At 70.3% G+C, this 113078-nt stretch carries 108 protein-coding genes and 2 pseudogenes (2 of these 110 only partly in view); 53 read left to right on the forward strand and 57 right to left on the reverse strand.

The annotated features are described in order from the left end of the window. The 3 genes from DEJ19_RS01420 to DEJ19_RS01430 form a co-directional block, all read left to right on the forward strand. Nucleotides 1-332 carry the end of a hypothetical protein gene (locus DEJ19_RS01420; RefSeq protein ID WP_146239740.1) on the forward strand. 394 nt of this gene lie to the left of the window's left edge, so 332 of the gene's 726 nt are visible here — the last part of the coding sequence; the start codon falls outside the window, past its left edge; its stop codon occupies nucleotides 330-332. 102 nt (nucleotides 333-434) lie between these two features. After that, nucleotides 435-1286: a DUF6602 domain-containing protein gene (locus tag DEJ19_RS01425; RefSeq protein WP_146250660.1), complete on the forward strand. Its 852-nt coding sequence runs from the start codon at nucleotides 435-437 to the stop codon at nucleotides 1284-1286. 262 nt (nucleotides 1287-1548) lie between these two features. Continuing rightward, a complete protein-coding gene (locus DEJ19_RS01430) occupies nucleotides 1549-2055 on the forward strand; it encodes a hypothetical protein (protein ID WP_146239742.1) in 507 nt (168 codons plus the stop codon). A gap of 172 nt (nucleotides 2056-2227) precedes the next feature. Here the strand turns inward: DEJ19_RS01430 and DEJ19_RS21985 are convergent, their stop codons facing one another. From DEJ19_RS21985 to DEJ19_RS01445, 4 genes and pseudogenes are all read right to left on the reverse strand, one after another. Continuing rightward, nucleotides 2228-2407: an Lsr2 family DNA-binding protein gene (locus tag DEJ19_RS21985; RefSeq protein WP_502869783.1), complete on the reverse strand. Its 180-nt coding sequence runs from the start codon at nucleotides 2405-2407 to the stop codon at nucleotides 2228-2230. Nucleotides 2408-2416: 9 nt separating this feature from the next. Further along, nucleotides 2417-2587, reverse strand: a pseudogene (locus tag DEJ19_RS21990) (Lsr2 dimerization domain-containing protein); the annotation flags it as partial. A gap of 207 nt (nucleotides 2588-2794) precedes the next feature. Beyond that, on the reverse strand, nucleotides 2795-3370 hold the full coding sequence (locus DEJ19_RS01440) for a PDDEXK family nuclease (protein ID WP_111233221.1): 576 nt from the start codon (nucleotides 3368-3370) through the stop codon (nucleotides 2795-2797). Further along, on the reverse strand, nucleotides 3367-4026 hold the full coding sequence (locus DEJ19_RS01445; protein ID WP_146250659.1) for a hypothetical protein: 660 nt from the start codon (nucleotides 4024-4026) through the stop codon (nucleotides 3367-3369). Before DEJ19_RS01445 ends, DEJ19_RS01440 begins: the two co-directional genes overlap by 4 nt. Nucleotides 4027-4270: 244 nt before the next feature. On the opposite strand from DEJ19_RS01445, the gene DEJ19_RS01450 reads away from it, so the two are divergent. From DEJ19_RS01450 to DEJ19_RS01480, 7 genes are all read left to right on the forward strand, one after another. Further along, nucleotides 4271-4609: an Lrp/AsnC ligand binding domain-containing protein gene (locus DEJ19_RS01450; protein WP_111233219.1), complete on the forward strand. Its 339-nt coding sequence runs from the start codon at nucleotides 4271-4273 to the stop codon at nucleotides 4607-4609. 170 nt (nucleotides 4610-4779) lie between these two features. Beyond that, the gene (locus DEJ19_RS01455; protein ID WP_146250657.1) at nucleotides 4780-5187 is read left to right on the forward strand and encodes a hypothetical protein; all 408 of its coding nucleotides are present in this window, start codon (nucleotides 4780-4782) and stop codon (nucleotides 5185-5187) included. Between the two features lie 80 nt (nucleotides 5188-5267). After that, nucleotides 5268-5672, forward strand: a complete 405-nt coding sequence (locus DEJ19_RS01460; RefSeq protein WP_258377395.1) for a hypothetical protein — start codon at nucleotides 5268-5270, stop codon at nucleotides 5670-5672. Continuing rightward, a complete protein-coding gene (locus DEJ19_RS01465; RefSeq protein WP_111233217.1) occupies nucleotides 5669-6400 on the forward strand; it encodes an RES domain-containing protein in 732 nt (243 codons plus the stop codon). Before DEJ19_RS01460 ends, DEJ19_RS01465 begins: the two co-directional genes overlap by 4 nt. A gap of 26 nt (nucleotides 6401-6426) precedes the next feature. Further along, the gene (locus DEJ19_RS01470; protein WP_146250656.1) at nucleotides 6427-6789 is read left to right on the forward strand and encodes a hypothetical protein; all 363 of its coding nucleotides are present in this window, start codon (nucleotides 6427-6429) and stop codon (nucleotides 6787-6789) included. A 967-nt stretch (nucleotides 6790-7756) separates the two neighbouring features. Continuing rightward, nucleotides 7757-8233, forward strand: coding sequence for a hypothetical protein (locus tag DEJ19_RS01475; RefSeq protein WP_111233215.1), 477 nt, complete (start codon nucleotides 7757-7759; stop codon nucleotides 8231-8233). A 247-nt stretch (nucleotides 8234-8480) separates the two neighbouring features. Further along, nucleotides 8481-9005 (forward strand): DUF6998 domain-containing protein, encoded by a 525-nt coding sequence (locus DEJ19_RS01480; protein WP_146250655.1) that lies wholly within the window; start codon nucleotides 8481-8483, stop codon nucleotides 9003-9005. An 89-nt stretch (nucleotides 9006-9094) separates the two neighbouring features. Here DEJ19_RS01480 and DEJ19_RS01485 read toward each other — a convergent pair whose 3' ends face one another. Next, nucleotides 9095-9661, reverse strand: coding sequence for a hypothetical protein (locus DEJ19_RS01485; RefSeq protein ID WP_146250654.1), 567 nt, complete (start codon nucleotides 9659-9661; stop codon nucleotides 9095-9097). A 2780-nt stretch (nucleotides 9662-12441) separates the two neighbouring features. Between DEJ19_RS01485 and DEJ19_RS01490 the strand changes: the two genes are divergently transcribed. Then, a complete protein-coding gene (locus DEJ19_RS01490; protein WP_111233212.1) occupies nucleotides 12442-12669 on the forward strand; it encodes a helix-turn-helix transcriptional regulator in 228 nt (75 codons plus the stop codon). Between the two features lie 3 nt (nucleotides 12670-12672). Then, a complete protein-coding gene (locus tag DEJ19_RS01495; protein ID WP_111233211.1) occupies nucleotides 12673-13809 on the forward strand; it encodes a tyrosine-type recombinase/integrase in 1137 nt (378 codons plus the stop codon). 33 nt (nucleotides 13810-13842) lie between these two features. Here the strand turns inward: DEJ19_RS01495 and DEJ19_RS01500 are convergent, their stop codons facing one another. Both DEJ19_RS01500 and DEJ19_RS01505 read right to left on the reverse strand, forming a co-directional pair. Continuing rightward, nucleotides 13843-15810, reverse strand: a complete 1968-nt coding sequence (locus tag DEJ19_RS01500; RefSeq protein ID WP_146250653.1) for a hypothetical protein — start codon at nucleotides 15808-15810, stop codon at nucleotides 13843-13845. A gap of 811 nt (nucleotides 15811-16621) precedes the next feature. Further along, complete coding sequence (locus tag DEJ19_RS01505) at nucleotides 16622-17653, reverse strand: AraC family transcriptional regulator (RefSeq protein ID WP_111233209.1); 1032 nt, start codon at nucleotides 17651-17653, stop codon at nucleotides 16622-16624. A 188-nt stretch (nucleotides 17654-17841) separates the two neighbouring features. Here DEJ19_RS01505 and DEJ19_RS01510 point away from each other — a divergent pair, with 188 nt between their 5' ends. After that, entirely contained in the window at nucleotides 17842-18897 is a 1056-nt protein-coding gene (locus DEJ19_RS01510) for a GAF domain-containing protein (RefSeq protein ID WP_111233208.1), read from the forward strand. Nucleotides 18898-19430: 533 nt separating this feature from the next. Then, nucleotides 19431-21128: an acid phosphatase gene (locus tag DEJ19_RS01515; RefSeq protein WP_111233207.1), complete on the forward strand. Its 1698-nt coding sequence runs from the start codon at nucleotides 19431-19433 to the stop codon at nucleotides 21126-21128. Between the two features lie 51 nt (nucleotides 21129-21179). On the opposite strand, the gene DEJ19_RS01520 is transcribed toward DEJ19_RS01515, so the two are convergent. Then, a complete protein-coding gene (locus DEJ19_RS01520; RefSeq protein ID WP_111233206.1) occupies nucleotides 21180-21677 on the reverse strand; it encodes a MarR family winged helix-turn-helix transcriptional regulator in 498 nt (165 codons plus the stop codon). Nucleotides 21678-21773: 96 nt separating this feature from the next. Between DEJ19_RS01520 and DEJ19_RS01525 the strand changes: the two genes are divergently transcribed. Continuing rightward, nucleotides 21774-22715 carry an EamA family transporter gene (locus DEJ19_RS01525; RefSeq protein ID WP_111233205.1) on the forward strand — a complete coding sequence of 314 codons (942 nt, stop codon included), beginning with the start codon at nucleotides 21774-21776 and terminating at the stop codon, nucleotides 22713-22715. Here the strand turns inward: DEJ19_RS01525 and DEJ19_RS01530 are convergent. Continuing rightward, nucleotides 22675-23046: a hypothetical protein gene (locus DEJ19_RS01530; protein ID WP_146250652.1), complete on the reverse strand. Its 372-nt coding sequence runs from the start codon at nucleotides 23044-23046 to the stop codon at nucleotides 22675-22677. The genes DEJ19_RS01525 and DEJ19_RS01530 overlap by 41 nt on opposite strands. Nucleotides 23047-23350: 304 nt before the next feature. Beyond that, nucleotides 23351-24277, reverse strand: coding sequence for a helix-turn-helix domain-containing protein (locus tag DEJ19_RS01535; RefSeq protein ID WP_258377394.1), 927 nt, complete (start codon nucleotides 24275-24277; stop codon nucleotides 23351-23353). A gap of 214 nt (nucleotides 24278-24491) precedes the next feature. Between DEJ19_RS01535 and DEJ19_RS01540 the strand changes: the two genes are divergently transcribed. Then, complete coding sequence (locus DEJ19_RS01540) at nucleotides 24492-25877, forward strand: MFS transporter (RefSeq protein ID WP_111233232.1); 1386 nt, start codon at nucleotides 24492-24494, stop codon at nucleotides 25875-25877. Nucleotides 25878-25958: 81 nt separating this feature from the next. Here the strand turns inward: DEJ19_RS01540 and DEJ19_RS01545 are convergent, their stop codons facing one another. From DEJ19_RS01545 to ppk2, 13 genes are all read right to left on the reverse strand, one after another. Beyond that, the gene (locus DEJ19_RS01545; RefSeq protein WP_111233203.1) at nucleotides 25959-26672 is read right to left on the reverse strand and encodes an NADPH-dependent F420 reductase; all 714 of its coding nucleotides are present in this window, start codon (nucleotides 26670-26672) and stop codon (nucleotides 25959-25961) included. 26 nt (nucleotides 26673-26698) lie between these two features. Next, on the reverse strand, nucleotides 26699-27292 hold the full coding sequence (locus DEJ19_RS01550) for a TetR/AcrR family transcriptional regulator (RefSeq protein WP_111233202.1): 594 nt from the start codon (nucleotides 27290-27292) through the stop codon (nucleotides 26699-26701). A gap of 104 nt (nucleotides 27293-27396) precedes the next feature. Next, nucleotides 27397-27738 (reverse strand): hypothetical protein, encoded by a 342-nt coding sequence (locus DEJ19_RS01555; protein ID WP_110895178.1) that lies wholly within the window; start codon nucleotides 27736-27738, stop codon nucleotides 27397-27399. A 49-nt stretch (nucleotides 27739-27787) separates the two neighbouring features. Further along, complete coding sequence (locus tag DEJ19_RS01560) at nucleotides 27788-28318, reverse strand: DUF6611 family protein (RefSeq protein WP_111233201.1); 531 nt, start codon at nucleotides 28316-28318, stop codon at nucleotides 27788-27790. Continuing rightward, complete coding sequence (locus DEJ19_RS01565) at nucleotides 28315-28896, reverse strand: hypothetical protein (protein ID WP_146250651.1); 582 nt, start codon at nucleotides 28894-28896, stop codon at nucleotides 28315-28317. Before DEJ19_RS01565 ends, DEJ19_RS01560 begins: the two co-directional genes overlap by 4 nt. Before the next feature lie 85 nt (nucleotides 28897-28981). Next, complete coding sequence (locus tag DEJ19_RS01570) at nucleotides 28982-29575, reverse strand: biotin transporter BioY (RefSeq protein ID WP_071245214.1); 594 nt, start codon at nucleotides 29573-29575, stop codon at nucleotides 28982-28984. Nucleotides 29576-29605: 30 nt separating this feature from the next. Continuing rightward, nucleotides 29606-30298, reverse strand: coding sequence for a TetR/AcrR family transcriptional regulator (locus DEJ19_RS01575; RefSeq protein ID WP_111233199.1), 693 nt, complete (start codon nucleotides 30296-30298; stop codon nucleotides 29606-29608). Between the two features lie 26 nt (nucleotides 30299-30324). Further along, a complete protein-coding gene (gene atzF, locus DEJ19_RS01580; protein ID WP_258377393.1) occupies nucleotides 30325-32076 on the reverse strand; it encodes an allophanate hydrolase in 1752 nt (583 codons plus the stop codon). Continuing rightward, nucleotides 32073-35774 (reverse strand): urea carboxylase, encoded by a 3702-nt coding sequence (gene uca / locus DEJ19_RS01585; protein ID WP_502869784.1) that lies wholly within the window; start codon nucleotides 35772-35774, stop codon nucleotides 32073-32075. Before uca ends, atzF begins: the two co-directional genes overlap by 4 nt. Next, the gene (locus tag DEJ19_RS01590; RefSeq protein WP_111032602.1) at nucleotides 35771-36475 is read right to left on the reverse strand and encodes an urea amidolyase associated protein UAAP2; all 705 of its coding nucleotides are present in this window, start codon (nucleotides 36473-36475) and stop codon (nucleotides 35771-35773) included. The genes uca and DEJ19_RS01590 overlap by 4 nt, the downstream gene beginning before the upstream one ends. Next, nucleotides 36475-37314 carry an urea amidolyase associated protein UAAP1 gene (locus tag DEJ19_RS01595; RefSeq protein WP_111032603.1) on the reverse strand — a complete coding sequence of 280 codons (840 nt, stop codon included), beginning with the start codon at nucleotides 37312-37314 and terminating at the stop codon, nucleotides 36475-36477. Before DEJ19_RS01595 ends, DEJ19_RS01590 begins: the two co-directional genes overlap by 1 nt. 15 nt (nucleotides 37315-37329) lie before the next feature. After that, nucleotides 37330-38958, reverse strand: a complete 1629-nt coding sequence (locus DEJ19_RS01600) for an APC family permease (protein WP_111233198.1) — start codon at nucleotides 38956-38958, stop codon at nucleotides 37330-37332. Nucleotides 38959-39116: 158 nt separating this feature from the next. Beyond that, nucleotides 39117-40025, reverse strand: a complete 909-nt coding sequence (gene ppk2 / locus DEJ19_RS01605; protein WP_027467245.1) for a polyphosphate kinase 2 — start codon at nucleotides 40023-40025, stop codon at nucleotides 39117-39119. Between the two features lie 177 nt (nucleotides 40026-40202). Here ppk2 and DEJ19_RS01610 point away from each other — a divergent pair, with 177 nt between their 5' ends. Further along, nucleotides 40203-40562 carry a UBP-type zinc finger domain-containing protein gene (locus DEJ19_RS01610; RefSeq protein ID WP_071404761.1) on the forward strand — a complete coding sequence of 120 codons (360 nt, stop codon included), beginning with the start codon at nucleotides 40203-40205 and terminating at the stop codon, nucleotides 40560-40562. A gap of 18 nt (nucleotides 40563-40580) precedes the next feature. Here DEJ19_RS01610 and msrA read toward each other — a convergent pair whose 3' ends face one another. Next, complete coding sequence (gene msrA, locus DEJ19_RS01615; protein ID WP_110863542.1) at nucleotides 40581-41102, reverse strand: peptide-methionine (S)-S-oxide reductase MsrA; 522 nt, start codon at nucleotides 41100-41102, stop codon at nucleotides 40581-40583. Nucleotides 41103-41284: 182 nt separating this feature from the next. On the opposite strand from msrA, the gene DEJ19_RS01620 reads away from it, so the two are divergent. Continuing rightward, nucleotides 41285-41659, forward strand: coding sequence for a hypothetical protein (locus DEJ19_RS01620; RefSeq protein ID WP_111233197.1), 375 nt, complete (start codon nucleotides 41285-41287; stop codon nucleotides 41657-41659). 184 nt (nucleotides 41660-41843) lie between these two features. Here DEJ19_RS01620 and DEJ19_RS01625 read toward each other — a convergent pair whose 3' ends face one another. The 3 genes from DEJ19_RS01625 to DEJ19_RS01635 form a co-directional block, all read right to left on the reverse strand. Next, entirely contained in the window at nucleotides 41844-42023 is a 180-nt protein-coding gene (locus DEJ19_RS01625) for a hypothetical protein (protein WP_111233196.1), read from the reverse strand. A 387-nt stretch (nucleotides 42024-42410) separates the two neighbouring features. After that, on the reverse strand, nucleotides 42411-43232 hold the full coding sequence (locus DEJ19_RS01630) for an aldo/keto reductase (protein ID WP_110863533.1): 822 nt from the start codon (nucleotides 43230-43232) through the stop codon (nucleotides 42411-42413). Nucleotides 43233-43267: 35 nt separating this feature from the next. Then, entirely contained in the window at nucleotides 43268-43654 is a 387-nt protein-coding gene (locus DEJ19_RS01635; protein ID WP_146250650.1) for a hypothetical protein, read from the reverse strand. Nucleotides 43655-43788: 134 nt separating this feature from the next. On the opposite strand from DEJ19_RS01635, the gene DEJ19_RS01640 reads away from it, so the two are divergent. Beyond that, a complete protein-coding gene (locus DEJ19_RS01640; protein WP_111233194.1) occupies nucleotides 43789-44520 on the forward strand; it encodes an OBAP family protein in 732 nt (243 codons plus the stop codon). Nucleotides 44521-44581: 61 nt separating this feature from the next. Here the strand turns inward: DEJ19_RS01640 and DEJ19_RS01645 are convergent, their stop codons facing one another. Continuing rightward, a complete protein-coding gene (locus tag DEJ19_RS01645) occupies nucleotides 44582-45043 on the reverse strand; it encodes a DUF4383 domain-containing protein (RefSeq protein WP_110863530.1) in 462 nt (153 codons plus the stop codon). Nucleotides 45044-45216: 173 nt separating this feature from the next. On the opposite strand from DEJ19_RS01645, the gene DEJ19_RS01650 reads away from it, so the two are divergent. After that, nucleotides 45217-45573, forward strand: a complete 357-nt coding sequence (locus tag DEJ19_RS01650; RefSeq protein ID WP_110863529.1) for a VOC family protein — start codon at nucleotides 45217-45219, stop codon at nucleotides 45571-45573. An 84-nt stretch (nucleotides 45574-45657) separates the two neighbouring features. Here the strand turns inward: DEJ19_RS01650 and DEJ19_RS01655 are convergent, their stop codons facing one another. Then, complete coding sequence (locus DEJ19_RS01655) at nucleotides 45658-46677, reverse strand: LacI family DNA-binding transcriptional regulator (protein ID WP_111233193.1); 1020 nt, start codon at nucleotides 46675-46677, stop codon at nucleotides 45658-45660. Nucleotides 46678-46893: 216 nt separating this feature from the next. Between DEJ19_RS01655 and DEJ19_RS01660 the strand changes: the two genes are divergently transcribed. The 4 genes from DEJ19_RS01660 (at nucleotide 46894) to DEJ19_RS01675 (ending at nucleotide 52188) form a co-directional block, all read left to right on the forward strand. After that, nucleotides 46894-48927 carry a beta-galactosidase gene (locus tag DEJ19_RS01660; RefSeq protein ID WP_111233192.1) on the forward strand — a complete coding sequence of 678 codons (2034 nt, stop codon included), beginning with the start codon at nucleotides 46894-46896 and terminating at the stop codon, nucleotides 48925-48927. Then, on the forward strand, nucleotides 48924-49838 hold the full coding sequence (locus DEJ19_RS01665; protein WP_027467229.1) for a carbohydrate ABC transporter permease: 915 nt from the start codon (nucleotides 48924-48926) through the stop codon (nucleotides 49836-49838). Before DEJ19_RS01660 ends, DEJ19_RS01665 begins: the two co-directional genes overlap by 4 nt. After that, a complete protein-coding gene (locus DEJ19_RS01670; protein ID WP_228516621.1) occupies nucleotides 49835-50785 on the forward strand; it encodes a carbohydrate ABC transporter permease in 951 nt (316 codons plus the stop codon). The genes DEJ19_RS01665 and DEJ19_RS01670 overlap by 4 nt, the downstream gene beginning before the upstream one ends. Before the next feature lie 62 nt (nucleotides 50786-50847). Then, nucleotides 50848-52188, forward strand: coding sequence for an ABC transporter substrate-binding protein (locus DEJ19_RS01675; protein ID WP_111233191.1), 1341 nt, complete (start codon nucleotides 50848-50850; stop codon nucleotides 52186-52188). 142 nt (nucleotides 52189-52330) lie between these two features. On the opposite strand, the gene DEJ19_RS01680 is transcribed toward DEJ19_RS01675, so the two are convergent. Genes DEJ19_RS01680 through aztB form a run of 4 tightly spaced genes read right to left on the reverse strand, consistent with a single transcriptional unit; the run spans nucleotide 52331 to nucleotide 56524 of the window. Continuing rightward, the gene (locus DEJ19_RS01680; protein ID WP_111233190.1) at nucleotides 52331-53509 is read right to left on the reverse strand and encodes a hypothetical protein; all 1179 of its coding nucleotides are present in this window, start codon (nucleotides 53507-53509) and stop codon (nucleotides 52331-52333) included. A 26-nt stretch (nucleotides 53510-53535) separates the two neighbouring features. After that, nucleotides 53536-54438, reverse strand: a complete 903-nt coding sequence (locus DEJ19_RS01685; RefSeq protein ID WP_258375678.1) for a metal ABC transporter substrate-binding protein — start codon at nucleotides 54436-54438, stop codon at nucleotides 53536-53538. Then, nucleotides 54435-55634 (reverse strand): YncE family protein, encoded by a 1200-nt coding sequence (locus DEJ19_RS01690; protein ID WP_111233189.1) that lies wholly within the window; start codon nucleotides 55632-55634, stop codon nucleotides 54435-54437. The genes DEJ19_RS01685 and DEJ19_RS01690 overlap by 4 nt, the downstream gene beginning before the upstream one ends. Then, entirely contained in the window at nucleotides 55631-56524 is an 894-nt protein-coding gene (gene aztB / locus DEJ19_RS01695) for a zinc ABC transporter permease AztB (protein ID WP_111233188.1), read from the reverse strand. The genes DEJ19_RS01690 and aztB overlap by 4 nt, the downstream gene beginning before the upstream one ends. Before the next feature lie 50 nt (nucleotides 56525-56574). Here aztB and aztA point away from each other — a divergent pair, with 50 nt between their 5' ends. Then, nucleotides 56575-57219, forward strand: coding sequence for a zinc ABC transporter ATP-binding protein AztA (aztA, locus tag DEJ19_RS01700; protein WP_258377392.1), 645 nt, complete (start codon nucleotides 56575-56577; stop codon nucleotides 57217-57219). Nucleotides 57220-57555: 336 nt separating this feature from the next. On the opposite strand, the gene DEJ19_RS01705 is transcribed toward aztA, so the two are convergent. Genes DEJ19_RS01705 through DEJ19_RS01720 form a run of 4 tightly spaced genes read right to left on the reverse strand, consistent with a single transcriptional unit; the run spans nucleotide 57556 to nucleotide 62309 of the window. Continuing rightward, complete coding sequence (locus tag DEJ19_RS01705) at nucleotides 57556-58788, reverse strand: MFS transporter (protein ID WP_111233187.1); 1233 nt, start codon at nucleotides 58786-58788, stop codon at nucleotides 57556-57558. A 53-nt stretch (nucleotides 58789-58841) separates the two neighbouring features. Continuing rightward, entirely contained in the window at nucleotides 58842-59579 is a 738-nt protein-coding gene (locus tag DEJ19_RS01710) for a copper homeostasis protein CutC (RefSeq protein ID WP_111233186.1), read from the reverse strand. Beyond that, the gene (locus tag DEJ19_RS01715) at nucleotides 59576-61132 is read right to left on the reverse strand and encodes a M81 family metallopeptidase (RefSeq protein ID WP_111233185.1); all 1557 of its coding nucleotides are present in this window, start codon (nucleotides 61130-61132) and stop codon (nucleotides 59576-59578) included. The genes DEJ19_RS01710 and DEJ19_RS01715 overlap by 4 nt, the downstream gene beginning before the upstream one ends. Next, nucleotides 61125-62309 (reverse strand): ROK family protein, encoded by a 1185-nt coding sequence (locus tag DEJ19_RS01720; RefSeq protein WP_083404204.1) that lies wholly within the window; start codon nucleotides 62307-62309, stop codon nucleotides 61125-61127. Before DEJ19_RS01720 ends, DEJ19_RS01715 begins: the two co-directional genes overlap by 8 nt. A gap of 227 nt (nucleotides 62310-62536) precedes the next feature. On the opposite strand from DEJ19_RS01720, the gene DEJ19_RS01725 reads away from it, so the two are divergent. The 5 genes from DEJ19_RS01725 (at nucleotide 62537) to DEJ19_RS01745 (ending at nucleotide 68878) form a co-directional block, all read left to right on the forward strand. Beyond that, on the forward strand, nucleotides 62537-64330 hold the full coding sequence (locus DEJ19_RS01725; RefSeq protein WP_111233184.1) for a peptide ABC transporter substrate-binding protein: 1794 nt from the start codon (nucleotides 62537-62539) through the stop codon (nucleotides 64328-64330). A gap of 93 nt (nucleotides 64331-64423) precedes the next feature. Further along, nucleotides 64424-65383: an ABC transporter permease gene (locus tag DEJ19_RS01730; RefSeq protein ID WP_027467218.1), complete on the forward strand. Its 960-nt coding sequence runs from the start codon at nucleotides 64424-64426 to the stop codon at nucleotides 65381-65383. Then, a complete protein-coding gene (locus tag DEJ19_RS01735) occupies nucleotides 65380-66273 on the forward strand; it encodes an ABC transporter permease (RefSeq protein WP_027467217.1) in 894 nt (297 codons plus the stop codon). The genes DEJ19_RS01730 and DEJ19_RS01735 overlap by 4 nt, the downstream gene beginning before the upstream one ends. Further along, entirely contained in the window at nucleotides 66273-67958 is a 1686-nt protein-coding gene (locus tag DEJ19_RS01740; RefSeq protein ID WP_111233183.1) for a dipeptide ABC transporter ATP-binding protein, read from the forward strand. The genes DEJ19_RS01735 and DEJ19_RS01740 overlap by 1 nt, the downstream gene beginning before the upstream one ends. Continuing rightward, nucleotides 67955-68878 carry an ROK family protein gene (locus DEJ19_RS01745; protein WP_111094388.1) on the forward strand — a complete coding sequence of 308 codons (924 nt, stop codon included), beginning with the start codon at nucleotides 67955-67957 and terminating at the stop codon, nucleotides 68876-68878. The genes DEJ19_RS01740 and DEJ19_RS01745 overlap by 4 nt, the downstream gene beginning before the upstream one ends. Before the next feature lie 15 nt (nucleotides 68879-68893). Here DEJ19_RS01745 and DEJ19_RS01750 read toward each other — a convergent pair whose 3' ends face one another. Beyond that, the gene (locus tag DEJ19_RS01750; protein ID WP_111233182.1) at nucleotides 68894-69610 is read right to left on the reverse strand and encodes a type 1 periplasmic-binding domain-containing protein; all 717 of its coding nucleotides are present in this window, start codon (nucleotides 69608-69610) and stop codon (nucleotides 68894-68896) included. A gap of 122 nt (nucleotides 69611-69732) precedes the next feature. Here DEJ19_RS01750 and DEJ19_RS01755 point away from each other — a divergent pair, with 122 nt between their 5' ends. The 4 genes from DEJ19_RS01755 to DEJ19_RS01770 all read left to right on the forward strand — a co-directional run bounded on the left by DEJ19_RS01755 (nucleotide 69733) and on the right by DEJ19_RS01770 (nucleotide 77888). Further along, nucleotides 69733-71019 carry a HupE/UreJ family protein gene (locus DEJ19_RS01755; protein WP_111233181.1) on the forward strand — a complete coding sequence of 429 codons (1287 nt, stop codon included), beginning with the start codon at nucleotides 69733-69735 and terminating at the stop codon, nucleotides 71017-71019. 138 nt (nucleotides 71020-71157) lie between these two features. Beyond that, nucleotides 71158-73293: an Ig-like domain repeat protein gene (locus tag DEJ19_RS01760; RefSeq protein WP_111233180.1), complete on the forward strand. Its 2136-nt coding sequence runs from the start codon at nucleotides 71158-71160 to the stop codon at nucleotides 73291-73293. A 377-nt stretch (nucleotides 73294-73670) separates the two neighbouring features. Further along, nucleotides 73671-74885 carry an ice-binding family protein gene (locus DEJ19_RS01765; protein ID WP_258377391.1) on the forward strand — a complete coding sequence of 405 codons (1215 nt, stop codon included), beginning with the start codon at nucleotides 73671-73673 and terminating at the stop codon, nucleotides 74883-74885. 201 nt (nucleotides 74886-75086) lie between these two features. Further along, nucleotides 75087-77888, forward strand: coding sequence for an alpha/beta hydrolase (locus DEJ19_RS01770; protein ID WP_111233178.1), 2802 nt, complete (start codon nucleotides 75087-75089; stop codon nucleotides 77886-77888). A 33-nt stretch (nucleotides 77889-77921) separates the two neighbouring features. Here DEJ19_RS01770 and DEJ19_RS01775 read toward each other — a convergent pair whose 3' ends face one another. Next, on the reverse strand, nucleotides 77922-78659 hold the full coding sequence (locus DEJ19_RS01775) for a GAF and ANTAR domain-containing protein (protein ID WP_111233177.1): 738 nt from the start codon (nucleotides 78657-78659) through the stop codon (nucleotides 77922-77924). 163 nt (nucleotides 78660-78822) lie between these two features. Between DEJ19_RS01775 and DEJ19_RS01780 the strand changes: the two genes are divergently transcribed. Together DEJ19_RS01780 and DEJ19_RS01785 are read left to right on the forward strand one after the other, a co-directional pair. Further along, entirely contained in the window at nucleotides 78823-79974 is a 1152-nt protein-coding gene (locus DEJ19_RS01780) for a fatty acid desaturase family protein (RefSeq protein ID WP_111233176.1), read from the forward strand. A gap of 10 nt (nucleotides 79975-79984) precedes the next feature. Then, complete coding sequence (locus tag DEJ19_RS01785; RefSeq protein WP_111233175.1) at nucleotides 79985-80989, forward strand: diacylglycerol/lipid kinase family protein; 1005 nt, start codon at nucleotides 79985-79987, stop codon at nucleotides 80987-80989. Here the strand turns inward: DEJ19_RS01785 and DEJ19_RS01790 are convergent. After that, nucleotides 80986-81699 (reverse strand): GAF and ANTAR domain-containing protein, encoded by a 714-nt coding sequence (locus DEJ19_RS01790; protein WP_111233174.1) that lies wholly within the window; start codon nucleotides 81697-81699, stop codon nucleotides 80986-80988. The two genes, DEJ19_RS01785 and DEJ19_RS01790, sit on opposite strands and share 4 nt — an antisense overlap. 188 nt (nucleotides 81700-81887) lie before the next feature. On the opposite strand from DEJ19_RS01790, the gene DEJ19_RS01795 reads away from it, so the two are divergent. The 6 genes from DEJ19_RS01795 (at nucleotide 81888) to DEJ19_RS01820 (ending at nucleotide 85550) form a co-directional block, all read left to right on the forward strand. Then, complete coding sequence (locus tag DEJ19_RS01795; protein ID WP_110863507.1) at nucleotides 81888-82619, forward strand: S1 family peptidase; 732 nt, start codon at nucleotides 81888-81890, stop codon at nucleotides 82617-82619. Between the two features lie 145 nt (nucleotides 82620-82764). Further along, the gene (locus tag DEJ19_RS01800) at nucleotides 82765-83652 is read left to right on the forward strand and encodes an SDR family oxidoreductase (RefSeq protein ID WP_110858568.1); all 888 of its coding nucleotides are present in this window, start codon (nucleotides 82765-82767) and stop codon (nucleotides 83650-83652) included. Between the two features lie 66 nt (nucleotides 83653-83718). After that, on the forward strand, nucleotides 83719-84009 hold the full coding sequence (locus DEJ19_RS01805; protein ID WP_181438132.1) for a Dabb family protein: 291 nt from the start codon (nucleotides 83719-83721) through the stop codon (nucleotides 84007-84009). Nucleotides 84010-84216: 207 nt separating this feature from the next. Next, entirely contained in the window at nucleotides 84217-84411 is a 195-nt protein-coding gene (locus DEJ19_RS01810) for a hypothetical protein (RefSeq protein ID WP_071404793.1), read from the forward strand. Next, a complete protein-coding gene (locus DEJ19_RS01815; protein WP_111233172.1) occupies nucleotides 84408-85088 on the forward strand; it encodes a hypothetical protein in 681 nt (226 codons plus the stop codon). Before DEJ19_RS01810 ends, DEJ19_RS01815 begins: the two co-directional genes overlap by 4 nt. A 42-nt stretch (nucleotides 85089-85130) precedes the next feature. After that, nucleotides 85131-85550 (forward strand): Rid family hydrolase, encoded by a 420-nt coding sequence (locus DEJ19_RS01820; RefSeq protein WP_111233171.1) that lies wholly within the window; start codon nucleotides 85131-85133, stop codon nucleotides 85548-85550. Between the two features lie 44 nt (nucleotides 85551-85594). On the opposite strand, the gene DEJ19_RS01825 is transcribed toward DEJ19_RS01820, so the two are convergent. The 3 genes from DEJ19_RS01825 to DEJ19_RS01835 all read right to left on the reverse strand — a co-directional run bounded on the left by DEJ19_RS01825 (nucleotide 85595) and on the right by DEJ19_RS01835 (nucleotide 88008). Then, complete coding sequence (locus DEJ19_RS01825) at nucleotides 85595-86095, reverse strand: hypothetical protein (RefSeq protein ID WP_258377390.1); 501 nt, start codon at nucleotides 86093-86095, stop codon at nucleotides 85595-85597. A 20-nt stretch (nucleotides 86096-86115) separates the two neighbouring features. Then, nucleotides 86116-86913 (reverse strand): L-threonylcarbamoyladenylate synthase, encoded by a 798-nt coding sequence (locus DEJ19_RS01830; RefSeq protein WP_111233170.1) that lies wholly within the window; start codon nucleotides 86911-86913, stop codon nucleotides 86116-86118. A gap of 252 nt (nucleotides 86914-87165) precedes the next feature. Then, nucleotides 87166-88008, reverse strand: coding sequence for a helix-turn-helix transcriptional regulator (locus DEJ19_RS01835; protein ID WP_111233169.1), 843 nt, complete (start codon nucleotides 88006-88008; stop codon nucleotides 87166-87168). Between the two features lie 102 nt (nucleotides 88009-88110). Here DEJ19_RS01835 and DEJ19_RS01840 point away from each other — a divergent pair, with 102 nt between their 5' ends. Continuing rightward, entirely contained in the window at nucleotides 88111-88794 is a 684-nt protein-coding gene (locus DEJ19_RS01840; protein WP_111233168.1) for an SDR family NAD(P)-dependent oxidoreductase, read from the forward strand. 66 nt (nucleotides 88795-88860) lie between these two features. Here the strand turns inward: DEJ19_RS01840 and poxB are convergent, their stop codons facing one another. Next, the gene (poxB, locus tag DEJ19_RS01845; protein WP_111039725.1) at nucleotides 88861-90585 is read right to left on the reverse strand and encodes a ubiquinone-dependent pyruvate dehydrogenase; all 1725 of its coding nucleotides are present in this window, start codon (nucleotides 90583-90585) and stop codon (nucleotides 88861-88863) included. A gap of 98 nt (nucleotides 90586-90683) precedes the next feature. Between poxB and DEJ19_RS01850 the strand changes: the two genes are divergently transcribed. After that, complete coding sequence (locus DEJ19_RS01850) at nucleotides 90684-91391, forward strand: phosphatase PAP2 family protein (RefSeq protein WP_071404807.1); 708 nt, start codon at nucleotides 90684-90686, stop codon at nucleotides 91389-91391. A 112-nt stretch (nucleotides 91392-91503) separates the two neighbouring features. On the opposite strand, the gene DEJ19_RS01855 is transcribed toward DEJ19_RS01850, so the two are convergent. Beyond that, on the reverse strand, nucleotides 91504-92757 hold the full coding sequence (locus DEJ19_RS01855; protein WP_111092064.1) for a multidrug effflux MFS transporter: 1254 nt from the start codon (nucleotides 92755-92757) through the stop codon (nucleotides 91504-91506). 46 nt (nucleotides 92758-92803) lie between these two features. Here DEJ19_RS01855 and DEJ19_RS01860 point away from each other — a divergent pair, with 46 nt between their 5' ends. Continuing rightward, complete coding sequence (locus DEJ19_RS01860) at nucleotides 92804-93244, forward strand: MarR family winged helix-turn-helix transcriptional regulator (protein WP_258377434.1); 441 nt, start codon at nucleotides 92804-92806, stop codon at nucleotides 93242-93244. Here the strand turns inward: DEJ19_RS01860 and soxR are convergent. Genes soxR through DEJ19_RS01875 form a run of 3 tightly spaced genes read right to left on the reverse strand, consistent with a single transcriptional unit; the run spans nucleotide 93241 to nucleotide 95265 of the window. After that, nucleotides 93241-93753, reverse strand: a complete 513-nt coding sequence (soxR, locus tag DEJ19_RS01865) for a redox-sensitive transcriptional activator SoxR (protein ID WP_111101205.1) — start codon at nucleotides 93751-93753, stop codon at nucleotides 93241-93243. The genes DEJ19_RS01860 and soxR overlap by 4 nt on opposite strands. Nucleotides 93754-93763: 10 nt before the next feature. After that, nucleotides 93764-94807 (reverse strand): YdcF family protein, encoded by a 1044-nt coding sequence (locus DEJ19_RS01870; protein WP_258370887.1) that lies wholly within the window; start codon nucleotides 94805-94807, stop codon nucleotides 93764-93766. Nucleotides 94808-94809: 2 nt separating this feature from the next. Continuing rightward, a complete protein-coding gene (locus tag DEJ19_RS01875) occupies nucleotides 94810-95265 on the reverse strand; it encodes an iron chaperone (RefSeq protein ID WP_220035327.1) in 456 nt (151 codons plus the stop codon). 90 nt (nucleotides 95266-95355) lie between these two features. On the opposite strand from DEJ19_RS01875, the gene mgrA reads away from it, so the two are divergent. Together mgrA and DEJ19_RS01885 are read left to right on the forward strand one after the other, a co-directional pair. Then, nucleotides 95356-96399: an L-glyceraldehyde 3-phosphate reductase gene (gene mgrA, locus DEJ19_RS01880; RefSeq protein WP_071245810.1), complete on the forward strand. Its 1044-nt coding sequence runs from the start codon at nucleotides 95356-95358 to the stop codon at nucleotides 96397-96399. A gap of 783 nt (nucleotides 96400-97182) precedes the next feature. Further along, nucleotides 97183-98424, forward strand: a complete 1242-nt coding sequence (locus tag DEJ19_RS01885; RefSeq protein WP_111233591.1) for an MFS transporter — start codon at nucleotides 97183-97185, stop codon at nucleotides 98422-98424. 70 nt (nucleotides 98425-98494) lie between these two features. Here DEJ19_RS01885 and DEJ19_RS01890 read toward each other — a convergent pair whose 3' ends face one another. From DEJ19_RS01890 to DEJ19_RS01925, 8 genes are all read right to left on the reverse strand, one after another. Further along, complete coding sequence (locus DEJ19_RS01890) at nucleotides 98495-99721, reverse strand: ATP-binding protein (protein ID WP_111233592.1); 1227 nt, start codon at nucleotides 99719-99721, stop codon at nucleotides 98495-98497. 68 nt (nucleotides 99722-99789) lie between these two features. Then, the gene (gene mnhG, locus DEJ19_RS01895; RefSeq protein ID WP_071245814.1) at nucleotides 99790-100146 is read right to left on the reverse strand and encodes a monovalent cation/H(+) antiporter subunit G; all 357 of its coding nucleotides are present in this window, start codon (nucleotides 100144-100146) and stop codon (nucleotides 99790-99792) included. Continuing rightward, entirely contained in the window at nucleotides 100143-100481 is a 339-nt protein-coding gene (locus DEJ19_RS01900) for an MrpF/PhaF family protein (RefSeq protein WP_051597118.1), read from the reverse strand. Before DEJ19_RS01900 ends, mnhG begins: the two co-directional genes overlap by 4 nt. Next, nucleotides 100478-101059, reverse strand: a complete 582-nt coding sequence (locus tag DEJ19_RS01905) for a Na+/H+ antiporter subunit E (protein WP_111233593.1) — start codon at nucleotides 101057-101059, stop codon at nucleotides 100478-100480. Before DEJ19_RS01905 ends, DEJ19_RS01900 begins: the two co-directional genes overlap by 4 nt. Next, on the reverse strand, nucleotides 101056-102747 hold the full coding sequence (locus tag DEJ19_RS01910) for a Na+/H+ antiporter subunit D (RefSeq protein WP_111233594.1): 1692 nt from the start codon (nucleotides 102745-102747) through the stop codon (nucleotides 101056-101058). Before DEJ19_RS01910 ends, DEJ19_RS01905 begins: the two co-directional genes overlap by 4 nt. Then, nucleotides 102744-103154 carry a Na(+)/H(+) antiporter subunit C gene (locus DEJ19_RS01915; protein ID WP_017887553.1) on the reverse strand — a complete coding sequence of 137 codons (411 nt, stop codon included), beginning with the start codon at nucleotides 103152-103154 and terminating at the stop codon, nucleotides 102744-102746. The genes DEJ19_RS01910 and DEJ19_RS01915 overlap by 4 nt, the downstream gene beginning before the upstream one ends. Beyond that, the gene (locus DEJ19_RS01920; protein WP_111233595.1) at nucleotides 103151-106063 is read right to left on the reverse strand and encodes a Na+/H+ antiporter subunit A; all 2913 of its coding nucleotides are present in this window, start codon (nucleotides 106061-106063) and stop codon (nucleotides 103151-103153) included. Before DEJ19_RS01920 ends, DEJ19_RS01915 begins: the two co-directional genes overlap by 4 nt. Nucleotides 106064-106164: 101 nt before the next feature. Next, a complete protein-coding gene (locus tag DEJ19_RS01925) occupies nucleotides 106165-106917 on the reverse strand; it encodes an SDR family NAD(P)-dependent oxidoreductase (RefSeq protein WP_111233596.1) in 753 nt (250 codons plus the stop codon). A 45-nt stretch (nucleotides 106918-106962) separates the two neighbouring features. On the opposite strand from DEJ19_RS01925, the gene DEJ19_RS01930 reads away from it, so the two are divergent. The 6 genes and pseudogenes from DEJ19_RS01930 to DEJ19_RS01955 all read left to right on the forward strand — a co-directional run bounded on the left by DEJ19_RS01930 (nucleotide 106963) and on the right by DEJ19_RS01955 (nucleotide 112101). Next, nucleotides 106963-107685: an SDR family oxidoreductase gene (locus DEJ19_RS01930; protein ID WP_181441567.1), complete on the forward strand. Its 723-nt coding sequence runs from the start codon at nucleotides 106963-106965 to the stop codon at nucleotides 107683-107685. Further along, the gene (locus DEJ19_RS01935; RefSeq protein ID WP_111233598.1) at nucleotides 107682-108341 is read left to right on the forward strand and encodes a FadR/GntR family transcriptional regulator; all 660 of its coding nucleotides are present in this window, start codon (nucleotides 107682-107684) and stop codon (nucleotides 108339-108341) included. The genes DEJ19_RS01930 and DEJ19_RS01935 overlap by 4 nt, the downstream gene beginning before the upstream one ends. Nucleotides 108342-108407: 66 nt before the next feature. After that, complete coding sequence (locus DEJ19_RS01940) at nucleotides 108408-109028, forward strand: DedA family protein (RefSeq protein ID WP_071404822.1); 621 nt, start codon at nucleotides 108408-108410, stop codon at nucleotides 109026-109028. A gap of 37 nt (nucleotides 109029-109065) precedes the next feature. Further along, nucleotides 109066-109935, forward strand: a pseudogene (locus DEJ19_RS01945) (SMP-30/gluconolactonase/LRE family protein). Nucleotides 109936-109942: 7 nt separating this feature from the next. Next, nucleotides 109943-111094, forward strand: coding sequence for a 23S rRNA (uracil(747)-C(5))-methyltransferase RlmC (rlmC, locus tag DEJ19_RS01950; RefSeq protein WP_111233599.1), 1152 nt, complete (start codon nucleotides 109943-109945; stop codon nucleotides 111092-111094). A gap of 302 nt (nucleotides 111095-111396) precedes the next feature. After that, nucleotides 111397-112101, forward strand: coding sequence for a LysM peptidoglycan-binding domain-containing protein (locus DEJ19_RS01955; protein WP_071404824.1), 705 nt, complete (start codon nucleotides 111397-111399; stop codon nucleotides 112099-112101). Nucleotides 112102-112175: 74 nt separating this feature from the next. Here the strand turns inward: DEJ19_RS01955 and DEJ19_RS01960 are convergent, their stop codons facing one another. Further along, a protein-coding gene (locus DEJ19_RS01960) for an LCP family protein (protein WP_111233600.1) crosses the window boundary here: on the reverse strand, nucleotides 112176-113078 show its 3' portion. The gene runs 138 nt beyond the window's last position; only the last 903 of its 1041 coding nucleotides appear in the window; its start codon lies off the right edge, out of view; it ends in the stop codon at nucleotides 112176-112178.

Consider the following 113078-nt stretch of genomic DNA (forward strand, 5'->3'; position numbering starts at 1 on the left):
ACGGGCTGACGCCGAATCCTTCGGATGCCTGGGATCATGCAATCAAGGCTATGGAAACCGCCCTTGTACCTCTGGTGGCTCCGAGAAACAAACGTGCAACGCTTGGAACCGTCATCACGGAACTGCAGAAAGAGCCGGAGGGCGTACGTTTCGATCTCGGTGCAACACCAGATTTGGCCAAGGTGCTTCGTTTTGCGTGGCCTAATCCAGACCGCCATGGCGGAAATGAGCACCGAACGCCGGCAGAGCGGGAAGCGGCCGCCGTTGTGCACCTAGCAATCACAGTGGTGGAGTGGCAGCGCCGAGGAGTCATCACCTCCAGCGGCGTGTGATGCGCTAGGTAGGTCGAGGCGGAGCCGGAAAATCACGCCTGACCGGCAACCATCCCAATTTAAGCTTTGATACCCCCACCAAAATAGGGCTGAGGTGCAGGCATGCATAAGGTAGGAGCGTCTGAAGATCCTGTTCGGAACAAGATGCACGCGATATTTGCCGCCGAGGAGCAAAAACTCCTTGCGCAGCTCAATCAATTTCGAGCGGGATTTTCCCACAATTTAAGCAAAGGGGAATCGGCCGAACACGCGGTGCGTAGCTTTTTGGTTAAGCACATGCCCCGCCGATTCGGGGTGGGCGCGGGGCAAGTCTTTGACCGCTGGGGTGCCGAGACGAATCAGCTTGACATCATACTGACTAATGATGACCAGCCCTTGAATCACGGTTCGCACGATGCGGGATATTATCTCGCCGAGGGTACATCGGGTATGGCAGAGGTAAAAACTACTTTAACCAAACAAACCCTTCAGGACATTGTGAAGAAGGGTCAAAGCGTGCGTAGTTTGACCCCCGATCCGCCCCAAAAAAACGAGCTGATGTCAATCACGCAGTCAGATGGTGTTCGATTTATTGACTCATTCCCTTTCTTCGCGGTGGCCTTCGAGACCTCCCTCGCGCAAGATCGGGTGCTTGCCTTGCTCAATGAAGTCGCTCCTGTCGATATTAGCGCCGTCCGCCGCGATACGCTAGCTCCGCTGGATGCTTTGTTTGTATTAGGTCATGGTGCGTACGTCAATCTTGCAGATGGACGGGGCTCCCTCTCCTTTCTTTGGCCGGATGGTTCAGTTGGGGCTGGCTGGGTGAGAATCGGGGACGATGCACTTTATGCGCTATTTCTATGGCTCGACGCTGTTGTGCAACGTAGATATCGATGGCACGGCATCGCAACCTCCTATCTCATCCGAATGGTTCAATCTGCCGATCTTGCATTCGGCGATGAACCCACGGCGTAGCCGAGGCTGAGGGAAAGCATCGCGCTCGTTTGGGATATCGCTTACGTGCGGCGCGTGAGAACGGCGCGCTGACATAAGAGCCCTGTATCAGCGCCAGCGGGAGTGGTAGGCAAAATCAGGGGTGGTCGTTCGCGCTGGACTCAGGTGATCTCGAAGTATCACGCAAGACGGCGTCATCGCCCAGCCTGGCGTCAAACGGTTGTTATCGCGTTGTGTGGATCGCCTGCAAGCGAAAACTGATTGGCCCGCGTATGCTCTAATCATGAATTGGGGCAATCCAGAAGACCTAGCTAAGTTTGTCAATGCGGTCACCCCTAGTGTGGTAGGCGGCGCGTTTTCGATCGCTGGTGTGCTTGTGCTTTTCTGGCTTCAGCAGCGCGCCCAGCGCAAAGCAGACCGCGTATCTCGCCGGATTGATGCCGTGGAGCATTTAATGGAGACGCTGGAGAATGCTCGCCAAGCTTTCCGTGGAGGCGTTTCGATTGACGCGGATCACATGGGTAAAATGCTAGCAAATTCCTGGCGCTTTGCCTGGCTGCTTGAGGCGAAGGAGCGTCCGGTCGCGGATTGGGCATGGGCTGTACTCACAGAAACAATCGCGAGAACAGTCAGCATGGAGGTCGGCAGGCGCGATCAAGAACTTGCGACTGTTACGGCTGCTGTCATGACCGGATTGAATGATTGGCGCACCGGGGCCCGCAAAATGTCTTGGTTTGCAGACGAGACGAAGAGAATCTCCGATGGTTTGAGTGCAACCGGTCCTGCCTAATGGTCGCGGCGGGATAACTTCGGGAGATCCGTGGACGGCGGTCGGTGTCCACTCCGCGTGGGTGCTCGTGGAGGAGCTGGTGAGCCGTCGAGCGCTTGGTTCTTCGCTGACATAAGACCGCCATATCGGCGCAGACAAGAACAGCGCCCACCCCGCGGGGTGGCCGGCTGTTCTACTGGGGGAGTGGCGTCAGTGCGGCGTCGTACGCGTCGCGGACGGCCTGGCTGATGCGGCCGCGGGAGGAGACCTCGTGGCCGTTCGCGTTCGCCCACTCGCGGACTTTCGCGAGCTCGTCCGAGTTCCCGCGCTTGGGCGCGCTGCCGCCGGTGGTCCGGCCGGACCGGCCGCTCACCTTGCGAGCGGCGGCAACGTAGTCGGAGAACGCTTCGCGCAGCGCGTCTGCGTTGTCGTCGGTGAGGTCGATTTCGTAGTTGCTGCCGTCGAAGCCGAACGTGACCGTGCGGCCTTTGCCGTCTTCGATGATGTCGCCGGTGAGGTCGTCGACGAGGTGCGTGGTGACTTTCTGCGCGATGGTGGGGCCGCCTTTCGCTCGTGGGCCACATCAGCCCTGGCATAGCTCGCCGCATAGATTGCCTTGCTGGTTCTTCTTCCCGCGGCCAGTCGGGCAGACTGACCGTGGCTGCCGCGCCAGTGGCTAGCATCCGTCCAGATCGCTCGAGCCGGTGCGGTCTGATTAAGGATCGGGGTGCCGACGCCTTCACGCTGGACGGCGTTGCGGTCACCTGCCATGACCGTGCAAGCAGACACGTCGCATCTCGAAGCCCTCGATCCCCTCCGCGTAAAGAAACGCGTACTCGTAGGCGCGGACTGGGCCGCCTTGCCGCTCGAGCCATTCCAGCTGACAGTGGGCGTGCTCATCGGTCTTGAACGCGACCGTCGCCACGACCAAGCCCCGCTCGGCACGTCCGGGAAGGCGCTTACCGAACCGGCGCTCGAACTCCTCCGAGAGCGAGCCGCCGCTCGAATACGCCGCATAGAGTTCGGAGAGTTCGCGGAGGGTCGCTGATTCTCCCCACGACGCGTAGCCGAAGGTCTGCTTGGTGATCTCTCGGGTTGCTGGTCCGAGCTTGAGCTCGATCACCCAGAGCTGGCCTTCGGAGTCGATCGCAACGAGGTCTACGTCCCCGTGGCCGTAGGTCTTGACGTCCCGGCCGAGAATGATAACGTCGCCAAGGGCCTCAGGATGGGCCTCGATGAAGAGGCGCAGGTCTTCCTCCGAGAGAGCCTTGTCGCGCCTGTAGCGGTGAAGCTCGCCGTCGTCGTCCATGAACCAGAGGGCAGGTCGCTCGGTCATCGGTACTGTCCTCCCTCGACGATCTCGAGAAGATCTTGAACGTCGCCGCCGTCCTCGAGCCACGCCGCGGGTGTCTTCATGCCCTCATCGAACAAGTCCTCCTGTCTTGTCGAGAAGAACCGCCCGATCGCGAGCGGGTCCCAACGTGCGGATAGCGCCGGCAGCAGTTCGTCGAGGTGCGGCAAGAGGTGGCCGACTGGGCGCGTCGTGAACTGCCAGGCCGGAACCCGACGCTCGCCTCCGATGTCGACGATGAGAAGCTCGCCTCGTTCCGCCGCTTCGACGATGTCCTCGGATGTCCGATGCAGGAATGCGCACGCCGCGTCGAGTGACACCGTTTCCCAGGCGCTCGCGAGCCAGCCGCCGATCTCCGCGAGCTGCAAAGCACCCTGAGCTAGCTCATCGTCGACCGAGGCGACTGCCTCAGCGGTCATCACGCCAGCTTCGATGAGTGCCCTGCCGTGCTGAGCTTGAACGGTTCGCGGCGGAATGGGCGGCATGCTCATGATCAGTGTCGTGAGGCCGCGAACGAGATGGTCGCCCTCGGCGCCGAGAGTCCGAAGCGCAAGTAGTAGCTCGCCTTCCGCCGCGGTCGTGGCAAGGGTGCTCCCGTGCCGTAGGGTGGGGGAATCATGAGGGTCATCTGGGGTGTTCATACCTGGGAGGCTAGATAAAGGCGACTGCCTGCCTGTGACCGCGGAATCCGAGGGTGGTCGATTCTGCTCGTTCCCGAGTGGAATTAGATTTCCGCAAAATTCTCCTCTCGGGCGTGTCGCCTCGCGTTCCCCGCCAACGGCCTGCACCTCGCACCGGGGGAGGATCGACACCTCCCGCGGCACCTGGGACTGCGCGCGGAAGGCGAAGGACGCCGGGATCCCCACGCTCGTCGTCTGGGGCGCGGTGCTCTTCCCGTTCGGAAACCTGGCATCGAGCTGCTACCGCCCGACCCTGCTCGTCCAGGTCGCTCCGAACCGCATCCAGGATGTCGGCGACGCGCTGTCCCGGCATCCCCAGACGAGCTGGGTCGCGGCGATCACTGGGTTCGCGAACATCGCGGCCGCGGTGACGTTCCGTGGCTCCCAGGAGCTGTTCCGCTACGTCACCGACGAGGCCGGTGCCCTGCCAGGGATCCTGCACGTCGAGATCCTGCCCATCCTGACCCGGCTGAAGCAGGCAGACACACGGGTCGTCGACGGGCGTCTCGCACTCCCGTCAACGGCACGGGTACGGGCTGCGTGACGGGACCCGTCACCCGCCGGAGGTGCTCACCCCGTCGAGTAACACGAGGTGCTCACTCGAGAGCCCGCGTCGCGCAGGTGAAGTTTTCCACCACAGTTTTCAGGGCGCCGACCAGGTTCGGGCAGTCGGGGCCACTCCTCCCGCCCTACGAGCGCCCCCTGGCGCGGTGGGTGCCGACCATCTGCCGCCGCGACCGCGAGTGGAAGCAGTCGGACGGCCGCCTGTACGGCGAAACGTCGGCCCAGGAGCAAGAGCAGGCCGACCGCCGCTACTGGGCCGTCGGCGCCGAGGTCCGCGCGCAGAAGCACCCGCTCGTCGTCGCCGTTCAGGGCACGGTCGAGCGCGTGTACCAGGTGCCAGGGTGGATCCGGGAGCAGGGCGAGACCAAGTACACAGCGCTCGGCAGTGGTGTCTGGCTTCGGGACGAAGATGGCCCGGCGCCTTGCCCTTCGTGGATCCCGAACTGGTGGCCTTCAGAGTTCACGCCCGGACAGCACCTGGATGCACCAGCCCGGCAGGAGGCGTACGCACCAGCGAAGGTCACCCCCGATGGAAGCGTCATCCGCGCCACCCGCTGAGCGATGACCTCGCCGATTTCGGGTGCGATTATGCCTGCTAGTGTGCTCGTGTTTTTGAGTGCTTGTGTCTACGATGAGGTATGTCCACGATGAGAACCGCCACGTCCGCGCAGCGGCCAGGCCTGCGCGCCTATGAAGAGTCGGTCGGGTTGCCGTTCCCGGAGATCGTCACCCGCCTGCGCGAGACGCTCGGCGTGAAGCTCGTCGCATACCTCGGCAACGTCGGTTCGACCCGCCCCGTGGCCGGCTGGGCTTCGGGCACGAGCTCGCCCGGCCAGCTCGACGAACTGCGGCTGCGCACGGCGTACCAGATCGCCGGCGTGCTCCGTGAGCGGTACTCTGCCGCGACCACGCAGTCCTGGTTCCAGGGCATGAACCCGGCCCTCGACTACACGGCGCCCGCGCGGCTCCTCCGCGAACAGGAGCCTGCCGACGTTGGTGGTCAGCTGCTCTCGGCTGCGGCGTCCTTCGCCTTCGTCGGATGAGCCCGACCGGCATCCGTCTCACCACCGACCCCGGCGTCGTCTGGCGGATCGGGCACGCCCCTGACCCATGGGCCTGGACACCGTGGGAGTATGCCGGTGACAACGGCCTCTTCGATGGCCGCTGGGACGACCAGCTCGGGAAGTTCCGGACGATCTACACGGCCGAGACCCTCGTCGGCTGCTTCCTCGAGGTCCTCGCCCGCCTTCGTCCCGACGTGCAGCTCCTCCGGGAGCTCGACGCGATCGTCGACGACGACGACAGCGCACCCCTCTACCCGACCGCCGAAGCCGGCGCCGTCGGGTGCGAGTGGCTTGAGGACCGCGTCTGGGCCCGTGGAACGCAGACCGGCTCGTACTGCTTCATCACGCACTCGGACTCGGTCGCCTACCTTGCCGCGAGCGGTGTGTTCGCCGCTTTCGGCATCGCGGCTGCCGACATCGGCACCGACCTGCTCAAAGACCCGAACCGACGTGACATGACCCGAACGATCGCGCGCGGCATCTACGAGTTGCGCGACGACGGAGCAGCCTTGTGTGACGGCGTCGAGTTCCGCTCTCGTCATGGCGACGAACTGGGCATGTGGGCGATCTTCGAGCGCTTCGCAGACGGCGACAACGACCGCCCGACACACATCGCACCGGACACACAGGGCACCATCACCCCGGACAACGAAGCCCTTCAGCAAGCGTTCGCGACACTTGGGCTGCACTGGCACGACGCGGGCTGAAGCGCCATCACCCCTACGATCGAGGCATGCCCATGCCACCCGAGCAACGAGCTGTGCAGCGCACCCTCATCGGCCTCTTCCGCGCCGGCAGCTACGTCTGGCTCGATGAGCAGCGCGGACTGTGCATGTGGCGCAGCCGCGACGCCGGCGGGTGGATGCAGGACGCAGGCGAGCTCGGCACGCACCTCGAGGCGCTCGAGATCCCATACACGGTCGCGGTCGAGACGCAGATCGTCCGAAAGCGCCAGGTGGCCGGCTTCACCATCCAGGTAGCCCGAACGGACCTTCCCGCTGTCACCAAGTGGATCCCGTCGTTCCAGAAGTCGATCGGCGTGGCAGAGGCGGCGTGGGCGGCCTCCGACCCCGAAGTCGCTCCGGCGGCCGACTAACTGAGCCGTCGAGGGCCCGCTGCGCCTCGCCGCAGGACGGACACCAGTCGACCTCGTGGTTCGTTGCCCACCCGTCGTGCGACGCGCACCCGCGGGCGCCACGGTAACTCGTCGCGTTCGGGCCGATCAGTGCGATCCTCTCCCACAGCCGCGCCCGTCGAACGTGATGACGAAGGCGGGATGGATCACGCCCCCATCGGCCTGCACGTCGCGGGCAGGTCGTCGTGTCCACCCGCACCGCCTTGGCGAAGTCGGCGACGATCGCCTGCGCCTTCACGATGGACGGCACGCTCGCGGGATCCTGTGCAAGCGCAGCTGCCTTCTGGTAGACCGCCTGGTTCGGGCTCTCGACCGCGGCCAAAGCCTGCATCGACGCGAGCACCTTCGGCTCGACGTCGGACTTCCCGGCGCTGGTCCTCTGGAACGTCCCCTGCGGCATGCAGAGCTCGCCGCTGACTATGGGGCCCGGAATCGCAACGTCGTCTGCCGCCACAGCGGCCTTCGCGGCCGCGGCCTCCTGTGCGTTGATTCTCTGGGCATGCGGGTAGGGACGAAGTCGCGCTCGGCTGCCCGACGCCGTTGATGCTCGCGACGAGGCCGGCCCGCGCCGTACAGGAACACGGCAAACAGCGCCACCGATGCCGCGAGACTGAGCGCAATGACGACGCGCTCACCCGCTCCGGACACTTCACGACCGTGCCGCCCGTCGGCTCCGCGGTCCATCTCCGAGAGGAGCACGACCTCCTCGGCCACCGGCCGTGTTCACGCGCTCACCGAGCAGCACGCCGCGAAGGACGAGCTCTAGGTCGAGTAGCCGCACGTCGGCGTCGTCCTGTACAAGCTCCGCGACCTCGCGGGTATGTATTCGCTCGGCAGCCAGAGCACGATCGCCTGACACGCTCCCTGCGTGTGGCGACCGTCGCCGCGAACAGCTCCCGCTCCTTTGACCTGCCACTATGAGGACACTATGAAGAACCTGATTGCCCCAGTCGCCCTCGCCGCAGTGCTCGCGCTCACCGGCTGCAGCGCCTCCAACACCTCGACGGCCGCGGACGACTCCTCGAAGCCGACGAGCGCGAAGACCGAAGCTGCGCCGACGCAGGCCGCCGCCAAGGCGCCGGACCTCACCGGTGACTGGAAGCAGAACAACGCCTCCAGCGACGACGGCTGGACCAGCGCGACGATCACCGCTGACACGATCACCATCAACTTCGTCACCGACAACGGCGACACGACCTCGCTGTTCTGGGTCGGCACGTTCACGCCGCCGACGGATGGCGCGACGCCCTACACATGGACGTCGACGCGCGACAAGGAGGCGACCGACTCCGCGCTCCTGGCGTCGACCGACGACACAAAGGACTTCACGTTCGACAAGGACGAGATCAGCTTCCCGGTGTCGATGGCCGGAACGACGACGACCGTGCGCCTCTCGAAGAACTGACGTCGACCTGGACACCGAGAAGAACCCCCGCAGCTTCGGCTGCGGGGGTTCTTCGTTTCTGCGACCCCGCTGTCGCGATCAGGGACAGGGTGGTCGCATGATGCCGACGTCGAAGAAGGAACGGATCGTGACGCTCATCGGAGGAGGCATCACTGCCGCCGTCGGCGTCGGGCTGGTGATCGCGGCGCTCGTCGTCACGTTGTGACGAGCCTGTCCTCGAGACCCGAACCGCTCGTAGGCTGCGGCCATGACTGCACCAGCACCCGTGCCGCGGCCGCCGTTCGATCCTGCAACGCTGTCGGTGCGCGAGCTGCTCGCGAGCTACGTCGCGATCCTCGACGAGCTCATGCGCCGCTCGCTCGTCCGGACGCGCAACTCGCCGCTCGGCGACCTCGCGGAGAGCCTCGCCGTGCGCGCCTACGGCGGATCGCTCGCGCCGAACTCCGAGAAGAGCTACGACCTCGTCGCCGCTGACGACCGCCGCATCCAGGTCAAGGCGCGCACGGTGCGCGCTGACGACAAGCGCACGCAGAACTTCTCGGCCGTGCGCTCGTGGGACTTCGACGCGGCGCTGTTCCTGCTCTTCGACGCCGCGACGTACGACCTGGTGTGGGCACGCGAGCTCGACCGCGACCAGACGCAGTCGCTCGGCCGGCGAGTCGAGCACACGAACTCGTCCGCGGTGCTCGTCCGTGACGTCGCGCACGCGGGTGCCGACGCGACCGAGCTCGTGCGCGCTGCGTACGACCGCATCGACGAGTCCGCCGCGTAGCGCCCGCACCCCTCTCGACGACAGAACCCCCGCAGCTTCGGCTGCGGGGGTTCTGTTTTTCGAGCTCGCGCTGCGCCGGCTCACGCCGACTACGCCACGCGCTTCGTCAGCACGTAGAGCGCGTCGTCCTCATCGTCGACGTACTCCTGGAACGAGAACGCGCGCACGTTGTGGTTGAACGCCGTCACCTCCTCGAGGTGATCGGCCGCGTCCTCGTCGAAGGCCGCCGCGACCACCACCGCGACCGGGTCGGTCGCGAGCTCACCGGGGAGGCGCTGCTCGAAGGCGTCCTCAAACGCCTCGTCGAGCGTGGTGCCCTCGTGGTACGCGTCGAAGGTGCGCCGGAGACCAGCGACCGAGAACGACCGAGCCCACGCGGACAGGTCCACGAGACTGCCGACGCTGCGAGCGTCCGCGACGCCGTCGGCGACGCTGATCACGTGCACGGCCGCGGTGCTGTCCACCGCGACGACGTCCGCGACGTCGCCACGCTCCGTCAGCACACTCGTGCCGACGATGAGCAGCGGGTCACCGAGTAGCGCCGGCTCGGCTTCAAGGACCGCGGCGACCGAGTCGTCGCGCGAGCGCGGCAGACGCACCGAACGCTCGTCGGTGCTGCCGTCCTGGTTCTCCTCGTCGTGCTGATGATCGCTCATGCCGCCCATTGTCGCCCGTACCGGCGACATCAAGGGCCGCGTGATCCGCTCGTATCCGAGCGGGAACGGCGCATCGATCACCTGACCGGCTGGCGCCCACGAGTCGGCCACTCGGCGGCCAAGCAACGGCCACCGAGGACCGCCGCGAACGAGCGAAGACGGGCCGTGACCGGCGGCGGGGCGGAGCCTGACCAAGCCCTGACCAGAGAATGGTCACAAGGCGGTCGCACGGCCCGAAGCGGGCCGAATCACTGTCGCCAGGGCTCCAGGACCACGAATCCGACCGGCGTCTGGTCAGCGGGCGGCCACCAATCGGTCACTGTGGGACGGCGCGTGACCGCGACGTGACCGGCAACTGACCAGCAACGCCCGGCGTCTTCGACCCCGGAACGAGGCTCCGCCGAGGGCATGAGTGGTGGCGGGAGCGTGGCGCGATGGCTGCGATCGGGGGCCATGCTCAGCCCGCTCCAGGAGTGCCGCGCCCGGCGTCGGTCGGCGCTCGTTCGTGCCTCTCTCGGCCTCGGTCCTTGGGCGATGCACGCCTGGTGCGGGATCGCGGTGCAAGGGGAAGTCGGCTCCCCAGGATGCGAGGGGATCGCGAAGGTGGACGTCCGCGCCCCGCCCCCGCGAGTGGGACTTCGACGAGGGTGGAGACATCCCATGCTCGAGGATGAGGCAGCCCGGTTCGGCGGAGCCTGATGATGCCAGGGCCGTCCCCCGGGGCTACGCCCCGTCGGCATCGAACGCAGCGCCGCTCGGGCCTGGCGGCCCTCCCGGATCCTCTGGCGCTTCGCGACCGAGAAGGCGAACGCGGCTCGCAACGGATCTCGACTGCGCGATGACTGGGCACAGGTGTCTGGCAGTCCAGATCCAACCGTGTCAGGGGCCGTGACGGTGATTGACCTGGAACCGATCTCCTGCGAAGTGGACGGCGCCCACGGGGCGAATCCTGGGACGGGGTTCTTGCCACCTGGGGCTCGGCGCAACGAGCTCGGATGCGCTGCGCGCGCCGGCCCGTGAGCGAGGTCTCGAGACGGTGGCGTCACGAGGTCTGCGACGGGTGGCGAAGCGGGCACCGGGCACTCCACAGTCGTGCCCTCATCGAGCAAGAGAAGGGCGTGCCAGTGGCCCGCTTCGCGGGCGTCGCGGAAGGCGTGAGCCGGCGCTCCTTCGTCGGCCGTCTCGATGGCGCTGCGCGCCCAGCGACAGACCCGCAGAGGAGGTCTCCGCGATGCTCCGACCTGCGCTGCTGTGAGAGCAAGGGGGCGGCTCCGCGAGCCGCCACGTCGGGGTGAAGGGGGTCTGGTTCCGCAGGCTCCACCATCCCCGACGCTGCTGCGCAGCATGACCGGTACCGCGGCGTCAACTCACTCCGTGACGCGGTACCGGTCAATCCCCGACTCTCCGGGGCAAACGAGTGGCACTGGTACCGCTCCGCCCTTCGGGTCCTTCGGATTCCGGAGCGGTACCAGATGATGTGGGACCACTCGTTTCCCCCGATCACAACAGCAGTTGTGACCCCGATTCGTCGCTGAAGCTCCGAATGCGGGGAGAGAGAGAAAAGGGCATAAGGGGAGGTGACGCCGACCTGCGTTCCCGACTCGCTGCGCTCCTCGTGAACTTGTTCGTCGGTCGGCACAGCCGACACCTCTTCGGGACCCCCTGAGCCTCTCGCTGCGCTCGGTCTCCGGGTGCCCCTCACCCTCGTCGCTGGCGCTCCTCGGGCCCTTACTGCGTCGCTTGCGCTCCTTGCCCTCCAACGCCCCGTCGGGGGCGTTCTCGGGTGCCTTGCGCCGATGCCGATCCTCCGCGTTGCTCCCCCTCGGACACCGGCTGTGAGCCGCCCTTCCAGGCCGGCGTCAACAGCGCTCCCGGTGGTCGCTGGAGGGACATGCTTCGTCGAGGGGCGACTGGGTCAGTCCGGTCTGCACGTTCCAGAAATCATTACCAAAATCGTTTCCGAAATGATTCTGCGATGGCCGGGCGCCACCGCCGTGCGGGGTACCACCTCGACGGGCACGGCCAGGCGGCCAGGACCTCGGCGGGGTCCGCGGGCCCGAGCAATGTCCGCCGCGGAACGGACGAGAGTGGAAGATGCAGGTTGGCCGTCGCCGTCCATGTCCTAACTCGTGGCCACCGTGTACCTGGTCTGTACCTGCTGAAACGGGGGTGCAGTTACACCTCCAGGTACAGCTGATCCCTGCAACTAAGCGGTAAACGGGACGTCAGAGGCTCGTGTACCTGCTGTACCTGGTGGTTCGGGAAAAGGATTACCTAGGGCGAAAACGGGGCAGCCGTGGTGCCCTCTTCCGCCCTAAGAGAGGTTTACCGCCGAGACCAGGTACATGTAGGTACGTCGCGAGAAAGTGCCAGTCAGAGGCCATTTTGCGCGTACCTGGTAAGTGCTTCCTTGCCAGGTACGGTGCAGGTACACCAGGTACACGGAGGACGAAGTACTGAGGAGGCCATGGGTAGCCCTGCGGCAGCATCCCGGCGACGCGGTGCCGAACGGCACGCCATCGCGAGCGTCTACTGCCTGCTCAACTGCGTCCGGCGGACCAGCGCTCCGCTCGTGCTTGCTCAGCTCCCGACCGCAATCGGGCGCGGCCCGTCCGAATTGGATCCGTCGTCGTGCTCGGATGCTTGTAGAGTCCTCGTACGTCCGAATGACATGAAAGGGACGAGAGCCAACGATGGCTCGGCGAGCAGGTACGCCAAGCAACCGGTAACAGGTTCGGCTACACGGCCTCCTCGAAAGCATCGACTTTCGAGGAGAACCTATGTCCACTGCAGTCACCGTCGCCGCGCCCCGGCTGAACGACCTGCTCACGCCTGATGCTCTCGCCGCGCAGCTTCATACGACAACTCGCAACTTGCGCGAGTGGCGCTCGACAGGGCGCGGGCCCCGATTCGTGCGGGTAGGTCGGCTGCCGCTCTACCGGCTCGAGGCCGTTGAGGAGTGGCTGCGCGAGCAGGAGTTCGCGAGCACCACGGACGAGCTGCGCTAACCGATGGGGACGATCAAGTCATACGAGACGAAGACCAAGGGGCGGCTCTGGGAGGTCTGGTACACCAAGCCGGACGGAACACGTGGCCACGATCGCGGGTTCCGGGTCAAGAAGGAGGCCGAGGCCTACCTCTCGACGGTCGAAGTCTCGAAGCTCAAGGGTTCCTATATCGATCCCTCGGATACTCGAGCAACCATCGCCGAGCTCGGGACGACGTGGCTCGAACTCCACCGAGCGAAGCTGACGGAAAGCAGCTTCCACTCAGTTGAGAGCTCGTGGCGAGTGCACGTCGAACCCAGGTGGGGGCGCTACGCAGTCGGACGGATCTCCAAGCGGGAGGTGCAGGTCTGGCTCAACGAGCTCGGCGCCAAGCTCTCGCACACCTCGGTCGCACGAGCACGTGACCTGCTCGCCGGCATTTTGGACGACGCGATCGAAGAGAACCGCGTGCTGAAAAATCCGGCACGCGGCCTCACCGTCAAGAAGAAGCCCATCCCGGACGAGGTATTCCTGACTCATGCGCAGGTGGAGGTCCTGGCTAGCGAGGCCCGGTACAGCGATCTAGTGCGTTTCCTCGCTTACACGGGTCTTCGCTGGGGCGAAGCGACGGCCCTGCGCGTTCGCAATGTCGACGTCGATCGCCGTCGCGCCAACATCCGTGAAGCAGTAACCGAGGTCAACGGCCAGCACGTTCTTGGTGGCGTGAAGTCCCACGAACGGCGCTCTATCGCGTTTCCGGAATTTCTCGATGCCGCTGTCGCTGCGGCTTGTGATGGGAAGCATCCCGACGAGCGCCTCTGGTCGTCACCATCTGGAGGCTTTCTCCGCCCAGGCCACTCGCAACAGGGATGGTTCGCGCAAGCGGTGAAACGGGCCATGGCCGAGGATCCGAGCTTCCGTCGGGTGACGCCACACGACCTCCGCCATACGGCAGCCTCGCTGGCGATCAGCGCGGGCGCAAACGTGAAGGTCGTGCAGCGGATGCTAGGGCACAAGTCCGCGAAGGTGACGCTCGACACCTACGCGGCGTTGTTCCCGGATGACCTGGACAACCTGACTGCGGCGCTCAGTCGGCAGCGCGCGGACCAGCTGCTAAAGCAGGGTGGCGCGACGAGTCACACGGCTCCTGAATCCCGATGACACTGACCGCGGGACAAAATCGCCTGGCCAGTCTCACCCGTGGGCGATCATCTCTTCAATCCCGCGCACGATCGGGCCCCAGTACGTCCACTCGTCCTCGATCGTCTGTTGACCCGGGACCGACTTGCCGCTGAAGCGATGCTTGTCTGCTTCTGGTGTAAGAAATACGAGGTCGCCGTCCAGTCTGAGCGCGCCACGCTTCTCCATGAACTTCAATACATTGCGAAGCTGGGCGGACTTCAAGGGCTGTCTGCCCTGAAGTTTCATGAAATAGGTTGCTCTGCCGTCCGTATGACCGTGGGTTCGTGCAAGGTTTTGAAGCTTGTTCAAGAATCGAATCGCCTTCGATTGCGGGTCGATGTCGTCGTCTTGTTCAAGTGCTACTCGATAAGTGGTCCAGGGGTAGATCAAGTCGACTTCCTCCGGCACTGCGAGCTCGAACGTGCCCGGCATTGGCGCGACCGAAATGAAGCTGGGAAGATCTATCGACTTCCCCTCGATTTCGAAACGTGAATCAGAGAACTCCGGGGTTGAGCCGGACCCGGTCCTCGCGAAACGGGCGTCATCGCCGTCCAGGCGCAGGGCTGTCGCGCGCAAGTAGAGGTCAGGGCCAATCGCGCGTCCGCCCCTAAGGGGTGCAATGCGGATGCCTGATTCTGTCACGACGGTCAAGGACTCGAGGGGGCCGGCAAGGGTCAGATGAGTCGAGTTCTCTGGGATCAGATCAAAGTTAAGTGCTAGTGGTCCGCTCGATCGGACGACCTCCATGTGGCCCACGAAGCCCAGTTGGTCGTTGTCAGTCAAGCTAACGTTCGCAGGGCTCCCCGAATACTCCCCAGCGAGGATGGATGAGTGCAGCGCGGCAAACTGAGGCTCATCAATGTAAATTGACTTCTGCTCCGATGGCACTGTTGATACGAAGTCGAACAGCAGTCCAGAGTGGTCGCCGACCTCAAGAAGAAGAGTGGAAGGAGTCAGAATCTCGAAATTAGAGGCAGCAGCGTAAGCCTCGAATACCACGCTTGCCCAATGCTGTTCTGAGCGGAACGGATGATCATTCAGGAATGGGCGGAGTTGCTTCCGGTACTCAAGGTCCGCCGCTGGGTCAACTATCTGATGCAGTTTCGGTGCGCTTGTACCTGTGATGTCGTGCCAAAGCCACTCGATCTGCTCTTCCGGCGTGTAGAGAGACTGCGGCGGAAGTCCGAGATCCCTGGATAGGGGCTCAAGTTTGCCCTGCTCGCGAATGAGGAGGCTGTCGAGAATATCCCGAAGGACGTCAATGTGTCTCGGGCTGCTCGAGCGAGACCGGAAATCCTGCGCTAGCTTGTAATGGTTCTGCTCGTCGACAAGCACAGCGGCGACGGCGTCGAGCACTGGGGCGTATCCAACGAAAGTCTCGACGGTATCGTCGGTAACCGAACCAGCCAGCGCGCTGAGGAGCGCGTCTCGCGCTTCCGCGTAGTGGCGCCCGCCGATAGCTGCGGGCGCGCCGCGATGTGACACAAGACCATCAATGTAAGTTTTCTGTGATTCGACAGGAAAATGCGAGACTTCCATCCAGGCGACGGTTCGGCCCGCGTCCGTGAGCTTCAACCAGACTTCCTCCAGCGTCCTGTCTCTGCCGAACAGGACCAAGCGGAGTCCCTGCTCGCTCGCGTTGGCGAGGGACTGAAGGAACTCGTCCCACGACTGAGCGGAGACACGAGAACGCGCCTCGTCAAGCGAATCGATCAAGACTGCCGGTGCCTCGCTGCGACTCCTCACGGTGGCTAGCGCGTTCACGGTGCTCAGGTAAGAGTCAAACGCGTGGGGGAGAGCGGCGCGACTCACGGCTGCGTCTCTTTCCAGGCGCCAAAGAGGTGCTCCAGCTCGTCTTGCAAGCTCGGCTGCGGTGCGGCTCTTTCCGGCCGCTCCTCTCGCGGAAACGAGGATCACGTCGGCGGCGAGATCGTCGAGACCTTCTTTAAAGACGAGGACCGGCTCAACGAAGAAGTTCAAGTCCGCGGGGATCCCGAAGGACGCTGTACCAGTTCCGCTTAGTGCGGCGCCCGATAGCGACTCGGCCAGCGTAGCGAAAGAAGAATGCGACACAACCTCTACCTTTGCATCCGGACGGCCAAAATTGAAGGGCACTCGGCGCATGACCCGTGAACGGGGGTGCTCGCCATCTGATCCAGCCGCGCCGACGGGCCGACCTGGATCCGGAGAGGGACCGGAAGACTGTCCTGGCTGCGAAGTCGGTGTCGGCCGCGAGCCAGGCGAGGCCGGACCGACCCGGAGGCGGGCCCCTGCCGCAAGCACCGCCTCTCGTTCTGGCATTGTCCTCGTGTGCATCCGATAGGGCGAGTCGACTGGTCCAACAAGTCGGCGGCGCCTTCAACACGCAACGGACGTACCCGCTGCGGCCGCTCGGAAGTGGCAGAACTAGACAACTCCGTCAAGTCAGGAGGGCTCAGTCACTCACAGGACTCGGAGTGCCCTCATCGTCGAGGTCGGCTACAGCAGGGCGCGGTGCGCCGTGGTGCATTTTGGTGCGGCGCCACCTGGCTCGGACCGGCTCGACCTGTCCGGCGCCGGGGCCAACAACCGCTAGCTCACGCCGATCCGCCATCCAGTCCAGTGCCCCTCCAGGCACGGCGATGGGTTCAAATCCCACCGGTACCGCCACAGAAAACCCCCGTGCATGCGGGGGTTTTCTTCGTTCGGGGGGAGTGGCCTCGGCGCAGATGCGGTGCACTCTCCTGAGCGCACGACTCCGCCCCGTTGCTGCCTGGCTGCCGAACGAGGATCGGGCCCAGCCAGCGGAGCGTCAGCCCGTCGGTTCCTGCGTCTGCTCCAGATGCCCTTCCGGGCGTCTTGTACGCCGCAACGTGCCGGATGGCAGCTCGCCGAACCGTTCGGCGTAGGCGCTGGCGAAGCGACTGACGTGCAGGAAGCCCCAGCGAGCGGCGACCTCGGACACGGTGACGCTGTCCGAGCGGGCGGTGATGAGGTCCTCGCGGGCCCGCTCCAACCGGAGCCGCCGAAGGTAGGCCGTCGGCGTGGTGTCGAGTTCTCGTCGGAAGGCTTCCTGGAGGCTGCGGACGCTCGTCGAGACGGCAGACGCGAGCGTTCCCACCGTCCACGGCTGCGCCGGGTCGTGGCGGAGGAGTTCAACGGCGCGGGAGACCGACCGGGCGCCGGATCTTCCTTGCGGCGTGTCGAGCGCCGTGGAGTGGTTGTGCGGCTGCCCGAGCAGCAGGCTGTGCAGGAACACCTGCTCGAGGCTGAGGATCGCGAGTGGATGTGCGAGGACGCCTGGCGTCCGCCGAGAGCTCTCGTCGACGAGCCGGACGGCCTGCGAGACGGCGCGGCCTCCGTCGGTGGTGAGGTCGAACTCGGTCTGGAACTCGAGCGGTGTCGAGGTCGGTGCGTCCAGCAGGAGCTCCAGCTCGGTCTGCAGGTCGCCGTGCGGGATCATGATGGCGACCTGCGCGAACCAGTCGCTGCAGTCGAGTTCCACGGGTCTGCCCGGCATGAAGACCCCGGCGGTCTGCTCGGTCCCGCGGAACTGCGTGCCCCGGGCGGCACGCATCGTCATCTGCGACCGTACGGGGATGTCGAGGTGGTAGTCGACGGGCTCCGCGGTGCGCATCCGGACGGCCTCGCGGAAGCGCATGTAGCCGAACGTGATCCGACCGGCCGTGAGCGCGTTCAGGTGCATGCGCAGACCCGGGACGGGTTCGGACGGGGTGACCTGCACCGGGAGGAACACCTCACTGAGCACGGCCGCGGCCTCGTCGGCGGTGGTGCTGTCGGCGAGTCGATGCGAGGCGAACATCTCCGTTGCTGCCCCGGTCATGGCGCGACTCTACCTGCCGCGTCCACGTCCACCGGACACGATCCCGCGCGGATCGACGGTGACTCCGCGCGCAACGGATGGCGTGTGCTCTTCCGCCCTGTCTACGGTCGTGTCCAGCCGGCGCGCACCCGTCGGGCTCCCGGAAACCAGAGCAGTCCAGGAGCCCGCGTCGAACAAGGAGGTTGACGATGACCATGCTGGAAGCCCCACGACTGCCCGACCGTTCGTCCGCGCCGCGCATCGTCACCGCGTCGGCGAGCGGCGCGGACTCGGACCGGATCCTCGTGTTCGGCGATGCGGTCTTCGCGCCCGGAGCGTCGCTGCCCGACGCCGCGCGGACGATGGCGGAGAACGTGGCTGCACGGTCCGGACGTGGTGTGGACGTCACCGCGGTGCCGTGGTCGAGCTGGTCCGGCCAGACGCTGGTCTCGGCCGGGAGCGGTCTCCACGTCGCCAACTACGACGTGGTGGTGGTCTGCCTGTCCGGCAGCGTCGTCCACAGCCGCACGACGAGTACCGCGGTCGTCGGTGCCGCCGAGGAAGCGCTCGTCCTGGTCGATCAGCTCCGACCGCTGCTCGCGCCGACCACGGAGATCGTGCTCGCGTTGGCGCACGAGGAGGACCAGTCCGCGCTCGTCACCGCACTGCAGCAGGCGCGACGTGACCTGGTCGTGCTCGGTGTGGACACGGACGTGATCACGTGCACCCCGCCGCTGTTCGTCGAGGTCGTGCACCTGCTGATCGAGCAGCAACGTGCCCGAGCCGGCAGCCCGCAGTGGCTCCGTTCGACGCCGCAGCGTGTGCAGGACCGGTACGACGCGATCCGTCGCCTGGGTGTCGTCGACGCGCCGGCCGACGCCGCCCTCGACCGGATGGTGCAGCAGATGACGGAACTCTTCCGCACGAGGGGGGCTGCGATCACGTTCCTGCCGCTGGGACGGCAGTGGTCCGCTGCGAGCGTGTGGTTCCCACGCGGGACGGGAGCGCTGCAGGACTCCTTCTGCCGTTCGACCGTGCTGCACTCGGGACCGACGGTCATCGAGGACGCATGGGACCGGAGCCGTCCGCAGGTCGTACGGCGGGGACGGATCCGCTTCTACGCGGGGCATCCGTTGGAGGACCTGGACGGCACCCGCGTCGGTGCGGTCTGCGTGTTCGACCCCGCTCCACGCGATGCGGGCACCGTGGAACTCGACCTCCTGCGCGACTTCGCCGTCCTGGCGCGCGACACCCTGCGCCGTTGAGGACTTCACCAGTTCCGGGCCTGGTGGAGCGCCGTGCGCCGCACGGCGCGGGCTGATCTACGGGCGGGAGGGGCGGGATCGGGTACCCCCGCCCCTCTCGCCCGTGACGGGTCGACCGACGGACTGGAGGCGCGGTGCCAGCCCGCACCGCGCCTCCAGTCCGTCTCGTCAGCCGTCCCAGGCACGTGACCGGTCAGACGGGAGAGGCGAAGGCCCCGGTTTCGCGGCGTCGCTGTTGCAACCGGCGGCGTCCGTGGTGAGCAACAGCAGCGAGTACGGCGGCGGTTCACGCACCTGCCACTTCCGGTTCACGGGCCTGCGGCACGCTTTTGCTCTGTGTCACCGAGCCGTGTGACCACGCCCCGAGTGGAGAGAACGCCATGCGCCGGTTCCTGATCGCTGTTCCGAGACGTCGGGCCCGCACGGTGCTGGGGGTCCTGGCTGTGGCGTGCGCCGTGTCCTTGATCGCTCCGGCGGGAGCGTCCGCGGCGACATCGCGGACCGCGCCGCGTCCAGGGGCCTACGGGTACTTCGTGGACACCTACAAGACGAACACCCCTGCTGCCACGACGCTGGAGACGAACGCTGCGACCGGGGTGCTGTCGCAGTTCGGCACCCTGTGGCGCCCGGGATCGTCGTGGGACAACGGGGTCGCCACCAGCGCTGCAGCGCAGCGGATCCTGGACTCGAACATCGCGCAGGCAGCGCGGACCACGCAGACCCGCACGGATGCGCAGGGGCACGAGGCGTACCTGATCGACCGACGGAACCAGAGCTACTCGGCCATCGAGGGTTTCGGTGACCTGTCGGACGCGGTGCGGGCCGCGACGAACGCGGGCACGACGATCCCCGACGAGATCCCGGCGGATGCCACGACGAAGCAGTACGTCGACCAGGGCAACGCGAAGGGGTCGTGGGCGGACACCGATTCGGAACTCGGCGACGTCGTCCAGCTGGTGAACACGCTGCGTGGCGACTTCTCCTCTGCCAGCAACGCGAAGAAGTACTACCAGTACGCGCGGCCGTACCGGCAGAGCCAGGACGTGCAGGTCCTCCCGCAGCTCGTCCCCGAGAAGTCGCCGACGCCCGCCACCGACGGCGGGTTCCCCAGCGGACACACCAACGCCGGCTACCTGGCGTCCCTGGCGTTCGCGTACGCGTACCCGGAGAAGTACACCGAGCTCCTCGCCAACGGCTCGGAGATCGGCAACAGTCGGATCGTCGCGGGGATGCACTCACCGCTCGACGTCATGGGCGGGCGGGTCCTGGCGACTGCGCTGGCAGCGGCCATCCTGGACGACCCGGCCAACACGCAGCTCGAGCAGCAGGCGCACCAGCAGGCGGAGAAGGTGCTCACCGCCGCCAGCCCGAGCGCCGTCGATCGCTACGCGGACTACGCGTCGGACAAGAAGGACTACCGCGGGCGTCTGACGTACGGGTTCACGCGGACCGGCACGAAGACGATCCCCGCCACGGTGCCGAAGGGTGCCGAGGCGCTCCTGCGGACCCGCCTGCCGTACCTCAGCGACGACCAGATCCGAGAGGTGCTCCGGACGACCGCGCTGCCGTCGGGCTACCCCCTGCTGGACGACGCGGAAGGGTGGGGGCGACTCGACCTCTTCTCGGCAGCGTTCGGCTACGGAGCGTTCGACAGCGCGGTGACCGTCTCGATGGACGCCGCCGAGAAGGGCCTGGACGCCGCCGACACCTGGCGCAACGACATCGGCGGGAACGGGTCGCTGACCAAGCGGGGGACCGGCACCCTCACCCTCGCCGGCTCGAACCGCTACACCGGCGGCACCGTCGTCCGCGGTGGGACGCTGATCGCGGACTCCGCTGCTGCCCTGGGCAAGGGGTCGGTGACCACTGTCTCCGGCACGCTCGCCGAGACCAGCACGAGGGTGATCCGCATCGGCGGCAACCTGACGCAGCGCTCGCACGCCGCACTGTCGCTGAGTGTCTCCGGACCCCGTCCTGCCCTGCGCATCGAGGGCACGGCGTCGTTCGGCGGAACGCTGCGGGTGCACGTCGCCAAGGGCACGGCCGTGGCGAACGACCTGGTCCTGATCACGGCGGACCGGATCGCGAAGGGCTCGAGTTTCAGCCGGGTCCGCGTCGCCGGCCTGCCCGCCGGGTACGAGCCCGTGGTGGAGCGCCACGGCAACGAACTGCACCTCGTCAACGCCAACGCGACGAAGCACGGCCACGGCCGGGGCCACGGCGCCGCCTGAGGCGGAGCGCGTCAGGTCGGCCCCGAGTGCGGCCGGCACGACGGGCTGTGCTCAGGCCGCCCCGTCACCGAGGCCGAGCAGCAGCTTCCGGAGGAGCCCGGCCAGCTGCTGCTCCTCGTCGCTGCTCAGGGTCCCGAGGAGCTCCCGTTCGTTCTCGACGTGCCGGGCAAGCGCCGCGTCCACCACCGTCAAGCCGTGATCGGTCAACGTGACGAGCACACTGCGTCGGTTCGCGGGGTCGGTCTCCCGCGTGACGTAGCCCTTCGCGACGAGCCGGTTCAAGCGGTTCGTGACGGCGCCGGAGGTCACCATCGTGACGGCGAGCATCTGTCCGACGGCCAACCGATGTGGTGATCCCGCACGTCGGAGGGTCGCGAGGAGGTCGAACTCACCCGGCAGCAGGTCGTGCTCAGCGAGGACGGCACCGACCTTCCGGTCGAGGATCGCTTCGGCGCGCCCGATGCGCCCGATGACGGCCATCGCGCGGACGTCGAGGTCTGGTCGTTCCCGGCCCCACTGGGCCACGACTCGATCGACGGCATCCTCCATCGGACCACTCCTTCACGCTGAACTGTTTGACGCGAGCCTATCGGCGCCATAACGTCTCAACGTTGAGAAGTTCAGCATGAAGGAAACGAGGCTCCGATGACCGATCGCTCGCTGTCCACGTCGGCGGCGGCCGGCCTCACGCTCAGCGCGGCATTGGCGCCGATCGTGTGGGGGTCGACCTACGTGGTCACCACCGAGCTCCTGCCCGCCGATCACCCGATGACGGCGAGTGTCCTGCGTGCGCTCCCCGCAGGCCTGCTGCTGCTCGCGCTCCGGCCGGGAGTCCCACCGCGGGGCTGGCGCCTCCGGACGTTCGTGCTCGGCATGCTCAACATCGGGTGCTTCTTCCCGCTGCTCTTCGTCGCGGCCGACCGGTTGCCGGGTGGACTGGCGGCCATCGTCGGTGCGCTCCAGCCGCTCGTCGTCGTGGCCCTGACCCTGGCGCTGCGGTGGGGGCGGCCCGCGATCACCCACGTGGTGTGGGGAGTCGTGGCCCTGGTGGGCGTCGCACTCGTCTCCCTCAGCGGAGGTGCCGTGTTCGACGTGCTCGGGCTCGGGGCGGCGGCACTCGGCACGGTCTCCATGGCGTTGGGGCTCCTGCTCACTCGTCGGTGGGGCACCCCGGAGGGCACGCACCCCCTGACCTCGACCGCATGGCAACTCATCGTCGGGGGCGTGGTGATCGCCCCGCTCATCCCGATCGTCGACAGCGGGCCGTGGCAGCCGACCGCCGCCGGGTACGCGGGGTACGCCTGGCTCACGCTGGTCGGTGGGGCCCTGGCCTACAGCGTCTGGTTCCGAGGCGCACGGGCGCTGCCGTCAGCCCGGATCGCGTTGCTGGGCGTCCTCAGTCCGTTGACCGCTGCGGTGCTCGGGTGGGTCGTCCTCGGCCAGGCGCTGTCGCCGCTGCAGATCGTCGGCTTCGTCGTCGCGCTCCTCGGTTCTCTCGGCGGGCAGCTCGGACGAGCGGCGTCTCGGGGGCCTTCCTCCGAGCCGCTCAGCCGTAGATCGAGTCCGGGATCTCCGGGCAGGCGGTGACGAGCTCGTAGTACCGGGACTGCGGCAGATCGACCGACCGGTACGGCGACCACGCCCCGTCGCTGTCGACGAACTCCTGCTCGCTCGGGCCACGCTCCACCGAGATGCCGTGGTCCTGCAGACACTTCGTGAGCTCGCCCGTGGAGTAGCGGTAGAGCCATCCCAGCTGTGACTCGTTGAAGGCGGTCCGGTACTTCGCGGCCATGGGGTACTCGACACCGCACGTGTACTCGGCGACCGCGAACGGCTTGGACTGTTCCGCCGGCACCTGTCCGGAGACGAGGCTCGCGTCGGGCATCGCCTTCGCCTGCGGGAACCCCGCGGCGCTCATGCACCGTTCCTGCGTCGGGGCCCAGTCGGCGTGTGAGACGGTCCGGACGCGGTCGACCGCCGGCCGCTCGAGCCCCGGATGGTGGGACGCGACCAGCTGCCATGCCTGATCGGCACTCGCGTCGAGGATGGTCTCCGCTCGCACTGCGCTCAGCGCATCGGGCTCCGGTCCGGAGGCAGCCCCAGGCGTGGCACATGCGGACACCCCGGTGACCACTGCGATGCAGATCACGCCCGCCGCTGCAGTGAGGAGCTGATGGTTTCGTCGTCGCAAGGTTCCCCCCAAAGAGTTGCGATCGGTTCGCTCACGTTAGCGATTCGATGAACACACCGCGCGGTGTTGATCTTGCAGAAGAAGGTTCCGAAGGGTTCGTGACCCGTTCCTCCACTCCGCGTCCGAGCAGCTCGAGCGCACCGGCTGCAGCTGATCCGGCGTCCGGCGTGTACATCAGGACGCGGTGGCCGGAGTCGTCCGGCGGTGTGAGCACTTCGAAGTTGAGGTCGAAGTCGCCGACCTCCGGATGGCGGAACGACTTCAGGCCGGACACGCAGTTCTCCACGGGGTGCTTCGCCCACAGCGCGCCGAACTCCGGGCTCTTCACGGTCAATTCGCCGACGAGCGCGGTCAGCTGCGTGTCTTCGGGGCTCTTCCCGCCGAGGACCCGGAGGGACGACACCGCCCGGACAGCTTCTTCCTGCCACCGCGTGTACAGCTCGCGGGTGTGGGCATCGAGGAAGAGCATGCGCGTCATGTTCGGCCGCTCACCCATCCGCTCGGGGCTCTCGAAGTCGAGGTGCCCGGCGACCAGGCGGTGCCCGAGGGCGTTCCAGCCGAGTACTTCACTGCGTTTGCCGATGATGACCGCCGGCGTCGATGCCAGCGAGGTGACCAGCCGGACGGTGCCCGGCCGGGCGTGGTCCGGCTTCGCGGCAGATCGCCGTTTCGGCGTCGAGTGCTCGGGACGCGCGAGGTTGAAGAGGTGTGCACGCTCGTCGGCATTCAGGTTGAGTGCACGGGCGATCGAAGCGATCACCGCCTCTGACGCGTTCGTGCTCAGACCCTGCTCGAGCCTCGAGTAGTAGGTCGGGCTGACACCGGCGAGCATGGCGAGCTCTTCGCGGCGGAGTCCCGGAACCCGGCGCACACCGTAGCCCTGCAGCCCGACGTCTTCGGGCTGCAGGGCGGCGCGACGGACGCGAAGGAAGTTCCCCAGTTCGTTCGGACCGTTCATCTGCTCATTCTGCTGCCGGATAGACCGATCTGTCCTGTCACTGTCAGTGACAGGCACGGCGGGGTGTGGCTGGTGGACCGGGTGGTGGCGATGGTTGGAACACGTCAGAACCCTGGCGAACCTGATCCACCGGGCACGAAGAGAGGCCACCGTGACCACTGAACACGCAACGGACGTCACGTCGACCACGTCGACGACGGGCGACGGCAGGGCGATGACGACAAAGCAACGGGTCGCACTGACCGTGCTCCTCACCGCGAGCTTCACACTCGCCGTCGACTTCTCGATCCTCAACGTCGCACTGCCGACCATCGGGGCCGACGTGGGGTTCGCGATCGAGAACCTGCAGTGGATCGCGACGGCGTTCGCACTGTGCGCCGCCGGCTTCACCCTCCTGATGGGTCGAGTGGCCGACATCGCAGGTCGTCGCCGCATGTTCCTGATCGGGATGGTGCTGCTCGGTGCGGGCTCGTTGGCGGGCGGGCTCGCGACGACTCCGGAACTCCTGCTCGTCGCCCGAGTCGCACAGGGCTTCGCCACCGCGATCGTCGTTCCCGCTGCCCTCGCACTCCTGCTCAGCGCCTTCCCCGAAGGTGCCGCCCGGGACAAGGCGCTCGGGTTGAACGGCTCGCTGATGGCCGCCGGGTTCACCACCGGCGCGATCCTCGGCGGGCTGCTCACCGACCTGCTGTCCTGGCGGTGGGCCTTCCTGATCAACGTCCCGGTCGCGGTCGCGGTGCTCGTCGTGGCACCGATGGTGCTGCAGGACAGTCGAGCCGCCCAGCGGACGCGACTCGACGTCCCGGGCGCCATCACGGTCACGCTCGGCCTGCTCGCCCTGGTGTTCGGGCTGACCACCGCTGCTGAGACGTCCTGGATCGACCCGGTCGTCATCGTGTCGTTCGCTGCCGCAGTGGTGCTGCTCATCGCCTTCGCGTTCATCGAACGGCGTGCGTCGTTCCCCTTGGTGCCGCTCGGTGTCCTCCGGCGCTCCAGCGTGTCCTGGGGCAACATCGCCGGGATGCTCGCGTTCGTCACCGAGACCTCGTTGGTCTTCCTGCTGACGCTGTACCTGCAGAAGGTGCTCGGGTACACGCCACTGGCAGCGGGGCTGTCCTTCGCCGTGCTCGGCATCGGGACGGTCCTCGGTGGTCTCGTCGGTCCGCGGGTCATCGGCCGGTTCGGGAACAAGGCGGCCATCGTCGGGGGCTTCGTCGTCCAGGGGATCGCGACGCTCACGCTCGTGCTGATCTCCGACGACGCATCGTCGATCTGGCTGGTCCTCGCGGCCACGTTCGTCGGAGGGGTCGCGAACCTCGTCGTCATCGTCGGGTTCATGGTCACCGCGACGTCCGGGCTCCCGGAAGGCGAGCAGGGCATGGCGACGGGGCTCACGACCATGAGTCAGCAGGTCGGCATCACGATGGGCACACCGATCATGAGTGCCGTCTTCACGGCGGTGGCCCTCGCGAGCACCGCGCCGCAGGCCGAGGCCGTGCTGACCGGCGTCACGACCGCGATCTGGGTGAACGGCGGGATCTGCATCGCCGTCGCCGTCGCCGTCGCGCTCTTCCTCCGGGGGCGTGTCAAGACCGCCTGATCGGATCAGGCAGGCGGACGGCCTCGCGTACACCCCCTGTGCGCGAGGCCGCTGCACGCGGTCATGCGCAGGGGTGACGACTCAGAACTGCCGGTTCGCCACATCCGCCCGGTGCGACACCGCCAGGACGTCCCGCAGCCGCTCCGCCGGCAGCGGTGCTCCCTGATCCGCCAGGTAGTCCGCCGCGAACCCCTCGGCACTCGCCGCGTAGATCCCCGTGTACGCCCCGGACTCCGGCTCGAAGCGCCACGACTCGGCAAGGGTCCCGGCGTCCACGGTGTCGAACCCGAGCAGCTGCACGAGCTCGGCGACCACGGCCTTGGCCTGCTCGTCGTCGCCCGCGATCGGCAGTGCGGTGCGGGGCGTGGAGCCGGCGAGGTTCGGGATGTGGTGCGCGACGATGTTGTTGAAGGCCTTGACGATCCGCGTGCCGGGCAGGAGCGTCTGCTCGTACTCCGCCGTGGTCGTCGCGAGGGTGTCGAGCTGCTCGATCCGGCCGTCGCGACCGGGGTAGTAGTTGCCCGTCGACAGCACGATCCGCCCGGCGAAGGCGTCGAGGTCGGGTGCGAGTGCCGGGTAGGCGGTGAGCGGGATCGCGAGGACGGGCACGTCACCGAACTCGACGGCCTGTCGCACGGTGCCGGCCTGGGCCCGCGGGCCGAGCTCGGCGACGAGGTCCTGCAGCGACTCGGGGCCGCGCGAGTTCGCGATGAGGACGTCGAGGTCGGCGGCGACGGCCTGGCGTGCGATCGCGGTGCCGATGGCTCCGCTGCCGATGATGCCGATGCGGTTCATGTGGTGCCCTTTCAAGGAGGTGGACGTCAAGGGAGGACCGGGGCTTCCCAGCCGCGCCGCGACAGGGCGGAGAGCGCGGCGGACGACGAGTCGTCGGCCATCGCGGCGCCCCGGACCCAGCTGGTCGCCAGGGCGGCGAGGAACAGGTCCCGCGCGCGGACGTCGGCGCGCGCACGACCGGAACGCTGCGCGGCGCGGAGGAACTCGTCCGTCGTGGTGATGAACCCCTGGCACGTCAGGGCGAGCGGTGACGAGTCGGACGAGGCGGCGGCACGGAGCGGTTCGGGCAGTCCGTCGAACGTGCCCGCCCACTCGGTGACCGCGTCGAGCCAGCCGTGCAGGGCGTCGCCGGTGTCCACGGAGCCGTCGCGCAGCGCTTCGCGACGCGCCACCAGGTGCTCGTCGCGCGCGGCGAGGAGCTCGGCGAGCAGGGCCTCGCGCGTGGGGAAGTGCCGGTACAGGGTGCCGGCACCGACGCCGGCCCGCTTGGCGATCGCGTCGAGCGAGCCGGTCACGCCGTGCTCGGTGAACGCGCGCTCGGCGACCCGCAGGATGTGGTCCCGGTTCCGCAGCGCGTCGGCACGCGGGGCGCGCCCGGCGGGAGCGGTCTGCTCGGGCATGGCGGGCCTCCAGGCTGTGGCGTTGAATACCGGAGAGGCTCTCCGGAATCACCACAGTACAGGAGACCCTCTCCGTTTCGACGCTGCAGCGCGACGCCCAGCCGTCAGGACTCTTCGGCAGCCTCCGCCGCGTCCGCCAGGTCCGACCGCGTGTTCGCGTGGATCGGCTCGCTGTGCCCGAAGGTCTTCGCGGCGGCGCGCAGCCGCCCGACGAACTCCCGGTCGTCCAACTCGAGTTCGTCCTCTTCCGCGTCCTCGATGACGATCTCGCTCGAGGGCCCGATGAGGATCTTCGTGGTGGTCATCGTCCCGTCGTCGGCGACGGCGGGCACGTCGACGGTGTCCGCTCGGTCCCCGCCTGCGAGGGCCGCGGCGTACTCGATCACGGCGTCGGCGACGTCGTCACCGACCAGGATCGTGGTGGCGTCGTAGTGGATGTGCTTCATCGCGTGCTCCTTCCCGAACCCATACAAACGCGCGGCGCGGGAACGGGCTTCAGGTTGACCGCTGCACGCGGTGGTCCGGGTCCGGGGATTCCAGGGCGTTCCACACGTCCGCCCAGATCAGCTCGAAGTCGACGGGGCGGATGCGGTCGGCCCGGAGCGCCTGCTCCAGGATCGACAGCGCGTCCAGGGAGCCGGTGAGCAGACGCTCGTCGCCGTGGACCTCGCGGCGGCCGTCGCCCAGGAACGTCGTCACGGTGACGGACCGCACCCGTGGTCGCAGCGAGCGGGTGGCGCGGGCGAGGACCGCGAAGCCGCCGCCGTAGAGGAGCAGCGCGGTGGTCGTGCCGACGGCGGGGACCGAGACGGCGAGCACCAGGGCGGCGAGGGCGACGACCGCCCCGACGGCCGGCCAGACGTGCCAGGCACGCAGCAGCAGGCGCTCGCCGGTGGTCGTGCCGGGCGGGAACACGACGAGGGTCCGCGAGCTCCACAGCGTCCGCCCGACGGGGCGGATCGTGTACCGGCCCCACAGGTGGGTGCCGTCGAGCAGCCGGGTGCGGACCGGCAGCGCGACGGTCATCGACCCACCGGCGCGAGTTCGGTGCGCACCGGCGCGAGTTCCGCCCGGACCGGCTCGAGTTCCGCGCGGACCGGCTCGACGACGTCGCGGTGCCGGACGGTCGCCAGGCACGGGAAGCAGACCAGGTCGCCTTCGCGGACGTCAGCCGGCAACGGAGCCGGGAGGCGGTGGAACGGACCGTCGGCCTGACCGTCACAGCGGGTGACGACGTACATCGGGGAGAGGGGAGCGGTGCTCCGGCGTCCGATCAGGCGCACCTGGTCGAGCACGGCGCAGGTCGGCAGGACCGCGTCCAGTTCCAGCAGCACCACCCCGGTGCGCGGTCGCCGCACGCGGGTGACCGACGCCACGGCGACGCTGACGTCACGGGGTGCCCAGCCGCGCGGGCGGTACCGGGGCGGGGACTGTTCGGCGGTGTGCACCGTCGGGGTGCCGGTGAGGTCGGCGAGCCGGACCATCGAGATCGCCGAGACCAGCAGGTCGTCGGTGGTCGCTGTGGTGCGGGCCGGCCAGAGGAACGGGTCCATCGGATCGGGGAGCGACGCGCGGAGCGTCGGCATGATCGCAGTCAGTGTCACGACCACACGCTCTCGCGCGCTCGAGCAGCGCGGAAGGCCTCCTGACGGAACCCCTACGGCCGGGGGCGGAGTCCTGACGGTGCGCTCACCGGCGGGTGGCCGAGCGCAGGGCTGCGGTCCACCCGAGGGAGATCACGCCGGCGCCGATCAGGGTCTTCACCACGCCACCGAGGACGAACGGGTAGAGCCCGTACTGCAGGGTCTGCTGCAGGTCGAGGCCGAGTGCCACCGCGAGCCAGGCCATCCCGGCGACGAAGGTGACGACGGTGCCGAGGGCGAAGGACAGCAGCGCGTTCCGCAGCGGGCGGTCGCCGAAGCGTTCGGCGACCCAACCGACCAGGGCCGCGGCGGCGACGAAGCCGACGATGTACCCGCCAGAGGGGCCGACGAGCACGCCGACCCCGGCCGAACCGTCCGCGAAGACCGGCAGCCCGACGACGCCGAGCAGTGCGTAGACGAGCATCGACAGGGCACCGCGACGGGCACCGAGGGCACTGCCGACGAGCAGCACGGCCAGGGTCTGCCCGGTGATCGGGACGGGCCAGATCGGCACGGACACCTGCGCGGCACCGGCGGTCAGCAGCGCGCCGCCGAGGACCAGGGCGGTGCTGACGACGGCGGTGCGGGGGAGCAGGGCGTCGGCGAGCGGACGGTGTGCGGCGGGGGTGATCGTGGTCATGGTGACTCCTTGCAGAGGGGAGAGGGAGGGTCAGACCGCGACGGCGGCCAGCAGGGACTCGGCGTCGCGCCGGGCCTCGGCCACGGCGGCGGTGTCGAGGCCGCATGCGCGCAGGCAGGTCGCGACGAGGGCGTCGCGGTCGGCGTCCTGCACGGGGCCGGACCGGCGGAGCTGGATGACGGTCTCGGTGATCTGGATGAGCACCGCACCGAGGCGCGACGGCGAGACCCCGGCGGCGACGTCCGGGGTGGCAGCGCGCGAGCCGAGGCGCCCGTAGGCCTCCTGCAGTTCGACGCGCTCGGCCCGGAACCCGTCGTAGCGCTCGCCCTGCACCTCGGGCAGCAGGTACAGCGTGCCGATGTTGTGCGGCGTGCGGGCGAGGGTGTCCACGTCGGCGACGACCAGCGCGGCGAGGGCCCCGGCTGCCGAGGCCGACTCCGGCACGAGCTGCTCGAGGCCGCGGACCAGCTCGAGGCTCGGGCGCACCGAGGTCGTGAGCAGCTCGACGAGCATGTCGTCCTTGCCGGCGAAGTGGTAGTACAGCGAGGCCTGCCGGATCCCGACCCGTTCGGCGATCGCCCGGGTCGAGGTCGCGCTGATGCCGTTCTCGACGAACAGCGCGGCGGCGGCGTCGAGGATCTGGTCGCGCGGGCTCAGGGCGGAGTCGGCGTTCGGCACGACCCGCGGTCGGCCGGGGCGCACGGGCCGGTCGTCGGGGGACATGCCCCCATCCTGACAGCCGGTGTCCGTCACGACTGCTCCCGGTACGCGCGCCAGCCGCCGTGGTGGGTGATGTCCTCGGCCCCCTGGACCGCGAACGGCTCGACCAGGAACCCGGTGACGTCGGTACCGTCGTCAAGCGCCACGGTGCCGATCGTCATCGGTGCCGGCAGGGCCGCGACGAAGGTGCCGAAGCCGGCGGCTGGCAGGCGCCAGACCTCCCCGACGATGCCCGAGCCCGAGCCCGAGCCCGAGCCGGAGCCCGGCGCGGCGGCGCCGGGCGCGACCGGACCCACGCGGACCAACCCGGGCTTGGGCGGCACCGTGTCGAGGGCGTACAGCCGGTAGTCGGACGCGGTGCGGACCTCCCGGACGAACGATCCGCCGGACGCGACCAGCTGTCCGTTCAGCGGCTGACCGCGCAGGTGCGCCCCGACGACCAGCAGGTCGACGGTCGGGGCGGCGAACGCGGACGCCAGCGCCGCCAGGCGTCGGTCGCTGAACGCCGGACCGGTGAGCATGACGCCGAACGGCAGGCCGTCGACGAACCCGGCGGGCACGGCGAGCGAGGCCATGTCGAGCAGGTTCGCGAAGTTCGTGTACCGACCCATCCGGCTGTTCGCGCCGATCGGGTCGGCCGCGACCTGCTCGAGCGTCGGGTGCCACGTCGTCGTCGGGGTGAGCAGGGCGGTCGTGCCCTCGAGTGCTGCGCGACCCGCTGCCCCGAACGCGTCGAGTCGTTCCTGGTCGGCGAAGAGCTCCGCGGCGGTCGGCCGTGCGCCACCGAGGACGATCGCGGCGACCGACGGGTCGAGGTCGGCACCGACCTCGTCGCGGTGGGCCTCGATGTGGGCGCCGACTGCTGCATACCGCTCGGCGACGAAGGCGCCGTCGTAGAGCAGCGACGCGGCGTCGAGCAGGGGTGCGATGTCGACCTCGACCACCTGGTGTCCGAGCGCACGGAACCGGTCGACGGCCGCGGCGAACGCCTCGGCCCAGCCGGGTGCGAGCCCCTCGAGTTGCGACGGCAGCGGCACCGCGATGCGGGGGACGGCCGGCAGGTCGGCGAGGGCGAGGTCGGGCCGCGCGAGCGGGTCGACGCCGTCCGGACCGGCCATCAGCTCGGCCGCCGTGCGCGCCAGGTCGAGTGACCGGGCGAACACCGTGACGCAGTCCTGCGAGCGGCAGGCGGGGACGACCCCGGTGTTCGGCACGAGCCCCTTCGTCGGCTTGACCCCGACCAGGTTGCCGAGCGCGGCGGGCACCCGGCCGGACCCGGCGGTGTCGGTGCCGAGCGCGAAGTCGACGATGCCCAGGGCGACCGCCGTGGCGGAGCCGCTCGACGAGCCGCCGGAGATCCGCGTCGGGTCCCAGGCGTTCCGGACCGCACCGAACGGCGAGCGGGTGCCGACCAGGCCGGTGGCGAACTGGTCGAGGTTCGTCTTGCCGACGACGACGGCGCCGGCGGCGCGGAGCCGGGCGACGGCGGTGGCGTCGGCGGCGGGGTCGTGGGCGTAGGAGCGGGCGGCTGCGGTGGTGGGCAGGCCGGCGACGTCGATGTTGTCCTTCACGGCGAACAGCAGGCCGGCCAGGGGCAGGGACGGGTCGACGGCTTCGGCCTCCGCCAGCACGTCGGCACGGTCGCGCAGCGTGATCCAGACCTCGGGCCGGTCGACGGCGTCGATGCGGGCGAAGGCGTCACGGACGCGGGCCGCGGCGGACGTCGTGGCGGCCGCAGTGGCGGCGGTCGGGCCGGCGCTCGCCGCGCCGATCCCGCTCACGCTGCCGCTCCGATCGCCGCGAGGACCTGCCCCGGCGCGACCTGGTCGCCCGGCTTGATGTACACCTCGAGCACGTGGCCCGGCACCGGTGCGTGCACCATCGACTCCATCTTCATCGCCTCCACGGCCAGCAGCTTCTGTCCCTCGTCCACACGGTCACCCGGGCGGACGTCCACCTGCCACACGGTCGAGGTGAAGGGGGCGTACACGGCGGTCGACCCCTCCGGCACCGTCACGGCGTCGGCCACCACGGCGGCCGGTTCGTCACGGACGTCGAACTCGCCCGATGCCCGCCACCGCTCCTTCTCCTCGCCGAACGCCTGTGCCTGCTGCGCCCGGAAGTCCGCGATGGACCCGGCGTTGTCGGCCAGGAACCGGTTGTACGACGCGATCGAGAACTCGCCCTCGACGGTCTCGAACGAGCCACGTCCGGCGTCCGTCTCGGCGCGCAGCTCGAGCAGCTCGTCGGCACCGACCGGGTACCACTCGATCCGGTCGAAGAACCGCAGTGCCCACGGGTTCTCCTGGAACAGCCCGCCCCGGCGGAACCGGTTCCAGATCTGCACCGTGCGGCCGACGAACTGGTAGCCGCCGGGACCCTCCATGCCGTAGATGCACAGGTACGCGCCGCCGATGCCGACGGAGTTCTCGGCAGTCCAGGTGCGGGCCGGGTTGTACTTCGTCGTGACCAGGCGGTGCCGGGGGTCGAGCGGGGTCGCGACCGGGGCGCCGAGGTACACGTCGCCCAGGCCGAGCACCAGGTAGCTCGCGTCGAACACGGTACGGAAGACGTCGTCGACGCTCTCGAGCCCGTTGATGCGGCGGATGAACTCGATGTTCCACGGCGTCCACGGGGCGTCGTTCCGCACGCCGTTCATGTACCGCTCGATCGCCAGCCGGGTGGCCGGGTCGTCCCACGACAGCGGCAGCTTCACGGTGCGCGACGGCACGACGAGCTGGTCGGTCGGCGGGATCTCGTCCTCGAGCTCGCGGAGCAGCCCCGCCACGTCGCGCGCCTTGAGCACGGACGCGTCGGTGTGCACCTGCAGCGAGCGGATGCCCGGCGTGATGTCGAGGATCCCCTTCGGCGTGTGCTCCTGCAGCTTCGTCATGAGCGCGTGCACGCGCATCCGCAGCGCGATGTCGAGCGTCATGTCGCCGTACTCGACGAGCACGTTGTCGTCGCCGTCGCGTCGGTACGCGACGCTCGGCCGCACGTCGGTCGCGTCCAGGCGGGCGATCACGCCGTCGTCGCCGTCACCCCCGGTGCGCGGCACCGTCCTGGAGGCCCGGCGTGCGTCGAGCGAGGCGGCGTCGGCTTCGCGGACGGGGACGAACCGGACCGTGTCACCCGGTCGGAGCTGGCCCAGCTTCCACAGGTCGCCGCTGGCGACCACGGCGGGGCAGACGAAACCGCCGAGCGACGGCCCGTCCGGCCCCAGGATGATCGGGGTGTCCCCGGTGAAGTCGATCGCACCGACCGCGTACGGGGTGTCGTGGATGTTCGACGGGTGCAGGCCGGCCTCGCCGCCGTCGGTCCGCGCCCACTCCGGCCGCGGCCCGATGAGCCGGATGCCCGTGCGCGCCGAGTTGTGGTGCACGGCGTAGTCGGTGGCGTAGAAGACGTCGAGGTCGGCGCGGGTGAAGAAGTCCGGTGCGGCGTGCGGCCCCTCGGTGACGGCGATCTCCCACGCGTCGGTGAGCGCGGTGCGGCGGTCGGCCGGGGTCGGACCGCCCACCAGGCCCAGACGGGTGCCGGATGGGAACGCCGGGTGCGGGGCGTCCGAGTCCGGGGAGCCCGGGCGCAGGACGTCGCCGGCGAGCAGGGCTCGACCGGCGTGGCCGCCGAAGCCACCGAGCGTGAAGGTCGCGGTCGATCCGAGGTAGGTCGGCACGTCGAAGCCGCCGCGGACCGCCAGGTAGGTGCGGAGGCCCGGACCGGGCACCGTGCCGATCGCCAGGGTCTGGCCGGCGCCGACCTCGACCGGCTCCCACAGCGCCACGGGTTCGCCGTCGAGGGTGACCGGTGCCGGCGCACCCGTGAGCGCCACCACCGCGGCGGCCGAGAAGCGGAGCGTCGGGCCGGTGGCGGTGACCTCGAGCGCGGGGGCGCCGTCCGGGTTGCCCACGGCGCGGTTCGCCTCGGCGAAGGACGCCGCGTCGAACGGGCCGCTCGGCGGGACGCCCACCTGCCAGTACCCGACCCGGCCGGGCAGGTCCTGGATCATCGTCATCGTGCCAGGCGCGACGACGTCGATGCGCGGGTCCGGGTCCTCGGTCGCGTCGAGCGTCGAGGTGGAGTGCGTGGCGGTGCGGAGCTCGAGGTCGTCGGTCAGCGCGCGGAGGAGCCCGGCGTTCGTGACGATGCCGTCGATGCGGGTGGCCGCGAGCCCGTCGCGCAGCAGGTCGAGCGCGTCGTCGCGGGTCTCCCCGGTGGCGATCACCTTGGCGAGCATCGGGTCGTAGAACGCGGACACCTCGGAGCCGGTCTCGACCCAGCCGTCGACGCGGATGCCGGTGCGCTCGCCGGATGCCGTGGTCGCGCTCGGGAACACGGCCTGGGTGACGAGGCCGCTGGAGGGCAGCGAGCCCTTCGCCGGGTCCTCGGCGTAGACGCGGGCCTCGACGGCGTGGCCGTTCGGGGTCCAGGTGCGGTCGAACACGTCGGGCTCGATGCCGGCGGCACCGTCGCGGGCCAGGCGGAGCATGAGCTCGACGAGGTCGACGCCGAACACTTCCTCGGTGACCGGGTGCTCGACCTGCAGGCGGGTGTTCACCTCGAGGAACGACGCCTCCTCGCGCACCGGGTCGTAGACGAACTCGACGGTGCCGGCGCTGCGGTACCCGACGCTCTCGGCCAGGCGGCGGGCGGACGCGTGCAGCTCGGCGCGGACGTGCTCGGGGAGTGCCGGTGCCGGGGCCTCCTCGATGACCTTCTGGTTGCGGCGCTGCAGGGAGCAGTCGCGGTCGCCGATCACCGCGACACGGCCTTCGCCGTCGCCGAAGAGCTGGACCTCGACGTGCCGGGCCGGCCGCACGAGCCGCTCGAGGAAGATGCCGGCCGACCCGAAGTTCGCGGTCGCCAGGCGGACGACGCTCGTGTAGGCCTCGCGGACCTCGTCGAGGGTGGAGCACGCCTGCATGCCGATCCCGCCGCCACCCCCGGTGGCCTTGAGCATGACGGGCAGCCCGATGCGCTCGGCCTCGGCCACGGCGTCGTCGACGCTGGCGAGCAGTCCGGTGCCGGCGAGCATCGGGACCCCTGCTGCGGCGGCCAGCTCGCGGGCGGTGTGCTTCGCGCCGAACCGGACGGTCTGGTCGGCGGTCGGCCCGACGAACCGGATGCCGGCGTCTTCGCAGGCCCGGGCGAAGTCGGTGTTCTCGGACAGGAACCCGTAGCCGGGGTGCACGAGCCCGGCGCCGGTGTCCTTCGCAGCCTGCACCACCGCGTCGATGCGCAGGTACGAGTCGCGGGCGGGTGCGGGGCCGAGCCGGACGGCGGTGTCGGCCTCGCGCACGTGGGGTGCCGCGCGGTCGGCGTCCGAGTAGACGGCGACGGTGCGCATGCCGAGCGCCTTGGCGGACCGGATGATGCGACGGGCGATCTCACCGCGGTTCGCGACGAGGACGGTGTCGGTGCTGAGGGCGGGGGTCTGGTTCACGGTGGCGGTCCCGGTGGGGTCGGGCGCGGCGGTCACGGCTGGACCACGATCATGCGCAGCGGTGTGCAGGAGAAGTCGTTGCAGGGGTTGTTCATCTGCGGGCAGTTCGAGACGACGACGAGCACGTCCCGCTCGGCCCGGATCGCGACCCGCTTGCCGGGGGCGCTCATGCCGTCGACGATCCCGAGGGCTCCGTCGGCCTCGACCGGCACGTTCATGAACCAGTTGAGGTTCGACACGATGTCGCGGGCACCGAGTCCGTGGCGGCCTGCCTCGGCCAGGAAGTTCTCGCGGCAGCCGTGCTGGTACTGGGTGTGGTGCCCGTACCGCAGGGTGTTCGACTCCTTCGAGCACGCGCCGCCGATGGTGTCCTGCCGGTCGATCTCGTTCGCGACGACGGTCATCAGCGGGCGGCCCTCGTTCGACATCAGGACGGTGCCGGTCCTGACGTACGCGTTGCCCTGTGCGGCGAGGGTGTCCGGCACGCTGTACCGCTCGTCGGGGTCGTGGGCGTCGTAGAGCAGGCAGTCGGCGCTCTGGTTGCCGCCGACGTCGACGATGGTGAGCACCTCGCCTGCGCGGACCACGGCGGACCACGGCGCCAGCGGGGCGACCCGGTCGTCGCGGACCACGGTGCCCGGCACCAGGGACTCGCTCCAGTCGAGGGCGACGTCCGGGTCGTGGACGGCTCCGACCGGGACGGTGGAGGTGGGGGTGTGGGTCGTCGTGTCGGTCATCACAGGCCTCGGGCTTCCGCGTGGTCGATCGAGTTCAGGTAGGCGCGGGTGAGCTCCGGCGTCGCGGTGAACCGCTCGTCGGCCGCGGTCGTCGGGGCCCCGCGCCAGGCGTGCACCCGCAGTGGTCCGACGAGGTAGTCCGGGCGGGGGTCGATCGGGTGCGCGACGTTCGCGACCAGCACGAGCAGCGGCAGCTCGGCGACGAGCGTGACGTGGGTGCCCGCGCCCGCCGAACCGGTGAAGGTCATCGCCCCCTCGGCGTCGATCCGCACGCCCTGGAAGAACGAGATGCTCGGCGGCAGGTCCCGCTTCGTGAGCCCGTGCTTCGCGGCGGCCTTCGCGAACAGCGACCGACCGCTCGGGGTGCGCCCCTCGGGTGCCGCGTCGCCGTACTTCCGCTCGTTCCAGGCGTCGGTCGAGGTGCCGCAGAAGGCGTCGTGGTGCCCCGAGGTGTCCTCGAGCACGGTCGCGAGTGCCCGGCCGTCCCCGCTCAGCAGGGGCGAACCCTGGCCCAGGTACGCCTGCCACGGGATCTTCTGGGTGTCGGCGACGTTGAGCCGTTCCCACGGTTCGAGCGCGTTGAACACCAGGACGTTGGCGCAGGCCTGCCCCGTCGGGTCGTCGAACCGCAGCCGTGACCCGCGGGCCAGCACCTTGTGCGTGTACCCGCCCGGCGCCACCGTCTCGGCCCAGACGAGCTGCGCGGGGTCGACGCCCTCGGGGGCGAACGGTGACGACGACGCCGGCAGGTACGGCATGTACTCGGACTGCGAGCCGGCCTGGGCGCGTGCGTCGGACCGGGAGGCGAGCACGCTGTCGGTCTGGTGGAGGTCGCGCATGGGGTTCCTTCCGGATCAGGCTTCGACGGAGGCGGCGGTCGGGCTCGCCGCAGTCGCGGCTGCGGGGACGGGCACCGCCGCGGTGGTGGGCACCTCGGCCAGGGTGATCGGCCCGTGCGTGCGGTGCCGCCAGCTCGACCACGCCCAGCCGACGAGCAGCACGCCGCCGATGAACAGCAGGGCGCTGTACTGCAGCCACCACGAGGTGCCGGTCAGGTCGTAGATCTCCGGCCGGGGCCAGATGAGGTTGATCGCCATGCCGATCTGGAACGCCACGGCCAGCGCGTTGAGCGGGATGCCCCAGCGACCGAGGCTGAACAGCGGCTTGCCGTCCTCGTCCACCCCGGTCGGCAGCCCCGTGCGACGGAGCTTGATCCGCTGGACCAACAGCGGCCCGGTGACCCCGAGGTAGGCCAGGTAGAGCATCGCGATGCACAGGCTGGACAGGGCGGTGAAGATCGCGGACTGCCCGATGTTGACGGCGAGGGCCAGCCCGGCGCCGACCCCGACGACGATCGATGCCGCGATCGGGGTGCCGGTGCGGGGCGAGACCCGGGCGAGGGTGCGGTGGAAGGGCAGCGCCTTCTCGCGCGCCATCGAGTAGACCATCCGGGCGCCGGCGGTCTGCACGGCGAGGGTGCAGGCGAAGACCGCGACGGCGACGGTGCAGAGCAGGAGCCGACCGAGGACGTCGCCCAGGGTCGAGGTGATCACCCAGGCGAGACCCTGCGTGGCGAGCTTGCCGTCGGTCAGGCTCGGGGCCGCGACGAGGGCGCCGATGATGAGCAGTCCACCGCCGAGGCCCGAGACCGTGAGCGCCCGGACGATCGTCTTCGGGGTGGTCCGACGCGGGTTGTGGGTCTCCTCCGCGAGCTCACCGGCCGAGTCGAAGCCGACCATCACGTACGCGGCCATCAGCGAGGACGCCAGGAACGCCCACACGTACGGCTCGGTGCTCGTCGACCCGGCGGTTGTGAACACCACGGACGCGCTGCGGTGCGGCAGCAGGAACAGGGCGCCGATGAGCACGACCACGCCGATGATCTCGATGAGCACGCCGAAGCTCGTCACGCGGGCCATCAGCCGGACGCTCGTGATGTTCACGATCGTCGTCACGGCGAGCATCACCAGCCCGAGGACCACCGCGTTCGCGGCACCGGTCGGCGACGCGACGGACGGGTCCGCGCCCGGACCGCCGACGATCTGGAACCCGTCCCAGATCGCGGGGAGCACGGCCTGCACGGCGATGGCCGCCACCGCGACGGTGAGGATCTGGCCGATGATCATCGTCCAGCCGGTGAACCACCCGAAGCGGGCTCCGGCCAGGCGGCTCGACCACTGGAAGATCGCGCCGGAGATCGGCCAGCGGGCCGCGAGCTGCGCGAAGTTCAGCGCGACGAGCAGCTGGCCACCGAAGACGAGCGGCCACGCCCAGAAGAACGCAGCACCGCCCAGCCCGAAGCCGAGTCCGAACAGCTGGAAGACCGTGGTGAGGATCGAGACGAAGGAGAAGCCCGCCGCGAAGGAGGAGAACGAGCCGACTCCGCGGTGGAGTTCCTGCTCGTAGCCGAGGCGGGCGAGCCCCTGGGTGTCGACGTCGGACGTGGCGCGCGGTGCGTGGAGCGGTGCTTGCGGAGAACGCATGACTGCAGACCTTTCGCGGAGTACCTGTCGGGTGACAGGTAGTGCGACAAGTGTCTTGCGGCCCTGTGTCGTCGCCGTTGCCCGTCTGTTTCGAGTGCGTGACGGCAGGCCTCGGCGTGTAAACGTTCCGAGTCGGCGGGCGGATCAGCGGCGCGGGATCACTCGACGTCGACGTCCCGCTTGCCGCGGCGGACGATGAGCGGGTCGGGCTTGCCGATGACGTCGGCGGCCTTGTCCGGGTAGTCGAACTGCGTCAGGAAGTACCGCATCGCGTTGAGCCGCGCGCGCTTCTTGTCGTTCGACCGCACGATCGTCCACGGCGCGTAGCGCTTGCTCGTCCGGGTGAACATCGCTGTCTTCGCCTCGGTGTAGTCCTCCCACCGGTCGAGCGACAGCAGGTCGATGTCGGACAGCTTCCACCGCCGCACCGGGTCGAGCTGGCGCATCGCGAACCGGGTCCGCTGCTCGCGCCGGGTCACCGAGAACCAGAACTTCGTCAGGTGGATGCCAGAGTCGACGAGCATCCGCTCGAACTGCGGCACCTGGGTCATGAACGACTCGTACTCGTCGTCGCTGCAGAAGCCCATCACCCGTTCGACGCCGGCACGGTTGTACCAGGAGCGGTCGAACAGGACCATCTCACCGGCGGCCGGCAGGTGCTGCACGTACCGCTGGAAGTACCACTCACCGCGCTCGCGCTCGGTCGGCTTGCTCAGCGCGACGACCCGCGACGTCCGGGGGTTGAGGTGCTCCGTGAACCGCTTGATCGTGCCGCCCTTGCCGGCGGCGTCACGCCCCTCGAAGAGCACCACGACCTTCTGGCCGGTGTCCTCGAGCCAGTACTGGCACTTCAGCAGCTCGATCTGCAGCAGGTACTTCTGGTACTCGTACTCGTCCCGCGGCAGGCGCTCCGAGTACGGGTAGTCGTCCTGCCAGGTGAGCACCGGGTTGCCGTGCGGGTCGATCAGCTCCGGGTCGGCCGTCTGACCGTCCGCGACGCTGTACCCCTCGGTCCGCAGCTGTTCGATGTACTCCCGCAACGGCTGCGAGTACGGCGCTGTGTCCACGGTGTCCTCCCTCTGCGAGCCGATCGGCTGTCGGCCCCAGGGCCATCCTGGCCCGGCCACCCGCACGACCGCCCCACGCCTCGCCCTGGACGCGACCCGATGACGGCCTGGAGGCGCGGTGCGGGCCCGCCCCGTGCCTCCCGACCGCATGTGGCCCTTCACAGGCATGATGGGGCCATGACGGACCAGGCCGAGATGATCCACCCCGAGATCGCACCGAGCGGAGACGGGTGCGTCGAGTGCGACGCGACCGGTTCGTGGTGGGTGCACCTGCGCCGCTGCGCGGCGTGCGGCCACGTCGGCTGCTGCGACGACTCGCTCAACACGCACGCGACGCGGCACTGGGAGGAGACCGGGCACGCGGTCATCCAGAGCTACGAGCCCGGCGAGACCTGGGCGTGGGACTACCGCGACGACACCCGCTCCGAGGGGCTCGAGCTCGCAGCACCCACCAGCCACCCCGTGACGCAGGCAGTCCCCGGGCCGGCGGATCGCCTTCCCGGGGACTGGTTGGAACTGCTCGGCGGATCGCGCTGATCCGCAGCGGTCGTCAGGTCAGACGGCCGCGGTCGCCTCGTCGCGGTGCGGGAGCTTCCAGCCCGGACGCACGAAGTGGCAGGTGTAGCCGTGCGGGTTCTTCTCGAGGTAGTCCTGGTGCTCGTCCTCGGCCTCCCAGAACGGGCCGGCCGCGGTGACCTCGGTGACGACCTTGCCGGGCCAGATGCCCGACGCGTCGACGTCCGCGATGGTGTCGAGCGCGACCTGCTTCTGCTCGTCCGAGGTGAAGAAGATCGCCGAACGGTAGCTGCGACCGATGTCGTTGCCCTGGCGGTCCTTCGTCGACGGGTCGTGGATCTGGAAGAAGAACTCCAGCAGGTCCCGGTACGAGATCTGGGACGGGTCGAAGACGATCTCGACCGACTCGGCGTGGTCGCCGTGGTTGCGGTACGTCGCGTTCGGCACCTCGCCGCCGGAGTAGCCGACGCGGGTGCTGACGATGCCGGGACGACGACGGAGGAGCTGCTGCGCTCCCCAGAAGCATCCGCCGGCGAGGATGGCGGTCTCGGTGGTGGTCATGGTGGCCTCCTGGGCTCTCGTGTCACTGGCTGCGACACCGTGTGGTGCAACCGGCAACAGGGACGATCTGTTCCCGTCGTCAGGTCCGCTGTGGGGCACGGACCCACCCGGGTGTGCGATCGGTACGACTCGACCCTACGAGTCCGTGCTCCGTGTCACCCCTGCGGTACGGTCAGCCTCACATGAAGCGGTCATCCATCGACGAAGTCCAGCGCCGTCCACCTGGTTGGTGGCTGCTCGGACTCGCGTTCTGTTTCCTCGTGTTCCTCGAGGTGTTCGCGGCGATCGGCTCGCTGCCGGGGATGCTCGCCGCGCAACTGGAGCAGTACACGCCCTGCGCTTCCGACGTGACGTTGCAGTGTTCGTACGCCGTCGGGGAGACCGCACAGATCCTCGTGCCGCTCCTCGCACTCGTCGTCGCGATCACGACCTGGGTCATCGGGGCGTCCGGTGCTCCCACGGTGCGGCGACGGGTGCTGACGCCGGCGATCGGCCTCGTGGTCATCGTCCTGACCTTCGTACTCGGCGTCGTCGCGATCGATCTGTCGATCCGATGACGGTCGTGAACCGAACTCGCCGCCCCACGCTCCGGAGGACCTGATGCCGTTCACTCAGGTCGGTTTCGAGACAGGGTCGACTGCGAGGTGGATGGCGTCGTCGACGGACACAGGAGCGCTGGTCTCGGTGCCCGGTAGCCGATCGGCTACCGCACCGCCGTGGGCTCGCTGGCCCTTGAGAGCGTCAGAAGTACATGCGCCCCCGCGCGATGTCAGCCTCGGCCTGCCGAAGGGCCTCCGCGACTTCGGGGTCAGTCCCCTCGAAGTTCGCCGCTCGAGAGCCAAAGTTCGTGTAGCGATGCATGACGAACCACAGCACGAGGAGCACCGCCAAGACCAAGCCGGTTCCGATCCACCACCACATGCGGGCAGCGTAAGTGTGACCAACCGCGGGCGCAAGCAAAGCGATGCCCCGTTGCAGGATCGGCTAGCGAGACGCCGCGAGCTCAGAGAGACTGCTCGCCTGTGACGAATCACGGTGAGTCGCGTGAATCCGGGGGGCGCCAAACGCTACACGCCACCCCGGGCGACGAAGGCCAAGGAACCCGCGCCAACATCCTTCTCGACACCGGCATTGCCGTGACGGTCACGGACGCGCCCCGACGACAACCTTGAGCACGAGGACCGGAACTCCGTAGCCGAGATCACGGTGCGTCCGGACGATGGCTGAGCCTCGCCCGTGACTCGGCCGTGTACCGACCGGAGGCGCGGTGCCAGCTGGCACCGCGCCTCCAGTCCGGGTGGGGTCGCGTCAGTTCGCAGTGTCCTCGAGCGCGTCGAGTGCGGCCACGTCCTCGGCGGCCAGCACGAAGTCGACGTCGGCGTTCTCGGCGATGCGTGACGGGGTGGTGGACTTCGGCAGCGGCAGGACGTCCTTCTCGAGCAGGTAGCGGATCGCGACCTGGGCAACGGTCTTGTCGTACTTCGCCGCGATCTCGGCGATCTGCTCGTTCTCGAGCAGGCCGCCGGTGGCGAGCGGGGAGTAGCCCTCGGTCAGGATGTCGTGCTCGCGGTCGAAGGCGGTCGTCTCGTCCTGGGTGTTGCCGATGAACCAGCGGATCTGGTTGGCGTGCGGGACGACGTCCGTGCGGCCGAGCAGGTCCTCGAGGTCGGCGACGGCGAAGTTCGAGACACCGATGCTCTTGGTGCGGCCGGCGTCGTAGAGCTCCTCGAAGACCTTCCACACCTCGACGTTGCCGTCGCGGTGGTCGGAGCCCATGTCGCTCCAGGGCCACGGCGCGTGGATCAGGTACAGGTCGACGTGTCCGAGGTCGAGGTTGTTGCTCGACTCCTCGAAGGCGTCGCGGGCGCCCGAGGCCGTCTTGATCTCGGCCGGCAGCTTCGTGGTGATGAAGAGTTCGTCGCGGGGGATGCCGCTGTCGCGGACGGCCTCGCCGACGCTCGCCTCGTTGCCGTACGCCAGGGCGGTGTCGATGTGGCGGTAGCCGAGGTCGAGGGCGGTCTTCGTGGCGTCGTACGCGTCGGAGCCGGACGGGATCTGCCAGGTGCCGAAGCCGATCTTCGGGATGTGCAGACCGTTGGACAGGGTGAACGTGTCGATGAGTGCGGGCATGCAGCGGACAGTACGCCGGACGGGTTCAGCCACGGTCACGGTGCGGAACGCGGGTGCGCTCGGGCTTGAGCACATTCGGGGAGGAAGTGCCGGTACTCCTCCTTGCGGGCAGCGGTGCTCACTGCGCCGTCGAAGTCGGTCTCCGGAACAACCCCGACCGCGACGTCCCCGTGGCCACCCCCATCGCAGACGGCGACGATGATCCCGTCCGCTCCGTCGGCTTGAGCCAGCGTGGCGGGGCGATGGAGCACCTGTGGAGACAGGTCGTACCAGACGAAGGCGTCGCCGTCTGGGACGAGGGCACCGGCTTCGGTGACCGTCATCCCGACCCGGATCTCCGTGGCGACCGGCGGTGTCAGAGGGGTGCACCCCAGCAACGCTGCCACGAGGGAGCTCACGAGAGCTGCGGCTTGCTTCGTCATCCGACCAGTCTGCCGCGTGCAACACCGCATGCAGAACATCAGCCATTGTGCAGTCGGTCGCCGGCCATGCGAGGGCGGGGAGGTGCCAACGGGTTGCATGGCGCCCACCTCGAACGGACGGAAGGACGCCCCCCATGCCCCTGAACCCCACCGTGCACGACCGGAAGACCGGTGTCACCCCGCCCGGAGAGCCCGGCGGCTTCGAGCTCGCCCTGCTCGACCGCGGCGCCGCCGTGCTGCAGACCTCGGCGCCGCTGCGGGGCTTCGACGTCTACGTGGTCGGCTTCCACTGTGTGAAGGGCGAGCCCGACGTGCAGATGGAGGCGCACCACTTCTGCAAGGTGGTGAACGCCGAGATGCTGCAGTGCGTGCTCTTCGACGGCAACACCGCCAACGCGAACCTGATCGGCATCGAGTACATCGTGTCCGAGCGGCTGTTCGACTCCCTGCCCGAGGACGAGCAGGCGTCGTGGCACCCGCACAACCACGAGGTGTTCTCCGGTGAACTCGTCGCTCCGGGCCTGCCGATCGCGGTCGAGACCGAGCTGATGGGGCACCTGGTGAACTCGTACGGCAAGACCTGGCACACCTGGCACAGCACCCCGATGGGTTCGCAGCCCGCACACGACCTGCCGATCGGTGATCCGATGCTGATGTGGTCGTTCAACCGCGAGGGCGAGGTGGACAGCGCGCTGCAGCAGGACCGGAACCAGGCGATGCGCACCGATCCGGAACCGCGCAAGGAGTCGCGGGCGAAGTACCTCGACCGCGCCCACCCGCAGCGCGGTGTCGGCACGATGCGCGACGCCTTCACCGGCACGACCCCGACCCCGGGCGTCGTCGACGCGGACGACGGACGCCCCTGACGACGGACGGGAGGCCCGTGGCGGTGTCGCCACGGGCCTCCCGTCCGGTGTGTGCTGTGGTTCAGCGCGCGGTGCGCGTACCGATCCGGGGCAGGACGAAGCCGAGCACGATCATCGCGACCGCGAGGAACGCGTGCAGGACGTTGTCGGCGCTGTTGAGCGGCACGAAGTTGGCGGGGTCTGCCATGCCGGCGGTGAACAGGCCGTAGACGAAGAGCACCAGGTAGACGATGCCGCCGACGAGCAGGTACAGGCGGGCGGAGGCGGCGCGGCGGGCGGCGACCAGGCCGACGATGCCGAAGAGCAGGTGCACGATGTTGTGCAGGACGGACACCTGGAACGTGCCCAGGAGCAGGGCCATCGAGCTGTGGCCGGCCATCGACATCGAGCCCATGTCCATGGTGAGGCCGGGGATGAAGCCGGCGATGCCGACGATCAGGAAGACGACACCGAAGACGAACGCGCCCCGCTGGGTCCACGTCGAACCGGAGGCGGTGCGTGCGGTTGCTGCGCTGCTGGTCATGATCAGCCCTCTTTTCTGTACGCGCCGCACTGTGCGGCACACATGACATTCGGAGCGCTTCCCCGGTCGGTTTGCAGCGTGACGACTCAGTGCGTTCGGGGGACAACGAGCCTGTGCCCCCGTGCACGAGCGCTGCCTACCGTCCACGGCACACCACGACGAGAGGAAACACCATGGCAAGTGGAGTCGCAGCAGTCTGGGTCCCGGTCAGCGACATGGAGCGCGCCGTCGCGTTCTACCGCGACACGCTCGGTCTCACCGTCAAGGACCAGTCCGACGACTGGAGCGAGATCGACGCCGGCGGCCTGATGATCGGCCTGAACGGGCGCGAGTCCGCCAGCCAGGCGAGCGAGGGCGGCGCCGTCGTGTCGTTCCAGCCGGACGGCAGCATCGAGGACGAGGTCGCCGCGCTCAAGGAGCGCGGCGCGGACATCCAGGGCGAGATCAGCGAGCACCCGTGGGGCAAGATCATCCCCTTCAAGGACAGCGAGGGCAACGACCTGCAGCTGTACTCGCCCCCGCAGGGCTGACCCGGCCGGGTGCAGGACGCACCCGCAGACGGACGGGAGGCCCGTGGCGACGCCGCTACGGGCCTCCCGTCCGTCCGCGGCCGGCTACGCGGACCCGCGCCAGACGACCTCGGTCGGCAACAGCAGACCGCGTGGACCGTCGTCGCCGCCGATCTGCTCGAGGACCTGGTGCGCCGCCTGCTCGCCGAGCAGGCGCGCCGGCTGCCGCACCGTCGACAGCTGCGGGTCGCACCGCAGCGCCCAGGCGCTGTCGTCGAACCCGACCACTCCGACGTCACCCGGCACGCTCCGGCCGCTGCGCTGCAGGACGTCCATGGAACCGGCGGCGACGGCGTCGGACGCAGCGAACACCCCGTCGATGTCCGGGGCTCGCTCGAGCAGCTCGCGCATGCCCTCGGCGCCGGCGGTGTAGCTGAACAGGGGGTTCCGGGCGACGAGGTCGGGGTCGAAGCGCTCGCCGAGTGCCGCGGTGAACCCCGCCAGGCGGTCCTGGCCGGAGTCGCGGTCGAGCCCGGACGCGAGCATCCCGATCCGGCGTCGACCGGTGTCGATCAGGCGCCGGGTGATCTGCTCGGCTGCGGCGCGGTTGTCGATGCCGATGTACGAGATGTTCGCGGCGTCGGACGGGTGCCCGACGAAGCACGCGGGCATGCCGATCTCCTCGATCGCGCCGGTGATCGGGTCGCCGTCGCGGGCGGACAGCACGATGGCGCCGTCGACGAACCCGCCGCGCAGGTACTCGACCACGCGCTCGCTGTCGCGGGCGGAGTCGACCATGATCGTGACGAGCTGCTGGTCGGCGTCGGACAGCACGGCGTTCGTGCCGATCAGGATGTTGCCGATGTTGGGGTCGTCCAGCACCACGACCGAGGGTTCGTGGACGATGAGCGCGATCGCCCCGGAACGCCGGGTGACCAGGCTGCGGGCGGCGGCGCTGCGCACGTAGCCGACGCGTCGGACGGCGTCCTGCACGGCCTCGCGCGCCTTCGGGGACACGTACGGCTCGTCGTTGAGCACCCGTGAGACGGTGCCGCGCGACATCCCCGCTTCGTCGGCGACGTCCTGGATCGTGGCGCGCTGACGAGCGGATCGGACCTCGGACATGGGGCAACCATATCCGGCGCTGAGGAGCCCTCGGAACGCCTCGCAGTTGACAGGGTGCAGCCGCTGGTGTTTGATCTGGGAGCGCTCCCAGAAACATCCGGCCCCGATCGGCCGGCCCGGACTGGGAGCGCTCCCAGAACACTGGGTGGCCTTCGCCGTCGAAGGGGTCGCACGCGACCGAGGCGGCCGGGGTCGCCCCGATCAGCGAGGATCCCCGTGACGACCACCACCCTGCCGACGACCGCCACCGGCGCGCTCGGCCTCGGCTCGACGGGCCTCGCGTTCGGGTGCGACTACAACCCCGAGCAGTGGGACCCCGAGGTGTGGGTCGAGGACGTCCGGCTCATGCGCGAGGCCGGCGTGAACCTCGTCGCGATCAACGTCTTCGGCTGGTCGCACGTCGAGCCGCGGCAGGGCGAGTACGACTTCGCCGCGCTCGACACCGTCATCGAGCTGCTGCACGGCGCGGGCATCGGGGTCGACCTCGGCACGGGCACCGCCTCCACACCGCCGTGGCTCACCACCGCGCACCCCGAGGTCCTGCCCGTCGTCGCCGACGGCACCACCCGCTGGCCCGGTGGCCGCCAGGCGTTCTGCCCGAGCTCCCCGGTCTACCGCGAGCACGCTCTCGCCCTGGTCCGCGCCACCGCCGAACGCTACGGCGACCACCCCGCCGTGCGGCTCTGGCACGTGTCGAACGAGCTCGGCTGCCACAACGCGCACTGCTACTGCGACGTCTCCGCCCAGGCGTTCCGCGGTTGGCTGCAGGCCCGGTACGGCACGGTCGACGCACTCAACGCCGCCTGGGGCACCTCGTTCTGGAGCCAGCGCTACTCCGCGTGGGAGCAGGTGCTGCCACCCCGCGCGACGCTGTCGTTCACGAACCCGGCGCAGACCATCGACTTCGACCGGTTCTCGTCCGACGAGCTCCTCGGCCACCACCGTGCCGAGGCCGCCGTCCTGCGCGAGCTGAGCGACAAGCCCGTCACGACCAACTTCATGGTCGCCGCGCACATCACGGCGCTCGACTACTGGTCGTGGGCCGGCGACATGGACGTCATCGCGAACGACCACTACCTGGACCACCGCCTGCCCCGGCCGCACGTCGAGCTCGCCTTCGCCGCCGACACCACCCGTGGCCTGGCCGGCGGCGCCCCCTGGCTGCTCATGGAGCACTCGACGGGTGCCGTCAACTGGCAGCCGCACAACGTCGCGAAGGCCCCGGGCGAGATGCTCCGGAACACCGCGGCGCACATCGCCCGCGGGGCCGACGGGGTCTGCTTCTTCCAGTGGCGCGCATCCGTGCAGGGCAGCGAGAAGTTCCACTCGGCGCTGCTGCCGCACGCCGGCACCGAGTCGGGGACCTGGCACGACGTGGTCGCGCTCGGCGCCCTGGTCGAGCGGCTCGGCGAACTGCGCGGGTCGCGCGTCGTCGCCGACGTCGCGCTCGTGTTCAGCTGGGAGAACCAGTGGGCGGCCGACCTGGAGGCCCACCCCAGCACCGCGCTCCGCTACCTGGAGCAGGTCCACGCGTTCCACGCCGCGCTCTGGGACCTCGGCGTGACCGTCGACGTCGTCGCCCCCGGTGCACCGCTCGACGGGTACGCGCTCGTCGTCGTCCCCGAGCTGTACCTGGTCCGCGACGAGCACGCGGACGTCATCGCCGACCACGTCGCCGGCGGCGGGCACGCGATCGTCAGCTGCTTCAGCGGCATCGTCGACGAGCGCGACCGGGTCCGCACCGGTGGCTACCCGGGCGCCTTCCGTGACCTGCTCGGCGTGCGGGTGGACGAGTTCCTCCCGCTCGCCGCCGACGCCACGATCGCGCTGTCCGACGGCACGACCGGCAGCGTCTGGTCGGAGCCGGTCGAGCTGCGCGGTGCGACGAGCGTCGTCGACTACGCCGAGGGCCCGCTCGCCGGCCGTCCGGCCGTCACCCGCCACGAGCACGGCGCCGGGACCGCCTGGTACACGTCCACGGTGCTCGACGCCGGTGCGCTGGGCGGGTTCGTCCACCGCGTCCTCGACGAGGCCGGGGTGCGCGCCGACCCCGCCGTCCGCCCCGGACTCGAGGTCGTGCGTCGCCGGGACGACACCCACGAGTGGGTCTTCCTGCTGAACCACTCCGACCGCACCGTGGAGCACCACGAGGCCGGCCACGAGCTCGTCGCCGACCGCCCCGTCACCGGGACCACCGCCATCGCCCCCGGCGGGACCCAGATCATCCGCACCGACAGGAACCGCTCATGACCACCACCGCACAGTCGCCCAGCGCGACCCGACGACGCCGGGGCGGCGGGTTCCGCTACCGCCGCGCCATCGCGATCTTCGTCCTGCCGTTCGCCGTCCTGTTCACGGCGTTCTACCTGGTCCCCATCCTCTACGCCGTGTGGGAGTCGCTGCAGAAGATCGAGCGGCAGGGCACGTTCGGCGCCCCGACGCAGGTCTTCGGCGGTCTGAGCCAGTACGCCCTGGTGTTCCAGGACGGCGAGTTCTGGAGCTCCGTGCTCCGCGTGCTGCTGTTCGGTGTCGTGCAGGTGCCGGTGATGCTCGGGCTCGCGCTGCTGTTCGCCCTGCTGCTCGACTCCCCGCTGCTGCGCGGCAAGCGGTTCTTCCGCCTGGCGTTCTTCGCGCCGTACGCGGTGCCCGGCGTCATCGCCGCGATCATGTGGGGCTACCTCTACGCCCCCGACCTGTCGCCGTTCTCCGCGGTGACCTCGCGGGTCGACCTGCTCGGCGGCAGCACCGTGCTGTGGGCCGTCGCCAACGTCGTGACCTGGGTCTACGTCGGCTACAACATGCTCATCATCTACTCGTCGCTCCTCGCGATCCCCGCCGAGGTGTACGAGGCGGCGAAGCTCGACGGTGCGTCCCAGCTCCGGATCGCCCTGTCGATCAAGATCCCGCTCGTGGTGCCGGCCATCGTCCTCACCGCGGTGTTCTCCGTCATCGGCACGCTGCAGCTGCTGACCGAGCCGACCGTGTTCCGCCAGTTCACCTCGACCATCTCGTCGACGTTCACGCCGAACATGCTCGTCTACTCGACGTCCTCGGTGCCGAACTTCAACCTCGCCGCGGCGTTCTCGGTCGTCCTCGCCGTCGCCACGTTCGTCCTGTCGATCGGGTTCCTCCGACTGACCCAGCGGAAGGCCGCCGAATGACCGTCAACGCCCCGTCCCAAGGTGACCTCGTCCGCGACGTCGGCCGACCGCTCGAGCCGAACCGGGCCTCCCGTCCGCACCAGCGCGGAGCGCGCGGTCCCCGTGAGAGCGTCATCTCGCGCAGCGCCGCGATGATCGTGATGGGGGTTTTCACCCTCTACTTCCTGCTGCCGATCTTCTGGCTGCTGGTCTCGTCCACCAAGACCGCCGCGAACTTCAACTCGACGTTCTCGCTGTGGTTCAGCGCCACCTCGGTGCAGGACTTCTTCGGCAACCTCGTCGAGCTGTTCACGCGGCAGGACGGCATCTACCTGCGCTGGCTGCTGAACAGCATCGCCTACGCCGGGGTCGCCGGCCTGCTCGGCACCGTGCTCTCCGCGATGTGCGGGTACGCCCTGGCCAAGTACCGGTTCCGCGGCCGCGAGGTCCTGTTCAACGTGTTCCTCGGCGGCGTGCTCGTGCCGGCGACCGCCCTGGCCCTGCCGCTGTTCCTCATCTTCAGCCAGGTCGACCTGACCGACACGTTCTGGTCGGTGTTCCTGCCGAGCATCGTCAGCCCGTTCGGCGTCTACCTGTCACGGCTGTTCGCGGCGTCGAGCGTGCCCGACGAGATCATCGAGGCCGCCCGCATCGACGGTTCCGGCGAAGTCCGCACGTTCTTCACCGTGGCCGTGCGGCTCATGTCGCCCGCGCTCGTGACGATCTTCCTGTTCCAGTTCGTCGCCGTGTGGAACAACTTCTTCCTGCCGCTCGTGATGCTCCGCGACTCGTCGCTGTTCCCCGTCACCCTCGGCCTCTACACGTGGAACTCGAGCGTGAACCAGTACCCGGACCTGCGCACCCTCGTGCTCATCGGGTCGTTCGTCTCGATCATCCCGCTGCTCATCGCCTTCCTGAGCCTGCAGCGCTTCTGGCGCTCGGGCCTCGGCTCCGGCGGCCTGAAGTAGCCCCTCGACCCGCACCCCTTCCCGCACCAGCTCTCCCCACACCACATCCGAACGGAAACAGCATGAAGACAACGAAGTTCCTCAGCGTCGCCGCGATCGCCGTGGCCGCCACCGTGGCCCTCGCCGGCTGCAGCACCGGTGGCAGCAGCAGCAGCGGCGGTGGATCCGACACCGCGGCCGCCAGCTGCAAGCCCTCGGACGGCAAGGTCACCCTCGACTTCACGACCTGGGTGCCGAACATGGACAAGGTCGTCGCGATCTGGAACAAGGCCAACCCGGACATCCAGGTCAAGGTCTCGATCGTCGCGAACGGCAACAGCGGCACCTACCAGAACTTCTTCAACCAGCTGAAGGCCAAGCAGGCGCCGGACATCGGCCAGGTCGAGTACGACACCCTGCCGGCGTTCCGCGTGCAGGGTGGCCTCGAGGACATCGGCGCGTGCGCCGGCATCAGCGACGCGAAGCAGGACTTCTCCGACGGCCTGTGGAACCAGGTCACCTTCGGTGAGTCGAAGTCGGTCTACGCGGTGCCGCAGGACTCCGGTCCGATGGCGCTGTACTACCGCAAGGACCTGTTCGAGAAGGCCGGCCTCGACGCCCCGAAGACGTGGGAGGAGTACGCCGAGGACGCCGTCAAGATCAAGGCGCTCGGCGGCAACATCACGAACTTCGCCAAGGGTGACGTCAACCAGTTCGCCGGGCTCGTCTCGCAGGCCGGTGGCCAGTGGTTCGAGAACTCGGGCCAGGACTGGAAGGTCAACCTGGACGACGCCGCGTCGAAGAAGGTCGCCGACTACTGGCAGGACCTGATCGACAAGAAGCTCGTCAACACCCTGCCGAGCTTCACCGACCAGTGGAACAACGCCTACGACAGCGGCAAGGACTGGACTTGGGTCTCCGCGGTCTGGGGTGCGAACACCATCTCGAGCGGTGCGCCGTCGACCTCGGGCAAGTGGGCCGTCGCCCCGATGCCGCAGTGGAAGTCCGGCGAGACCAAGTCGGCCGCCTGGGGCGGTTCGTCGAACGTCGTCTTCGCGGGCAGCAAGCACCCGGCCGAGGCGTCGAAGTTCCTGGTCTGGCTGAACACCTCGACCGAGGCGCTCTCCGCCCTGAACAAGGAGGCCAACCTGTACCCGGCCTCGACGACCGGCGCCGACCTGCCGGCCCTGACCGAGGGGCTCGACTTCTACGGTGGCCAGAAGATCTACGAGGAGTTCGCCACCGCGGCGAAGGACATCCAGCCCTTCACCTGGGGTCCGACGATGACGCAGACCTACTCGGACGTGTCCGACGGCTTCGGGCAGGCGGCGTCCGGCTCGGGCACGTTGGCCGAGGCACTCGAGTCCGGGCAGTCCAAGACCATCGCGGCGCTCAAGGCGCAGTCGATCCCGGTCAAGGGCTGACGCACGGCGGCTGACGTCGCGCGGTCCACGCGCTGACGACGGACAGGAGGCCCGTGGCGGGATCGCCACGGGCCTCCTGTTGCGTCTCGGGTCGTGTTCCGGACCCCGCCGCGCGCTCGCAGCGCGCTCGTCTTGCTCGTCGCTACGCGACCGCGATCTCGTTGGGCACGCCCGGCAGCTCGTCGCTCGAGGCGATGACCTTCCCGGTAATCAGGTCGACCGCGTGGACCTTCCGCTCGGCGGGGTCGGTGACGTAGGCGACGTCACCCTCGACCTTCAGGGCCGGGTGGGCGTCCTGCCACTCGGTCGGGCCCTCCCACGCGTCGATCACCGGGTACGACTCCAGCTGCTCGCCGGTGGTCTCGTCGAAGGTGTGCAGGGCACCGTCGTCGCCGAGCACGACGGCCTCGTCACCGGGGCCGCGGGCGAGGTCGCGGAACGTGAAGCCGACGCCGTCGGGCATGTCCGCGACGGTGTACTTCCCCGAGGCCGCGTCGATCAGGGCGATCTGGTCGAGCAGGTAGCCCTCGCTGTCGGGGTCGTCGTTGTAGTCGCCGACCGCGACGGACGAGTCCTCGGTGGTGAACAGGTTGCCGGTGCGGCCGTACTCGGTCGGGGCGTCGATCTTCTCGAACGCGCCGTCCTGGTAGACCAGGGCGCCGTCGGTGCAGCCGAACACCGCGACCTCACCCTTGACCGCACCCTCGCCGTGCACGTCGGGGCACTCCTCAGACCGGGTGATCTCCGTGCCGGCGGCGTCCAGGGCGCGCACGCCGGAGCGGTGCTCCTCGGTGCCGATGGTCGTCAGGAGCGTGCCGTCCTCGAGCTCGATCGCGACGCCGTGGTGGGCGGCCTCGGACTTCGTCGTCTCGACCTCGGGCAGGTCGGCGCCGTCGAGCTCGGTGTGGTCGAACGTCGTCACGTCGCCGGTGCCGTCGGCGAACAGGGCGGTGCGGTCGCCGTGGACGACCGCGTGGCCACCGGTGTCGGCGGGGAAGACCGCGTCGGTCAGGGCCGGCTCGGCCTGCGTGTCGAGGACCCGGAAGCCCTCGGGCACGGTGACGAGCACGTGGCGTCCGTCACCGGCGGGGTTGACCCGGGTGAAGCCGTCGATCGCGTCGTCGGCCACCACTCGCAGGTCCTGGTCGAGGACGAGCAGGCCGCCGTCGTAGGTCAGGGTGATGCGGGTCCCGTCGGCCTTCGGGGTCGCAGTGGTGTCGGACCCGGCGTCGGTGTTCGTGGCGCACCCGGTCAGGGCCAGGGCGGCCGCGCCGAGCAGGGCGGCGGGCCACGCGGCCCGGAGCGTCTTCGTGTTCGTCATGTCGCTCACTGTATTGATTCTCATTCTCAATTACCAGTCGACAGGCCGTCGACGATGGCCTCGGTGTTCGAGCGCATCATGCCGAGGTAGGTGGAGGCGTCGCCGTCCTCGGTGAGGGACTCCGTCGCCAGCGGGCGGATCTCGACGTGCAGGTCGACCTCTTCCGCGAGCACCTCGGCCAGTCGCGCGGGCTGCGAGGCGTCGGCGAAGATCGTCCGGACCCCCGCCTCGTCGATGGCGTCGGCCAGGTCGCGCAGGTCGGCGGCGCTCGGAGAGGCCAGGGTGGTCCCGCTCGGGATCACCGCCCCGACGACCCGGAACCCGTAGTGGTCGGCCAGGTAGCCGAACACGTGGTGGTTCGTGACGAGCGCCCGGCGTTCCTCGGGCACGGTCCGGAACGCGGTCGTCATCGTGTCGTCCAGGTCGCGGAGCTCGTCCAGGTAGGCATCGGTGCCGGTCGGCTCGATGCCGGCGTCGCGCAGGTCCTGGTCGAGGGCCTCGACCACGTCGACCATCCGGGCGGGGTCGGTCCAGAAGTGCGGGTCGGGGCCGCTGTCGTCCTCGGTGGTCCACTCCAGCGGGTCGAACGCGTCCCCGGCGGTGGAGACCGGCACGCCGTCCTCGGCCGCCGCCGCGACGTGACGGGCGACCCCTTCTTCGAGCCCGAGCCCGTTCTCGACCACCAGATCGGCGCTCCGCAGTCGTGCGGCTTCCTGCGCGGAGACCTCGAACGAGTGGGGGTCGGCGCCCGGGGGCATGAGGACCATGACGTCGGCCTGGTCCCCGACGACTTCGCTGACGACGTCGCCGAGGATGTTCGTCGTCACCGCGACGAGGGGCCGGTCGGAGCCGGCGGTGGTGCACCCCGTGGCGACGAGGGCGACGATCGCGGCGACGAGACCCGCGGTCAGGATCCTGGTGCCGGTCACAGTCCGACCTCGGCGAAGGCGACGGGGGTGACGGGGAGTTCGATCGTGCGGGCGACCCGGGCGCCGTCGGCGTAGTCGATCTCGTGCACGGTGCCGTCCGCGGGGTCGGGCACGTAGGCGCGCTGGGCGTCGAGCTGCAGCATCGGCGCGGGGTCGTCTGCGCCGATGTCGATGAGCGCCGTCGTCGTGGCCACCTTCCCCGTCGAGGCGGTCACGACGACCACCCGGCCGGTGTCGTCGACGCCGACGACGTGCTCGTCCTCGTCGTCCACCGCGACCACGGCGCGCAGGGGTCGTTCGGTCGGTACGAGCCGCCAGGAGCCCTGACGCACGTCGAGCAACCAGAACCCGGTGGTGCCGGCCAGTCCGGCGACGGTGGGCCGGCCGGCGCGTGCGGCGAAGACGGTCGGACGCTCGGCGCCGTCGGGCAGGTCGACGAACGAGGGCTCGCCGGCGTCGTCCACCACGACCGCTCCGTCGGCGCAGCCCACGACGGCACCGGCGCGGGTGACGATCCCGCCGGCGGGGTCGGTGCAGGTCTGTGCGGTGCCGGCGGGGTCGGTCGCCTCGCCGTCCGCGTCGAGCACGCGGACCGTGTCGCCGTCGGCCGCAACGAGCTGCTCGCCCATCGGCAGCAGGACGCTCGCGTCGATCCGTGCGGTCTCGTCGACCTCGCCCTGACCCAGCGCCTCGCGGTCGAGCACGACGGCCTCGGTGCGGTCCGGCCAGGTGATCGTCGTCATGGTCTCGGACGAGCGCACCTCGACCCGGCCGCCGCCGTCGATCGTGCCCACCACCCGCGGCTCGGCGGCGTAGTAGTGCGTGTGGTCGCCGTGGTCGACGGTCCAGGACCCGCCGTCGACGATCGTCGTGCGGTCGGCGTCGCTCGTCACGAGGAACCGGCCGTCGGTCGCCGAGTGCTCCGGTGCGTCCACGTCGTCGAGTTCGGTGGTCTCCTCGGTGAGCAGGTCGTGCAGCGCGGTCGCGCCGGTCGCCGACACGGCCAGGAGGCGCACCTGGGGTTCCTGGGACTCGCTCGCGCCCGCCACGTAACCGTGGGGACGGGCGGTGCCGGTCGAGCGATCGGCCGACGGGGTGCTCGTGGAACAGGCGGCGACGGTGAGGGCCAGACCGGTGGCGAGGCCGATGGTGGACAGGAGGCGCGCGGGGGCGCGGCTGGTGGTCGAGTGCTTCATGCTCCCTCTCGAGACGGTGCGGCGGATCGTGGTGCTGCCGGTGCGGCCGCGCGCACCGGTGTGGGGATCGGGGTGCGCCGCAGGACGACGGCGGCCAGGGCGCGTGAGACCACGACGCTGCCGACGGCGACCGCGGCGATGCTCGCGCCGGCGGCGGTGCCGACGTGCCAGGACACGAGCAGCCCGACGAGGACGGCGGCGGCACCGATGCCGGCACCGAGGAGCATCGTCGAGGCCACGTGTCGGGTCCAGGCGCGGGCGGCGGCGGCCGGCGCGAGCAGGAGGCCCACCACGAGCAGGGTGCCGACGGCCCGGTACGAGGCGACGACCGCCAGGGTGACGAGCCCGATGAGCACGACCTCGGCCAGGCGCGGGTGCAGGCCGAGCGTCGTGGCCTTGCGGGTGTCGAACGCCAGTGCGGTGAAGGGCCGGTGGAACGCCACGGCGACTGCCAGGGCCACGGCTGCGGCGATCGCTAGGCCGCCGACGTCGGCCCGGGTGACGGCGAGGACGTCGCCGAACAGAATTGCGGTGACGTCGGTGGCGAACGACCGCGAGGACGACACGATGATCACGCCGAGTGCGAGCATCCCGACGAAGAGCAGGCCGATCGAGGTGTCGTACGACAGTCGGGCACGACGACGCAGTGCCCCGACGCCGAGCACCATCACACCCGCGCTCACCGCGGCACCGAGCACCGGCGGGATCCCGGTCAGGGTGGCGATCGCGACGCCGGGCAGCATGCCGTGCGAGAGCGCCTCGCCCAGGAACGCCATGCCCCGGACCAGCACCCACGTGCCGACCACGGCGCAGAGGACTGCCGCCAAGGAGCCGCCGACCAGGGCGCGCACCATGAAGTCGACGGAGAACGGATCGGTCAGCCAGGTCACGGTCCGAGACGCTACATGAAAATGACTATCGATACTGATAGCGTGCTCAGGTGCCCACGACCGAGCCGACCGACCCCGCCGACCCCCGATCCGCCGTCCACCTGGACCGGGTGACGGCCGTCCTCGGCGACCGGACCGTCCTCGACGGTGTGGACGCGGTCTTCCCCGCCGGGGTCGTCACCGCGCTCACCGGACCGAACGGCTCGGGCAAGTCGACGCTGCTCGACGTGGTCGCGGACGTCGTGCGGCCGACCGCCGGGCGGGTGACGGGCCTCCCGTCCGACGGTGTCGCCTACGTGACCCAGTCCGTGCCGCCGACCACGCTCCCGCTCACCGTCCGCGCGGCCGTCACGATGGGGCGGTGGCGCCACCGCGCGTGGTGGCGGCCACTCGGACGCGCCGACCGAGCGGTCGTGGATGCGCAGCTCGAGCGGATGGCGATCACGGACCTCGCCGACCGGCCCATCGAGGAGCTCTCGGGCGGGCAGCGGCAGCGCACGCTCGTCGCGCTCGGGCTGGCCCAGCGGGCCGGGGTGCTGCTGGTCGACGAACCGACCGCTGGCGTGGATGCCGAGTCGGCGGCGCTCGTGGTGGCGGCGCTCGCCGACGAGGCCGCGGCCGGGGTCGTGGTCGTGCACGCGGCCCACGACCCGGCGGTGATCGCCGCGGCCGACCGCGTCGTCACCCTGACCTGACCTTGCTTCCGGCGTGCCGATTCCGCAAAACACCGGTGTTCACCCGTTGAACCGCGGTTTGCGCGTGTTCAGCGCTCGAACACCGGTGTCTTGCGGACGCCGGAGCGGGTGGCGGTGAGGTCGATCTCGGACCGGGTGCGCAGGATTTTCTGAGATACGGCCTGATCTCAGAAAATCTGGTGCGTCGATTCTGAGATCAGGGAGTGCTCGTGTTCAGGCCGTCGGGACCGGTTCCGCGCCGTCCGGCTCGCAAAACACCGGTGTTCGCCTGTCGAACCGCGCTTCTCGCGTGTTCAGCGTGCGAACACCGGTGTTCTGTGGGCCCCGGAATGGCGGTCAGGGGCACGCGACGGCCACCGGGCCGGTCGGCGTCGGGTCGGCCGCGACCGGCTCGACCACCGGCACGGCGCTCGACTTCCGCAGCCCCATCGCGACGAGCACCACGGCACCGACGATCGCGACCCCGCCCGCCAGCCAGAAGTCGGCAGCCAGACCGAACGACGACACCGCGGCACCACCGAGCACCGAACCCGCGGCGATCGCGAGCTGGATCGTCGTGACGAACAGCGCGAGCCCGGTCTCTGACCCGGCCGGCGACGCCGTCGACATCCACGTCTGCATCCCGAGCGGCAGCGCACCCCACACCAAGCCCCACACGACGAGCAGCACGAAGACCCCCACGACGGAGTGGGCGAGCAGCGGCAGCAGGACGACGGCCGCCGCGAGCACGAACTTCGACGCCCCGATGGTGCCGAGGACACTGCGGTCGAGCGTGAAGCCCGCGGCGAAGTTCCCGACGATGCCCGCGACGCCGAACACCAGCAGCGCGATCGTCACGGTGTCCGGGCCGACGCCGACGAGCCGCTGCAGGTACGGCGCGATGTAGGTGTACGCGGCGAACTGGGCCGCGAAGACGAAGGCCGCGGCGATGAGCCCGACCCGGGCACGGGGCACGCGGAGCAGCGACCCGAGCGTGGCGAACCGCACCCGCTGCTGCGCGGGGATCCTCGGCAGCATCGCGAGCTGCAGGACGAGCGCGACGAGGCCGAGCGCCCCGCCGATCACGAAGCCGAGGCGCCAGCTGGCGAGCGACGACACGAGGGCGCCGAGCGGCAGGCTCACGACGGTCGCGACGGAGACGCCGGCCGTGATGAGCGAGGTCGCGCGGATCGTCAGCTCCGGCCGGACGAGTCGCCCGGCGATCCCGGCGCCGATGGCCCAGAAGCCCCCGATGCCGACACCGAGCAGCATCCGTGCGATCAGCAGCACCCAGAACGAGGGCGCGATCGCGGCGAGGCCGTCGGCGATGACGAGCAGCACGGTCAGGGACACGAGCACCACCCGACGGTCGAGTCGCGAGGTCAGGACGGTGACGACCGGTGCCGCGACGGCGCCGACGAGTCCGGTGGCGACGACCATCAGGCCGGCGGTGCCGATGCCGACGTCCAGGTCGTCGGCGATGGCGGGGAGCAGCCCGATGGGCAGGAACTCGGACAGGACGAGCACGAACGACCCGAGTGCGACGGACGTGACGCTGAGCCACCCGCGGCGCGCTGCTGACGATGTCATGGGGGCGTCAAGCGGGTTCCGACGGCCGCCATTCCCGTGTGACGGCGAGCGGGTCAGGCGTCGAGCGCGCGCCGTGCGGCCGCGACGACCTCGGCGTCGGTGACGAAGTGCGCGGAGCCGTCGTCCCCGGCGCCCATCGGCACCCCGGTGTGCGTGCTGTCCGCGGCCGGACGCTTGGCCGACAGGTGCACGGCGGCGGCACCGGTGGCGAGCAGTGCGCGGACGTCGGCGGGGGTGACCCCGGCGCCGGCCATCACCTGCACGGGCCCGGCGGCCTCGACCATGCGGGCGATCGTCTCGGCGCCGGTGACCGCGGTGGGGGCGGCACCCGAGGTCAGGACGCGGGTGAAGCCGAGCGCCGCGAGCGACCCGGCTGCGGCGACGGGGTCGGTCGCGTGGTCGATCGCGCGGTGCAGGGTGACCTCGGCGGTGGCGCTGACCGAGCGGGCGGCGTCCACGAAGCGGCGGAGGGCGTCCTCGTCCAGGGTCCGGTCGGGGCGCAGGGCACCGACCACGACACCGGCGGCCCCGGAGCGCAGGACCGTGCGGACCTCGCGCACCATGAGCTCGACCTCGTCGGGGGAGTGCACGAACCCGCCCGGGCGGCAGCGGACCAGCGCGTGCGCCGGGATCCCGGTCTCGTGGGTCGTCTCGACCAGTGCCTGCGAGGGGGTGAGTCCGCCGAGCTCGAGTCCGACGCAGAGTTCGACGCGGTCGGCGCCGCCGTCCCGCGCGGTGATCGCACCCGCCGGAGAGGTGACGGCGATCTCGAGTGCGGCGGTGGTGCTCATGCAGGGGCTCCGAGCGGTTCGTTGGAGGCGGGGACGATGCGGGCGCGGAGGTCCGGTGCCGTCGGGAACACTCGATCGTAGGGGAACATCGGCCGCTCGATCCTGTGGTGCCCGAGGCGCAGCAGGTCCTGGTCGACACCGCCCGGGGTGAGCGCGAGCATCCAGTCAGCGGACATGTCGAACAGCTCCGGTTCGAGGTACCCGATCTTCACGATGACGACGTCCGCCTGCCGCGGCGCCAGGTCGAGGTCGGTGAAGTCGTGCTCGTGGTGGTACGGCTTCCGCAGCTTCGTCAGGATCGCGAAGACGCTGCCGACCTGCAGCACGACCTCGGTCTCGGCGTCCCGGTCACCGTGCTTGATCGCGTGCACCCGCCCGGTCATCGTGATCGGGCCGGCATGCACGTGGTCCACCGACGCACCGGCGGTCACGGTGATCGTCGCACCGACGCCGGCGTCCACCGCCGCGGCGACCGCGGCCGGTCCGGGCACGCTCGCGTAGATGACGGTCGGGCCGGACGGGTCCTGGAACTCCGGGCGGGCGAGCACCTGCTTCAGGCCCCAGGTCATGTCCCCGGAGCCGCCCGCCGTGGGGTTGTCGCCCGAGTCCGAGACGAAGTACGGCTTCGCTGCGCCCAGGGCGAGCGCGGCGTCGAGGCACTCCTCGAACGTGCCGGTTGGGGCGACGAACACGAAGTCCTCGCGGACGTCCCAGAACGCCCGGGCGAGCCGCTCGGCACCGGCGGCGACGGCGGCCTCGTCCCACCCGGTGACGACGGTGACGGCCTGGTCGCGGGGCTGGTCGGCCCAGGCGTACCCGACCCAGATCGCGGCGTCGAGCACACCCTCGGTCTGCTCGACGAGCGGGACCTGCGCGTACAGGGACTTCGCCGGCTCGAGGCGGGTCGAGGTCTGCTCGCCGGGCAGCAGGACGGGGATCGGGATCCAGGCCTTCACGGGTCGCTGCGCACCGACGGGTCGTTCGGTGAGCACGTCGACGAGGTTCCGGACGGCACGCTCCTTCGTCTCGAGGGTGTCCTCGTGCGGGGCCATCCGGTAGCAGGTGACGAGGTCGACCTGGTGGGCGAGCTCGCGCGTGACGTTGCCGTGCAGGTCCATCGACGCGGACACGACGACGTCGGGGCCGACGACCGCGCGGATTCGACCGAGCAGGTCCGTCTCGGCGTCGTCGAGCCCCTCGACCACCATCGCGCCGTGGATGTCGTACCAGAGCCCGTCGACCGGACCCATCGCACCCAACCGCTCGACGATCTCGTCGGCCAGGGCTTCGTACGACGCCCGGTCGACGATCCCGCCGGGCAGCGCGTGCCCGATGAGCGCCCCGCGGAAGTCCGCCCGGTCGGCCATGGTCGCCAGGAACGGGTACCGCGCGACGGCTTCATCCCCGCGGTCCGGGTGGAACGCGGGGGCGTGGGTCCGGGTCGGCGTGAACGTCGACGTCTCGATGGCGAGCCCGGCGATGGCGATGACCGGGCGACGGGCACCAGCGGTGCTGGCGGGGGCGGCGGGGGTGACGGGACCGGTCTCAGACACGGACGCTCCTGTTCCTGGTGGTGGACTGGGGGATGGGCGCGGAGAGCTCCTCGAGCGAGGCGGCGAGACCCCGCTGCAGGGCGAACTGGCCGGCGCCGACGAGCCCGGCATCGGCACCGAGCGACACCGGCTCGATGGCCAGGTGCTGGGTCATCAACGGGTGGCAGCTCTCGTAGAGCTGGCTCCGCACGGCGGCGATGAACGGGTCGAGGGTCGACAGGATGCCGCCCAGGTAGACGGCGTCCGGGTTGAAGAAGTTCACGTTGGCGGCGAGCACCTCGCCCAGGTACTTGCCCGCCATCCGCACGGCACGGGTGGCCTCGGGGTGTGCGTCCGAGGCGAGCCGGACGACGTCGGCGGTCGAGGCGACGTCGACCCCCGCGTTCGACAGGATCCGGACCAGGGCGGCACCGGACGCCACCGTCTCCAGGCAGCCGGTGTTGCCGCACGAGCACGGGGTGTCCCCGGCGGCGTCGATCCGCACGTGCGTGATGTCCCCGGCCGCACCGGTCGACCCCCGGTAGAGCCGACCGTCGATGACGATGCCCGCGCCGATCGCCGAGCCGGCCTTGATCGTGATGGTCTGGCGTCGAGCGGGATCCTGGACGGTCTGCTCACCCGCCGCCATGCAGTTCGCGTCGTTGTCGACGATCGCCGGCAGGCCGAACCGGTCGCTCAGCCACGCGGCCACGGGGAACCCGTTCCACCCCGGCATCCGGCTCGGCAGGTCCACGACCCCGGCGACGACGTCGACGGGCCCGGGCAGGCTGAGCCCGACGCCCCGCAGCCCTTCGCGGCCACGGTCGTCGGCGAGCCGCTCGAGCAGCGCGGCCAGGCGCTGGAGCCCGGCGGTCGGACCGTCGGAGAGCGCGAACGGGACGTTCGCGACCGACTCGAGTGCGCCTCCAGGCAGGACCACGCCGATGCGCGCGTGCCCGCCACCGACGTCCGCGGCGACCGCGTACTCGTCGACGCCGCCGATGCGGAGCACCTTGCGGGGGCGACCGCCGGTCGAGACGTCGGTGCCTTCCTCGGCGAGGATCCCGTGCTCCAGGAGCTGGCCGACGACGTGCGAGACGGTCGACGGGGCGGCTCCGAGCACCTTCGCGATCTCGGTCCGGCTGGCGGCCTGCCCCGAGGCGACGAGCTCGAGGACGCGGGCGCTGAGATCGGCCACGACTTTCTCCAATCCGGGCGGAACGGGAGCGGAACACCGGTCGGTGGTCCGTTCTGCCGCGAGCCTACGGGGCGGATCGAGCGGTCCACCCTTTCGTCCGTTCCGCAGTAACGCAGTTTTTACATCGAGATGTTTGTTTTTCCAATCGCTTTGGTCCTTGACTGTCCTCGTGCCGCTCGGCACCCGTGCTCCACCTCCCCGAAGTCCCTCGCACAAGGAGACACCGCATGTCCAAGCCCCGTCGCTGGGCGCTCCTCACCGGAGCTGCGATCGCCGTGAGCGCGCTGCTCGCCGGCTGTTCCGGAGGCGGCAACGCCTCGCAGGGATCGACCGACGAGATCGACTACGCGCTCCCCGCCAACTTCACGCCGAACTGGATCCTGCCGATCGGCACCGCCGCGCACCTCAACACGAACAACGGCTCCATCGCCCAGTCGCTGTACGAGCCGCTCGTCGCCTACGACGGCTCCACCGGCAAGATCGCGTGGAACAAGGCCGGCTCCGTCGCCACCGACGCGAAGTTCGCCGACGACGGCAAGAGCGTGACCATGACGCTCGGCGACCGGCACTGGTCGGACGGCGAGGCGATCACGAGCCGCGACGTCGGGTTCTGGTTCAACCTGATCAAGGCGAACAAGGACCAGTGGGGCTCGTACTCCAAGGGCAAGGCGCCGGACAACTGGACCTCGTTCAAGGCCGTCGACGACACGCACTTCACCATCACGTTCGACAAGGCCTACAACTCGGACTGGATGCTCGCCAACCAGCTGAGCCACATCATCCCGCTGCCCCAGCACGCCTGGGACAAGACCAGCGCGACCGCGAAGGTGACCGACGCCGACGAGACCACCGCCGGCGCGAAGCAGGTGTGGAAGTACCTCAACACCGCCGCAGGCAAGATCTCCGACTACGCCACCGACGACCTGTGGAAGACCATCTCCGGCCCCTACGGCGTCAAGACCTTCACCACCGCCGGCAAGGTCACCCTGACGGCGAACAAGAAGTACGACGGCGGTGAGAAGCCGTCGATCACGACGGTGAACCTGCTGCCCTTCACCACGGCCGACGCCGAGGTGAACGCCGTCCGCTCGGGCGAGGTCGACTACGGCTACATCAACGCCACCGACATGGACCAGAAGTCGTCCTTCACCGGGAAGGGCTACGAGGTCGAGCCCTGGACCGGCTGGGCCATCACGTACATGCCGTACAACTTCAACAACCCCGACATGGGCGCCGTCTTCAAGCAGCTGTACGCCCGTCAGGCCGTCCAGATGTCGATCGACCAGACGTCGCTGTCGAAGGTGGTCTTCAACGGCACCGCCACCTCGACCTACGGTCCGATCCCGCAGGCACAGGAGTCCGACTACGTCTCCGACGTGCAGAAGTCGAACCCGTACCCGTTCAGCACCTCGAAGGCCAAGGACCTGCTGACCAGCCACGGTTGGGAGGAGCAGGGCAGCACGATGGTCTGCACCGACCCGGGCACGTCCGCCAGCCAGTGCGGCGAGGGTGTCAAGGAGGGCACGAAGTTCTCGATGCAGGTGCTGTCGCAGTCCGGTTCGACCGTGACCGACAACATGATGAGCGCGATCCAGTCCTCGCTCGCGAAGACCGGCATCGACTTCACCATCAAGACCGCGCCGGTGTCGAGCGTGCTGTCGCAGACCCCGACCTGCACCTCGGACGAGGCCAGCTGCGACTGGGACCTGTCGTTCTTCGGCACCGCGGGCAGCTGGTACTTCCCGGCCTACCCGACCGGTGAGTCGCTGTTCCAGACCGGCGGTTCGGCGAACTTCGGCAGCTACTCCAACAAGGAGATCGACTCCCTGATCGACGCGACCACCACCTCGACCGACGCCACCGCCGTGCAGGACTACAGCGCCGCGGTCGCGAAGGACCTGCCGGTGATCTGGCTGCCGAGCCCCGACTACCAGATCTCGGTCGTCAAGAAGGGCCTGTCCGGCTTCGACCAGGACTCGCTCGCCAACTTCCACCCGGCCCAGTGGAAGTGGACCAAGTAAGACCGTGACCACGGACGGGAGGCGCGGTGCGCGTCCGACGCGCACCGCGCCTCCCGTCCCTCGCACGTCTCCAATCCGACCATCGGAAGCCGCATGACCACAGCTCTCTACCTCACCAGGCGCGTCCTGCAGGCGCTCGCGGTGATCCTCATCGTCACCGTCGTGGTGTTCTGCCTGCTGCACGCGCTGCCCGGCGGCCCCGCCCGCGGCGTGCTCGGCGTCTCCGCGACCCCCACGCAGATCGCCCAGTTCAACCAGGCGCAGGGGCTCGACCAGCCGCTGCCCGTGCAGTACCTTCGGTTCCTCGGTCGTCTGCTGACCGGCGACCTCGGCACCTCGTACACGCTCAACGAGCCGGTCTCGCAGCTCATCGCCGAGCGCCTGCCGAAGACCCTCGTGCTCACCGGCATCTCCGCGGTGCTCGGACTCGTCGTCGCGATCCCGGTCGGGATGCTCCAGGCGGCCCGCCGCAACGGTGCGGTCGACTACGCCGCCACCGCCCTGGCCTTCGTCTTCTACTCGACGCCGGCGTTCTTCCTGGGCCTCGTCCTGATCATCGTCTTCAGCCAGCAGCTGCCGTGGCTGCCGTCCCAGGCGCCGAGCGGCACCACCCTGGCCGAGGTGTTCCAGGACCCCGCCGGACTCGTGCTGCCCGTGGTCACCGGAGCCCTCGCGATGATCGCGGTGTTCAGTCGGTACATGCGCGCCTCGACGCTCGAGAACCTGCAGGAGGACTACGTCCGCACCGCCCGTGCCGGCGGCGCCTCGACCGCGACGATCCTGCGACGGCACGTGTTCCGGAACTCGCTGACCCCGGTCGTCGCGATGCTCGGGTACTACCTGCCGGTGCTGTTCGGCGGCGCGCTGGTGACCGAGCAGCTGTTCAACTACCCCGGCATGGGGCTGCTGTTCTGGAACGCCGCGCAGTCCTCCGACTACCCGACGCTGCTCGGCTGCGTGCTCGTCATCTCCATCGCGACCGTCATCGGCACCCTGCTCGCCGACGTCGCACAGTCCTTGATCGACCCCAGAGTGAAGGCGAGCCGCGCATGACCGCCGTCCAGATGGCCCCCGAAGCCCCGGGCGCCCCCGTCACCGTCGCGGCCACCGGGTTCCGGCTCGCCGCCCGACGCTTCCGGGGCAACACCCTCGCCGTGATCGGCCTCGCCCTGATCGTCGTCATCGTGCTTTTCTGCTTCGTCGGCCCGTTCGTGTACCCGACCGACCAGACCCACACGCTGCTCGAGCAGGCCAACCAGGGTCCGAGCGCCGCGCACTGGCTCGGCACCGACGCCGTCGGCCACGACGTCCTCGGCCGCCTGATGTACGGCGGCAAGGTCTCCCTGATGGTGGGCATCGCCGCCGGGGTCCTGGCCACCGTCGTCGGCACCCTGTGGGGTTCCGTCGCCGGGTACGTCGGCGGCTGGGTCGACGCGCTGATGATGCGCGTCGTCGACGCCGGCATCGCGATCCCGGCGCTGTTCATCCTGCTCGTCATCTCGGCGATCACCAACCCCGGCGTCGGCGGCCTCATCGTCATCCTCGGCCTGGTGTCGTGGCTCGTGCCGTCCCGCCTGATCCGCGCCGAGACCCTGACGCTCAAGAACCGCGACTACGTCCTGACCCTGCGCGCGATCGGCGGCTCGCACGCCCGCGCGATCGGCAAGCACCTGCTGCCGAACTCGGTGTCGACGATCGTCGTCGCGGCGACGTTCCAGGTCGCCGACGCGATCCTGCTGGTCGCCTACGTCTCGTACCTCGGGCTCGGTGTGCAGCCGCCCGCGACGGACTGGGGCGGCATGCTCTCGGCGGGTCTCACCGCCGCCTACTCCGGACGCTGGTGGCTCATCGTGCCGCCGGGTCTGGCCGTGATCCTGGTCGTCTGCGCGTTCAACGCGGTGGGCGACGGACTGCGGGACGCCTTCGACGTGCGGGGCCGCTGATGACCAACGAACCGATCCTGCGGACGAACGACCTCGGCGTCTCCTTCAGCACCGAGTCCGGCACCGTCGACGCCGTGCGGGGGGTGTCCCTGTCGGTCGCCCCCGGCGAGACCCTCGCCCTGGTCGGCGAGTCCGGCTCCGGCAAGTCGACGGTCGCCCTCGCGGCGATGGGCCTGCTCTCCGGCAACGCGACGGCCTCGGGCAGCGCCGTCGTCGCCGGACACGAGGTCGTCGGCGCCGCCGAACCCGCGCTCCGGGCCCTGCGCGGCTCGACCGTCTCGATGGTCTTCCAGGAGCCCGCGACCGCCCTCGACCCGCTCACCCGCGTCGGTGCCCAGATCGCCGAGGTGATCCGGAACCACCGTGACGTCTCCGCGTCCGCCGCCGCGGCCGAGGCCGTCGACCTGCTCCGTCGCGTCGGCATCCCCGACCCCGAGTCACGTACCCGGTCGTTCCCGTTCCAGCTGTCGGGCGGGCAGCGCCAACGCGTGGTCATCGCGATGGCGATCGCGAACGCGCCGAAGCTGCTCATCGCGGACGAGCCGACCACGGCCCTCGACGTGACCGTGCAGGCCGAGATCCTCGAGCTCCTCCGTGCGCTCGCCGTCGAGACCGGTACCGGCGTGCTGCTCGTCACGCACAACATGGGTGTCGTCGCGGACTTCGCCGACCGGGTCGCGGTCATGCTCCAGGGCGAGATCGTCGAGACCGGTGGGGTCGAGGACGTCCTCCTCCGCCCCGAGCGCGAGTACACCAAGCGGTTGCTCGCCGCGGTGCCGCGGCTCGACGTGGCGGGGGACCGTCCGGCGGCTCCCGTCACCGACGCGGAGACCGAGCCGGCCGGGAGGCCCGGTGCGGCCCCGGTGGTCGACCTGCGGGACGTCTCGGTGACGTTCGGGCGCGGGGCGCGCGCCGTCCACGCGCTCGCGGGCATCGACATCGCGGTGCACGCCGGCGAGACCGTCGGCCTGGTCGGCGAGTCCGGCTCCGGCAAGTCGACCGCGGCCCGCGTGGCGCTCGGGCTCATCAAGCCGACGTCCGGCACGGTGTCGCTGTTCGGGCAGGACCTGCGGACCGCGAAGGGCCGTGACCGCCGCGCACTCCGCTCCGGCATCGGCGTCGTGCTGCAGGACCCGGTGGCGTCCCTCGACGCCCGGATGTCGGTGGCCGAGTGCATCGCGGAGCCCCTCGCCGTGCACCGTCGCGGGATGTCCTCGGCCGATCGTCGTCGTCGCATCGACGAGGTGCTCGACGCCGTCCGACTGCCGCGGACCCTGGCGTCCCGTGCCCCCCGCGAGCTGTCCGGAGGGCAGCGCCAGCGGGTCTCGCTCGCCCGGGCGCTGGTGCTCGAACCGCGGTTGCTCGTCGCCGACGAACCCACCTCGGCGCTCGACGTCAGCGTGCAGGAGACCGTGCTCGAGGTCCTCGGCGAGCTGCAGGACGACCTCGGCTTCGCGTGCCTGTTCGTCTCGCACGACCTGGCCGTCGTGCAGCACTTCGCCGAGCGCGTCGTCGTGATGCGCCAGGGCATCGTCGAGGAGCAGGGCACCACCGGCACGACGCTGCTGCACCCCACCACCGACTACACCAGGCGCCTGCTCGCCGCGGTACCGGTGCCCGACCCCGTGCTGCAACGGCAGCGTCGGACGGAGCGCCTCGCCTCGCTCGCGGCGGTGACCGCGTGACCCGGGTCCTGGCCGGGGTGGACGTCGGCGGCACCAACACGAAGGTCGTCCTGACGACGCCCGACCTCGAGGTCATCGACCGCCTCGACCTGCCGACGCCCGCCCACGCGGGCGGGGCGGCGATCGTGACGGCCGCACTCGGGGCCGTGACGGGTCTGCTCGAGACGCACCGGGCCTCCTTGGCGGGTGTCGGGGTGGGCGCGGCCGGCGTCGTCGACCGGACCACGGGGACCGTCCTGGTCACCGGCAACTCGTTCACCGGTTGGGCCGGGTACGGCGTGACCCGCGCGGTGACGGACGCCCTCGGCGTCCCCGCAACCCTGGACAACGACGTGAACGCGTTCCTGCTCGGCGAGATCGCCACCGGTGCGGTCGTGGGGGAGTCCGACGTGCTCGGCATGACCCTCGGCACCGGTGTCGGCGGCGCGCTCGTGCTCGACGGACAGCTCTTCGCCGGCCCGCGCGGTGCCGCGGGTGAGATCGGCCACGTCCCCGGCTTCGGCGACGCCCGGTGCACCTGCGGGCAGACCGGGCACCTGGAGACCATCGCGGGCGCGCGCGGCATCGCCGACCGCTACGCCGAACGCTCCGGGCGGATGCTCTCGGCACGGGACGTCGCCGTCGCCGCACGCGGTGGGGACGCCGACGCGGCCGCCGTCTTCGCCACGGCGGGGTGGGGCCTGGCGCGGGCCGCACTGCTGACCGCGGGGATCCTCGACGTCACCACCGTCCTGATCGGCGGCGGGATCGCACGGTCCTGGGACCTGCTCGAACCGGCCATCACGGCGGCGATCGCCGCGGAACCACCCGTCAGCGGGGCGACGATCCGGCTCGCGCAGTCGACGCTCGGGTCCGACGCCGTGGCACTCGGCGCAGCGGCGCAGGTGCGAGCGCGCGTGCTGGAGCCGGAGACCGCGTAGCGGGGGAGCGCCCGGTCAGGGCACCCAGACGACGATGCCGCGCAGGTCGTGGAGCACGGCGGCGAGGCCAGCGCGCAGGCCACGGGCCGCGCGGTCCTCGGTGAAGGTCTCCGGGTCGTAGTGGCTCGACGGCCCGAGGCCCTCGCCGCGGAACCCGCCGCCCGTCCAGTCCGCCGCCGTGACGTTCGACGTCGGCTCGGCGATCTCGGCACCGACGACCAGGAACTGCTGGTGGAGCGCGGTCGGCGAGACGGCCGCGAGCGGGTCGACCATGTGGTTGCCGACGGTGATGACCAGGTCGGGCTCGGCGTCGACGGCGCGCAGGACCGCGGCGATGCGGTCGTCCGCGTCCTTCGCCGAGACCGGGGTGACGGTGACGTCCTCGTCCGCGGCCCACGACTCGACGGCGTCGAGCAGGGTCCGGGTCGGAGCGTCGGCGGCGTCACCCGCGTCGGAGAGCAGCACGACGTCGTAGCCGGCGGGGGCGTGCACCCCGGACCACGAACCGGGCTCGGGGTGGATGGTTGCCTCGGGCGCCGGCGGCTGGTCGGGGTCGGAGAACCCGGTGCCCAGGACCCCGGCCGAGGCGTGCGCCGACGCGGTCGCCGTCGGGCCGGTGCCGCCGGTGGTGCCGTTCGACGCCCCGGAGCAGCCGGCCAGCAGAGCGGTGCCGGCCGCGGCGAGGGCGACGGCGGTCAACAGGGAGGTCGTCCGGGTGGCGGGGCGGATCACGGCACCATGCAAGCACGCCCGACGGCCGCTCCGGGCCGGTCCGGGGACCTGTCCAACCGCCGTCCCGTTGCTGGTCACCGGTTGTTCACCTGCCGGTCGTCTGCGGGCCGGATCGTCTGCGCGTGCCCTCCGGAACCACCGCCGCGCTCCTGCGCGCCCGCCCTGCCCGCTCCCTCCCCCTGTTCGCGCTCGTCGCACGGGTCGTCGCCGCGCTCGTGCTGCTCGGGGTGGTCGTGATCGGCGTGCTGGCGGGCGCGGCGCCGGCGTCGGCGCACGGCTTCAGCTCGGTGGTCTACGCCGACGTCACGTCCACGAAGCCGACGGTCGTGCAGGCGAAGCTCGGGCTCGAGTACGACCTGATGCTCGTGTCGGTGGCCACGAGCGAGCACGACGACGCGCTGCACGAGCAGGGGCAGCAGGCCTGGGACGACGGGGACTTCCCGGGGATGGTGACGGCTGCCGAGGCGCACACCGACGCGATCGGGAAGTACCTGTTCGACCGGTTCCGGGTGACCGGAGCCGGCGGGCAGGTCTGCACGGGCACGCTCGACGACACGGTCACCGTCGACCTGCAGGACGAGGTGCCGTACGCCCACGTGACCGCGGACTTCACCTGCCCGGAACCGTCGGAGACGCAGTCCGGGCACGTGGTGTCGTCGGAGCTCTTCCCCGACGACGAGACCTTCGTGCGCGACACCAAGACGATCGTCACCTACGACGTCGACGACCGGACGGGTTCGGCCACCCTCGACGCCTCGCAGCGCACGTTCTCGACCGAGCAGTCCGCGGGTGAGCGCTTCTGGGAGTTCTTCCGGCTCGGCGCCGAGCACCTGCTCACCGGGATCGACCACATCCTGTTCCTCGTGGCGCTCATCGCCGGATCGCGTCGCCTGCGCGAGGTCGTCTACACGGCGTCCGCGTTCACGATCGCCCACTCGATCACGTTCATCCTCGCCGCCCTCGGTGTGGTGAGCCCGCCCGCGATCGTGGTCGAGCCGCTCATCGCCCTGTCCATCGCCGCCGTCGCCGGCTGGTACCTGTGGCGGCTCTGGCGTCGTCGATCGCGGGCCGACGAACTGGTGGTCGGCGAGCACGGACACTTCTCGCTCGACCGCGCCGGGTGGACCCGCCTGGCCGTCGTCTTCGCCTTCGGGCTCATCCACGGGCTCGGGTTCGCCGGGGCCCTCGGCATCCACGAGGCGTTCTCGTGGCAGCTGCTCGTCTCGCTCCTCATCTTCAACGTCGGCATCGAAGCCGTGCAGCTCGCGATCATCGTCATCGTGTTCCCGCCGCTCTCGCTGCTGCGGCGGAAGGCGCACCGGGTGTCGCTCTGGGTGACGGGCGCCGTGACCGCCGGTGTGTTCGTGATGGGGATGATCTGGTTCGTCGAGCGGCTCGCGGCGGGCTGACGCTCGCCTCGGACCCGCTGACGAGTCGCGTTCGTTCCTGAACAGCGACGAACCGTCACTCAGCGTTTACCAAGACGTTTTGCAGTGCATGCAGAGTCTTCCGTGCTGCACCATCCCACGTCTGAGAAACGGACCAACATGAGTCTCCTGTCCGGCGCCACTACCCGGCGCAGAACCACCACCCTCCGCGTCTGCGGAGCCGTCCTCGGGGCCGCGCTCATCGCCGGTGCCTCGATGGTCGGCACGAACGCCGCCACCGCCGCGACGAACACCCCCACCACCAACATCTCGACCGGTGGCCCGATCCACATCCTGCTCGGCGTCGGCGCGACCGAGAGCCAGCGCATCGCCTCGTGGTACTTCCCCACGAACGTCGCGCAGTCGCTCGAGATCCAGAAGACCGCGTCCATGACGGACGGCGTCTTCACGGACGCCAAGCAGACGGTCGCCGCCTCGGAGGCCGCGAACACCGCAGCCGACTCGAGCGCGACCGACTCGAACACCAAGAGCATCCCGGGCATCGCCGCCGAATCGGGCTACATCAACGCGCACGCGACGATCTCGGCCCTCGAGCCGAACACCTCGTACACGTACCACGTCGGTGCGGCGGACGGCTCGGCCTGGTCCGCGTCGTACACCTTCACCACGAAGAGCTTCTCCGGCGACTTCGACTTCCTGTTCTTCGGTGACCCGCAAATCGGTTCGTCCGGCTTCACGGACGACGACGGTGCCGGCTGGGCGGACACGCTCAAGTACGCCACGTCGACCGAGCCGGACGCCGAGCTCCTGGTCTCCGGTGGCGACCAGGTCGAGCACGCCAACAACGAGTACGAGTGGGGCGCGTTCGCGGACAGCAGCGACGTGCTGAAGCGCTACCCGTGGGCCTCGACCATCGGCAACCACGACGTGGGCGGCAAGGCCTACGAGCAGCACAACCAGGTGCCGAACTCCCTCAAGGTGCCGGACTTCTACCCGGGCGGCAACACCACCGCGAACTCGGGTGGCGACTACTGGTACATGTACAAGGGCGTCCTGTTCATCGACATCAACTCGAACGCCTACGCTGCCGGTTCGGACGCTGCCCACGTGAACTACGTGCGAGACGTCATCAACCGCTACGGCGACGACGCGAAGTGGACGACGCTGGTCTACCACCACTCGATCTACTCGCCGGCCGACCACGCGAACGACAAGGACAACCAGCAGCGCCGGTTCGACTTCACGCGTTCGTTCTCGGACATGGGTGTCGACCTGGTCCTGCAGGGCCACGACCACTCCTACTCGCGCAGCTACGCGATCAAGAACGGCAAGAAGGCCAACGTCAACGAGCAGCCCGCTGCTCCCGACGTCTTCTCCGGCCCCGGCGGCGTCATCTACATGACGGCGAACTCGGCCTCCGGCTCGAAGTACTACGACCTCACCACCCCGGACGCCACGCAGAGCGGCTACGGAGCGGACCCGCTCGACCCCAAGGGTGAGCGTCACTGGGCCAACTCGGTCGAGAACCAGGAGCACGTCCGCACGTTCGTGAAGGTCTCGGTCACCGACGCCAAGCTCACCGTCCAGGACATCCGGGCCAGCGACTGCACCACGCTCAACTCGGCGGTGCAGCACGGCAAGGTGGACAGCTGCGGTGTGACCCTCCAGCCGACGGCGACGGCCGACCCGGCTGCGATCGGTTCGACGGTCGACAAGTTCAACCTGCACGCCACGCTGCCGACGACGACCACCACGCTCACCGCGTCGGCCGCCGAGCAGACCTACGGCACCGCCAAGCCGGCCACGGTCACCGCGACCATCGCCGGTGGCATCGGTACCCAGCAGGGCACCGTGACGTTCAAGGACGGCAGCAAGGTCCTCGGCACCGCCCCGGTCAAGGACGGCGCGGCCAGCATGACGCTGCCGAAGACGCTCGCCATCGGCAAGCACGCGGTCACGGCCTCGTTCGTCAACGCGGACCCGGTCTACTCGGGAACGAACTCGAAGACGGCGAAGGCCATGACGGTCACCGTCGAGAAGGCCCCGTCGCGCACCGCCATCAAGTACAGCGGTGGCAAGGCGACCGTCCAGGTGAAGGCCACCGGCTTCAGCGTCGACGGCACCGCCCGGATCTACCAGGGCTCGAAGCGCCTCGCCACCGTCACGGTGAAGAACGGCGTGGTCACCACGAAGCTCCCGCTGAAGAAGGGCACGCACAACCTGCACGCCGTCTTCGCCGGGACCTCGGAGCTCACCACGAGCACCAGCCCGACCATCACGGTCGTCATCAAGTAGCACCCGGCACCAGCAAGGGCCCCGCGATCTCGATCGCGGGGCCCTTCGCCGTGCAGTGCGGGGGTGGGCGACCGGTCCTACCCGGGACCGGCGCCGCACCGGCTGACGGGAGACCCGAACTCCCTACCCGTCCGCTGGTGAGAGCGGCCGGTCAACCTGTGGTGAGCATGCGCCCACAGGCCGGGATCGCCTAGGCAGCCAGGCCAACTGCCAGGCTTTGAGCGAATGTTCAGACATTGCTAGGTAATCGCTGTGGAGAAGCGCATACTTCGAGCCACCGAGAATGCGCGCTCGTCGCCGACGTCACCCCGCCTCTCCTTGCAGGAAGCGGTCGGACCGTGCAGGCTCGCCATCTCAGACGCAGTTCCCTCCTGGTCGTGTCGGCGGCTGCCGTCGCCGCGCTGGTCACCCTCGGGACCGGTGGCGGAGCATCCGCCGCGACGGTCATCGACGGTCCGGTCAACCTCGGCACCGCATCGACCTACGGCGTCCTCGGCGCGAGCGCGGTCACGAACACCGGCCCCTCCGTGATCAACGGCGACCTCGGGTTGTCGCCGGGCACGTCCATCACCGGCTTCGGCGGCGCACCGAACGGCGTCGTCAACGGCACCACGCACCAGACCGACGCCGCGGCCGCACAGGCCCAGCGCGACACCACCACCGCGTACAACGTCGCCGCGTCGCTCTCCCCGACCCAGACCGGTCTGACCGAGCTGAACGGCCTCTCGCTCTCACCCGGCGTGTACTCCGCCGGCGCCCTCGCCCTGGCCAACAACGGTGCGCTGACCCTCGCCGGCAGCGCGAACTCCGTGTGGGTGTTCCAGGCCGCGTCGACCCTGACCATCGGGTCCGCCAGCCAGATCGTCATCACCGGCGGTGCCAGCTCGTGCAACGTGTTCTGGCAGGTCGGCAGCTCCGCCACCGTCGGCACCGGCGCCCAGTTCCAGGGCACCGTCCTGGCGCAGCAGTCCGTGACCGCCACCACCGGCGCGACCGTGCAGGGCCGACTGCTGGCCCGCACCGGCGCGGTCACCCTCGACACGAACACGATCACGGCCTCCAACGGCTGCCCCGCACCGGGCACGCCGTCCGAGTCGCCGACCATCACCTCGGGCACCCCGTCCGACGGCACCGTGGACGTGCCCTACTCGTCCACCGTCACCGCGACCGGTACCCCGACCCCGACCTTCACCGCCACGGGCCTGCCCGACGGCCTGACGATCGACAGCACCACCGGCGTCATCTCCGGCACCCCGACCACCCCGGGCACCTCGACCGTGACGATCACCGCGTCGAACGGCACCAGCCCGGACGACACCCAGACGGTCACCATCACGGTCCGCGCCCCGGCACCGGTGCCCACCGCGACACCCACCCCGACGGCACCCGCAGTGGTGCCCACCGCCACCCCGAGCGGCCCCGCAGGCGCCGGCGGCGGCGGTGGCGGCGGAACCGACCAGCCCACCGGTGAGCTCGCGTTCACCGGCTCGGACCCGACCGTCCCGCTGAGCATCGCCGCGGCACTGCTCGCCGCGGGTGCAACGCTCATGGTCCTGCTGCGTCGTCGTCGCCGCACCGTCGGCCGCATCTGATCCACACGCAGACGGCCCCGCGACCCTGGTCGCGGGGCCGTCTGCGTGCCGTCGGGCACCCGGCTGTCGCACCCGTGAGGACCCTCAGGGACAGAGCCGCCACCTCATCCTCCAGGACGATCCGCGGCGAGCAGCGCGCTCCCTACTGTTGGCGACGGAGCGTGCGGTGGCGCATGCCCGTCGCACCAGGGGAGATCCGACGTGAACCGTTCGCCGAGACGCCGTTCCACCATCGCGCTGCAGATCGCGTGTTCGACACTCATCGCCGGGGCGCTCGCCGTCTCCGGCACGATCGCGGCGTTGCCGGCCACGGCCGCGCCGGGCGACGGGTCCACCGCCGCGACGGGGACGACCACGATCACGACGCCGGGCACGCCCGTCGCGCAGGGTGACGACTGGACGGTCACGCCGACCGACGGCGGGTACACCGTCGTCCTGACCCTCGCCGACCCCCTGCCGCTCCGTGCGGCGGCCCCCGTCCTGCTCGTGGACGGCACCGACATCGGCGTCGCGCAGACGAGCCTCGACCAGCGGCAGCTGACGGTCACCACGACCGACCCCGCGGTCGCCGATGCCCGCAGCGTCGAGCTCGGCTGGACGGGCGAGACCGACCTGCAGGGCAACCGGCAGGCCGCCACTGCGCCGCAGACGGTCGCGCCGAGCGAAGCCCCGGCACCCCTGACCGACGACCCGGCGGCCGCGGGCCAGTACGCGGTCACCCGGGCCGACTACGACCTGGGCAACGAAGCAGAGACGATCAAGGGCTTCGGGCGCAAGGGCGAGATGCGAGCCGCGGTCTTCGTGCCGAAGGACGCCCCGGGCAAGCGCCCGGTCGTGGTGTTCCTGCACGGCCGCCACGAGGCGTGCTACGGCGGCACGTACAACCCGAAGGCGTGGCCGTGCGGGAAGGGACAGACCGACATCCCGAGCTACCTCGGCTACAACGCAGCAGCGACCGCGCTGGCGAGCCACGGCAACGTCGTCGTGTCGATCTCCGCGAACGCGATCAACGCCCTCGACGGCAGCTACTCGGACGACGGCGGAGCGGTGGCCCGCGGGCAGCTCGTCCTCGACCACCTCAGCCTGCTGCAGCGCGCGGACGCCCGACAGGAGCCCCGGCTCTCGCCGCTGCTCACCGGCAAGCTCGACCTGCAGGACGTCGGCCTCATGGGCCACTCGCGCGGCGGTGACGGCGTGGTCCGCGCGGCCCTGCTCAACACGCAGCGCACGAACCCCTTCGGCATCCGTGCCGTCCTGCCCCTGGCACCGACCGACTTCGGGCGCATGACCCTGCCGGACACCAACACGGCGGTCGTCCTGCCGTACTGCGACGGCGACGTGTCCGACCTGCAGGGACAGCACTTCTACGACGACTCCCGCACCGCCTTCGGGGACGACGTGCTGCGCTCCTCGGTGCTGGTGATGGGTGCGAACCACAACTTCTTCAACACGACGTGGACGCCCGGCAAGTACGCGAAGGCGTCGTCGGACGACTGGTACGACGAGTCCGACGCGGTCTGCGGTGCGAAGGCGAAACACACCACGCGGCTGTCGTCCGACCGGCAGTACGCCATCGGCACGAGCCTGATCAGCGGCTTCTTCCGCCTGACGCTCGACGGTGAGCAGCAGTTCCTGCCGATGTTCGACGGCACCAACCGCCAGCCCGCCGCCCTGGGCACGGCCGACATCCGGGTGAGCGCCTCCCAGCCCGGCGCGAGCCGGCGTGACCTCGCCCTGTTCGACACCGCGAACCCGGCGATCACCACGACCGGGGCCCTGACGGCGAAGACCTGCGCGAGCACCGACAACCTGCCCGCGAAGCAGATCCTGCCGGCGTGCGTCTCGATCTCGTCCAACGCGCCGGACTACACCCCGGCGTACCTGGCGTCCTCGGTGCCGGCCACCCCCGCCCTGCACGTCTCGCCCACCAAGGCGGCGACCGGCGGCCAGGTGCACGTCCCGGTGGCTCCGGCGGCCGGTGACTTCACGGGGTTCCAGGCGCTGTCGCTCCGCCTCACCCCGGACGACACCGCGACGACGAACGCGAACGTCTCGATCACGCTCCGCGACGCGACCGGTGCCGTGGCGACCCGACGCCTGTCCGACACCAGCCGTGCCGGCCAGCTGCTCCCCGGTACCCGGATGGCCCCGCGCAAGACGATCCTGCAGCAGGCGCGCATCCCCCTCGACGCGTTCACCGGCATCGACCTGACGTCGGTGCGCGAGGTGACCATCGACGTCCCGCAGAAGAACAGCGGGGTCCTGCTGAGCGACCTGTCGCTCGTGCCCGCCGCGACCCTCGGCACCCCGGTGGTCACGAAGCGTCCCGCCGCACGCATCGCGGACCGGTTCGTCGACGAGGGCCGCACGCGCACGGTGGTGCGGGCAGCGGTCGTGCTCTCCCGACCGGCCGAGCAGGCCACGACGGTGTCCTTCGACCTCGACCAGGCGTACGACGGGCGCATCCGCCCGGCGGTGCAGCCCGTCACGTTCCAGCCCGGCGAAGTCTGCCGCACGGTCGCGGTCTCGGTGAACGGTGACCGCACCCCGTCGTTCTCGCGGACGTCGGACTACGCGATGACCCTCAGCAACACCCAGGGCGGTTCGGTGATCGGTGACTCGGTCGGCACGATGCGCATCCGCGAGGACGACGGCGTGCGCAGCGTGAACGGACGGCCGACCGCGTCCGCTCCGGCGGTCGGGACCCCGGGTGACGCGTGCGCCGAGGCGCAGGCGACCAGCACGGCCATCGCCGTGACGCCGACGAGCAGCCGGAAGGGTGCCAAGGTCGCGATCTCGGCGACGGGGTTCCGTGCCGGGGAGTCGGTCACCGTCAGCATCGACGGCGGTCGGGCCACCCGCACGACGGCCAACGCCGACGGCAAGGTCCGCCTGAAGATCACGAAGGCCGTGGCGGCGCTGGCGCCGGGCACGTACGTGGTGCACGCCCGTGGCTACGGCTCGGACCAGCGGGCCCGGGGTACCTTCACGACGACGAAGTAGTCGTGCGCGGTCCGGAGCGTCCCGAGGGAACCCTCAGGACGCTCCGGCCCCGATGAGGTCGGCGAGCGGGACGTCGTCGCGCGCCACGGCGGCGGCGACCTGGCTCAGCGAGCGCTGGTGGGCGCGGGCGTAACGACGCATCAGGCCGAAGGCCTCCTCGACGTCGACCCCGGCCGCACGCGCGAGGTACCCCTTGGCCTGCTCGATGGTGACCCGGCTGTCGAGCGCGCGCTGGAGCTGCTCCGCGGTGAGCGTCGCGTGCTCGAGGGTCCGTTGCTGCAACAGGCTGATGGTCGCGACGTCGGCGAGGGCCTGCGCGGCTCGGGCATCGGCACCGTTCAGCGCCCCCTCCGTCTCGCGGAACAGGTTCAGCGACCCGACGGTGGTGTCCCGCAGCCGGAGCGGGATGGCGTGGACGCCCGCGTAGCCGCGAGCCCTCGATGCCTCGGCGAACCGGGGCCAGTGCTGCCGCAGGTCGTCGGCGTTCTCCGAGGTCACCAGCCGCCCGGTGGTCACGGCGGTGATGCAGGGCCCCTCGCCGGCGTTGAGCTGGAGCAGACCGATGAAGCTGCTGCGCTCGCTCGTCGACGCGACGACGCGCAGCTCGTCCTGCCGGTCGAGCAGGTGGATCGCGCCCGCGGCGGCGTCGAACAACTCGACTGCCCGGTCGACCAGCGTCTGCAGGACGTCGACCACGTCGTAGTCCGCCACCAGGCTGTCGGTGAGGGTCACGAACGTCTCGACCAGTCGTGCTTCGCGTACCTCGGTCATGTGGAGCGGTCCTTCCGTCGAGCAGGCGGGACAACCGTAGCCGAGCAGCGGACACGCGGACCTGTGGCTTGCACCCGGGAGCGCGGCGGCTCTAGCGTTGGAGCAGCAGCCCCAGACCCCGGCAGCCGGAACGTTCCTCCATTCCGATGACCACAGGGAATCCATGACGACGCAGCACGCCGGTACCAGCCCGAAGCGGGAGACCAGCTCGAACCCCCTCGCCAGCGGCTACCGGAAGACCGGCTCCGCGGCCGGGCCGCGAACCGGCGGCACCTCGTCCTACTCCGCGCTGTTGGCGCAAGTGAAGGAAGCCGGGCTGCTCGAGCGCCGTCGGGGCTTCTACTGGGCGCTGTTCTCCGCGCTCGTCCTGGCGACGGCCGCGTGCTGGGTCGTGTTCGCGTTCCTGGGTGACTCGTGGTTCCAGCTGATCGTGGCCGGTGCGCTGGGCGTGCTGTTCACGCAGTTCGCGTTCCTGTCGCACGAGGCCGCGCACCGTCAGGTGTTCGCCTCCCAGAAGTGGAACGACCGCGCTGGCCGCTGGGTCGGCACGTTCCTGGTGGGCCTCAGCTACTCGTGGTGGATGAACAAGCACACCCGTCACCACGGCAACCCGAACACCGTCGGCAAGGACCCGGACATCGCGCCGGACGCGATCCGGTTCCTGCCGGAGGACGCCGCCGCCGTGACGAACAGGCCACTCCGGGTGTTCGTGCAGTACCAGGGCTGGTTGTTCTTCCCGTTGCTCACGCTCGAGGGGATCAACCTGCACCGGGCTGCCGTCATGTCGGTGCTCCGGGGCACCGGCGGCCGGAGCGACACCCGGGGTCGGGTCCTCGAGGGCATCCTGCTCGTGGCGCGGTTCGCGATCTACCTGACGGTGGTGTTCTGGTTCCTGCCGTTCGGGATGGCGTGTGCGTTCCTCGGGGTGCAGCTGGCCGTGTTCGGCGTGATGATGGGTGCTTCGTTCGCCCCGAACCACAAGGGCATGCCGACGATCGCGCACGACGCGAAGGTCGACTTCTTCTCCCGTCAGGTGCGCACCTCGCGCAACATCCGTGGCGGCTGGTGGGTGTCGTTCCTGATGGGTGGGCTGAACTACCAGGTCGAGCACCACCTGTTCCCCTCGATGCCGCGTCCGGCGCTGAAGCAGGCCCGCCTGCTCGTCCGTGACCACTGCGACACCCTCGACGTGCCCTACACCGAGACCACGCTGCTGCGTTCCTACGGCATCGTCGTCCGGTACCTCAACCGCGTCGGCCTCGCCGCCCGCGACCCCTTCGTCTGCCCGATGATCACCGAACTCCGGATCCACTGACCCCCGCCCCGTGCCGAGCCTCCCGAACGAACCCGGCCCGCCGAGCGCCGCCGTGGTCGTGAACCCGACCAAGATCGACCAGGCCCGCCTCCGAGCGGTGCTCGGCGCCGAGGAGCGCGCGCACGGATGGGACGAGTCGCTCTGGTTCGAGACGAGCGCTCAAGACGACGGGCGTGCTGCTGCCCGGGCCGCGCGCGACGCCCACCCGAGCGTCGTCCTCGTCGCCGGTGGTGACGGCACGCTCCGGGTCGTCGCCGCGGAACTCCGCGGCACCGGGATCCCGGTGGCGCTCCTCCCCAGCGGCACCGGCAACCTGTTCGCGCGGAACCTCGGGCTGCCCCTCGGCGACCTGGTGCGGTCCGTCCGAGCGGGCTTCAGCGGGACGGACCGCCCGATCGACGTCGGGTTGGCCGACCTGACCGACCCGGCGGGCACCACGACGTCGCACGCGTTCCTGGTGATGACCGGCATCGGGCTCGATGCGAGCATGGCCGCGGACACGAACGCGTGGGTGAAGAAGCGGTTCGGATGGGTCGCCTACTCGGATCCCATCGCCCGGTCCGTGATCGGCAACCGGCAGATCCCCGTGCACTACGGGATCGACGACGGCCCGCTCCGCAGCATGAGCGCGCACACGATCATCGTCGGGAACTGCGGCACCCTGACCGCGGGCATCCTGCTGCTGCCCGCGGCGCGACCGGACGACGGCATCCTCGACGCCGTGGCGTTCCGGCCCGCCGGCTGGTTCGGGTGGACCAAGGTCGGGTACGCCCTGACGTTCAACCGCTTCTTCGCGCGCACCCGGTTCGGGCGACTCCTCGCTCGCGTGTTGCCGACCTCACGCGCGCTCCGGTACACCCGGGCACGGACGCTGCGGCTGACCGTCGACACCCCGGAGCGTGTGCAGCTCGACGGCGACGCGTTCGGCGAGGTGGTCGCGGTGACGCTCACCACCGACCACAACGGCCTGGTGCTGCGGACGGAGCCGGACGGGCCGCGGACCCGACGGGCCTAGCCGGTGCTGCCGAGGTCGGCGCCCCGGTGCACGACGTCCTCCGCCATGGCCCGGATCCCGCGGCCCGCACCGGCAGCAGCACGTCGCAGGATCTGGAACGCCTCGTCCATGCGGATGCCCCGGCGGTAGGCGAGTGCGCCCTTGGCCTGTTCGAGGAGCACCCGGGCCTCGAGCGCGTCCTCGACCTGTTCCTCGATCGTGGCCGACACCCCGCGGTCGCGCTGTCGGACCAGGGCAGCCGAAGCCGCGTCGGCGAGCAGCTGCATCAGCACGACGTCCTGGTCGCTGTGCCCGCGCGTGTGGTCGGCGAAGACGCACAGGGAGCCGATGGTCCGGTCCCGCAGAAGGATCGGCTCGGCGAACGTGCCGTGCAGCCCGCGTTCACGCATCGTCGCTGAGAACTCCGGCCACTCCGACTCGTGCGTCGACACGTCGGGCACGTCGATGGTCTTCCCGGTCCGGTAGCAGTCGAGACACGAGCCCTCGTTCGTGCCGAGCTGCGCTTCCTCGGCCTCGCTGCTGCGCTCGCTCGTCGAGGCGACGACCTGCAGCGCACCGGACCGGTCCGCGAGCACGACCCCCGCCTCCGTCGCCGAGGTCCCCTCCACGCACGCCGCGATCACGCGGTCCATGGCGTCGAGCACCTCGAGGTCGGTGTCCAGAGCCGGCACCAACCGATCCGGCAGGTTGATCGCGTCACTGGTCGTCATGCTTCGACGCTACGACCAGACCGATGGCGCACGGCTCAGCCAGTTCGCGTACCGGATCACGGCGTTCGGGTCCGCAAGCAGCCGCGTCCGTCGAAGTGCGGACTGGTGCGACCCCGGGACAGGGGGTCAGGATGACGCATCAGTTGCACAGAGCAACGGACAGGTGCTTCACCGACAGAGGAGTCGTCATGAAGAAGTCCATCGCCGCCGCGTTCGCCGCGGTCGCCGTCATCACCGCCGGCGTGTTCGCCGCTTCGCCCGCCTCCGCGCTGCCCGTCAGCACGAAGGTCGTCGGCGGCGAGAAGGCGCCCACCACCTCGTGGGCGGTGCAGCTCGAAGCCTCCGGCGGCTCCATCCCCTCCGGCTACGTCAGCAACTGCACCGGCGAGCAGCTCAACGCCTCGTGGATCCTCACCGCCCGGCACTGCATCGACGGCATCGGCGCGATGAACGTGTACCACTCGAACTCCACCGTCAACCGCGGCACGGCCGTCGCCGTCGACCGCGTCAGCGCCTCGCCGGCTGGTGACATCGCGCTCGTGCACCTGCGGGCTGCCTACTCGCTGTCCACCTACGCGCCCCTCGACCTCACCGCGACGGCCAAGTCGAGCGGAACGGGCACCATCCAGGGCTACGGCCTGCGCGCCAACGCGACCCAGTCCGACGGCCTCTACCAGGCCACCGTCTCGCTCACCGGCGCGAGCACCGACGCCTTCAGCGGTCGTGCCCAGCACCTCACCGGCGTGACCGGTGCCTCGAACCACGGCGACTCGGGCGGCCCGCTGCTCGTCAACGGCAAGGTCGTCGCCGTCTGCTCCACCGGCGACAGCGCCGACCCGGGCGCGAACACCAAGGCTGGCTCGAACTACGCCCTGCTGTCGCAGGCCTCGTCCTGGATCCGGACCACGGCCGGCGTCTGAACCACCTGACGGACTGGAGGCGCGGTGCCAGCTGGCACCGCGCCTCCCGTCCGTCCCCGCCCGTCTCCAGAACCGGGGTCGCCTGTTCGGCGTCCGTGACCCACCAGCTGAGCGCCCGTGCGGGCGCCGCGACGACAGTGGGGCCATGAGCCAGTACGAGAAGCGCGATCCGAACACCCTCTACCCAGCACCGCCGTACCCGAAGCAGGAGCAGTCGCTGCCGGGCGCCGCGTGGAAGATGGACCCGAAGCCCGACCACGGCGAGGAGAGCTACGTCGGGCTCGGACGGCTGAAGGGGTACCGCGGCATCGTCACCGGTGCCGATTCCGGCATCGGCCGTGCCGCCGCCATCGCCCTGTCGCGCGAAGGTGCGGACCTGGTGCTCTCGTACCTGCCGGACGAGCAGGAGGACGCGGAACAGGTCCGCGACCTGCTCGAGTCCGAGGGTCGTCGGGCCGTGCTGTTCCCCGGCGACATCTCAGACGAGCAGTACTGCACGGACCTGGTGCAGAAGGGCGTCGACGAGTTCGGCGGTCTCGACACCCTGGTCATGGTCGCGGGGCGCATGGAGAGCAACGAGGACATCCTCACGCTCGACACCTCGATGTTCGACTCCACCTTCAAGACGAACATCTACTCGCTGTTCTGGCTGACCAAGGCTGCGGTGCCGCACCTCGAGCCCGGTTCGACCATCGTGACGACCGGCTCGATCCAGGCGTCGACGCCCTCACCGGACAAGATCGACTACGCCGTGTCGAAGGGCGCGATCAAGCTCTTCACCGAGGCCGTCGCGCAGCAGCTCGCGCCGAAGGGCATCCGTGTGAACTCCGTCGCGCCGGGGCCGGTGTGGACGCCGCTGCAGCCGGGTTCCGACGACGCCGAGACGGTGTCGCACTTCGGTGAGAGCTCGCCGTTCGGCCGTCCCGGTCAGCCCGCCGAGCTCGGTGCCGCCTACGTGCACCTGGTCAGCCCGGAGTCGAGCTACCAGTCCGGGTCGACGATCACGATCGCGGGCGGGACGCCGGCGTTCTGATCTGCCGTTCTGGGCTTTTGGCGTTTTCGCGTTCTTGCGTTCGAGGAAGGGGACCATGTGTCCGGAGTGACGCACACCGTGCTGGTCGAGTGGGACGGGGAGGACCGGTCGTCCGAGGCCACGGCCCTGTCGCGTGAGCACCTGCCGAGGGTCGAGGGGGTCGAGTCCGTGCAGGCCGGCACGAGCGTGAGCACCGAGGGGTTGGAGGGCGGGTTCCACTGGATGCTCGTCGTCCGGTTCCGCGATCGTGCCGCGCTCACCGGGTACCTGCCGCACCCGGAGCACCGGCCGGTGGCCGAGTTCATCGGTGCGGCGAGTGCGCGGGTCGTCGTGTTCGACGTCGAGGACGCCGACTGATCGCTGCGTCGGAAGCTGTGTAACGCTCTGGTTGCGATGGCGGACGAGGGGTTCCGTTCCTCGTGGAGGCTCGACGTACGGTGGATCGGCCATCGCAACGGCGCGGGGGTCATCGGCCGGCGCTGCGGCTCTCCGGAGCGCGCGCCGGTCGGGTCCCCGCCTGCGGGCGGGGACCCTTCGACATCCGCCGACGGAGGGAAACAGACGATGCCCGGCAACCCGAACCCGTTCGTCCACGACGGCGCGAAGATCCTGCTCGGCGAGGCGGGAGCGGCGCACTGCGACGAGTGCGGTGACGCCGTCCGGCTCGACCCGCGGATCGGCAGCTGGAGGACCGTGCAGCAACCCGGCCCCCAGCTCCCGCCTGACCGGCAGCGGCGCAGTGCGGCGGGGGCCGCGTGAACGGCACCGCCCGGACCGCCGGGGTGACCCTCGGGCTCATCGCAGCGATGGCGCTGACCGCCTGTTCCGGCTCACCGGCCGCGACGCCGACCCGGACCGTGACCGCGACTGCCACCGCGACCCCGGAGGTGCCGGCTGACCCCGACACTCCGACCCCGGCTGCGACCCCGACCGCGACGGACACGGCCTTCAGCCTGTCGGACCCCGCGACGTGGACCATCTCGACCGACGAGGTCGGACCGATCGCCCTCGGTGGTCCGGTGCAGGGCGAGATCGACGACCTGGCAGCCGCCTACACCCGGAGTACGGATGCGTGCCCGGCCAGCCCGGAGACGACGTTCTGGGAGCGGTCCGACACCCCCGGTCTCATCGTCATCCCCCGCGACGGCAAGGTCGCCGGGGTGACCATCGGTGGGGTGGGGTCGGACCCGGTGACGACGAACTCGCCCGAGACCGACGCCGGGATCGGCATCGGAGCGCCCCTGACCGAGGTGCGCTCCGCGTACCCGGACCTGCAGTACACCGGAACCTACGGTGAGGACGAGGGGCCGTACTCGATGTGGAGCGTGCAGGCCGACGGACGCTACATGACGTTCCAGCTCGGGACGGACGGCACCACCGTGGGGGCGATCTGGGTGGGGTCGGTCGCGATGTTGCCGTACGAGTACTGCGCCTGACGCCGCCGAGGGTCGAACGTCGCTGCTGGCAGGATGACCGGTATGGCCAGCACTGTCCGTCTCATCCGGTCCGACGTCCTGAGCGACGCGGCGCAGTACGCGTACGCGTCCACCGTGCCGACCGGGACCCGGCTCGTGTTCCTCGCCGGGGCCTGCCCGCTGGCCCCGGACGGGTCGACCGTCGCGGTCGGCGACTACGCGGGCCAGGCTGCCCGGTGCATCGAGACGATGCAGGAGGCGCTGCGTGCCGCAGGTGCGTCCATCGAGGACGTCGTGAGCACCCGGGTGCTCGTGGCGTCCTCGCGGCAGGCCGACCTCGTCACCGCATGGCAGGTGGTGCGCGATGCCTTCGGCGCGCACGACGTGCCGAGCACCCTGCTCGGGGTCACGGTGCTCGGCTACGACGACCAGCTGGTCGAGATCGAAGCCGTCGCGGCCGTCGCCGACGGCCAGGCCACGTGACGGCGCGAGGCGTCGAGGTTCCCGCGCTCCCGCGCACGCTCGCCTCAGAAGCCGGGACCCGCTTTGACCAGCGCGATGCCGACACCGACGAGCGCGAGGACGAGGCCGGCCACGAACGTGCGTGGGGACGGGTTCTCGCCGCGGAGCCTGGCCACGACGGGCCCGAGGAGGGCGAGCCGGACCACGAGGTACGCGATCGCGATGACCTCGGCCGCGAGCCCGGATGCGCCGGTCAGCCAGGCGTAGGCAAGGACAGCAGCCGGCAGGAAACCGGAGGTGAGGACCGGCAGCGAATCTCGCAGCTCGGCGCGGACGGTCTCCCCGGTGAGGCGGTGGTCGCTCCGCGCACGTCGTCCGACCGACTCGGCGAAGGTGTGTGCGAGGAAGGTCGAGAACGCGGTGGCGAGGACGTACCAGAGCCCCCGACCGCTCTCGGCGGTGTCCGGGAGCATGGGTGCGATCGTGCCGAGGATCACGATGTTGCCGTACACGAACGCGGTGATGCGGCTCGAGGCGTCCTCACGCGACAGGCGCTGCCGGCCCACGGAAGTCCTCTCGTGCGGGCTCAGTAGTACTCACCCTGCCGGTAGTCCCAGCTCGTGAACGTGTCCGCGAGCAGCCCCATGATCCGGTCGACGTCGAGCCCCTTGCGGATCAGCGTCGGTGCGGGGACGACCGATCGGCGTCCGTCCTGCAGCGGGATCAGGGCTCCGGTGCTGTCGACCATCGACACCATGACGCCCTGCTCGTAGCGGGTCTCGGCACTCTGCTCCGGCTGGATGGACGCGACGTAGTCGTCCGCCTCGACGATCACGTCGGCGCGCTCGGCGATGCGCTCGCCGATGCCGTCGACCACGCCACGGTTGCCGGTGCCCGACGGGTTGGCCGAGCTCGCGAAGGCGAACTTGCCGTGCTCGGTCCAGAGTTCGCGGGCGGCGAGCTCACCGGGGACGCCGAACTTGATGACGAAGCAGGACGTGCCACGGGTGTCCATCATGAGTTCGTCGGAGCCGTCCGCCGGCAAGGCCGCTCGACCCGCTTCGCTCCAGGGCAGGATGCACCCGAGCAGGATGTCCTCGTCCCAGCACCGCTGGTACAGGGAGTCGATCTCGGGGGTGAGCTGCGCGATGCTCCGGAGCATCTCGAGCGAGCTCACGAGCACGACGCCCGGCTTGTTGCGGTTGCGTTCCTTCGCGTCGAACTTGCGCTCCAGGCCCGCACGGTCCGAGGTCATCAGGATGTAGCCGACCTTGGTGGGGACCACCGCCAGCCCACCGTCGTGCAGCAGGGCGTCCACCGCACTGCGCGGCACGCCACCGTCCCAGTGCACCCGGTTCATGCTGACCTGCGTGTCGTCGTTCATGCCCGTCCTCGTCCCGCTCTGAAGTCAGACGATCGTCTGACAGCGGGAGCCTATGGACGGTGTCCGAGCCGGACAAGGGCGGTGGACGTGACCTGTGGGCCTTCTCCGAAGGGTTCAGGCGGGCTCGCAGAGAACGGCCGCGGCTGGCCGGTGCTGAGCCGCGCACAACCAAAGCGCCCCCGCGCCACGTGGTCGCGCGGTTCGAGGTCACTTTGGTTGTGCGAGGCACACAGAAATCGCCCGTCCCTCGCGTCACTCCACCAACGACTGCGTCCCCACCACGATCGCCAGTGCCAGCCGCTCCGCGTCCACCGACCCGGGCTCGGCCGTGTACGCCAGGATCCGCAGGTCCTCCGGCCCGACGACCAGCGTGTCGCAGTCGAGCGTGATCAGCCCGACGTCCGGGTGGTCGATCACCTTCCGGCGGGCGGTCTCGCCGAGCGCGGTCGCGCCGGAGTCCCACAGCTCGACGAACCGCTGGCTCGCCGCCCGCAGGTCCCGCACGAGCTGCTGCAGCTGGCGGTCGAGCGGGTAGCGGGCCGCGGTCATCCGGAGCCCGGCCACCAGGTTCGCCTCGAACGCCGCCTGCTCCTCCTGCGTGTGCACGGCACGGCTGCCCGAACCGACCAGGTGCCGCCACGCGGTGTTCCGGTCGTTCCCGCGCAGGGCACCGATCGGCCCCATCAGTGCGTCGTACGGGGCGTTGGCGACGAGCAGGTTCCCCGCGGCGTCGAGCACCGCGACGGGCGTGTCCGCCAGGCGGTCGAGCAGTCGCTGCACGCTCGGCGGGATCCGCGACGGCACCACGTCGGCGCCGGGGACCGCGTGCCCGGCGAGCCGGTAGAGCAACTCGCGGTCGGCATCGGCGACCCGCAGCGCCCGCGCGAGCGCCTCGACGACCTGGACGGACGGCGAGGTCGCCCGCCCCTGCTCGAGCCGGGTCAGGTAATCGGCGGAGATCCCCGCCAGCCTGGCCAGCTCCTCACGCCGCAGACCGGTCGCGCGCCGACGGGGCCCGACGACCACTCCCGCCGCCTCGGGGGAGACGTGGTCGCGCAGCCGCCGCAGGGTGTGCCCGAAGTCCGTGTCCGCCATGTCCTCAGTCTGCGCGTCGAGGGGCGCCCGGGTCCTGGCCCTGCCGGTCCTACGACAACCGGTCGACTCCCTGCGGTCGTCGCCGCGCGTGACGCTGGACCCATGACAACGACACTCATCGCCGGGGCCACCCGCGGCCTCGGCAAGGAAACCGCCCGCCAGCTCGTCGAGGCGGGCCACACCGTCTGGATCGGCGCCCGCGACGCCGACCAGGGCGCCGCGGTCGCCGCCGAGATCGGCGCCCGCTCCGTCCAGCTCGACGTCCGCGACGACGACTCGGTCGCCGCGGCCTTCGCCCACGTCGACGCGAACGGCGGACTCGACGTGCTGGTCAACAACGCCGGCATCGCCGTCTGGGGGCAGAGCGGGCCCGAGGCGCTCGCCGTCTTCGACACGAACGCCGTCGGCACGATCCGCGCGACCGAGGCCGCGCTGCCGCTCCTGCGTCGCTCCGCGAACCCGATCGTCGTGAACCTCTCGAGCGCGCTCGGCTCCTTCACCGCCACCCACGACCCGTCGAAGCCGGCGTTCAGCGTGCCGGCCGTGGTCTACGGCGCGTCCAAGGCCGCCGTCTCGATGCTGACGGTGCAGTACGCACGCGTCGTGCCCGAGGTGCACTTCGTCGCGATCGAGCCCGGCTACACGGCCACCGAGTTCGGTGGCATGCCGAACCCGCACGGTCGCCCCGTCGAGGTCAGCGCGGCGACGATCGCGGCCGCCGCGAGCGCGGGCCCGGAGGGCCCCACCGGCGTGTTCCTGGAGGACGGCCAGACGCTCGGGTGGTGACGTCGTGACGGCCTGGAGGCCCGTGGCGGCGCCGCCACGGGCCTCCAGGCCGTCGTCCGCTCGCGTCTACAGCAGCTGGCGCGCGTTGGTGGACGCGAGGTCCAGCAGCTCGTCGCCGCGACCCGACAGCACCGTGCGGATGGCGTAGAGCGTGAAGCCCTTCGCCTGCTCGAGCGTGACCGCCGGGGGCATGGAGAGTTCCTGGCGGTTCGCGCGGACCGACACGAGCGCGGGGCCGTCGTGCGCGAGCGCGGCGGCCATCGCGTCCTCGAAGTCGTCGGAAACGTCGACGTGGAACCCCTTGATGCCGATCGCCTCGGCGACGGCGGCGAAGTCGGGGTTCTGCAGCTCGGTGCCGTAGTTCACGAAGCCGGCGGCCTTCATCTCGAGCTCGACGAAGTTGAGCGACGAGTTGTCGAACACGACGATCTTCACCGGCAGCTTGTTCTGCACGATCGTGATGAGCTCACCGAGGAGCATCGTCAGCCCGCCGTCACCGGCCAGGGCGATCACCTGCCGGTCCGGGAACGCGGTCTGCGCACCGATCGCCTGCGGGACGGCGTTCGCCATCGTGCCGTGCACGAACGAGCCGATCAGCCGGCGCTTGCCGTTCATGGTGAGGTAGCGCGAGGCCCAGACGACGGGGGAGCCGACGTCGGGGATGAAGACGGCGTCCTCGGCGGCGAGCCGGTCGAGCACCCGGGCGACGTACTGCGGGTGCAGCGGCTTCTTCTTCCCGGCCGGCACCGCCAGGTCGTCGAGCTTCTCGCGGGTCTTCCGGTAGTGCTTCAGGGAGTCCTCGAGGTGCTTCGTCGGGTGCGAGCCGGTCAGCAGCGGGATGAGGGCGAGGGCGGTGTCCTTGACGGTGCCGACCAGCCCGATGTCGACGGGGTGCCGTCGGCCGAGCTGCGAGCCGCGGATGTCGACCTGCACGTGCTTCGCCTTGGCCGGGAAGAACTGCTGGTACGGGAAGTCCGTGCCGAGCATGAGCACGACGTCGGCGTCCTCCATGGCGCGGTACCCGGAGGCGAAGCCGAGCAGCCCCGTCATGCCGACGTCGTACGGGTTGTCGTACTCGATGTACTCCTTGCCGCGCAGCGCGTGCACGATCGGGGCCTGCAGCCGCTCGGCCAGGGCGACGACCTCGTCGTGGGCGTCCGCGACGCCGGCTCCGGCCAGGATGGTGATCCGGTCGGCACCGTTCAGCAGGTCGGCGGTGCGCTGCAGCTCGGCCTCGCTCGGCACGATCCGCGGGGTGGCCCGCTCGATGCGGGTGGTGCGGTCGTCCTTCGCCTCGGCGAGCAGCACGTCGCCCGGGATCACGAGCACGGCGACGCCGCGCTTCTCGATCGCCTCGCGCATCGCGATCTCGAGCAGGCGGGGCATCTGGACGGGGTCGGCGACGTACTCGACGTAGACGGAGCACTCGCGGAACAGCTCCTGCGGGTGCGTCTCCTGGAAGTAACCGGAGCCGATCTCGGCCGTGGGGATGTGGGCGGCGATCGCCAGCACCGGTACCCGCGAACGGTTCGCGTCGTACAGGCCGTTGATCAGGTGCAGGTTGCCGGGCCCGCAGCTGCCGGCGCAGACGGTCAGGTCACCGGTCAGGGCGGCCTCGGCAGAGGCGGCGAACGCGGCCGCCTCCTCGTGACGGACGTGCTCCCACCGCATCGTGCCGTCCTTGCGCAGGGCGTCGGTGAAGCCGTTCAGGGAGTCCCCGGGCAGGCCGTAGACCCGGTGGATGTCGTTGGCGCGGAGGGTGGCGACGATGTTCTCGGCAACGGTTGGCATGTGCCCTGTCTACTCGCGACCGCTGCGCTGAACGCTTTCGGAGTTTTGTGAGGCTCACTCGCCCTGGGATGCCGGGGTCGTGCTGCGACGATGGCGGGATGACCGACGACGCGCCGCTCCTCCGTCCCCGCCGACGGGAGCCCGCCGCGTACGGGATCCTCGAGCGCTCGCCGTACCCGCTCGTCTCGGTGGCGATCGCCGTCATCGCGGTCGTCGTCATCACCATCGTCGGGTTCACCCTCGGCACCGTGGACCTCGGGCTGTCCAAGGCCCTCAACGCGCTGCACACCGGGTTCATCGGGGCGTTCAGCACGGCGGTCTACCACGTGATCAGTCCGGCACCGGCGATCGGGATCACGGTCGTCGTCGTCGCCGTGATCTGGTGGCGCACGCGCGACCTGCGACCGGCCCTGGCGTTCGGCGGCACCATCGCGATCACGTGGGTGCCGTCCGCGATCGTGAAGGAGATCGTGCACCGCGCCCGGCCCGACGTCGCCGTGCTGCCGCACCCGTTCCCCGTGCAGCCCGACCCCGGGTACCCGAGCGGGCACACGGTCTACATCACGGCGTTCGTCATCGCGCTGATCTGGCTGCTCCGCGAGACCCGGTGGCACCGGCTTGCCCTGACGCTCGGGGTCGTGGCCATCGTGATCGTGTTCTTCGCGGTGTCGATCGATGCGGTGCACTACCCGACCGACGCCGCTGCCTCGATCCTGTGGGCGCTCGCCGTGGCGCCGGGGGTGCGGGTGGTGTGGGTCGACTGGCTCATGCCGCGGGTGCCGTTCCTGCGGCCCGGGCGGGGCTGACGCCGGGCGGGTTGGGGCCGGGGGCGGGGGGCTGGTCGACGCGGAACGACACTGTCGATGTCGTACGACGTCGACAGTGTCGTTCCGGGTCAGCGGCCGGTGTCCTTCCGGGTCAGCTGAGCGTGCTGGTCCGGCTGGTCCGGCCCCGCGCCGCGAGCAGCGCCACGACGGCCACCACGGCGGCGGCGAGCATCACGATCGCCAGCGGCGCCGCGGTGTCCGAGCCGCCGATGCTGACGAGCGGGGACACGAGCGCCGCGAGCCCGAACTGCAGGGCACCGAGCACGGCCGAGGCGCTGCCGGCGGCCGAGGGCACGGCACCGAGGGCGAGCGCCGTGGCGTTGCCGAGCACCAGACCGAGCGAGCCCACCGCGGTGAACAGCGGCACGGCGAGCCAGATCACCGGCGCCCCGGAGACGACGAGCAGCGCGAACGCCACGGTCGACGCGAGCACCAGCACGATGCCGAGCGACAGCACGCCCGTGACCGAACGGGTCGCGGTGAGCTTGGCGGACAGGATGCTGACGCCCATCAGCGCCAGGGCGTTCAGCCCGAAGGCCAGGCCGTAGCCGACCGTGCCGAAGCCGATCATGTCCTGGTACAGGAACGGCGACGCGGAGATGTAGGCCATCATCACGGCGAACGCGAAGCCGAACACCGCGGTGTAGCCGAGGAACGTGCGGGAGCGCAGGGCACGCAGGGCCGAGCCGGAGCCACGGCGTTCCGCACGCAGGGCGTCGCGGTGTTCCTTCAGGTGGGTCTCGCGGATCACGGCGAGGACCGCGATGAGCATGACGACCGACAGGCCGAGCACGATCGAGAGCAGGCCGCGCCAGCCGATCGGGCCGGTGAGCAGGCCGCCGAGCAGCGGTGCGACGACCGGGGCGACCCCGCCGACGATCATCATGAGCGAGAACGCGCGGGCTGCGGACTTGCCGGTCGCCAGGTCGGAGATGACCGCACGGCTGATCACCATGCCGGCCGCACCGCCGAGGCCCTGCAGCAGGCGGGCAGCGATGAGCACGCCGATGTTCGGCGCGAGCACCGCGGCGATGCTGGCGAGCACGCACACCGCGGCGCCGGCGATGAGCGGCGGCACGCGGCCGAACCGGTCGGACAGCGGGCCGAACACGAGCTGGCCCGCGGTCACGCCCACCAGGAACGCGGTCAGGGTGAGCTGGACGGCGGTGGCGCTCGCCCCGAGCTCGGTGGTCATCTGCGGGAACGCCGGCAGGTACAGGTCGGTGGCGAAGGGGGCGACGGCACTGAGCAGGCCGAGCACCAGGAGCAGCGCGGTCGTGATGCCCTGCTGCTTGGTCGTGGGTGTCGCGATCGTCGCGCGGATGGTTCCGGTGTCCGTGGTCATTGTTATGAAAGCATAACTCATTGCCCGAGATCGGTACAGTACGGTCATGCACTCCGCCGTGTCCGACCACGTCCTCGCCGAGTTCGCGGACGTCCTGCTCCGGATCGCGCGTGACATCGACCCGCACGGCTCGGAGACCCTCGACATCGTGCCGCTGACCGGCACCGAAGCGCTCGTGATGCGCTGGATCAACCGCAACCCCGGCACCTCGCCCAGTGCCACCGCCGAGGCGACCGCCCTGCAGCGCAGCAACCTCAGCGTCGCGCTCCGGTCGCTCGTGGCGAAGGGCATGGTCGAGCGGCGCCAGGACCCGGCGGACGCCCGGACCGTGCAGCTGCACTCGACCGCCCTGGCCCAGGAGAGCGTGGACCGGCTCCACCGGCACTGGTCCGGCAAGCTCCGGACGGCCCTCGGCGGCGACGAACGGGGTGCGGTCGAGGCGCTGGAGCTGCTGCAGCGGATCGACGACGGGCTCCGCGCGGGCTAGGCGACGGCGTCCTCGGCGTCGGCGGCGGCATCGTCGGCCCCCTCGTCCTGGATCGGCAGCAGGCGACGCGCACCGTGCCCCTCGTCGCCCAGGGCATCACCGGGGTTCACGACCGAACACGCTCCGAGCGAGACGCACCCGCAGCCGATGCACTGCGTCATCTCCTGCTGCAGGCGCTCGAGCTCGAGCTGGCGGGCCCGCAGCCGTGCGCGCCACCGCTCGTTCAACCGGTTCCAGTCGCGCAGCGAGGGCATGCGGTCGGCGGGCAGGGCCTCGAACTGCTCGGCGACCTCGCTGAGCGGGATACCGAGGCGTTTGGCCACCTGGATGATCGCGATCCGTCGTTCGACGTGCCGCGGGTACATCCGCGTGCCGCCGTCGGTGCGCTCCGGGTGGATCAGGCCCTTGCGCTCGTAGAAGTGCAGGGCCGAGGCTGCGACGCCGGTGCGGCGGACGATCTCGCCGATGGGCAGCAGGTCGGTCGGCCGCGGCGCCGGGATCTCGACCATGGTGGAGATCCTACTGCTGGAACGACTCCCACAGCAGGAACCCGGTGAACAGCACGAACGGCGTGCAGGCGACCACGTTGAGCCAGCGGTGCTCGACGATCACCGCGGCGAACTCCCGCAGGAACGCACTCGGGACGTAGTACGCCGCCGTGCGCGCGCCGACGACCTGAGCGGGCAGGTCGAGGCGGCGGGCCAAGGTCGCCGCCCGCAGCACGTGGTAGTTGTTCGTGACCACGACCATCTGGCCGTCCCGGCCGGCGGCCGTCTGCACGTCCCGCGAGAACCGCAGGTTCTCGCGGGTGTTCCGCGACGCGGTCTCCGCGACGACGTCGCCCGCGTCGGCACCGTGCGCCACCAGGTACTCGGCCATCGCGGTGCCCTCGGGGCGGGGTTCGTCGTCGCCCTGTCCGCCGGACGGCACGAGGAGCGGATGGCGTCCGGCGGCTCGTTCGGCCCGGTAGACGTCGAGCGCCCGGTCGAGCCGGCTCTGCAGCAGGGGCGGGACCTCGCCGTGCACCAGCCCGGAGCCGAGGACCACGATCGTGTCGGGGACGATGCCGTGCCGCGTCCGCCCGTAGACCACCGAGTACAGGGCGAACGCGACCAGCGACAGCGCGAAGTACCCGCAGACGAACACCATCAGCACGGCGATCGCGATCTTCGTGCCGTCCCACAGTGTGAAGCCCTCGCCGCTGCCCGAGACGAGCAGGGCGATGGCGACCGCAGGCAGCACGAACACCGCCACCCCTGCGGCGAGCGACAGCAGGTTGCCGACGCTGCGCCCCTCGGCCCGGAGCATCTGCAGACCGTTCGCGACCAGGGCGACCCCGAGCACCACGACGGCGAGCGGCACGAGCAGCAGCACCACGGCGACGAGCAGGCTGAACCCGGGGACCACCCTGGTCAGCACGGCCACGACCGTCGCGAGCCCGAACAGCACGGCCGCCGTCAGGAACACCCCGTTGCGGAGCATCCGCGGGTCCCGTCGCCGCCCCAGGACGTACAGCACCAGGAACAGCAGGGCGAAGACGGGAGCGGCGCCCAGCCCGAGCACCGTCAACCGACCGCGCGACGGATCAGGTCGGCCACCCGTGCCTCGTCGGCCTCGGAGAACTCGGGGCTGATCGCCCACGACGTCGGCCAGAACGTGCCGTCGTCGAGCGCGGCCGAGTCCTGGAACCCGAGTGTCGCGTAGCGGGCCTTGAACTTGGCGGCGTCCTGGAAGAAGAACACCGCCTTGCCGTCCCGGGCGTAGGCGGGCATGCCGTACCAGAGCTTCGGCGCGAGCTCGGGCGCGACCTCGAGCGCGATGCGGTGGATGCGCTCCGCCAGCCCGCGGTCCGGCTGGGGCATCTCGGAGATCTTCGCTTCGACCGCAGCGGCGTCGGCCGCTGCCTTCTCGGCCTTGGTGCCCTTCGTGCCGCGGGCGCGCTTGACCTCCGCGGCGTGCTCCTGCATCGCCGCGCGCTCCTCGTCGGTGAAGGTGGTCTCGGTCTTCGTCGTCCGTGCCATCGTCGTCTCCTCGTGGTCTCGTGCACCCATCATGGGTCCGCGAAGCGAAGCATGCGAGGCCAGGGCTCGAACGAGTGCCAGGCTCGTCCCATGACCTACATCGCCAGTGACGACCGCTACGACTCGATGACGTACCGCCGGACCGGCCGCTCGGGCCTCGACCTGCCGCTGCTCTCCCTGGGGTACTGGCACAACTTCGGGGACGACATGCCCTTCGAGAACCAGCGCGCCATCAGCCGCCGGGCGTTCGACCTCGGGATCACCCACCACGACCTCGCGAACAACTACGGCCCGCCGTACGGTGCCGCCGAGGTGAACTTCGGCCGCCTGATGCGCGAGGACTTCCGGCCCTACCGCGACGAGATGGTCATCTCGACGAAGGCCGGCTGGGACATGTGGCCGGGGCCGTACGGGCAGGGCGGTGGTTCGCGCAAGTACGTGCTCGCCTCGCTCGACCAGTCGCTGCAGCGCACGGGCCTGGACTACGTCGACGTCTTCTACTCGCACCGTCTCGACGCTTCGACCCCGCTCGAGGAGACGATGGGCGCCCTGCACACCGCGGTCCAGCAGGGCAAGGCGCTGTACGTCGGGATCTCGTCGTACGACGCCGAGCGCAGCCGGCAGGCAGCCGAGATCCTCCGCGACCTCGGCACGCCGCTCCTGATCCACCAGCCCTCGTACTCGATGCTCAACCGCTGGATCGAGACCGAGGGGCTGCTCGACGCCGCGGGCGAGCTCGGCTTCGGCGTCATCGGCTTCACCGCGCTGGCGCAGGGGCTGCTGACCGGCAAGTACCTGAACGGTGTGCCCGAGGACTCCCGCGCGGCAGCGGGCAAGTCCCTCGACGCGTCGAGCATCACGCCCGAGGTCGTCGAGCACCTCCGCGCCCTGAACGACGTCGCGGCCGCCCGCGGACAGTCCCTCGCGCAGCTCGCCCTCGCCTGGGCGCTCCGTGACGAGCGGGTGACCTCGCTCGTGATCGGTGCCTCGCGGGTGTCGCAGCTCGAGGACAACGTCGCCGCGCTGTCGAACACCTCGTTCACCGACGAGGAGCTCCGCGTCATCGACGAGCACTCGGTCGGCATCACCGATGTCGACCTGTGGGCGGGAGCCCGCGCAGGCGAGGTCTCCTGACCCGAGCACCACGCCGCAGCAGTCGCTCGGCTGGTCGCATCTCGTTGCTCGGCGGATCCCGCCGGCCGGTCACGACACGTCGCGGGTCGCCCGCCGAGCGGTCACGAACTGTCGGCTGGCGGCGCCGCAGGCGACGGTCTGCGACCGCACCGCGGACGACCGACGGGGTGTCGTGACCACTGCGGTGCCCTGGGCGCGCGGCGCGGCGGCCGGGAGGCGCGGGGCACCCCGCCACGCGCCTCCCGTCCGTCGTCCGGTCGCGTCGCGTCGCGTGGCCGGTCCGCGGGGGCTGGTCACGACCCGTCGCGGGTCGCCCGCCGAGCGGTCACGAACTGTCGGCTGGCGGCGCCGCAGGCGACGGTCTGCGACCGCACCGCGGACGGCCGACGGGGTGTCGTGACCGCTGCGGTGCCCTGGGCGCGCGGCGCGGCGGCCGGGAGGCGCGGGGCACGCCGCCACGCGCCTCCCGTCCGTCGTCCGGTCGCGTTGCGTCGCGTGGCCGGCCCCGCCGGCCGGTCACGACACGTCGCGGGTCGCGCGCCGAGCGGTCACGACCTGTTGGCTGGCGGCGCCGCAGGCGACGGTCTTCGACCGCACCACGGCTGACCGCCGGGACGGCGCCCGGAGCGAACTCCTCCGGGGCGCGGCGGCCGGTTGGTACCATCGACAGCGTTCGACAACACGCAGTGTGTATCTACCGGCCGCCGGCATCCCGGCGGACAACGGCGGCACCCGATGGGTCCGCCGCCACCGAACCGGGCGGGCCGAGAAGGCACAACCCCGATGCTCCAGACCCGCTCAACCGACGCCCCGCCCGCTCCGGACCGCTCACTCGTCTCCCTCGCCGGCCGCTGGTACTTCCCCGTGGCGTTCATCGCCCGGCTCCCGTTCGCGATGATGGTGGTCGGCGTCCTGACCCTCGTCGTCGCCGCCCGTGACTCCGTCGCCCTCGGCGGCATCAACTCCGCCGCCGTCGGCATCGGCTCCGCGATCTTCGGCCCGATGGTCGGTGCCGCGGCGGACCGTTACGGCCAGCGGGCGGTGCTCGTCCCCGTCGGCCTGGTGAACGCGGCGCTGCTCGGGTTCTTCCCGTTCGTCGTCAGCGGCACCGCGCCCGACCTCGCCGTCCTCGCGGTCGCATTCTGCATCGGTGCCTCGGCCCCGCAGGTCGCCCCGATGTCCCGCACCCGGCTCGTCGCGATCATCCGGCAGCGGATGGCCCCGGCGCGGCGCGAGAAGACCCTCAGCGGCACGATGGCCTACGAGTCCGCCGCCGACGAGACAGTGTTCATCATCGGCCCGTTCCTGGTCGGCGTCCTCGCCAGCGCGATCGCCCCGTGGGTGGCCGTCGCCGGCGCCTCGGTCCTGACGTTCGTGTTCGTGACGGCGTTCGCGCTGCACCCGACCGGCAAGCTCGTGGTCGGCCAGCACGCGGAGTCGACGCAGGCACCCGCGCGGCAGCTCCTGCGTCCGCGGCTCGTCGTCGTGGTCGTCGGCATCCTCGGCATCGGCCTGTTCTTCGGCTCGACGCTCACCTCGCTGACGGCGTTCATGGAGACCCACGGCGAAGCCTCGCAGGCCGGCCTGCTCTACGGCCTGATGGGCATCGGCTCCGCCGGGTTGGCGCTCGGGTCGGCAGCGTTCCCCCGGGCCTTCGGCCTCGGCTGGCGCTGGCTCGTGTTCGGCGTCGTGCTCCTCGCCGGTGCGATCGCGTTCGCCAGCGCCGACTCCGTCGTCGCCGCGGGCGTCATCCTCGCGATCATGGGCATCGGGATCGGGCCGACCCTGGTCGCCCAGTACAGCCTCGGTTCCGACCGCTCACCGGTCGGCCGGTCCGCCACCACCATGACGATCCTCGGGTCCGCCGTCATCGTCGGCCAGTCCATCGCCTCCGCGATCACCGGGGACGTCGCCGAGCACCACGGCACCGCGGCCGCGATGCTGCTGCCGGCGGTCTCCGCCGCGATCGTCGTGGTCGCCGCGGTCGGCAACCTGCTGCTCCCGCGTCGGGTCGCGACCGCCTGACCGCGAACGTGATCATCTGACGGACCGGAGGCCCGTGGCGACGCCGCCACGGGCCTCCGGTCCGTCAGAGTCAAGAACCGGTCCTGCGGCGGGGGCGCCGCCGCACTTCCGGGATGACGAGCTCCGGTACCGCCCGCAGCATGAACTGGTCGAAGTCCGGCACAGTGAAGGCGGCGAACCCGTGTTCCGGTGTGTACAGGAGACCCATGTCGATGAGTTCTGCGCGAGTCGGCCCGAGTTGGGTGGATTCTCGGTGCAGCACTCTTGCGACGTCAGAAGCCTTGTGGGCGTCCGGTCCGAGTTCGGCCATCGCGCGGAGGTACGCGGTCTGCAGCCCCGTGGCCCGGTCGAGTCGCACACGGAAGAACGACCTATCGAGCTTCGTGAGGTAGCCCTCGCGGGCTGCATCGATGTCGTCGAGGGTGATGACCGGCCCGGCCGCGATCTCCCAGGCCTGGTACCCGAGCTCCTGGATGAAGTAGGGGTAGCCCTTGGTGATCTCCAGTGCGAGATCGACCGCGTCGGGATCGTAGGACGCGTCCTCGAGCTCCGCGGGGCGGATGAGCGCCTCTCGTGCGTCGTCCTCGCCGAGCGAATCGATCTCGGGGAACCGGAAGAGCCGCTCTGCGTAGGACTTCGCATCCCCGGCGAGTTCTGCGATCTGGGGGAGTCCAGCCCCGACGAAGGTGATCGGGAGTTTCCGCTGCACGGTCTTGTGCAGGGCTTGGATCAGCGCTTCGAGTTGCGCGGACCGCAGGAACTGCACCTCGTCGACGAGGATCGCGACACCGCGTCCGTGCTCCTGAGCGGCTTCGCCCAGCGCGACGAGGACGTCGGTCAGGTCCAAGGCGAGATCGCCGTGGTCAGCGAGCCCTTCAGCTGGCTCGACGTCCCAGGTCATGGACCAGGTGCCGTCCGGGGCGACGGACATCCCGAACGCGGTGAGGACTTCGGCTGCTCGACGTGCGCGGTCCGTCCACCGTTTCCGTGGAGAGATCTGGAGCAGGGCTGATCGGAGCAGTGAGGCGATCGTCTGCCGGAACTGGCCGTCGTCGTGTTTGCTCGCTTCCAACTCCACGACCTCCCACTTCGCGGTCCGAGCAAGGTCGGCGAACTCGTTGAGGAGCACCGTCTTGCCGACGCCGCGGAGACCGGTCATGATCAGCGACTGGTCGGTGCGTCCTCGGGAGAGGCGTTGCAGGAGTACCTCGAAGGCCCGCGTGTGCTCGACGCGGCCGGCCACGATCTCCGGAGTGGCGCCTGCATTGGGCGTGTAGGGATTCCTGACGCTGTCCACGGCGGGAGCTTAGCGAGTTTATCCTGCTTTAGTGATCGCACATAAAATGAGATAACGCTCGTAAACCCTCAGGACTCCGTGTCGTCGACGAGCAGGTCCTCGTGCCGGTAGTCGTCGGCGCGCAGGCCGGCGCGGGCGATCATGTGCGTCGACACCGGCACCAGGAACAGCTGGAACACCATGATCGGCAGCACGACCCAGAACGCCGTCCACGTCCACACCGCGACCACGATGGCGGCCAGCGCGAGTGCGAGCCCGAGCACCTGCGGCTTCGCCATGGCGTGCAGACGGACGAGCGGGTCCGGGAACCGGACGATGCCGACCCCGGCGCCGAGCGACAGCAGCGACCCGACGAGCAGCAGCCCGATGGCGATCCAGGCCCGGATGCCGGCGTCGTCGACGAACGACTCGATGATCTCGATCACGACTGGTCCTCCTCGGCGCGCTCGGGGGTGGTGACGGTCAGTCCCTCGTCGGACGGGTCGGCCGAGGGCGTGACGGCCCGGGCGACGGCGACCGTGGCGAACACACTCGTCGCCGAGATCACCACGAGCACGGGGATGCCGGTCAGGTCCTGGCGGATGACCATCGCGGCGGCGATCACCACGAGCACGGTGGTCAGCACCATGTCGGAGCCGATCATGCGGTCGAGGATGGTCGGACCGCGCACGATGCGGAACACCGCGAGGGCGAACGTCGCCCCGAGGAGCGCGAGCACGAGCGCGACGGCGATGCCCATCACGACGACGGCGGGGCTCATCGGGTCACCTCCGGCAGGGGCTCGAACAGCTCGGAGACGTCCTGCTCGGATCCGAGTGCGCGGATGACCATGGCCTCGATCCGGAGTGCGACGCGGCGTTCGTCCTCGACCTGCTCGAGGCGCTCGGTGTCGAGCACGTGGAGCAGCAGGCGACGGCGCCGCAGGTCCACGTCGGCGACGTACGAGCCGGGCACGAGCGAGATCGCGAGGGTGGCCAGGGTGAAGGTCATCTCGGAGGTCGAGTGCAGCTGCACGAGCGTGATCGAGCTCCGCCGCACACCCCGGGAACGGAACGCGACCCAGGCGACCCGGAAGGACGCCACGACGACGAGCCCGGACCAGACCGCCAGGAACCGCAGCACGTGCACGATCGAGAACCGTGCGGACAGGGGGACCGGCGGGAGCGGCAGCGCCTGGGTGACGATGAGCGCCACGACGATGCCGCACAGCAGCGTCAGCGGGGTCCACGACCCCCAGAGCAGCGCCCACAGCACGGTGAGTCCCGCGACCAAGGGCACGTCGTAGCGCCACGCCAGCGCGATCCGCCTGGCGTTCGAGATGCGGCGGACGTCGGTCATCGCTCACCTCCGAGCACGGCCTGGACGTAGCGGTCGGGCGACTCCAGCGACTCCGCTGCGCGGGTCGCGTAGCCGTAGAGCGGGCCGGCGACGACGGTCAGCGCGACGGACCCGAGCACCGCGACGGTCGTCACGCCGACGAGCATGCGCGGCAGGCGCACCTTCTCGGGAGCCTCGCCGACCGCCTCGGTCGCGCCGGTGGTCGGACTGGAGGCACGGGTCGCGTGCGGTGCGTCGGTGACCGTCACCGAGCCTCCCGGGTGGTACGCCTCACCCGTCTCCTCGGAGACGGTGAGCGGCGCCGGTTCCGGCGACCGCAGGTGGGCGTGCGGTTCGGCACTCGTCGCGTGCGGGGCGGCGGCCTCGGCCGCCGGCTTCGGCCGCCAGAAGGCGGCGTCCCAGACCCGCATGAGCGCGTACAGGGTGAGCAGCGAGGTGACGACGCCGGCGCCGATGGTGACGTACGCCATCGGGGAACCGTCCTCGGCGGCGGCACGGAACAGGCCGAGCTTGCCGATGAAGCCGGAGAACGGCGGGATCCCGCCCAGGTTGAACGCGGGGATCAGGTACAGGGCGGCCAGCAGCGGTGCGGCCTTCAGCAGTCCGCCGAGCGACCGGGTCGAGGTCGTCCCGCCGACGCGCTCCATCAGACCGGACACCAGGAACAGCGTGGTCTGCACGACGATGTGGTGCACCGTGTAGAACACCGCTGCCGCCGTCCCCGCGACGGTGCCGAGTCCGACGCCCATCACCATGAAGCCGATGTGGCTGATCAGCGTGAAGGACAGCAGCCGCTTCACGTCGGTCTGCGACACCGCGCCGAGCACCCCGACCACCATCGTCAGTGCGGCGACGACGAGCAGCACCTCGTTGAGTTGTGGTCGCGGGAAGATCACCGTCTCGAGCCGGATGATCGCGTAGATGCCGACCTTGGTCAGCAGGCCCGCGAAGACCGCGGTGACCGGCGCCGGGGCGGTCGGGTACGAGTCCGGCAGCCAGAACGCCAGCGGGAACACGGCCGCCTTGATGCCGAACCCGATCAGCAGCATCGTGTGCAGGAGCAGCTGGACGTGCTCCGGCAGGCCGGCGACGCGCTCGCTGATCTGGGCGATGTTCACCGTGCCGGTGGCGCCGTAGACCAGCCCGATGGCGGCGAGGAAGATCGCCGACGCGATCAGGCTCGTGACGATGTACGTCGTGCCGGCCCGGACACGCTGTTCGCTGCCGCCCAGCGTGATGAGCACGTAGCTCGCCACCAGCAGCATCTCGAACGCGACGTACAGGTTGAACAGGTCACCGGCGATGAACGAGTCGAGCACACCGGCCGCGAGCACGAGGTACGTCGGGTAGAAGATCGTGACCGGGGCGTCCTCGTCGTCGGCGGCCAGGCCCTGCCCGATCGAGAACAGCAGGACGAGGAGCAGGACGCTCGCACTGACGGTGAGCAGCAGGGCGCTCAGCCGGTCGACGACGAGCGAGATGCCGTAGGGGGCGTCCCAGCCGCCGACCTGCACCACGATCGTGCCGTGCCGGTCGACCAGGACCATGAGCGTGGCGGCGACGGCCAGGGCCACGACGAGCACCACGACGGTGATCGCACGCTGGAGCTTCTGGTGCCGGAGGAGTCCGAGCGCGACCGCGGCACCGAGCAGCGGGACGAGGACGAGGAGCGGGACGAGCCAGGTCATCGGGTCGCCTCCTGTTCTGCGTCGGTGGTGGTCTCCGGGTCCTCGTCGGCCGGCTCGTCGCGGTCGCGGCCGATGGCGGCGTCGGCCTCGTCGACCTCGACCTCGTCGGCGCGGGACAGCTGCCACGACCGGTGGATCAGGGCCAGCAGGAACGCGCTGACGGCGAAGGTGATCACGATCGCGGTCAGGGCGAACGCCTGGGGGAGCGGGTCGGTGATGCCCTCGGCGCTCTTGCCGATCGGCGGGTCGCCCGCGGCGCCGGACATCACCAGCAGCAGCAGGTTGAGCGAGTTGCCGAGCAGCAGGAAGCCGAGGAGCATCCGGGTCAGGGAGCGTTCGAGCAGCAGGTAGACGCCGCACGAGAACAGCACCGCCATGGCGATCACGAGGACGAGGGTGACGGTCACGTGGCGCTCCCTTCCGGGGTGGGGGCATCGAGGGCGTCGCTGACGGACCCCTCGGTGGTGTCGCGGGTCGGGGTCGAGGCGTCCTCGAGGCGCTGCCGGTCGACCTCGGCACCGAGGCTGCGGAGGACGTCGAGCACCAGGCCGACGACGACCAGGTAGACGCCGATGTCGAAGAACGTGGCGGTGACGAACTCGACGTGCCCGAGGATCGGGACGGTGGCCTCGAAGAACTCGGAGTACAGGGCTTCACGGCCGAAGAACAGCGGCACGATCGCGGTGATGGCCGCCGTCGCGACCCCCAGGCCGAGCAGACGACCGGCACGCACCGGGGCCGCTGCACCGAGTTCGGCCGGGCCGCCGGCCAGGTAGCGGGCCGCGAGCGCGATGCCGGCGACCAGGCCACCGGCGAACCCGCCACCGGCCGAGTTGTGCCCGGCGAACAGCAGGTACACCGACAGCACGATGAGGCCGTGGAACAGCAGGCGGACGACCACGTCGAGCAGTGCCGAACGGCCGGTCGGGATCGCGGCGCTCGTCGGCAGCCAGGCGCGGGGCTCGCCGTCGGTGCGCTCGCCGTTCGCGGTCAGGGTCTCGGGCAGGTCGCGCAGCCGGGGCAGGGTGTCCTCGCGCGAGTTCACGAAGATCAGGCTCGCGACGCCGGTGGCCGCGGCGACCACGACCGTGAGTTCACCGAGGGTGTCCCAGCCGCGCAGGTCGACGAGGGCGACGTTCACGACGTTCAGACCGTGCCCGAACGAGCTCGTCAGCGCGGGCAGGTCGGGCCAGAGGGGGCGTGCCGTCCGGGCCGAGGCAGCAACGACGACGACGATCGCCAGCGTCAGCCCCGCCAGCCCGGCGAAGAGCGCCCGCACGACCCGGAACCGCGACGGGTTGGTCGTGGCGATGCGCGGGGGCAGCCGTCGGAGCACCAGGACGAAGGCGATCAGGGTGACCGTCTCGACCACGAGCTGCGTCAGGGCGAGGTCGACGGCGCCGTGCAGGACGAACAGCACCGAGAGGCCGTAGCCGGTGACGCCGACCAGGACCGCGGCGGCGAACCGGGTCTTCGCCGTGAGCACCGCGATGCCCGCGATCGACATCACGATCATCACCGGGATCTGGCCCCACGAGTCGGCGAACCGGACGTGGAACTCCCACGGCCCGCCGAGCACCAGGTTGGCGAGTGCCCCGGCGACGAAGACCGACAGGATCACGGTCAGGTAGTAGGGGAGCGAGCCGCGCTGCAGGCTCGCGGTGAGTCCGGTCGCTCCACGGTCGAGCAGTCGCATGCCGTGCCGGTACGTGCCCGCAGCGCTCGGGAACCCGGCGAGCCGGTGCTGGAGCGCTTCGACCGGACGACGCAGGGCGAACAGTGCGAGGCCGCCGACCAGGGTGATCGCGGACAGGCCGAGTGCGGGTTCGAGGCCGTGCCAGAGCGCGAGGTGCGGGACCTCCTCGCCGCCGAGCGCTGCGGTCGTGGCAGCGGGCTCGATGCCGTGCGCGACCACCGGGGTGAGCAGGCCGAGTGCGAGCCCGGCCAGCGCGAGCACCGAGGGCACGACGGCGAGGCCGTGCAGGGCGTGCGGCTCCGTGGTCGCGACGCCGGGCTTGCGGGCGAAGGCGCCCCACAGGAACCGCAGCGAGTACGCCACGGTGAGCACCGATCCGACGGTCACGCCGATCAGGGCGAACCAGGCCCAGCCGGCGTCGGGGCCGTGCAGGGACTCGGTGAACCCGGTCAGCACGGCTTCCTTCGCGACGAACCCGACCGTCGGCGGGATCCCGGCCATCGACAGCAGCGCGAGCACCGCGACGACCGCCAGCCACGGGCGGGCACGGCCGAGCCCGCTGAGCCGACCGAGGTCACGCGTGCCGGTGACGTGGTCGATCGCGCCGACGACCAGGAAGAGCGTCGACTTGAAGGCGGCGTGTGCGACGAGCAGCGTGACCCCGCCCAGCGCGACCGCGGGGGCACCCCAGCCGGCGGCGAGCACGAGGAACCCGAGCTGGGCCACGGTGCCGTAGGCGAGCAGGAGCTTGAGGTCGGTCTGCCGCAGTGCCCGGTACCCGCCGACGAGCATCCCGGCGACGCCGAGCAGCGTGATCGTCTCGCGCCAGCCGTCGAGCAGCGCGAACGCGGGGGCGAGCCGGGCCACCAGGTAGATGCCGGCCTTCACCATCGCCGCGGCGTGCAGGTACGCGCTGACCGGTGTGGGTGCGGCCATGGCGGCGGGGAGCCAGAAGTGGAAGGGCACGATCGCCGACTTCGTGAGCGCCCCGAGCAGCACGAGGACCACCGACACCGAGACGACCGTGCCGCTCGGGGGATCAGCGACGATCGCGGACAGCGAGGTCGTGCCCGCCGTGACCGAGAGCATCACGAGGCCCGCGAGCATCGCCAGGCCACCGGCGGTGGTCACCACGAGCGCCTGCATGGCGGCGGCGCGACTGGCACGCTTCGCGGCGTCGTGCCCGATGAGCAGGTAGGAGAAGACCGTCGTGGCCTCCCACAGGACGAACAGCACGATGACGTCGTCGGCGATCACGAGCCCGTACATCGAGCCGGCGAAGGCGGTCAGGACCCCGGCGAACCGACCGAGCCCGGGTTCGTCCCGCGCGAAGTACGAGGCGCAGTAGACCAGCACCAACGCGCCGACGATCGACACCACGAGGGCGAGCACCCACGACAGGGGGTCCATCCGCAGCGTGACGTCGAGGTCGAGCTGGGGGACCCACTGGTGCCGTTCGACGACGCTGCCGTGCAGGGCGGCGTCGGTCTGGGCGATCGTCAGTACCGCCGCCGCGGCGGGGGCGAGGGCCGCGACGTAGAACACGCGGCGGCCGAGGACGGGGGTCAGGGCGGGGACGATCAGGGCGACGATCGCGAACGCGACGAGGACGAGGACCATCGGGCACCTCCTCGGGGTCGGGCTGCAGTCCGGCTCACTGGGCTTTCACAGCCTACGGAGGAGGCCATGTGGAGAACCTGTGCGGCCGGACAGCAGTCCGCTCAGGTCCGGCCGTGTGCGCGAGCGGGGATCTGCGTCGCGAGCTTGCCCCCGGAGACGTCGAGCAGGGTGCCGGTGATGTACCCGGAAGCGTCGCTCGCCACGAAGACGAGCAGGTCGGCAACGTCGTCCGGCGTCTCCCACCGGCGGAGCGACAGCGTGTCGAGCAGGCGGTCCTGCGCCTCGGCCGGCATCGACGCGAAGCCGTTCATCGCCGTCGGCACCATGCCCGGTGCGTAGGCGTTCACGGTGATCCCCCACGGGCCGAGCTCCGACGCCAGGACCCGGGTGAACGAGACGACGGCTGCCTTCGACGCCGCGTAGGCCGCGCTCCCGACACTGGGCACGATCGCCGCGAACGATGCGGCGTTGATGATCCGACCGCGCCCGGCCGCCTGCATCACCGGAGCCACGGCCTGGCTCATCAGGAACGTGCCGCCGAGGTTGACGTCCATGCAGCGGCGCCAGGCGTCCCACTCGAGTTCGGCGACCGTGCCCGTGACGTTGATGCCGGCGTTGTTCACCAGTACGTCGACCGTGCCGTGCCGCCGGACGACCTCGTCCACGGCGTCGCGCACCGACCGCGGGTCGGCGACGTTGCACACGACGTGGTCGAGCGGGAAGTCCGGTTCGAAGGCGAGGTCGAGCGCGACGACGCGGCACCCCTCGCTGACGAAGCGGTCGGCGAGCGTGCGGCCGATCCCGCGCGCTGCGCCGGTCACGACCACCACGCGGTCGGTCAGGTCGAGGTGCATCGTTGCTCCCGTCGTCGGTGGCTTGAATAGGCATACTATTCGAGCATGACGGATCAGCGTGTGCTCTGGGTCACGGGTGGGGGCAGCGGCATGGGGGCCGCGAGCGCCGAGGCGGCGGCGCGGGACGGCTGGACGGTGGTGCTCAGCGGGCGCCGTGCCGAGCGGCTCGAGCAGGTCGCACGCACCGTCCGAGACGCCGGGGGAACCGCGGACGTCCTGCCCCTCGACGCGAACGACCCCGAAGCCGTCGCAGCCGCGCGGGACACCGTGCTCGGGCGGCACGGGCGGCTCGACGGACTCGTGCTGGCGGCCGGCCTCAACGCCCCGAGGCGCCGGTGGGACGACCAGTCGCTGACCGACTTCCGCGCGATCGTGGACACGAACCTCACCGCGCTCGTCACCGTCGTGGACGCCGTACTGCCGGCACTCCGGTCGTCCGGCGGCGTCGTGGTCGTCGTGTCGTCGTACGCCGGGTGGTCCTTCCAGCCGGGGGCTGGTGTCGCGTACTCGGCGAGCAAGTCGGCGCTCGCGTCGGTCGTCCGGACGCTCAACCAGCAGGAGGCCGAGCACGGCGTGCGTGCCACCCACCTGTGCCCGGGTGACGTCGCGACGGACTTCCTCGACCAACGGCCCGAGGTTCCCGACGCGGCCGCGCGGCAGCGCATGCTCCAACCGGAGGACATCGGGCGGACGGTCGCCTTCGTGCTCGGGTCGCCGGCGCACGTGCGCATCGACGAGCTCGTGCTGTCGCCGGTCTCGCAGCGGTGACGAGCACCTTCGAACGGGTCCTCGACCAGGTCGGTGCCGCCGTCGTCTCCGGTGCGGTCGCCGCGGGCAGCCGACGGAGCGTCGACGACCTGGTGACCTGGACGGGCGCCAGTCGCAGCATCGTCCGCGAGGCGGTCCGCGTCCTCGTCGCCCTCGGCCTGGTCACCGCCAGGCGCCGGGTCGGCGTGACCGTCCTCGACGTGCGGGAGTGGGACGTCCTGGACCCGCGCGTGGTGCGGTGGCGCCTGCGGGGCCCCGACGGCGGGCGCGTGGCGGCCGAGCTCCGCGAGCTGCGCGCGGCGGTCGAACCCGCCGCCGCTGCCGCTGCCGCCCGGCGGGCAGCGCTCGACGAGTACGCGGACCGACGGGAGGCCCTCCGCACCACCGCGGACGAGCTCGCGGCCGCCGCGACCCGCGACGACCGCCTCGACTTCGTGGCCGCGGACGTGCGGTTCCACGCGCTCGTGCTCGACCTGTCCGGCAACGCCCTGTACCGACGACTGCACCAGGTGGTCGGCCAGGTGCTGCGCGAACGCGGGGGCATCCGCCCGGACCGGCGCGACGTCGGCCTCCACCTCGCACTCGCCGACGCCGTCCTCGACGGCCACCCGGACGACGCGGCCGCGACGATGCGGGCGATCGTCGACCGCACGTGAGCGGAGCGCCCCGGACCTGCGAGGATGGACCCCGGTGTGCCCCTCGGCGCCCGTGGAGGGTGAGTCGTGGACGCAGCACAGGACCTGGTCGTCCAGCTCGTCGGTACCCCGTGGGCGTTCTTCGTGGTCGGCCTCGTGCTCGCCGTGGGCAGCGTCGCGGTCTTCCTGCCCAGCCAGGCACTCGTCGTCGCGATCGGCACGCTCCTGGTGGGCGGTGACGGCGGTCTCCTGCCGGTCCTCTTCCTCGTCGTCGCGGCGTCGATCGGGATGGTCCTCGGCGACCTCGGGCTCTACCACCTGGCGCGGTCGGTCGACCTCGGCTCGAGGTCGTGGTTCGCGCGTCCGAAGGTCCGCGCGGCCCGGGACGCCATCGACGGCCGCTACCGTGCCGCCCCCGGGCGCATCGCGGTACTCGGACGCTTCATCCCGATGGGCCGGTTGACGACGAACCTGGTCGGCGCGGACAGTGGGCTCGACCTCCGGCGGTTCCTGCTCAGCTGTGTGCTCGCCGACGTCGTGTGGGCCGCGTACTGCGTCGGCATCGCCTCGGCCACCGGGCGCTGGAGCCGCGAGCAGCCCTTCCTCGTCACGACCCTCGCGGTCGTGGCGTCGATCCTTCTCGGCCTCGCGATCTCCGCGATCGAGAAGGCCGTGCGACGACGGAGTGAGGCTGCGGCCGCGGCCTGACGAACGTAGGCTGGGCAGCCCGTTCGAAGGAGAACCCGTGCTGCTCGACGACCTCGTACCGGACCCCGACGCGCTCGAGCGCATCGCCACCGGCAGCACCTGGGCCGAGGGGCCTTGCTGGATCCCGTCGACGCGCACGCTGCGGTGGTCCGACATCCCGGGCGACCGGATCCTGCAGTGGCACGCGGACTCGGGGGAGACCTCGGTGTACGCGGACGCTGTCGAGTTCACCAACGGCCGCACGCTCGACCGGGACGGCAGCGTCGTGCAGTGCTCGCACGGGCTGCGTCGGGTCTAGCGGGACCGAGACGGCGTCGTCACGCCGATCGTCGACGTGTGGGACGGCGGTCGGTTCAACTCCCCGAACGACGTCGTGGTCGCGCGGGACGGCGGCGTCTGGTTCACCGACCCCGCCTACGGCATCACCCAGCCGCGCGAGGGACACCCGGGCGTGCGTGAGTACGGCGACCACTGGGTGTTCCGGTGCGGCCCGGCGGGTGAGGACCTGCGGCCCGTGGCGACCGACCTGGACGAGCCGAACGGCCTGGCCTTCGACCCGGACGAGCGGGTGCTGTACATCGCGAGCTCATCCGGTGACGAGCCGGTCATCCGCGCCTACGACCGTCGTGGCGACCTGCTGAAGAACGGTCGGGTGTTCGCGCGGCTCGAGCCCGGAGAAGGCGCGCCGGACGGCATCCGGGTCGACGTGCACGGCAACGTCTGGTCGTCCTCGCACCGCGGCGTCGTCGTGTTCGACCCGACGGGTGCCCGGATCGGTGCGGTCGCCGTGCCGGAGGTCACGTCGAACCTGTGCTTCGGCGGCGACGACGGCACGACGCTCTTCCTGACCGCGACGACGTCGGTGTACCGGATCGCCACGACGACGCGGGACGCTGCCGTATCCTGACTCGGCCATGCAGTGCGACTACTTCGACCGCGGGGTGTGCCGGTCGTGCACGCTCATGGGCCAGCCCTACACCGACCAGGTCCTCGACAAGGAACTCCGCACGCGTGAACTCCTGCACGCCGCGGTCGAGGCCGCCGGGGGCCCCGGAGCGGTCTCCTGGTCGCCCGCGATCACGAGCCCGGAGTCGGGGTACCGGAACAAGGCGAAGATGGTCGTGGGCGGGTCCGTCCAGCACCCGACCGTCGGCATCCTCGACCACCGGCAGCGCGGGGTGGACCTGCGGCACTGCGGGATCTGCACGCCCGGCATCCGGCACGCGTTGCCCGTGCTGGCCGAGTTCGTCTCGACCGCCGGGCTGATCCCGTACGACGTCGCCGCGCGCCGGGGTGAGCTCAAGTACGTCCTGGTCACCGAGTCGCCCGACGGCGAGTTGATGATCCGGTTCGTGCTGCGTTCCGAGGGGCAGCTCCCGCGGCTCCGCCAGCACCTCGACGCCCTGCGTGCCGCACTGCCGAACGCGGTCGTGGTGACCGCCAACCTGCTGCCCGAGCACAAGGCCGTCACCGAGGGCGACCGCGAGATCGTGCTGACCGAGCAGGAGACCCTGCCGATGCGGCTCGGCGGGATCACGATGCACCTGCGGCCGCAGAGCTTCTTCCAGACGAACACCGGCGTCGCGACCGAGCTGTACGCGCAGGCGACGGCCTGGATCGACGAGCTCGACCCCGCGTCGATGTGGGACCTGTACTCCGGCGTCGGCGGGTTCGCGCTGCACGCTGCCCGTCCCGGCCGCGTGGTGACCGGCATCGAGACGAGCGCCGAGGCGATCCGCTCCGCCAAGCAGTCCGCTCGTGAGGCCGGCCTCGAGGGCCTCCGGTTCGCCGCCGACGACGCGACCGAGCACGCCCTCCGGGCCCGTCCGGACGCGGTGCCCGAGCTCGTCGTCGTGAACCCTCCGCGTCGCGGGATCGGGGAGCGGTTGTCGACCTGGCTCGAGGATTCGGACGTCCAGCACGTCGTCTACTCGAGCTGCAACCCGGTGACCCTGGCGAAGGACCTGGCGCGCATGCCGTCGTTCCGGCTGCGTCGGGCCAGGGTGCTCGACATGTTCCCGCAGACCGGTCACCTCGAGGCCGTGACCCTGCTCACGCGGGCCTGATCCCGACCGCCGATCGGCATTGCCAGGGAATTGCCAAGGACACGTACCCGGGTACGCCTCGATCACCATGGCCATGGGCATCGAGCCGTTCAGGTTCTGGGGCGGGGTACATAGCATGCACGGGTAGAACCGTTTGTCTCGGTTTGATAACGGTCAAGAGTTTCCTATGGTTGCCGACCGAGGTGCCGCCGGCCCGATGACCACTGCCCCCGGTGGCGCACCCCCACAACTGACCGCGATCGGTCGGGGTGGGCAGTGGATCCCGCAACAGATGCGGCTCGTGACCCCGGTGGAGCAATCACATGAAGAAGCTTTCCCGTACCCGCACCATCGTCGGCGGCCTGGCGTTCGCCGGCATCGCCGCGACCGGTGTCGGCCTCGCGGCAGCCCCCGCGAACGCAGCGTCCGGTTCGACCTGGGACCAGCTCGCGCAGTGCGAGTCCGGCGGCAACTGGGCCATCAACACCGGCAACGGCTACTACGGCGGCCTGCAGTTCAACCTCGGTACCTGGCAGGCGAACGGTGGCGCGGGCAACCCCGCCTCCGCCAGCCGCGAAGCCCAGATCGCCGTCGCCGAGCGTGTCCTCGCCTCGCAGGGCTGGGGTGCATGGCCCGCCTGCTCCGCCCAGCTCGGGCTGAGCGGCACCAGCGGTGCAGCCCCCGCCGCGGCGGCTCCGGCCCCCGCACCGGCTCCGGCGCCCGCACAGCAGGCCGCCCCGCAGCCCGCTGCTCCGGCACCGGCTCCCGCCGAGCAGGCTGCCCCGCAGCCGGCCGCGCCGAGCACGACCGAGTCGACGCCCGCCCCGGCAGCGACGACGCCGAGCAAGCCGGCCCCGGTCAAGACGAGCGGCAAGACGTACACGATCGCCTCGGGTGACACGCTCGACACGATCTCGACGAAGCTCGGGATCGACGGCGGCTGGAAGCAGCTCTGGGCCGCGAACACGTCGACCATCGACGACGCGAACCTGATCTACGCCGGCCAGGAGCTCCAGCTCCCCGCCTGATCTCTCCGCAGACCGAACACGACGACGCCCCACGACCTCGAGTCGTGGGGCGTCGTCGTGCGTGCGGTGCCGGGCTACTGCGGGTTGTCGCTGAGCCAGCCGGCGACGTCGTCGGACCGGAGCGCCTGGGACAGTGACCCGACCTCGAGCTGGTTCAGCGTCACGATCGACTGTCCGTCCGGTGACGTCCCGGAGCCCGCCGTCGGCACCGTGAAGGTCACGAGGTCGTCGGCCCGGACCGCGCGGAGCGACCACCCGAGTTCCGCCATCCGAGCGAACGTGAACCCCGCGTCGACCGACAGGTGCTCACTGGTCGCGGCGACGAAGTCCTGGATGCGCCCGGGGTTGGTGACCGTGCCGCGGGACAGCAGTCCCTCCACGACGCCGCGCATGAACGCCTGCTGGTTGCGGACCCGGGTGTGGTCGGCGTCGGCGAAGGCGTGACGCTCCCGCACGAAGGCGAGTGCGTCGGCGCCGTCGAGGCGGTTCGTCCCCGCCACGAAGTCGTGGTGGGCGGTCGAGAAGGCCTGCGGGGAGGACACGGTCACGCCGCCGAGGGCATCGGTCATGTCCTCGAACCCGGTGAAGTCGATCTCGGCGACGTGGTCGACCCGGACGTCCAGGAGATGCTCGACGGTCTGCACGGTCAGGGGTACCCCGCCCCAGGCGTACGCGGCGTTCATCTTGGCGCGCCCGTGCCCGGGGACCTCGACCCAGGAGTCCCGCATGATCGACATCAGGTAGACGTGCTGACGATCGGCGGGTACGTGCGCCAGCATCAGGGTGTCCGAGCGCCCGCCGGACGTCGAAGGGCCACCATCGGGGTTGCCCTGCGCCCGGGAGTCGGAACCGATGAGCAGGACGTTCTCGCCGGTTGTCGGAGTCGGTCGGGTGCCGCTCGGGAACGGGTTCGTGATGGTCTCGCGCCCGGCGTCGAAGCTCCGAGCGAGACCGCCGACGAACGCACTCGCGACGAC

This window comes from Curtobacterium sp. MCSS17_016, from assembly GCF_003234255.2.
Classification (GTDB): Bacteria; Actinomycetota; Actinomycetes; order Actinomycetales; family Microbacteriaceae; genus Curtobacterium; species Curtobacterium flaccumfaciens.

Coding starts and splice junctions, on each gene's coding strand:
- DEJ19_RS01425 (WP_146250660.1), top strand. CDS start 435: ATGCATAAGGTAGGAGCGTCTGAAGATCCTGTTCGGAACAAGATGCAC.
- DEJ19_RS01430 (WP_146239742.1), top strand. CDS start 1,549: ATGAATTGGGGCAATCCAGAAGACCTAGCTAAGTTTGTCAATGCGGTC.
- DEJ19_RS01440 (WP_111233221.1), bottom strand. CDS start 3,370: ATGACCGAGCGACCTGCCCTCTGGTTCATGGACGACGACGGCGAGCTT.
- DEJ19_RS01445 (WP_146250659.1), bottom strand. CDS start 4,026: ATGAACACCCCAGATGACCCTCATGATTCCCCCACCCTACGGCACGGG.
- DEJ19_RS01460 (WP_258377395.1), top strand. CDS start 5,268: ATGTCCACGATGAGAACCGCCACGTCCGCGCAGCGGCCAGGCCTGCGC.
- DEJ19_RS01465 (WP_111233217.1), top strand. CDS start 5,669: ATGAGCCCGACCGGCATCCGTCTCACCACCGACCCCGGCGTCGTCTGG.
- DEJ19_RS01470 (WP_146250656.1), top strand. CDS start 6,427: ATGCCCATGCCACCCGAGCAACGAGCTGTGCAGCGCACCCTCATCGGC.
- DEJ19_RS01475 (WP_111233215.1), top strand. CDS start 7,757: ATGAAGAACCTGATTGCCCCAGTCGCCCTCGCCGCAGTGCTCGCGCTC.
- DEJ19_RS01480 (WP_146250655.1), top strand. CDS start 8,481: ATGACTGCACCAGCACCCGTGCCGCGGCCGCCGTTCGATCCTGCAACG.
- DEJ19_RS01485 (WP_146250654.1), bottom strand. CDS start 9,661: ATGAGCGATCATCAGCACGACGAGGAGAACCAGGACGGCAGCACCGAC.
- DEJ19_RS01490 (WP_111233212.1), top strand. CDS start 12,442: ATGTCCACTGCAGTCACCGTCGCCGCGCCCCGGCTGAACGACCTGCTC.
- DEJ19_RS01495 (WP_111233211.1), top strand. CDS start 12,673: ATGGGGACGATCAAGTCATACGAGACGAAGACCAAGGGGCGGCTCTGG.
- DEJ19_RS01505 (WP_111233209.1), bottom strand. CDS start 17,653: ATGACCGGGGCAGCAACGGAGATGTTCGCCTCGCATCGACTCGCCGAC.
- DEJ19_RS01510 (WP_111233208.1), top strand. CDS start 17,842: ATGACCATGCTGGAAGCCCCACGACTGCCCGACCGTTCGTCCGCGCCG.
- DEJ19_RS01520 (WP_111233206.1), bottom strand. CDS start 21,677: ATGGAGGATGCCGTCGATCGAGTCGTGGCCCAGTGGGGCCGGGAACGA.
- DEJ19_RS01525 (WP_111233205.1), top strand. CDS start 21,774: ATGACCGATCGCTCGCTGTCCACGTCGGCGGCGGCCGGCCTCACGCTC.
- DEJ19_RS01530 (WP_146250652.1), bottom strand. CDS start 23,046: ATGAGCGCCGCGGGGTTCCCGCAGGCGAAGGCGATGCCCGACGCGAGC.
- DEJ19_RS01535 (WP_258377394.1), bottom strand. CDS start 24,277: ATGAACGGTCCGAACGAACTGGGGAACTTCCTTCGCGTCCGTCGCGCC.
- DEJ19_RS01540 (WP_111233232.1), top strand. CDS start 24,492: ATGACGACAAAGCAACGGGTCGCACTGACCGTGCTCCTCACCGCGAGC.
- DEJ19_RS01545 (WP_111233203.1), bottom strand. CDS start 26,672: ATGAACCGCATCGGCATCATCGGCAGCGGAGCCATCGGCACCGCGATC.
- DEJ19_RS01550 (WP_111233202.1), bottom strand. CDS start 27,292: ATGCCCGAGCAGACCGCTCCCGCCGGGCGCGCCCCGCGTGCCGACGCG.
- DEJ19_RS01555 (WP_110895178.1), bottom strand. CDS start 27,738: ATGAAGCACATCCACTACGACGCCACCACGATCCTGGTCGGTGACGAC.
- DEJ19_RS01560 (WP_111233201.1), bottom strand. CDS start 28,318: ATGACCGTCGCGCTGCCGGTCCGCACCCGGCTGCTCGACGGCACCCAC.
- DEJ19_RS01570 (WP_071245214.1), bottom strand. CDS start 29,575: ATGACCACGATCACCCCCGCCGCACACCGTCCGCTCGCCGACGCCCTG.
- DEJ19_RS01575 (WP_111233199.1), bottom strand. CDS start 30,298: ATGTCCCCCGACGACCGGCCCGTGCGCCCCGGCCGACCGCGGGTCGTG.
- DEJ19_RS01590 (WP_111032602.1), bottom strand. CDS start 36,475: ATGACCGACACGACGACCCACACCCCCACCTCCACCGTCCCGGTCGGA.
- DEJ19_RS01595 (WP_111032603.1), bottom strand. CDS start 37,314: ATGCGCGACCTCCACCAGACCGACAGCGTGCTCGCCTCCCGGTCCGAC.
- DEJ19_RS01600 (WP_111233198.1), bottom strand. CDS start 38,958: ATGCGTTCTCCGCAAGCACCGCTCCACGCACCGCGCGCCACGTCCGAC.
- DEJ19_RS01610 (WP_071404761.1), top strand. CDS start 40,203: ATGACGGACCAGGCCGAGATGATCCACCCCGAGATCGCACCGAGCGGA.
- msrA (WP_110863542.1), bottom strand. CDS start 41,102: ATGACCACCACCGAGACCGCCATCCTCGCCGGCGGATGCTTCTGGGGA.
- DEJ19_RS01620 (WP_111233197.1), top strand. CDS start 41,285: ATGAAGCGGTCATCCATCGACGAAGTCCAGCGCCGTCCACCTGGTTGG.
- DEJ19_RS01625 (WP_111233196.1), bottom strand. CDS start 42,023: ATGTGGTGGTGGATCGGAACCGGCTTGGTCTTGGCGGTGCTCCTCGTG.
- DEJ19_RS01630 (WP_110863533.1), bottom strand. CDS start 43,232: ATGCCCGCACTCATCGACACGTTCACCCTGTCCAACGGTCTGCACATC.
- DEJ19_RS01635 (WP_146250650.1), bottom strand. CDS start 43,654: ATGACGAAGCAAGCCGCAGCTCTCGTGAGCTCCCTCGTGGCAGCGTTG.
- DEJ19_RS01640 (WP_111233194.1), top strand. CDS start 43,789: ATGCCCCTGAACCCCACCGTGCACGACCGGAAGACCGGTGTCACCCCG.
- DEJ19_RS01645 (WP_110863530.1), bottom strand. CDS start 45,043: ATGACCAGCAGCGCAGCAACCGCACGCACCGCCTCCGGTTCGACGTGG.
- DEJ19_RS01650 (WP_110863529.1), top strand. CDS start 45,217: ATGGCAAGTGGAGTCGCAGCAGTCTGGGTCCCGGTCAGCGACATGGAG.
- DEJ19_RS01655 (WP_111233193.1), bottom strand. CDS start 46,677: ATGTCCGAGGTCCGATCCGCTCGTCAGCGCGCCACGATCCAGGACGTC.
- DEJ19_RS01665 (WP_027467229.1), top strand. CDS start 48,924: ATGACCACCACCGCACAGTCGCCCAGCGCGACCCGACGACGCCGGGGC.
- DEJ19_RS01670 (WP_228516621.1), top strand. CDS start 49,835: ATGACCGTCAACGCCCCGTCCCAAGGTGACCTCGTCCGCGACGTCGGC.
- DEJ19_RS01675 (WP_111233191.1), top strand. CDS start 50,848: ATGAAGACAACGAAGTTCCTCAGCGTCGCCGCGATCGCCGTGGCCGCC.
- DEJ19_RS01680 (WP_111233190.1), bottom strand. CDS start 53,509: ATGACGAACACGAAGACGCTCCGGGCCGCGTGGCCCGCCGCCCTGCTC.
- DEJ19_RS01690 (WP_111233189.1), bottom strand. CDS start 55,634: ATGAAGCACTCGACCACCAGCCGCGCCCCCGCGCGCCTCCTGTCCACC.
- DEJ19_RS01705 (WP_111233187.1), bottom strand. CDS start 58,788: ATGACATCGTCAGCAGCGCGCCGCGGGTGGCTCAGCGTCACGTCCGTC.
- DEJ19_RS01710 (WP_111233186.1), bottom strand. CDS start 59,579: ATGAGCACCACCGCCGCACTCGAGATCGCCGTCACCTCTCCGGCGGGT.
- DEJ19_RS01725 (WP_111233184.1), top strand. CDS start 62,537: ATGTCCAAGCCCCGTCGCTGGGCGCTCCTCACCGGAGCTGCGATCGCC.
- DEJ19_RS01730 (WP_027467218.1), top strand. CDS start 64,424: ATGACCACAGCTCTCTACCTCACCAGGCGCGTCCTGCAGGCGCTCGCG.
- DEJ19_RS01735 (WP_027467217.1), top strand. CDS start 65,380: ATGACCGCCGTCCAGATGGCCCCCGAAGCCCCGGGCGCCCCCGTCACC.
- DEJ19_RS01740 (WP_111233183.1), top strand. CDS start 66,273: ATGACCAACGAACCGATCCTGCGGACGAACGACCTCGGCGTCTCCTTC.
- DEJ19_RS01760 (WP_111233180.1), top strand. CDS start 71,158: ATGAGTCTCCTGTCCGGCGCCACTACCCGGCGCAGAACCACCACCCTC.
- DEJ19_RS01775 (WP_111233177.1), bottom strand. CDS start 78,659: ATGACCGAGGTACGCGAAGCACGACTGGTCGAGACGTTCGTGACCCTC.
- DEJ19_RS01780 (WP_111233176.1), top strand. CDS start 78,823: ATGACGACGCAGCACGCCGGTACCAGCCCGAAGCGGGAGACCAGCTCG.
- DEJ19_RS01790 (WP_111233174.1), bottom strand. CDS start 81,699: ATGACGACCAGTGACGCGATCAACCTGCCGGATCGGTTGGTGCCGGCT.
- DEJ19_RS01795 (WP_110863507.1), top strand. CDS start 81,888: ATGAAGAAGTCCATCGCCGCCGCGTTCGCCGCGGTCGCCGTCATCACC.
- DEJ19_RS01800 (WP_110858568.1), top strand. CDS start 82,765: ATGAGCCAGTACGAGAAGCGCGATCCGAACACCCTCTACCCAGCACCG.
- DEJ19_RS01810 (WP_071404793.1), top strand. CDS start 84,217: ATGCCCGGCAACCCGAACCCGTTCGTCCACGACGGCGCGAAGATCCTG.
- DEJ19_RS01820 (WP_111233171.1), top strand. CDS start 85,131: ATGGCCAGCACTGTCCGTCTCATCCGGTCCGACGTCCTGAGCGACGCG.
- DEJ19_RS01830 (WP_111233170.1), bottom strand. CDS start 86,913: ATGAACGACGACACGCAGGTCAGCATGAACCGGGTGCACTGGGACGGT.
- DEJ19_RS01835 (WP_111233169.1), bottom strand. CDS start 88,008: ATGGCGGACACGGACTTCGGGCACACCCTGCGGCGGCTGCGCGACCAC.
- DEJ19_RS01840 (WP_111233168.1), top strand. CDS start 88,111: ATGACAACGACACTCATCGCCGGGGCCACCCGCGGCCTCGGCAAGGAA.
- poxB (WP_111039725.1), bottom strand. CDS start 90,585: ATGCCAACCGTTGCCGAGAACATCGTCGCCACCCTCCGCGCCAACGAC.
- DEJ19_RS01850 (WP_071404807.1), top strand. CDS start 90,684: ATGACCGACGACGCGCCGCTCCTCCGTCCCCGCCGACGGGAGCCCGCC.
- DEJ19_RS01855 (WP_111092064.1), bottom strand. CDS start 92,757: ATGACCACGGACACCGGAACCATCCGCGCGACGATCGCGACACCCACG.
- DEJ19_RS01860 (WP_258377434.1), top strand. CDS start 92,804: ATGCACTCCGCCGTGTCCGACCACGTCCTCGCCGAGTTCGCGGACGTC.
- soxR (WP_111101205.1), bottom strand. CDS start 93,753: ATGGTCGAGATCCCGGCGCCGCGGCCGACCGACCTGCTGCCCATCGGC.
- DEJ19_RS01875 (WP_220035327.1), bottom strand. CDS start 95,265: ATGGCACGGACGACGAAGACCGAGACCACCTTCACCGACGAGGAGCGC.
- mgrA (WP_071245810.1), top strand. CDS start 95,356: ATGACCTACATCGCCAGTGACGACCGCTACGACTCGATGACGTACCGC.
- DEJ19_RS01885 (WP_111233591.1), top strand. CDS start 97,183: ATGCTCCAGACCCGCTCAACCGACGCCCCGCCCGCTCCGGACCGCTCA.
- DEJ19_RS01900 (WP_051597118.1), bottom strand. CDS start 100,481: ATGAGCCCCGCCGTCGTCGTGATGGGCATCGCCGTCGCGCTCGTGCTC.
- DEJ19_RS01905 (WP_111233593.1), bottom strand. CDS start 101,059: ATGACCGACGTCCGCCGCATCTCGAACGCCAGGCGGATCGCGCTGGCG.
- DEJ19_RS01910 (WP_111233594.1), bottom strand. CDS start 102,747: ATGACCTGGCTCGTCCCGCTCCTCGTCCTCGTCCCGCTGCTCGGTGCC.
- DEJ19_RS01920 (WP_111233595.1), bottom strand. CDS start 106,063: ATGGTCCTCGTCCTCGTCGCGTTCGCGATCGTCGCCCTGATCGTCCCC.
- DEJ19_RS01925 (WP_111233596.1), bottom strand. CDS start 106,917: ATGCACCTCGACCTGACCGACCGCGTGGTGGTCGTGACCGGCGCAGCG.
- DEJ19_RS01930 (WP_181441567.1), top strand. CDS start 106,963: ATGACGGATCAGCGTGTGCTCTGGGTCACGGGTGGGGGCAGCGGCATG.
- rlmC (WP_111233599.1), top strand. CDS start 109,943: ATGCAGTGCGACTACTTCGACCGCGGGGTGTGCCGGTCGTGCACGCTC.
- DEJ19_RS01955 (WP_071404824.1), top strand. CDS start 111,397: ATGAAGAAGCTTTCCCGTACCCGCACCATCGTCGGCGGCCTGGCGTTC.